We start from the raw sequence: 97,913 nt of genomic DNA, 5'->3' as shown, positions 1-97,913 counted from the left end.
CTGCTCACCCTGACGCCCTGATCCGGTCGTCTTGCACTCTCAGGGGTCGACTGCCAAGATTGATTAGCACTCGGAATGTCAGAGTGCCAAGCATTCGCCCAACGTCCGGGAGGGACGACAAACACATATGTCTAAGATCATTGCCTTCGATGAAGAGGCCCGACGCGGCCTCGAGCGCGGTCTGAACATCCTCGCCGACACCGTGAAGGTGACGCTCGGCCCCCGTGGCCGCAACGTCGTCCTCGAGAAGAAGTGGGGCGCCCCCACGATCACGAACGACGGCGTCTCCATCGCCAAGGAGATCGAGCTCGACGACCCGTACGAGAAGATCGGCGCGGAGCTCGTCAAGGAGGTCGCCAAGAAGACGGACGACGTCGCCGGTGACGGCACCACGACGGCCACCGTTCTCGCTCAGGCGCTCGTGCGCGAGGGGCTGCGCAACGTCGCGGCCGGCGCCGACCCCATCAGCCTGAAGCGCGGCATCGAGAAGGCCGTCGCGGCCGTCTCGAAGGCGCTCGTCGAGGGCGCCAAGGAGATCGAGACCAAGGAAGAGATCGCCGCGACCGCGTCCATCTCCGCCGCGGACCCCGAGATCGGCGCGATCATCGCCGAGGCGATCGACAAGGTCGGCAAGGAGGGCGTCGTCACCGTCGAGGAGTCGAACACCTTCGGCACCGAGCTCGAGCTGACGGAGGGCATGCGCTTCGACAAGGGCTTCCTGTCGGCGTACTTCGTCACGGACCCGGAGCGCCAGGAGGCGGTCTTCGAGGACCCGTACATCCTCATCGTCAACTCCAAGATCTCCGCGATCAAGGACCTGCTGCCGATCGTCGACAAGGTCATCCAGAGTGGCAAGCAGCTGCTCATCATCGCCGAGGACGTCGACGGCGAGGCTCTCGCGACCCTCGTGGTCAACAAGATCCGCGGCATCTTCAAGTCGGTCGCCGTCAAGGCTCCGGGCTTCGGCGACCGCCGCAAGGCGCAGCTGCAGGACATCGCGATCCTCACCGGCGGCCAGGTCATCTCTGAGGAGGTCGGTCTCAAGCTCGAGAACGTCACCCTCGACCTGCTCGGTCAGGCTCGCAAGGTCACCATCACCAAGGACGAGACGACCATCGTCGACGGCGCGGGCGACACCGAGCAGATCGCCGGCCGCGTGGCCCAGATCCGCTCGGAGATCGAGAACACCGACAGCGACTACGACCGCGAGAAGCTCCAGGAGCGCCTCGCCAAGCTCGCCGGCGGCGTCGCCGTCATCAAGGCGGGTGCGGCGACCGAGGTCGAGCTCAAGGAGCGCAAGCACCGCATCGAGGACGCCGTTCGCAACGCGAAGGCAGCCGTCGAGGAGGGCATCGTCGCCGGTGGTGGCGTGGCACTGATCCAGGCCGGAAAGATCGCCTTCGCGAGCGAGGCTGTGACCAGCCTGACTGGCGACGAGGCGACCGGTGCGAACATCGTTCGCATCGCGATCGACGCGCCGCTCAAGCAGATCGCCTTCAACGCCGGCATGGAGCCTGGCGTCGTGGCCGAGAAGGTCCGCTCGCTCCCCGTCGGTCATGGCCTCAACGCCGCGACCGGTGAGTACGGCGACATGTTCGCACAGGGCATCATCGACCCGGCCAAGGTGACGCGCTCCGCGCTCGTCAACGCCGCGTCGATCGCCGCCCTCTTCCTCACGACCCATGCGGTCGTGGCGGAGAAGCCCGAGCGGAACCCGGCCCCGGCCGGCGACCCCACGGGTGGCATGGACTTCTGATCTGATCAGAGTGAACGCAGAAGGGCGGCCCCGAAAGGGGCCGCCCTTCCTCTTTTCCCCCGGCGCGGTGCGACGGGCAGGTCCTTGAGGAGGGGACCCGTCGAGGCGAGTTTTGCGCGCGACGCTTAGCGCGCAACTGCCTGGGCAGCGACGCCGTCCCCTGCCCGCCGCGGGGCGGGTCGACGCTAGCCAGCCCGGAACATCCGCGCGTTCGCCTCCTCCACGTCGAGGTACTGCCGGCCCGCGGCGGCGAGGGCCTGGTTGATGGCCACGAGTGCCTCGTCGACGCGCTGCTGGGTGGTCCGCCAGTCGTTCACGACGGACTGGAACGCGAGCGCCGCGCTGCCGCCCCAGCTCTCCTGCAGCGAAGTCAACTGCGCGAGGAGTGCCGCGACGTCGCTCTGCACGCGCGGAATGGTGGAGGCCACCGCGGAGGACGCGGCGAGGACCGCTTCACCGTCGACGCTGAATCGGGTCATGGACTGCTCCTTCGGACAGGCTGGGCCGGGCGAGCAGAGCCTAGAAGCGGCTCGGCGGCCCTTCCCGTCAGTCCTCGGAAGCGTCGTCGCCGTCCTCTTCGGGCTCCCTGGGGAGGAGCGGCAGCCGCACCCGGAAGGTGGCCCCGCCGCCCGGCGTTTCGTCCACCTCCACGGTTCCCTTGTGGGCGGCGACGATCGCGGACACGATCGCGAGGCCCAGACCGCTGCCGCCCGTGTCGCGGGTGCGAGAGCTGTCCGCACGCCAGAATCGCTGGAAGATCTTCTCCCGCACCTGCGGCGGGATGCCCTCACCGTGGTCGACGATCTCGACGATCGCCGTGGAGGTCTCCGGGTCGGTGCGCACGACGATCTCGATGGGGGTGTCCCGGGGCGTGAAGCGGGTGGCGTTGCCGAGCAGATTCGTCAGGACCTGCCGGATCTTGTTCTCCTCGCCCAGCACGATCGCCGCCTGAGCGGGCAGGTCCGTGCGCGGGGCGTCCGCCATCACGACCACGGGAAGGCCCGTGCCGGGAGCACGCCGGCGCAGTCGGGCGAGCCGCGCGCGGGAGAAGGCGAGAGGACCGGTCGCCGGCCCGGTCCGGGACCTCCGTGCCGCCCGGGCCGCACGCCCCTTGGCGGGCGCACCCGCGACGGCCGCCTCGGGGTCCTCGCCCGGGTCGTCGCCGTCCACCGTCTCGTCCTCGAGCAGGCCCTCCACCGTGTCGTCCTCGACGAGCTCGAACTCGTCGCCCGGGACGGTCTGGTCCGTCACGACGCTCACGACCCGGCCCTGCGACGACGCCATCGCGTCGAGCGCGGCGTCCTTGGCGAGGGGGAGGAGCGCCACCGGCGCGAGCTGCAGCGGCTTCGTCTCGTCGAGGCGCGCCAGTTCGAGGAGGTCCTGCACGAGGCCGCCCATGCGGATCGCCTCGCGCTCGATGCGATCCATCGCCTGCGCCACGTCCTCCGGCGACTGCAGGGCGCCCATCCGGTACAGCTCGGCGTAGCCGCGGACGGACACGAGCGGCGTGCGCAGCTCGTGGCTCGCGTCCCCGACGAACCGACGCATCTGCTCGATCGTGCGGGCCCGATCGCTGAACGCCTTGTCGATGCGGCTCAGCATGGTGTTGAGGGAGCGGTTGAGGCGGCCCACCTCGGTGTTGGGAGTGGCGCCCGCCAGCCGCTGGCTGAAGTCCCCGTCGGCGATCTCGGCCGCCGTCCGCTCAACCTGCCGCAGCGGGCCGAAGGCGGAGGTCACCAGCAGACGGGTCAGCACGGCGCCGAGCACGACCACCACGATGCTGAAGAGCAGGAAGAGGGTGAACATGCGCGCGACGGCCTTGTTGGTGGTGTCGAGCGGCAGCCCGATCACGAACGAGCGATAGTCGGTGGCCAGCAGCGACACCGCCCGCCACTCCTTGGTCTGATCCGCGCTGCGCAGGGTGAAGGGCTGCCCCTTCTGGGCCAGCGTGAAGTCCAGGTCCACATGCCCGGCCTCGGGGCGAGCGCCCGACTGCAGCCAGGTCTTGTTGGCGCGCGCGAGCTGACCGTTCGCGTCGAGCAGGCCGATGGCGTAGTCGGTGGGGAACGTCGAGGAGCCGAGCTCGGAGTCGTCCGCGTAGTCCTTCAGGTCCTGCGCGGCCTGCATCACCTGGCTGTCGACCTCGGCGTAGAGGAAGTTGCGCATCACCGTCATCGTGCCGAGGCCGGTGACGAGCAGGCCGAACGTCAGCAGGAGAACCGTGACACCGGTGATCTTGGTGCGCAGCGAGATGCTGCTCCACCATTCCACCAGCGTCTTGTGCACGGGACCTCAGTGTAGGTACCGCCGCTGGGGGGACGCCTCAGCGGACGGCTCAGACCTTGGCGGCCTTCAGCATGTAGCCGAACCCGCGCTTGGTCTGGATGATCGGCTCCGCCGAGTACTGGTCGAGCTTGCGGCGGAGGTAGGAGATGTAGGACTCCACGATCCCCGCGTCACCATTGAAGTCGTACTCCCACACGTGGTCGAGGATCTGCGCCTTCGACAGCACCCGGTTCGGGTTGAGCATCAGGTAGCGCAGCAGCTTGAACTCGGTGGGGCTCAGCTCCACCGCCTGGGAGCCGATCGTGACCTCGTGCGTGTCCTGGTCCATGGTCAGCTCGCCCGCGCGGATGATGGCGTCCTCCTCCGCGTGCATGGTGCGGCGGAGGATCGCCTTGATGCGCGCGACGATCTCGTCGAGGCTGAACGGCTTGGTGACGTAGTCGTCGCCGCCGACCGTGAGGCCGGTGATCTTGTCCTCGGTGTCGTCCTTCGCCGTGAGGAACAGGATGGGGGAGGTGTAGCCGGAGGAGCGGAGCCGCTTGGTGACGCCGAAGCCGTTCATGTCGGGGAGCATCACATCGAGGATGATCAGATCTGGCTCCTCCTCGAGGACCGCCGAGATGGCAGCGGCGCCGTTGCCGACCGCGCGCACGGCGAAGCCGGCGAACCGGAGGCTGGTCGTCAGCAGGTCGCGGATGTTCGGTTCGTCGTCGACGATGAGGATGCGGGGGCCATCAGCCATGTCGCTCATTATCTGCGCGTGGGCTGGGTGGCGGCTGGGAGTCTCCGGGGCGCACTGCAGCCACGGACGCTCCTGGGCCGGCCCCGGTCAGGACGAGGAGCGCGCGTGTCGCGCTCGCCGCACCCCATTGACCACGAGCAGCGCGAGCAGGAGCAGCAGTCCGGTGGGCAGCCCCACATAGGGGAGCACCAGGATCGCCGGCCACGGGCCCTGCGTGTAGTCCTGACGGCCGAACGCCGGCGCCAGCAGCACCGCGAACAGCGCGAGGGCCGACAGGGCGATGATCGCCAGCGACATGAACGCGAGGCTCCGCTCGATCCGCGAGACCTCGAGAGGGTTGGGTTCCGCAGGGCGGGAGGTGCGGGCCATGCCGTCCAGGATAGGGGCGGCCGCTCGCCGGGGACGGTCGGGGCCGTAGAATCGTCGGGCATTCCCACGTATGCAGAGAAGGCGAGTGACATGCCCACCGGCAAGGTGAAATTCTTCGACGAAGCGAAGGGTTTCGGATTCATCAGCTCCGACGACGGTCAGGAGGTCTTCCTGCACGCGTCGGCGCTGCCCGCCGGAGTCACCGCGGTCAAGCCGGGGACGAAGCTCGAATTCGGAGTCGTCGACGGCAAGCGCGGCATGCAGGCGCTGTCCGCCCGGATCCTCGAGGCCCCGCCCAGCCTCGCCAAGGCGGCACGGAAGCCCGCTGACGACATGGCGATCATCGTCGAGGACCTCGTGAAGCTCCTGGACGGAGTCGGCGCCAGCCTCAAGCGCGGACGCTACCCCGACAGCAGCCACACGGCCAAGATCGCCGCGGTGCTGCGCAGGGTGGCGGATGACCTCGATGCGTGACGCCGGGGCGGGCGACGCGGCCGTCGTGGCGGCGGCCCGCGCGGCGCTGCTGGAGACCACGCCGGACGACACCGTCGGGGAGCTGATCGGCCTTGATGAGGTGAGCGAGGGCGTTCTCGATGTCCGGTTCGGCACGGCCATGCCCGGCTACCCCGGGTGGAGCTGGGCGGTCTACGTGTCCGTCCTCGACGGCGCCGACGAGCCGTCGGTGCTCGAGCTGACCCTGCTTCCCGGCGAGGACGCCCTGGTCGCGCCCGAGTGGGTGCCCTGGTCCGATCGGCTGGTCGACTATCAGATCGCGCAGGACGCCAAGGACGGCGAGGGCAGCCTCGTCATCGACGATGACGACGACGAAGGCCCGGACGAGGACGACCTGCTCGACGACGAGGACGATGTGCTCGACGGAGTGGAGTTCGAGGACGCCGAGGCGGAGCTGGAACTCGTCGACGAGGACGATGAGGACGACGCGCTCGACCAGCGCGCGGCCCCTCACGCTGACGACGGCGACATGGCCGTGTCCGCAGAGGACACCGGGGCCGAGACCGGGGCGGACGCGATCGAGCGGGTCCGCTGACGCCTCGGCTGCGTCAGCCGCGGCCGCTGCGGCGACGGCGCCGCTCGGTGTAGACGAGGAACCCGAGGCCCAGGGCGATCCCGGCGGTGCAGAGCCACACGACGCCCGTCTCGACGCCGCCGCCCTGCACCGCGGCCACCAGCAGAGCGATGAGCAGGCCTGCGACCCACACGATGAGCCCGGCGAGCACCGCCTTGCGGTCGTCCGTCCGCACCGGATCCGGGTCGGGCCGGCGCTCGCTGTCTCGCAGGTAGAACCTCATCCGAGGCGCTCGAGCACGTAGTCGAGGCACCGGGTGAGGGCGCGCACATCCTCGGGCTCGATCGCGACGAACGTCGCCACTCGCAGCTGGTTGCGGCCCAGCTTGCGGTACGGCTCCGTGTCGACGATCCCGTTCTCTCGCAGCGCCGCGGCCACGGCCGCCGCGTCGACCGTGTCGTCGAAGTCGATCGTGACGACCACCTGGCTCCGCGCATCCGGATCGCTGACGAATGGCGTCGCGGCAGGGGTGCGAGCGGCCCAGTCGTAGAGCACCGACGACGACTCACGGGTACGTGCGTCCGCCCAGGCGAGGCCACCGCTGCCGAGCATCCAGTCGACCTGTTCGGCGAGCAGCAGCAGTGTGCCGATCGCCGGAGTGTTCAGGGTCTGGTCGAGCCGGGAGTTGTCGACGGCCGTCTGCAGGCTGAGGAATTCGGGGATCCAGCGGTCGCCCGCCGCGATGCGCGCCACCCGCTCGAGCGCGGCGGGGGAGAAGGCGGCGAGCCAGAGGCCGCCGTCGCTTGCGAAGTTCTTCTGGGGGGCGAAGTAGTAGACGTCGAATTCACGTGCGTCGACCGCGATGCCGCCGGCGGCGCTGGTCGCGTCGATGACGGTGAGCGCTCCCGCATCGCCCCGCACCCTGCGGACCGGTGCCATGACCCCCGTCGAGGTCTCGTTGTGCGGCCAGGCGTAGACGTCGACGCCCTCGGTGACCTCGGCAGCGGTGACGCTTCCCGCGGGGGCGGTGCGCACGATCGGCGCCTCCAGGAACGGAGCCGACGCGGCCTTGGCGAACTTCGCGCCGAACTCGCCGAAGGTGAGGTTCTGGCTGCGCCGCTCGATCAGCGAGAACGCCGCGGCGTCCCAGAACGCGGTGGAGCCGCCATTGCCGAGGATGAGCTCGTAGCCGTCCGGCAGCGCGAACAGGTCCGCGAGGCCCTCACGAACTCGGCCCACGAGTCGCTTCACCGGCTTCTGCCGGTGCGAGGTGCCGAACAGCGCCGCACCCTCGGTGGCCAGGGAGACCAGCTGCTCAGGGCGGACCTTCGACGGGCCGCAGCCGAAGCGGCCGTCTCGGGGGAGCAATTCAGCGGGGATGGGAACGGCGGCCATGGTCCATCAGCCTATTCGGGCCGCGCCGGGCACGGCGCCGGCCCGGTGCGCCCGCCCGGTAAACTCCCTGCTGAGCGCGTGCGTACAGGAGGCCTTCGTGACCGATCTCGTGGACACCACGGAGATGTACCTGCGCACGATCCTCGATCTCGAGGAGGAGGACATCGTCCCGCTGCGGGCGCGCATCTCCGAGCGCCTCGGTCACTCCGGCCCCACCGTGTCGCAGACCGTGGCCCGCATGGAGCGGGATGGCCTCGTCGTCGTCTCCGGGGACCGGCACCTCGAGCTCACCTCCGGCGGTCGGCTCAAGGCGATGCACGTGATGCGCAAGCACCGCCTGGCGGAACGGCTGCTCAGCGACGTGATCGGGCTGGAGTGGGAGTTCGTGCATGAGGAGGCGTGCCGCTGGGAGCACGTGATGAGCGAGCAGGTGGAGCAGAAGCTCATCCACATCCTCGGCAATCCCACCGAGTCGCCCTACGGCAACCCGATCCCGCGCATCGAGGACGTCGACAAGTCCCCGGCGGTCGCCTTCCTTGCCGGTGTGATCAACATCGTCGACTGCGCGCGGGCCAGCTCGGGGCCCGTTCGCGCGACCGTGCGCCGCCTCAGTGAGCCCGTGCAGTTCGACCCGGAGCTCCTGCTGCAGCTCAAGCAGGCCGGTGTGATGCCGGGCGCGAGCGTGCAGCTGCGGGCGGCGGGAGGCTATGTCGCGGTTCAGGGCGACGGCGTCGAGGGCGGCATCGAATTGCCGGTCGAAGTGGCCGTGCACATCTTCGTGGCGGTCTGAAGAGTTATCCATTCGTTGCCTTCCGCGCGTCGGAAAGTGACATACGGCCCCTCCTGCCGTAGCCTGATGGCTGCCCGGAGGCCAGAAGGCCGGCCTTTGGGCCGGGAATCGCGACGCTTCCAAGCCACCGTCACGCGATATTCCCTGAGACGCCTAGCAACGTGAGGACGGGTATCCGCGCCAGCGGATACGGGGCGCAGGAGGTTCCATTGGCCCGATCGAGTGACCGCGACGGCTCCCCCCGGGAGTCGTCCGACCCGACACCCGATTCCTCCAACGCAGTGATGCCGAGGGGGTCCGTGTCGACCCCCCTGCACGCCACCCGCCGCTCGACGCGTGCAGCCGAGACCCCGTCCCGCCGCCCCGCCCGGACCTCCGGAGCAGGAGTGCGTGCGGCGGCGCCGTCGCGTCCCCCGCGCTCGGCGCGAGGCCGCGGCGCCCTCAACATCGTCGTGATGACGCTCGCGATGGGGCTCTTCGCCACCATCGCGATCCCGTCGTACGCCTTCGATCCGATCGCCAACGCGCAGCCCGAATTCGCCTCGAGTGATGTGAGCGCCCTCAAGCTCTCCGGCGCACAGACCGTCCAGGTCCCCGCGGGTGTCGTGGCGGCGGACGCATCACGCGACGTCTTCACCGCCACGACGCTGGAGGAGCTGGCCGCCGCCAAGGCCGCGAAGGTTGCGAAGGAAGCTGCCGCCCAGGCCGCCGCGGAGGCGAAGGCTCTCCGCGCGCAGCTCGAGGCGTCGTACTCCTCGTACAGCGGTCCCACGGCCTCCGACTACACGTCGAACCCGCCCTATCCGAACTTCAGCCTCGACCAGGTCTACCAGGTCGGCCAGCAGTACCTGGGAGTGCCGTACGTCTACGGCGGCGCCGACCCGTCCGGCTTCGACTGCTCGGGGCTCGTGATGTTCGTCTATGCCCAGTTCGGCATCTCGCTGCCCCACTCCGTGACGAGCCAGTCCCAGCTGGGAACGGTCATCTCGCAGGCAGATGCCCAGCCCGGCGACCTGGTGATCTTCGGGGACCTGAGCCACGACGGCATCTACGCCGGCAACGGCAACATCCTGCACGCGCCGTACGAGGGCGCCTCGGTGCGGGTGCAGCCCATCTGGGACAGCAACGTCTTCTTCGTCCGCCTCGGCATCTGAGGGCAACGAGGTGCGCTGCGGCCGATCCGCTGCGTCGTCCCGTCCGCCGCGTGTATTACCCTGACCTCACGTCACCGAGAGGACGGCAGCCAGTGAATCCGAGTTCCAGCGCCCAAACCGTGGGTGTCTGCGCGCTTGCGAGCCGCTGGCACGCCTGCCGGATACTCGACCGCGGCCTGTTCGTGGTCGAAGAGAAAGGGCGCCGTCACTAGACGGTGCCCTTTTCTGCATCCTGCGCCCCTCCACGGCGATTCGGGTGCCTGCAAGCCGTGCAGGCCGTCTCGAGAGGATCCGGATGCGCACTCTGGTCTTGAACGCGGGCTTCGAGCCGCTCGCCGTCATCTCCTTCAAGCGAGCACTCGTACTCGTGATGGGCGGAAAGGCCACCGTGGTGGCCTCCGATCGGGGTCATCCGGTCGTCTGCTCGTCCGGATCGTGGGAGCGGCCGAGTGTCATCGTGCTGACCCGCTACGTGCGGATCCCGGGCGGACGCCGCATCCCGGTCTCGCGACGGGGTGTCCTGCGGCGCGATGGCCAGCGCTGCGCCTACTGCGGCCACTCGGCGAGCACCGTCGATCACGTGCTGCCGCGGTCGCGTGGGGGTGCCGACTCGTGGGAGAACCTCGTCGCGTGCTGCCTCCGCTGCAACAACATCAAGGGTGACAGGACGCCGACCGAGATGGGCTGGCAGCTGCGGATCATTCCCCGCATGCCGCACGGCACGGCGTGGCTGGTCCGGGGTGTCGAGCGGCCCCAACCGGACTGGTCGGAGTACCTCGCCCCTGCTGCGTGATCTTCGATTAGCGACACTCGCCGTTACCCTTCCGTGACAGTGGGGTGCTCGTCACGTACTCTCGGAAGGTCGTCCGGCTCCGGATGGCACACATGAGACGTCTTCCGGGTGGGGTGGGTTTGGTCGAGTCAGGCGTGTCCGCGGGTCCTCGGCCCCTCGATATCGGGAGCGGCTCCGCCGCCCTGCCTCGCCGGAGGGACCTGCGCCCCGCCCCGGACGCTGCCCCGGCCAAGGTCGCGCGCGGGCACCGGCGCGGCGTTCTCGCCGAGCCTGCGCCGTCTGCTCGTCCCCGGCATGAGCGCGGTCGGCTGGTCGTGGTGGCGCCCACCGGGATGAAGCGGCGCGGTCTGAGCGCGGCGGTCGCCGTTCTCGTCGTCCCCTGTCTCTTCGCGACCGCCGCCCTCCCCGCCTACGCCTCGACCTTCTCCGACGACCCGTCCGCGGGGTCATCGCTCCAGGCCGGGCCCGCCTTCGTCGTCTCCGCCTCGGCGGCTTCGGCATCCATCGACCGGGGCGGCATCTCGGCCACCTCGGACGCGGAGATGGCGCGCCGCATCGCTGACCCCGGCCGCGCCCAGCGCGCCGCGGACTACGACGCGTCCGGCGCCCGGGAGCTCGGAGACGACTACCCCTGGCCGTACGACGCTGCCGACGTGGAGGGCGGCGGACTATCGCCCCTCGGCTACTACTACCGCGAGTGCGTCGACTTCGTCGCGTGGCGCCTCAACCGCGACGCCGGCTCCACGTCGGCGCCCTTCACGTGGACGTGGTCGAGACTCACCCCCGGCGGCGGCGACGCATCCCAGTGGGCGCATGCCTGGCAGTCGCACGGCTGGGCGACGGGCAGCGAGCCGAAGGTGGGCTCGGTGGCCTGGTTCAACGGCAACCATGTCGCCTACGTGAAGGACGTGCTCTCCGACGGGAACGTCGTGATCGAGGAGTACAACCACGGGATGACGCACCAGTACGGCGTGCGCACGATCCCGGCGTATCAGGTGGCCCTGTTCCTCTACGCGCCGCCGGCCTGAGCCGCGACCAGCCGAGCGACAGCCGGCTCCAGGGTGGCAGGTTCCGTGATCGCGAGGACGGCGATCCGTCCTGACTCGCGTCGTCCCAGCGAGCGCAGCACGAGGGCGGCGGGCAGGGACAAGGCCAGCGCGGCGAAGGTCTGCACGATCAGAGCGGTGCTCGAGGTGCCGAGCACTCCGCCGGTGACCACGAACCCCGCGTGCACGACCGTGTCGGTGAGGACGACGAAGGCGAGCGCCGCCGCGACCTTCAGCGGCGGACGCGCGCCGCTCGCCCGGTTCAGGGCCGCGAGCAGCGCCGACCCGAGCAGCGCCGTCCACACCGGATAGCCGACGGGCGCGAGGACCGCGGACTGCAGTGTCACTCCCGCCTCGATGAGCATCGGGTTGCCGACCGCCGCAGGAAGCGGGCGGGAGCCGAAGGCCGTATGCGCCTCGAGGATCGCCCCCAGGGCGGCGAAGCCGGCATATCCGGCGCCCACCGCCGCGCCGACATAGCGGCCGACCCGTCCTGTGCGGGGAAGCCGCCAGGCGATCGCGACCATGAGGACCGCGAGGATCGCCTGCTGCGAGGCGGAGGCCAGCAGGAACCCCAGGAACGGAGAGGGAACGGCTGTCTGAAGCGCGTCGAGGACCGGCCCGCCGAGAGCCGCCGCCAGCACGCCGCCCAGAAGCATCGCCCGCAGCAGCACGGCTCGCGGAAGGACGGGCGACGAGGCTCGCCGGGCGAGCGCGAGCACCAGGGCGGTGGGAACGAGGAAGGCGCCGAGGACTGCCCACACCGCGATCCCGACAGTGCTCGGTGACCAGAGGGTGACGAGGCCGAGATAGCCCCACAGCACGAGTCCGGCGCCGAGCAGGAGCAGTGCAGGGGAGGGACGGCGCATCGAGGGAACGCGCGTGCGCGCTCCGGAGTGCGTCGTGGCGGACATCGGTTCCCCGTCCGATTGTGGCCGCCGCGCCCCCGCGCGGAATCCAGCCGACTGAATGTGTCAGATACCAGTAGTACGCGGGACCGCTCAGGACTTCTTGCCCCAGAACGGGCCGCCGGCCCTCAGAACTGTCCGGCGGCCGCCCGCCGGGTCAGCGCCTGCCGGTGCTCGGGTTCGTGCCGGTGCTCGGGTCGGGTCCGCCGAGCCGCTTGTGGGCGGCCAGGCGCGCCTTCTCGACCAGGTCGGCGTGCTTGTTGCCGGTGATCCGGTTGCCTGCCGCTGCGAGCCCGTCCGCGGCCTTCCGGCCCGCGGCACGGCCCTGCTCGGTCTTCAAGGCCTGCTGGGCCATCTTGAGGTAGCCGCCGAAGCGCATGAGTCCTGCCTATCGCATCAGTGTGGGGCGACGCCGCCACGAGTCGGGTACCGTCAGCGAGGCTGTGCGGGGTTGGTCGGGTCGCCGTGCGAGGGCGGGTTGATGACCGGCCCGGACGTGGCTGGAGTCACCTGAGAGCCCGCCTGGCCCTGGGACATCTCGGGGAAGGCGTCGGTGATCGTTCCGCTCGACTCCGCCCCGTTCTGCAGCGCCTCGATGCGGTGCTCGAGGATCTGCACGATGGGCAGCCGGTTGCCGTGCTCCCGCTCGTAGTCGAGCAGCTGGCCCACTCCCTCGGCGTCGAGCGGCGCGATGCGGCCCCCGAGCATGCCGAGCGGGATGTGGTCGTACTCGGGGAGGGGAAGTTCGTCGTGCTTGAGTGACTCGGTCACGTCGGCTCCTTCTCGATCGGGTTCGCTTCCCACGCTAGGCGCGCCCCTGGCTGCGCCGAAGGGGTTGCACTTCGCCGACCGGTGCGCAACGAAGCGGCAAGCGCGTCGCGAGCGCCGAGTGCGCCTCGAGTCGCCGAGCGCTATGCGTCCCCAGGGTGCGCTCGGCGTCTCGAGGCGCACTCGGCGTTTGGGCCTGGCCGCTCAGCGCGCGGCGGCGGCGCCGTAGTGATCGGCGTGGCGGTCCCGGATCACGTTCTTCTGGATCTTGCCGGTCGACGTCTTCGGCAGGGACTCCAGGAACACGATCGACTTGGGGATCTTGTACGCGTCGATCCGTTCCCGCATCGCGGTGCGGATCGCCTCGGGATCGAGCTGGTGACCCGGCTTCGGCACGACGAACGCGGTGATCGCCTCGGACCAGTCCTCGTGCGGCAGGCCGACCACCACGACCTCGGCAGCCCCCGGCTCGGCCGCATACAGTGCCTTCTCCACCTCGATGGAGGCGACGTTCTCACCGCCGGTCTTGATCACGTCCTTGCGCCGGTCGGTGAACCAGAGGATCCCGTCCTCGCCGAGGTGCCCGATGTCGCCGGAGTGGAACCAGCCGTGCCGGAAGGCCTCCTCGGTGGCGTCCGGGTTGCCGAGGTACTCGGTCATGGTGTGCGGCCCACGGTAGACGATCTCTCCCGTGTCGCCCTGTGGCAGCAGCGTGCCGTCCTCGGCCATGATCGCGACCTGCACGTTGACGACCGCCGTGCCGGCCGCGCCGGGATGAGAGAGCTGGTTCTCGGGGCGGAAGATGGTCGCGGTCGGGCTCATCTCGGTCTGTCCGAACAGCAGGTAGAAGCCGCAGTCGAACACCTCGATGCACTTCTCGAGCATGTCCTGCGGCATCGGCGCCATCGCGTACAGCGCTCGGCGCAGGCTGGACAGCTTCCGCCGGCCGATCGACTCGTGCTCGAGCATCGCCCGGTACATCATCGGCAGTCCGAAGATCTGGGTGATGCTCTCCGTCTCGATGAGCGTGAGCAGCGTCTCCGCGTCGAAGCCGGGGAGGATGTGCATGGTCGCGCCGACCATGATCGCGGTCGTGCAGTGGCAGTTGAGCTGCGCGGTGTGGAACATCGGCAGCATTGCCGCGAACCTGTCGTCGGCCCGGAACTGTCCCTCGAGCGCCATCGTCATCGACTCGAGGTAGATGGCGGTGTGGTTGCCCACCACGCCCTTGGGGAACGAGGTGGTGCCACTCGTGTACAGGTAGGTGAGCGGGGCGCGGTCGTCGATGAGGTGCTCGGGCTCCCGGGCGTCCGCGTGGCCGGTGAGATCGGTGAACGGGTGGACGTGCCGGGGGCCGAAGTCGGCGTCCGATTCGCCGATCAGCACGACGGCCACGATGCCGTCGCTGGCCGCGACGCTCGGGGCCATCCGCTCGGCCAGCGGGGCGGCGACGACGAGCAGCCGCGCGTCCGCGTCGGCCAGCACGTAGGTGACCTCCTCCTCACGCCAGCCCAGGTTGATGGGCACGCAGACCGCGCCGATCTTCGCGCAGGCGTAGTAGGTCACGAGGAACTCGATGCTGTTGCCGGAGGCCAGCGCGATGGCGTCGCCGCCGCTGATCCCACGCTCGGTGAGGGAGTTGGCGACCCGGTTGACCTGTTCGTTGAGCTCCGCGTAGGTCAGCCGTCGATCACCTTGCACGAGGGCGAGCGAGGAGGAGGACCGGGCGGCGCTGCGGGTGAGGCTGTCGCCCACGTTCACGCGGTGGATCAGGTTGGAGTGGAGCTCGTTCACGGCCATCGGTTCTCCTGCGAGTGGATCTCGGCGGCCCGCCGGGCGTGCGCGCCTGCTCGGGTGCGCCGCCCGTCCTTCCTCCGCGAAGGTCGGGGTGCCGCCGTAAATCTATTCCTTCCCGACGGCGCCGTGGAGGGCATCGGCCGCTTCGAATCCCCCCGAACCCGCGGCGTACGCTGGCGGTCCAGCCGAAAGGACGAGCCATGACCGACGACACCACCCGCGACGAGCGGAACCTCGCCGACAACGACGGCGCGCAGGAGAAGCTGCGCAAGGAGCACGACAAGGAGCTCGGGCTCGACCCGGCATTCGAAGGGGTCGACATCACCGAGAGCGAGGGCCCCGACCTGGTCGCGGGCGACGACCTCGACACCGGCTCCGGGCTGGGGCGCTCTCGAGGCTGAGGCTCGACATGCGCGCGCGCTTGTGGCAGGAGGGAACGGCCCGATCGCGCCGCGAGGGGCGCGGCGGTCCTGCCAGCTGGCGGGCCCGATAGCCTGCTCGCGACGTAAGGGCTCCGCGCCGGACTCAGGCCGCAACGTGGAAGGTGCTCGCAAAGCGGTCGAGGAGTCTGCCCGGCCCGTGCAGCACCTCGACCGCGCCGGTCGCGATCGCCCGATCCGGTGCGAGTCCGCCGGAGATGAGCCGGTGGATGGCCGAACCCGCGGCAAAGGCGAGGTCCACGGGTCCGTCTCCGCGCGTCACATCCAGGCTTGATCCGTCGACGCGGATGAGCAGCTGGACGGCCCCCAGCCGCGCCGCGTAGGCGGTGGCCGGCAGGATCGCCGCCACCTCCGGCCGGAAGGCGGTGCGGAGGTCCATCGTCATCGAGTCGGGGGTGATGATCTGCTCCTCCCGCGGATCCTCCATCGCCTTGAAGCCCCAGGCGCCGAGCGCGAGCACGACGGGCTCGAGCTCCCGGCCGTAGGACGTCAGCTCGTAGACGATGACGCGCGAGTGCGGCACCCGCCGGAGGACACCTGCCGCCTGCAGCTCCTTGAGCCGCGCCGCCAGGATGTTGCTCGGGATCCGGGGCAGCCCCGCGGCCAGCTCGCCGTATCGGCGCGGCCCGACCAGCAGGTCCCGCACGATGAGCAGCGCCCACCGTTCGCCGATGAGCTCGAGTGCCCGCGGAACCCCGCCGTACTGCCCGTAGTCGCGCGCGGCCATGGCCCTCAGGCCTGCTGACTCGCGAAGGCCTCGGGGCCCTGAGCGGCCGCGGCCGGGTCCATCCAGCCGAACTCGAGGAGATTTCCGTCGGGGTCGGTGACCTGGCGCTGGTACATGAAGCCGTAGTCCGAGGCGGGGCGCGGCTCGCCACCGCCCGCGGCGATGCCGTCGGCGACAGCCTTGTCGACCGCCTCGCGGCTGTCGAGGAAGATCGCCGTCGACACCGACGGGTTCACCGCCGGGTCGCCGATGGGCAGGTCGGTGAAGGTCTGGAAGAAGTCGCGCACCAGGAGCATGAAGTAGCTGTGGTCCTCCTCGACGACGACGCAGGCGGCGTTGTGATCGGTGAAGAGCGGATTGATGGCGAACCCGATGGCCGTGTAGAACGCCTTCGCGCGCTCCAGGTCGGTCACCGGCAGGTTGACGAACATCGCGGTCATCGTGGTCTCCTTCGTGGGGTCCTCATGTGGACAGCGTCAACACTTGCAAAAAACAAGTGAAGCGTCAATGCCATCGGTCTCGATGCATCGAGGGGAAGCGGCATCGATGGCAGGCGGCTCTCCGAGGAGCACGCCGGCGATCGGGGAGCGTCGCGAGGATGACCGCGAGCGGCTGCTGGATCCTCCACCTGCAGATAGCCGGGCCGCCCGCCCAAGGGCGGCCATCCCGACTATGTGCCCCTGGAGGGACTCGAACCCTGGCGCAAGCATGCGCCAGGGGCCCACCCCGCGAGAGGCTTCTCGATCCTCCAACGACAGATCGCTTGATCACCCGCCAGGAGGCGGCCGATCAAGCGATGTGCCCCTGGAGGGACTCGATCCCTGGCGCAAGCGTGCGCCAGGGGCCCACCCCGCGAGAGGCTGCTGGATCCTCCACATGCAGATAGCCGGGCCGCCCGCCCAAGGGCGGCCATCCCGACTATGTGCCCCTGGAGGGACTCGAACCCCCAACCGTTTCCTTAGGACGGAACTGCTCTTCCATTGAGCTACAGAGGCTGGCGAGCCCATCGTAACGTGGGGGTCGAAGAGCCGGATCGCTGCGGGGGAGTGGCTGGCCGGAGTGCTCGTTTGATAGGAGACGTCCCTCGCGAACCAGAAGGCGACACACCCCCAATCCGGGGTTGGTGAAACTCGCCGAATGTCCGGCGTTTCCGAGGGCGTGCCACCTACAGTTGCGAGCGTGGCGCGGCTGGGCAGAAGGCATGAGGACGAGGAGCTCTACTCCGAATCCGCGGTGCAGGTTGCGACCTCGGCGGCGATCAGTCCCGACGCGATCAGCGTGGGGGATCCTCGCGTCACGCCCGTCAACGTCGCGGAGCCGCAGTGGCAGAAGTGGCGCGACGAGCTCGCGGAGCTCGGCGGCCCGTCGCCGCTGCTGCACTTCGTCGACTCGCCCCGCACGCGCATCGAACTCGGCACCACCCATCCGGGCGGGCTCGCGCAGTTCATCACCGGCAAGACCACGCTGCTGTCCAGCCTGATCCGCGATGATCTCGCCTTCCGCAGCGCCAGCATCGCGGCCTCCAACATGACGGCCAAGGGTGTCGAGCTCAGCTCCACCCGCGGAATCGACTCCATTCATCTCGCCATCGGCATCGCCGAGTGGAAGTTCGAGAAGAAGGAGTACCGGGCGCCGCTGCTGCTGCGCCCGCTCGCGCTGCGCCGCTACGGCCGCGACTTCGAGCTGCGGCTCAAGGGCGCGCCCTTCCTCAACCCGGCACTCGCACGGGCACTGCACGAGCAGTACCAGGTGACCCTCGACCCCGACGCGTTCGTCGCGCTCGCCGGCACCGGCAACACCTTCAAGCCGCAGGCCGCGATCGACCGCCTCCGCGGGCTCACCTCGCACCTCGCCTGGTTCTCCGTGCACCCGCGGCTCGTCGCCAGCTCCTTCGCCGATGTGGCGCCGCGGATGCTCACCGACATCGAGAAGCTCGACCACCCGGTGATCGACGCTCTGGCCGGCAACCCCAACGCCCGCTGGACCATCGGGGAGCGCTACACGCCGGCAGAGCCGGTCTCGCAGGACGAGCGGCCGCCCTCCAGCGACACCCTCCTCCTCGACGCCGACCCCGAGCAGGAGTTCGTCGTCTCGCAGATCGCCGCCGGCAACTCGGTCGTGGTCAAGACCCTGCCCGGCACCGGCGGAACCCAGACCATCGTCAACGCGCTCGGCGCCCTCGTCGCCCAGCACAAGCGGGTGCTCGTCGTCAGCCCGCGTCACGCCACGCTCGCCGCGGTCGCCGCGCGGCTCGTGGAGACCGGCCTGCCCGGCATCGCGATCTCACCCCGGAGCGCCCGGCGAGACGTGATCCAGGCGATCAGCCGCAACGAGAAGGCGGCGCAGAAGAACACCGCCGACGTCGACGATGCGCTCGTGCGGCTCCGCTCGGTGCTGCTCGACTACCGGGAGGCGCTGGCCCGCCGGGACCCCGTGCTCGGCGTCTCCGCCCTCGACGCGCTCGGCGAGCTCGCCCGGCTGTCGCTGCTGCCCGACCCGCCGCAGACCACGTCCCGGCTCACCGACCGCGCCATCGAGGCGCTCGCCAATGATCGGGCCTCGGCGGCGCAGACGCTGGTGCGGGCCGCGGCGCTGGGGGAGTTCCGCTACGGTCCCGGCGACTCGCCCTGGTACGGGGCGTCCTTCGCCACGTCGTCCGCGGCGGTCAACGCGCACGCCCTGGCCCGGCGCCTGTCGAGCACCGAGGTGCCGCGCCTGCTCCAGCGCGCGAACGAGCTGGTCGGCAAGACCCGCCTCCGGCCCTTCGAGAGCATCGCCGAGCTGGGCATCTACCTCCGCCTCCTGCTCGACATCCGGGAGACGCTCGACCGGTTCCTGCCGGTGGTGTTCGACCGCTCCCTCGGCGAGCTCATCGCGGCGACCGGCCCGCGTCGTGAGGCCGAGGCGATGAGCGGCGGCAATCGGCGGCGCCTGCGCAAGCTCGCCAAGGAGTACGTGCGACCCGGCGTGCACGTGGCCGACCTGCACGACGCGCTCATCCGGATCCAGCAGCAGCGCGTGATGTACCAGCGCTTCGTCACCTCCGGCATCACCCCCGACGTGCCCGTCGGAATCGGCGACGTGCAGGTCGCGTACCAGCGCATCTCCGCCGACCTCGCGACCCTCGACGAGCCGCTCGGCCTCACGGCGTCACCTGGCGCGCTGAGCAACCTGCCGATCGCGGAGCTGCAGCGGACCCTGGCGGGCCTCGCCGCGGACTCCGAGGTGCTGCAGAACCTGCAGGAGCGCACCGCGCTCGTCACGAGCCTCCGCTCCCTTGACCTCGATCCGCTGCTCGACGACCTCGCCCGCCGGCACGTCCCCGAGGACCGCGTCGCGATCGAGCTCGAGCTCACCTGGTGGACGTCGGTGCTCGAGCGCATGCTCGCCAGCGACAAGGCCCTGCTCGGCGCGAACACCCGCGTGCTCGACCGGCTCGAGGCGGACTTCCGACTCGTCGACGAGGCCCACGCCGCCGGCAACGCGCCGCAGCTGGCGTGGAACCTGGCCGAGGCGTGGAAGATCGGCGTCGCCGACTGGCCGCAGGAGGCCGAGGCGCTCAAGCAGCTGCTCCGCGGCGACAGGACGGACGCGGCCGCCCTGCACCGCGACGCCCCGCACCTGTCCCGCCTCGTGGCACCCGTGTGGCTCGCTTCGCCCTACGACGTCTGGGCGATCTCCGACGGAATCCCCTTCGACGCCGTCTTCCTGCTCGACGCCGGGGCCGTGAGCGTCGCGGAGAGCCTCGGCTCGATCCGCCGGGCCGGCCAGACCGTCCTCTTCGGCGACCCCGTCACGCAGACCCCGTCCGAGTTCCGCATCTCGGTGCAGGACCTGACGAGCGAGGACTACGCGCCCGAGCACACCCAGGCCGAGCTCGACGAGCGGCACGGCGACTCCGCCCTCTCCAAGCTGGGCGAGCTGCTGCCCACCCTCGAGCTCACCCGCAGCTACCGCGCCGGCGGACAGGACCTCGCCGAGCTGGTGAACCGGCGCTTCTACGGCGGCAAGATCGACTCGACCCCGTGGGCGGGCACCTTCCTCGGCAGTCCCAGCCTGGTGCTCGACTACGTCGAGGACGGCCACGGGATGCCCGACGCGGACAGCGGCAGCGTGGAGAGCGTCGACGCCGAAGTCGCCCGCGTCGTCGAGCTGGTGCTCGAACACGCCATCACCCGGCCCAAGGAGTCCCTCCTCGTCATCACGGCAAGCCACAAGCACGCCGTGCGGGTGCAGGCTGCCGTGCTGCGGGCGGTCGCCAAGCGGGTCGAGGTCACCGACTTCTTCCTCCGCGAGCAGGCGGAGCCCTTCATGGTCGTCACGCTCGAGCAGGCGCTCGCCCACAGCCGCGACCGCGTCATCCTCTCCATCGGCTACGGCCGAACCCCGCACGGCCGGATGCTCTCCAACTTCGGTCCGCTCGGCCGGCCCGGCGGGGATCGCCTGCTCGCCTCGGCGGTCACGCGGGCGCGCCGCTCACTCGTGGTGATCTCCTGCTTCCGGCCCGAGGACATCGCCTCCGATCGCATGTCGCACGGCGTCGTCGCGCTCGGCGAGGTGCTCGCCGAGGCGGAGGCCCGTACCAGCGAGGTGCCGCTGCCCGACGACAGCGACGCGATGCTCGTCGACCTGTCGCGTCGCCTGGAGGCCCTCGGCCTGAAGACGGCCCTCGGCTACCGCGGGAAGCTGGGCCTCGTCGCGTCGTACGAGGGGCGCGCGATCGCCATCGAGACCGACGCGACCGTGACCGGGCTCACCCTGCGTGAGGCGCTGCGGCTGCGGCCCGAGGTGCTCAAGCGTCTGGGCTGGCACTACCTCCGCGTGCACAGCTTCGAGCTCTTCGCGGACCCGGGTGCGGTGGCGATCCGCGTCGCCGTCGCGCTGGGCGCCCGGCACCTGGCGCCGCAGACCGAGGCCATTCCCATCATCGCGGGATAGGGTTCCGGCGTGGCCGACCCCTTCCGCTCCGACTCGGGGCGCGCCGAGCGCGGCGCCGGAGCGCGCCGCAGGCATCGCCGCGTGAGCACCGCTCCCGCCCCGGGATCGGACCCGACGCCGCAAGCGGCCGGCCCCGTTCAGCTGTCCAGCGAGGACGCCGCGACGACCTGGGGCGACCGGCAGGACGACAGCGAGTCGCGGCTGATCCAGGACAAGCCGCCCCACTACTGAGCCGGCCGCCTGCTCAGGCAGCTCTCCGGAGGCGCAAGTGACCGGCCCAGCGCCGTGACGCTCAGGACGCGGGCTTCCCCGCCGGCGCAGTGATCACCGCGTGCTTGCCCGTGGTCGTCGGGAGAGTGCCGGCGTCGGCCTGGGCGGCGAGCAGGTCACGGATCTCGCCGAGCAGCTCCGCCTCGGTCGGCGGGAGGTGTGCGGGCGTCGCCGCAGCCTCCTCCTGCTGGCGCGCGAACGCGACCTTCTTGAGGTGGTTGATCGGCAGCACGAGCGCGAAGTAGACGACCGCGGCCACGATCACGAACTGCAGGAGCGCGGCGACGGCCACACCGAACTTGATGACCGACACTCCACCGCCCGTGGTGGGGATGCGCAGGTCCAGGGCGTCGTTGAGGGTCGCGGCGTTGAACAGCGCACCGATCGCCGGATTGAAGATCCCGGTCACGATCGCGTTCACGATCGCGGTGAACGCGGCACCGATGACGACGGCGATCGCGAGGTCGATGACGTTGCCGCGGAGGACGAACTCCTTGAACCCCTTGAGGGCGCCGCCCGTGCCGAAGTCGGTCACGAGGCGGACGTGGATCCCGCGGAGGAGCCCCCGCCGGCCGACGCGGGGGAGCTGCCGCCCGACTTGCCGCCGGAGCCGCCGGTACCGCCCGACTTGCCGCCGGTGCCGCCGGACTTGCCGCCGGAGTCGGAGGAGCCGCCTGACTTGCCGCCGGACTCGGCAGAGCCGCCCGACTTCGCACCCGACGATCCGCCCGAGTCGGACGAGCCGCTGGAGCCGGATGACGACGAGTCGGACGAGCCGGACGAGCCGGAATCGGAGGATCCCGACGCGCCGGACGCGGCCTTGCCGCGGGAATCGGTGCGGTAGAAGCCCGAGCCGTTGAAGGTCACGCCGACCGGGCTGAAGATCTTGCGCAGCGTGGAATGCCCGCACACTCCGCACTCGGTGAGGGTCGAGTCGCTGAAGGACTGGACGATGTCGAACGCGTGTCCGCAGTTCGTGCACTTGTACGAATAGGTGGGCATGGCGATGCTCTCCGAGCGGTCAGGACCGGGTTGAGGAGGCGAATCGCAGAGTCCGCGCCGGCGTCACCGCCCCGTTAACGGGCTGATCGTGGCGCTCTCGCGGCACCTCGTCGACCACCTCGCTGTCGAACACTACCGCGTACACCGGAGGGCACCGCTCCATCGACCCCAGCGTCTTGTCGAAGTAGCCGCGGCCCCAGCCGAGCCGCATGCCGCTCTGGTCGACGCAGGCGGCGGGCACGAGGATCAGGTCCACATCGTTGATGGCGGTCGGCGCCAGCAGCTCGCCCACCGGCTCCGGCATGCCGGACACGCCGACCTCCTCGTCGTCGCCGGTCGCGACCGTCCAGTCGAGCAGGCCATCCCGCCTCGAGATCGGCAGCAGAACGCGCACGGAATGCTCGTCGGCCCAGCGCAGGAAAGGCCGGGTGTTGGGCTCATCCGTGGCCGAGAGGTAGCAGGAGACGGATCGTGCCCCGAGCGACTCCGTGAGCGCGATCAGGTTCCGAGTGAGACCGTCGACGGCGGCGGTGCGCTCCGACGAGGTCAGGTTGCGCCGGCGCTCCCGCAATTCGGCCCGAAGTGCCCTCTTTTGGTGCCCCAGGTCGGCCGGCATGCACCGATCATAGGCCGCAGCGCCCGATAGCCTTGCGATATGGCTCCCCACATCACCAAGGCGGTCATTCCTGCGGCCGGCCTCGGCACCCGGTTCCTTCCGGCCACCAAGGCCATGCCGAAGGAGATGCTGCCCGTCGTCGACAAGCCGGCGATCCAGTACGTCGTGGAGGAGGCCGTCGCTGCCGGCCTCACCGACCTGCTGATGGTCACCGGACGCAACAAGTACGCGCTCGAGAACCACTTCGACCGGGTGGCCGAACTCGAGGCGACCCTCGAGGCCAAGGGCGACCTCGCGAAGCTGCGCAGCGTCAACGAGTCCACCGGCATGGCCAACATCCACTACTTCCGCCAGGGCGACCCGAAGGGCCTCGGTCACGCGGTCCTCCAGGCGCGCATGCACGTCGGGCGCGAGCCGTTCGCGGTGCTCCTCGGCGACGACCTCATCGACGCCCGGGACCCGCTCCTGCAGCGGATGATCCTGGAGCAGGAGAAGCGCAACGCGAGCGTGGTCGCGCTGCTCGAGGTCGACCCGTCGCAGATCCACCTCTATGGCGCCGCGGCGGTCGAGGCGACCGACGACGAGGACGTCGTGCGCATCACCGGGCTAGTGGAGAAGCCGTCGGCCGAATCCGCGCCCTCGAACTTCGCCATCATCGGCCGCTACGTGCTGCGCCCTGAGGTGTTCGACGTGCTCGAGAAGACGGAGCCCGGCAAGGGCGGCGAGATCCAGCTGACCGACGCGCTGCAGCGGATGGCGGTGGCGCCCGACTGGACGGGTGGCGTCTACGGCGTGGTCTTCCGTGGCCGGCGCTACGACACCGGCGACAAGATCGACTACATCAAGGCGATCGTGCAGCTCGCGAGCGAGCGAGAGGACCTCGGCCCCGAGCTCCGGCCCTGGCTGAAGCAGTTCGTCGGAACGCTCCAGGATTAGCCCCGACGTGGCCATCATCCCGACCCTGCGGGAGGGGCGGATCACCATTCGCCCGATCCGCCTTCGCGACGCGCGCCCGCTCGAGCGGGAACTGCTCGACAACCGCGGCTGGCTGCGCCAGTGGGAGGCCACCAATCCGCGCGGGCCGATGAGCTTCGACACCCGCGCGAGCATCCGTGCCCTGCAGTCGAATGCCCGCACCGGCCAGGGGCTGCCGTTCATCATCGAGGTCGACGGCGAGCTCGCCGGGCAGCTCAACGTGTCCGGAATCGCCTACGGCTCCACCTCGTCGGCGTCGACCGGGTACTGGGTCGGCGAGCGCTTCGCGGGCGTCGGCGCGACGCCCACTGCGGTCGCGCTCGCGACCGACTACTGCTTCCAGCAGCTGGGCCTGCATCGGATGGAGATCTGCATCCGTCCGGAGAACGACAAGTCGCTGAGGGTGGTCGCCAAGCTCGGCTTCCGCTACGAGGGACTGCGGCGCCGCTTCATCCACATCAACGGGGACTGGCGCGACCACTTCTGCTTCGCGCTCGTCGCGGAGGAGATCCCGACCGGTGTGCTGCGCCGCTGGCTCGACGGCAAGGTGCCGACGGACGCCGCCCTCATCCCGGACGGCGATCGGGACGCGGCCGAGCGTCCCTTCCCGGCCTGATGACACGCTGAATCGCCGGGGACACGCCCTGTCCAATCCCCCGTTCGCGGGTCGTCCAGCCCTACCGTGAGCGCATGGGTGGAGAGAGTGCAGGTGGCGGGATCGTCATCGCCCTCGCGGCGGTGCTGTGGCTCGTGTATCTGATGCCCACGTGGATGCGCCGTCGCCAGTACCTGGCGACCGAGCGCAACGCGGTGCGGCTGCAGCAGACTCTGCGGATCCTGGCTGAGACGGCCGAGGTTCCCGCCGAGGTGCGCGCCGAGACGAACGCACGCAGTGTCGCCGAGCAGCACCGTGCCCTGCAGCAGGCCGCCCGGCAGGCGGAGGCCGTCGCCCGAGCTCAAGAGGCGGCCGCGTCGCGAGCCCTCTCGCGGAGCGCGCGGGCGCCCCGCGAGCCGAAGCAGAAGGCCGCCGCCGTGTCCGCGCTCGCCACGTCGCAGCTTCGCCGCTCCCGACTGCTCGCCTCGCTGGTTCTCGCGGTGTCCGGCGTGGGCGTGGTTCTCGGCGTGGCGCAGGTGCTCACCGCAGGCGCGTGGATCGTCGTGGCGGGCTCCAGCGTCGCGGCGCTCGGCTCCCTCGCGGTGCTTCAGCGCATCGCCACGGTCGTCGCAGCACGGCGTGCCAGCTCTGCCGTGGACAAGACCGTGTCCGTGGCGCAGCCGGTGCAGAGCTTCGTCGACTGGGAGCGCAGCGAGCCGGAGCGCCCCACCTGGACTCCGACTCCGCTGCCCAAGCCGCTGTATCTGTCCCGGCGGGAGCAGGCGCAGGCCGCGGTCGGCCCCACGCCGGCGCAGGAGTCCATCCGTGCCGCTGCCGCCCGTGCCGAGGAGGCGCTCCGGGCCGCCGCGGTGAAGGCGGAGGAGGCGCTGCGGGCGGTGGAGGACGACTCCGGAGTAACGCGCCTCGCCGATCGCATCCCCCGGGAGCGTCCCGCCGCCTCCGGCTATGCGGCGATGGGTGTCCTGGAGGACACGTCGCCGGGCATCACGGACCTCAACGACGTGCTCCGCCGCCGCCGCGCGGTCTGATCGCCCGCCCAGTAGGGCACGTCGCGCGGTGCCCACCCGGGTCGCGCGGTGGGTGACGTCACGCGTGCTGCGGAGACACGCCGCGTTCGACGCTCAGCACCGCGCGGAGCCCCTCGTACCGCACCCCGCGGATCGAGAGGCACCCTGAAACTGGTACTGTTGACGGGCACTTGGGCCTGTGGCGCAGTTGGTAGCGCGCTTCGTTCGCAATGAAGAGGTCAGGGGTTCGATTCCCCTCAGGTCCACAACGAGAAAGAGCGTCGCCTTCGGGCGGCGCTCTTTCTCGTTGCGGCCCTCAGGGATGCAGAAGCCGGTCGCAGGGTGGCCCGGCGCGCACGCCTGCGCGGGGATGGAATCCCCTCAGGCCCACGGTCGCCACTCGGCAGCTCCTCGTGACCGAGGAATCCATCCTGGCCCCCGAAAGGGGCGATGCGACGGCGTGCGTGTCGCGCCCCCGTTGACTGACCCGCCGATAGCGTTCGGCGAGGGGACGCACTGGGGCCTCGAACCGTGTCGTTCCGCGGATTCTCCGCCCCGATCGCGGCGATCCCGATCTGCTCTATCGAATCCACTCGAATTGAATGGGGAACACACACGTGTCCACGCACGAAAAGAAGTACCGGCTCACGCGGGCCCTCGGTCTCGGTCTCGGAGTGGCACTGGCGGCGGGCGCGGCGATCGCCTCCCCCGCCCAGGCAGAGGACCTGGTCCTCGACCCGGCGACCCACTCGGTGTTCGGCTATGTGGGGATCGGCACGGACTATGACGACGTCTCCTACGACTCGGAGATCTATGTCGGCGTCCAGTCGTCCTCCGACCTCGTCGGCGACCCGGTTCCGAGCACGACCACGAGCGGCGACGGCCAGGACTTCGGCGAGTTCGAGCTCGCGGGCCTCGCCGACGGCGACTACACGCTCGAGCTGTATGCCGTCGACGACAGTGTCTCCACAGATATCGCGACGGTCGACGTCACGGTCCAGGGCGACAACGCGTACGTGGATGAGGTCGTCTTCCTCGCGCCGGTCCCGCCCCTGCCGAGCATCGACGGCGCGTCCGTCACGGTCGCCGGCGTTCCTCTCGTCGGCAACACCCTCACGGGCAGCAGCACCGGCTGGCCCGCCGGCACGACGCTGACCTACCAGTGGGGCTACTCCGCCGGCCAGTCCGGCGGCGCCATCGACGGCGCCACATCGTCGACGCTCGCCCTGACCGACGACCTCAACGGCTACCAGCTCTCCTTCTTCGTGACCGGCACCCTGGACGGGTACAGCGACACCACCGTCTCGACGTTCATGGACAAGTGGGTCACGCAGGTCAAGAAGCCCGCGGCAGACGCGCCCGCCGCGAACTCCGGCGACCTCGTGACCTTCCTCTCCTCGAAGGGGTCCACCCCGACGGCGGCCGACACGGTCGGCCTGCCCTCCGGCGGCCTGAACCCCGAGAAGGACTACACGGCCAGCGTGCCCTGGGCCGAGGCGGCCGACTCCTACGTGGACGTCTACCTCTACTCCACCCCGACGTTCCTCGGCACCTTCCCGGTGATCGGCGGAGTGGTCCAGATCGATCTGAGCGCCTCGGTGCTCGCCGCCCTCGAGGGTGGCTCGCACACGCTGGTCGCCGTCGGCCAGACCTCCGGTGGCGTGCAGAGTGTCGCGCTGACGCTGACGCCGATGCTGGCCTCCACCGGCTTCGACCCGGTCCTGCCGCTCGGAATCGCCGCGGTGCTGCTCCTGCTGGGGGCGGCACTGCTGCTCCTGCGCCGCCGCACGGCGCAGGTCGGCATCTCCCGCTGACGGCGCGGAATCAGGGACGGCGTCGCCTTCGGGCGGCGCCGTTCCGCATGCTGGAGGATCACGGCCGACGAGGATTCCGCTCAAGACCCCGCATTGGGGCGGTCCGGTTCGCTGCGTGTCGCCCCGGGGCCCCTGACGCTGCGGATAGCTTTCGGCCAGGGCAGGCGACGGGGCTGCGCACGGCTCCTCAGAGGATCACATTCCCGTCATCGGCTTCTCCACCCGTCGAGATCCAGGCAGCGTGATTGGGGAACGTGCACATGTGGGCGCACTCGAAATGTCTCAGGGGACTCAGGCGAGTCCTCGCCCTGGGGCTGGGTGCTGTGCTCATGACCGGCACCTCTCTCGCCGACGCTGTGCCCGCCCACGCGGAGGCCGGTGTCACCGTCGCTGCCGTTCCCGCTGTTCACTCGGTCTCCGGCCGCGTCGGGATCCGAGACGGTGAAGAGCAGGTCAGCTACTTCGCCACGATCCGTGTGCAGATCGTGGAACTGGGGCTCGAGACCGAGACGACCGGCGACCCGGGCGACGGGGGCGGGTACAGCTTCGAGGACGTGCCGGACGGCGACTACACCCTCGAGTTCGTCTCCCAAGACGCCTATGCGCCCACAGCGACTGCGACCGTTCCGGTCTCGATCACGCCCCAGGATCCGGCCGAGTTCGAGCTCGCGAACGTGGACCTGGCTCCGCTGCCGGACCTTCCCGGCGGCGAGGTGCAGGTCACCGGCGACCAGATCGTCGGCCACACCGTGCAGGGGGAAGTGAGCGGATTCCCGGCGGGCACCCGCGTGGAGTACCAGTGGGGCTTCTCGACAGGGCAGAGCGGCGACACCCTCGAAGATGTCAACGACCCGACCCTCGTGGTCCCCAGGAGTGTCGCAGGCTATTTCCTGGCTCTGACGGTCACGGCGTTCCTCGAGGGCTACACCCCGACCTCGGAGTCCTACTTCTCGGCGGTGCGGACGGTAGACCCGCAACGGGATCCGATCGGTGCGCCCGTTGCGGACTCCGCAGAGCTGGACGAGTTCCTCACCCTGGCGGGGGCGACGCGAGGAACAAGCGAGTCCGCTGGTCTTCCCGCAGGCGGGCTCGACCCGGCGGAGGACTACAGCGCCGCGATCGCGTGGCAGTCGCCGGACTCCTTCGTGGACGTCTACGCCTTCTCCGCACCCGTGTTCGTCGGGACTTTCGCCGTGACCGACGGCACCCTCACCGTGGGCCTGTCCTCCGACCTCCTCAGCGAGATCGAAGTCGGCGTGCACACGCTGGTCGCCGTCGGTCAGTCGTCCGGTGCTGTCCAGTCGGTGGCCTTCGCGACGGGCCCGACGCTGGCGTCGACGGGATTCGACGCAGGGCTCCCGCTCGGCATCGCGATGGTGCTGCTCCTCCTGGGCGCCGCGCTGCTGCTCAGCAGCCCCACCGCTCGGTTGCGCTCGTTGAACTGACCGAACGCGTTCAGCGGGCGCCCCCCGGCCGTCAGTCGGCGCCCCTCCACGGGCGCGTTCCGCCGCGGCCGGCCGATCCCGCCTGAGAGTTCAACCCCTGACGCTCGCCCCGGTGCGGTGCTTCGGTGGGAGGAGGACGAGAGACGGGAGAACACGATGGAGATCGACAAGAGCACGATCATCGAGCACCTGAAGAGCCTCGGCAAGCACGACGAGGCGTCCAAGGCGGAATCCGAGCTCCCCGACAAGGTGGATTCGGACAACCACGGCGACCTGCTGCAGAAGTTCGGCGTGAACCCGCAGGACCTGCTCGGCAAGCTCGGCGGCATGTTCGGCCGCTGATCCGGCGGATTCGCAGGGGCGTCACCTTCCGGTGGCGCCCCTTCTCTCCGTGCCGGGCGGGGCCCGTTCGGCACTCGCAGGCCGGATCGCCGCAGAGCACGGCTTCGCCGGCTCCACCGTTGAGGAGGTCACCAGCCCGCGACCGCTGCGGTTGCCCGGGACGAGGCGCCCGCCGCAACCCCCGTGACCCGAGAAGTGGAGCCGTCTAGCGTCGAAGGATGATCCTCCTCTTCGGAACCCGGGCCACGGTGGAGACCCTGGCGATCGTCTCCTTCGTCTGCCACTACTGCGGGGTGGCCGCCCCGCAGGAGGTGTATCGCCGGGTCAATCGCTTCACGATCTTCTTTCTTCCCCTGTTCCGCCTCTCGACGCGCCACTTCGTGGAGTGCTCCAACTGTGCGGCGACGACCGCTCTCACCGAGGAGCAGGCGCGGAACGGGGCCGCCTATGCCGCCCAGCGGCGCACGACCGCCTGAGCCGCGGCACCCATCCACGCGCCGCGACGGCATTCCGCCTCGCCGGCGCAGGAGCGTGCGCTGCGAACGGCAGCGAGCTCCGCGTGCATCTCCGGACAGGAGCGGATCGACATCCCTCGCTCACGCGCCGCTCCGAGGATCCTGTCGAGGTGCGTCAGCTCCCGGTCGCGACGCGCAGAGGGCGGAACAGCTTGTGGGAATAGGTGTGCGGTCCGATCGACACCAGCGGACCGCCGGCCGGGGAGACGAACTCCACGTCGTACCCGAGAAGGAGCGTGCCGCTGACCTCAGTCATCGTCGGAGCTTCGCATCCGGCGCCGAGCAGACAGCAGCTCGATCTCGGGCCGGTCGGCGACGAAGCGCTCCACCGTGTCGAGCACCTCGATCAGGTGCGCCGCGTCTGCCGCCACCGCCGCGACCCCGACGGACGACCGCCGGTGCAGGTCCTGGTCGCCCACCTCGGCGGCGGAGAGGGCGAAGGTGCGCCGCAGCTCTGCGACGATCGGGCGCACGACAGCCCGCTTCTCCTTGAGGGAGTGCACGTCGCCGAGCAGGAGGTCGAATTCCATCCAGCCGATCCACACCCGTTCAGCGTGCCACGCACTGGCAGCCGCGCGCGCCGGGCTGGGCATGCGCCGGGAGCGCCGTGGCTGCCGACGGGGGCGTCGGTACGGTGGATTCGACGGAGGGCGGCGGATGAGAGTCGTGGTGGTCGGCGGCAGCGGCAATGTGGGCACGGCGGTGATCGAGCGGCTGCGCCAGGCGCCGGAGGTCACTGAGATCGTCGGCGTCTCACGCCGCCCGCCGAACACCGGTGGCGGCCCCTATGCGGGACTCCGCTGGCATGCCGTCGACGTCGGTGCGCCGGAGGCCGTCGAACGCCTGACGCCCGCCTTCGCGGGAGCGGACGCCGTGATCCTGCTCGCCTGGCTGCTGCAGCCCAACCGGGACGAGGCCACCATGTGGCGCACCAACGTCACGGGAACCCGCCATGTGCTGGACGCCGCCGCCGCGGCGGGAGTGACTCAGGTGGCCTGCGCGTCCTCCGTCGGCGCCTACAGTGCGGCGCCCAAGAGCATCAGGGTGGACGAGACCTGGCCGACGGGCGGCGTGCACACCTCGCACTATGCGCGGGAGAAGGCGGCGATGGAGCGGGTGCTCGACGCCTTCGAGGTGCGGCATCCCGGCGTCATCCTGACGCGGCTTCGGCCCGGCCTCGTGATGCAGGCCCCCGCCGCAGAGGGCATCCGCCGGCTGTTCCTCGGCCGCTGGTTCCCCACCGGCTGGATCACCCGGGTACGGGTGCCCATCGTGCCCCTGCCCAGCACCACGATCGCGCAGGTGGTGCACGCCTCGGACCTCGCCGACGCCTTCTGGCGCTCCCTCGAGCGGCGGGCGGGCGGGGCGTTCAACATCGCGGCGGAGCCGGTGGTCACCCCTGAACTCGTCGCGTCGCTCCTCGGCGGCCGGCATGTGCCGTTCCGGGCCGGTGCCACGCGTCGCCTGCTCTGGGCGGCCTGGAAGCTTCGGCTCGTGGCCATGGATCCGGGGTGGATCGACCTGGCCACGAACATCCCGGTCCTGTCGACCGAGCGCGCCCGGCGCGTGCTCGGGTGGTCGCCTCGTGTGGACGCCCGTGCTGCCCTCGCCGAGATGCTCGAGGCGGTCTCCCGCCATGACTCGATCGACCAGTCGCCGCCGCTGGCGCGCGGCGGCACGTCCACCCCATAGGGCAGGAGGGAGGCGCGACGTGGGCTTCACCGCGGCAGAACTCGAGGCATACCGCGACGCCGTCGTGCCGGATCTGGTCGCGCCAGGTGTGCGGCTGCTCTTCGTCGGCATCAACCCGAGCCTGTGGACGGCGGCGACGGGCGCGCCGTTCTCCCGCCCCGGCAACCGCTTCTATCCGGCCCTTGCCGCGGCGGGCATCACCTCGCGGGAGCTGCGGCCGGCCGCCGGACTGACCCAGGAGGATCGGGCGGAGCTGGTCGGTCGGGGCATCGGCATCACCAACCTGGTGCGCCGAGCGACCGTGCGCGCCGACGAGCTCTCCGCCGCCGAGCTGCGGGAGGGAGCGGAGCGGCTGCACGGGACCGTGTCCAGGTGGTCGCCGGAGGTCGTGGCGGTGGCGGGAGTCACGGCCTACCGCGTCGCCTTCGGGCTGCCGAAGGCGCGGGCGGGACGCCAGCCCGAGAACCTCGAAGGTGCGGCTCTCTGGGTGGTGCCGAACCCGAGCGGCCTCAACGCGCACGACACGGTGACCTCGCTCGCCGCAGCCTATGCGGCTCCCGCTCGCGCGGCCGGCCTCCTCCCGCCGACGGACTGAGGCGGCTCGCTCAGCTCTCCTCGTGCCTCGCGTACTCGTCGAGGAGACGCCGCGCGCGCTCGCCGTCGGCGCCCTCCTGGGCGAGGCTCGAGCGCATCTGCTCGAGCTTCTCCTTTCCGGCGGGGAACGGCGGCAGCAGCGGGATCGAAGGGTCGGTGAGGAACTCGAGCACGACCGGACGGTCGGCGGTGAGCGCCGCATCCCACGCGGGGCCGATGTCCTCCGATCGCTGCACCCGGATGCCGGTCATTCCCAGCAGGTCCGCGTACCGGGCGAAGGGGAAGTCCGGAAGGGCCTGGCTGGGAGGGAACCGGGGAGCGCCCTCCATCTCGCGCTGCTCCCAGCTGACCTCCGCCAGATCACCGTTGTTGAGCACACAGACGACGAAGCGCGGGTCGGCCCATCCGGGCCAGAGGCGGGCGACCGTGATCAGCTCCGCGACGCCGGTCATCTGCATCGCGCCGTCCCCGGCGAGCACGACGACCGGTCGGTCCGCAGCGGCGAGCTTGGCCGCGATCCCGTACGGCACGCCGCAGCCCATCGAGGCGAGCGTGCCGGACAGATGCGCGGGCACGCCGAGCGGAAGCCGGAGCTGCCGGGCGTACCAGTACACGACGCTGCCCACGTCGACGGCGACCTGCGCGCTGTCGGGCAGCCGGCCGGTCAGCTCGCGCAGCACGAGCTCGGGGTTGAGCGGCTCGCCCGGAACCTTCGCCCGCCGCTGCGCTATCTCCTCCCACCGGCGGACCTGGGCCTCCACCTGCTTCCGCCAGCCCCGATCCTGCTGCTCCTCGACGAGGTCGAGCAGTGCGCTCAGGGTGCGGGCCGCGTCGCCGACGAGGCCCACCTCGATCGGGAAGCGGTTGCCGAGGGAGCGACCGTCGAGATCGATCTGCACTGCCCTCGCCTGGCCGAGCGGGGGATAGAACTCGGTCCACGGGTCGTTCGTCCCGACGAGGAGGAGCGTGTCGCACTCGCCCAGCAGGAACGCGCTCGCGGTGGTGCCCAGGTGACCCATGGTGCCGACCACGAAGGGGAGGGTCTCGTCGAGCCACGGCTTGCCGAGGAGGCTCGTCGCAACGCCCGCGCCGAGCTTCTCGGCCAGCGCGAGGACCTCGGCGGAGGCCGAGCGGGCGCCCTGGCCGACGAGGAAGGCCACCTTGGAGCCGCTCGTCAGCACGGCGGCGGCGGCACGGAGGTCCGCCGCCTGGGGCACGACCACCGGGGCGGTGTACTCCGCGGCGGTCGCCACGATGCCGTGCGACGCCTCCAGCTCGACCGCAGCGGCCTTCTGGATGTCGTGCGGCACGATCACCACGGTGGGGGAGCGGGTGGCGAGGGCGGTGCGGATCGCCCGATCGAGCACCGAGGGCAGCTGCTCCGGAGTCGACACGAGCTGCGCATACTGAGCGGCCACATCGGAGAACAGCTGGAGCAGGTTGACCTCCTGCATGTACCCCGCGCCGAGCGCGCTGCGGCTCTGCTGGCCCACGATCGCGACCACCGGCACCCCGTCCAGCTTCGCGTCGTAGAGCCCGTTGAGGAGATGGATGGCACCCGGCCCCTGGGTGGAGGTGACCACTCCCACCGTTCCGGTGTACTTGGCATGGCCGACCGCCATGAAGGCGGCGTTCTCCTCGTGCCGGGCCTGCACGAACTCGATCGCGCCGTCGGCGTCCTGCAGCGCCTTCAGGAAGCCGTTGATGCCGTCCCCGCTGTAGCCGAAGATGCGCCGCACGCCCCACTCGCGGAGCCTCTCGACCATCTGGTCGGACACCGTCCTGTCGGTCATCGGGACCTCGCTTCCTGCTCGCCCTCCCACCCTCGCACCGGGCGGACCGGCGGCCGCAGGCCTTGACAGCGCTGCGCTGAGCGCGCCGATGCCCGGGTCGGCGGGAGAAGTCAACGCCTCGCCCCGGCAGCGTCCGGGTTCGTACGCTTCGAGGCATGACTGCGGACAAGGTGACGGTGCTCATCCTCGGGGCGGGAGGCGACCTGACCAAACGACTGCTGCTTCCGGGGCTCGCCAGCCTGCTCGCCCGATACGACTACGACGTGCAGGTGATCGGCTCGGGAATCGGCGAGCGCAGCGACGAGGAGTGGGCCCAGGTGATCCGCGACTCCTTCGCGGAGGGGCAGGAGCACGCGGATGGGGACCAGCCGCTGCCGCCGTCGCGCTGGATCACCGCCGACGCCACCGACGCGGACCAGCTGCAGGAGCTGCTGAACGCGTGCGACGGCGCCCCGGTGATCTACTTCGCCCTGCCGCCCGCCGTCACCGCCAAGGTGTGCGCGGCGCTCGCGCACCTCGACCTGCCGGAGGGCACCCGGCTCGCCCTGGAGAAGCCGTTCGGCGTCGACCTGGCGAGCGCCCGCAAGCTCAACCGCCTCATCTCCCGGGTCCTTCCCGAGGAGGACGTCTACCGGATCGACCACTTCCTCGGCATGTCCACCGTGCTCAACATCCTCGGGCTGCGCTTCACCAACCAGCTGCTGGAACCGGTCTGGAACGCCGGCACGATCGACCGGGTGGAGATCGTGTTCGATGAGACGCTCGGCCTGGAGGGGCGTGGCGGCTACTACGACTCGGCGGGCGCCCTGGTCGACATGCTGCAGAGCCATCTGCTCGAGGTTCTCGCCCTCGTCGCCATGGAGGCTCCTCCCCGCGTGGACGAGCGCGAGCTCCGCTCCAATGCGGCGCAGGTGCTGCGCAACACCCGGGTCTGGAAGGACGACCCGGTGGCCGCGAGCCACCGGGCCCGCTACAGCGCGGGGACGGTGAAGGGGCGGAAGCTTCCGTCCTACGCCGACGAGGAGGGCGTCGATCGCAGCAGGGAGACCGAGACCCTCGCCCAGGTCACCTTCGAGGTGAACACGCAGCGCTGGCGGGGAGTGCCCTTCGTGCTGCGCTCCGGCAAGGCGATCGCCGAATACTCCACTGAGATCCGCATCGTCTTCAAGCCGGTCCCGCCGATCCCCGGTCTGGCCGGCTCGCCGGACCCCGATCGCATCGTGCTGGACCTGCTCGCGGGCAGCGTGCTGCTCGAGCTCACCACCAACGGGACCGGGGATCCCTTCCGCCTCGAGCAGGCGCGGCTGGAGGCCCAGGAGCCCAAGGGGGAGCTGCTGCCCTATGGGCAGGTCCTGCGCGGGATCCTCGACGGCGACCCCCTGCTGTCGGTCCGCGGCGACATCGCCGAGGAGTGCTGGCGCATCGTCACCCCGGTGCTCGACGCCTGGCGCGCGAACAGGGTGCCGCTCGAGGAGTATCCGGCCGGCTCCGCCGGGCCCGAAGGCTGGTGAGGCGTCAGGACCGGTCGTCCTGCTGACGGTCCTCGTCCTTGCCGCGCACGAACGGCAGCCGGTCCTCGTTGCCCCGCTCCGCCGCCGCGATCGCATCGGCCGCGCGCACCAGCGTGAGGTGCGACAGCGCCTGCGGGGTGTTGCCCATCTGCGTGCGGTTGCCGGTGTCGTACTCCTCGCTGAGCAGTCCCACGTCGTTGCGGAAGGACACGAGCCGCTCCATCAGGCGGCGGGCGTCGTCGACCCTGCCGGATGCGGCGTACTGCTCCACCAGCCAGAACGAGCAGGCGAGGAACGGATGCTCGGTGCCGGAGAGCCCGTCCACTCCTGACTCGGTGCGGTAGCGGAGCAGCAGGCCGTCGGTCATCAGCTCCTCCTCCATCGCCTTCACCGTGCCGAGCATCTTCGGGTCGTCGGCCGCGAGAAAGCCGATCTGCGGCAGCTGCAGGAGGGCGGCGTCCACTCCCGGCGCCCCGTAGTGCTGCACGAAGGTGTTCCGCTCGGTGTCGAAGCCCCGTTCGTAGATCTCGTCGCGCACCCGGTCGCGGAGTGTCTCCCAGCGCTCGACCGGCCCGTCGAGTCCGAACTCGCGAACGCCGCGCACCGCCCGATCGAAGGCGGCCCACACCATGGCCCGGGAGTGCGTGAAGTGCTGCTCCTGGCCGCGGATCTCCCAGATGCCGCGGTCCGGCTGCTCCCAGTTCTGCTCCAGGAAGCCGAGCAGCGCTCGCTGCAGCGGCCAGGAGAACCGGGACTCGTCCATGCCGGCCTTGCGGGCGGAGTGCAGGGCGATCATCACCTCGCCGAAGATGTCCCACTGGCGCTGCAGGTAGGCGGCGTTGCCGACCCTGACGGGGACCGCTCCGCCGTGCCCGCTCAGGTGGGGCAGCTCGTACTCCGCCAGCCGGCGCTCGCCGCCGATGCCGTACATGATCTGCACGTCGGCCGGGTCCCCGGCGATGGCGCGCAGCAGCCAGGTGCGCCACTTCTCGGCCTCCTCGCGGTACCCGTGGGTCATCAGGACCTCGATGGTGAGAGCTGCGTCCCGCAGCCACACGTAGCGGTAGTCCCAGTTGCGCTCGCCGCCCGCCGACTCGGGGAGGCTCGTGGTCGCCGCGGCGACGATCCCGCCCGTGTCCTCGTGGGTGAGCGCCCGCAGCACGAGCAGTGACCGCTGCACCGCCTCGTCGAACGGCGACGGCGGCTCGCTGCGCGCCGCCCAGTCCGTCCACCAGCGGGTGGTGCGCTCGAGCCCCTTGTCGACGTCGACGGGAGCGGGCGGCTCCCGATGCGACGGATACCAGGTGAGGACCAGGTCCACCGTGTCGCCCTCGCCGACGGCGAAGGTGGCCGAGTGCGCGAGGCCCGAGGCCGTGAGGCGGGGCCCGCGCACGACCACCGCGTCCGGACCCGCGGTGGCGACCAGTGCGTTGCCGCCGTGGTACGGGATCTGGCGCACCCAGGGGACCGCCTCGCCGTAGGCGAAGCGGATCCGGATCCGCTCCCTGAACTCGACCGTGCCCGACAGTCCCCTGACACGGCGGACGATGTTGGCGCGACGGTCCAGCATCGGCATGAACTCGAGGACCTCCGCCTCGCCGCCGGCCGTTCGCCACACCGATCGCAGCACGAAGGTGCCGGGGAGGTAGGCGCGCTGCACCGTCGCCGCCTCGTCGGTGGGGGCGAGGCTCCAGTGCCCCGCCTCGGCGCTGTCGAGAAGAGCGCCGAACAGGGATGGGGCGTCGAACCGGGGCATGCAGAGCCAGTCCATGGAGCCGCCGCGGGAGATGAGCGCAGCGGTGTGGCAGTCGCCGATGATGGCGTAGTCCTCGATCGGAGTCGTGGGGGCGGGCATCGCAGATCCTCTCGCGGGCGGCCTTCCGGGGCATCACCGGTGTCCGACGCTAGGCCGCGAAGATGGATGTCCACCACTCGTTGCGCCGACCGTGCCCGACGCTCTAGGGCTCCGGTAGGGCCAGCCGCTGCTGCGGATCAGGCCACGTCCTGCAGGCGGATCGGCCGGACGACCGTCTGCACCGGTTCCCGCACCCACCAGTCCCCGGTGTCGCGCTTCTCGGCCCGGGTCGTGAACCGGTAGCTGAACAGGCGCGCACGGATCCAGCGCGGGGGGGCGCCGGCGAACGGATCCCTGCGCAGCAGGCGCAGCACGGCCGGGTCCGCTTCGAGCAGCTTGCGCAGGAAGACGGTGAACCAGCGGCTGTCGCCGCCGAGCGGCAGGAACCACATCAGCCAGTCGAGGCGCAGGTGGTAGGGCGCGAACTGGCGGGGCATGCGGTGCGGATCGCCCGGCTTGCCCTTGAACTCGTACTCCTGCCAGTCGTCCTCGCGGGGACGCGCGGCGTCCGCGCCCTCCACGATCACCTCGTAGCGGCGCCGGGTGACGCTGCCGAACGCGCCGTAGGCGTTGACGAGGTGCCAGCGGTTGAAGCTCGCGTTCATCAGCTGGTTGCGGGACAGCAGGTTGCGCGCGGGCCACCAGCTCAGCAGCACGAGCAGACCGGTGACGAGAAGGGTGACGACGAGCCAGTACAGGGGCAGCGGAACCGGCTCGGCGAAGCCGATGCGGCCGATCGGGAGCAGGGCCTCGATCACGCTGTCGCTGACGACCGAGAAGGCGAGGATCATCGTGAGCGCGTTCAGCCAGGCGAAGTTGCCGCTGACCACGAGCCACAGCTGGGTCAGGACCACGATCAGGCCGGCGACGCTGGCGATCGGCTGGGGTGCGAACAGGAAGAACGGCACGATCAGCTGGGTGATGTGATTGCCGAGCACCTCGAGGCGGTGCACGGGCGCCGGCAGCAGGTGGGCGGACCTGCTCATCATGTTCGGCATCGGCTGGGTCTCGTGGTGGTAGTAGAGCGCGGTCAGGTCGCGCCAGGCCTCGTCGCCGCGCACCTTGATGAGCCCGGCACCGAACTCGAGGCGGAAGACCAGCCAGGCGAGGAGAAGCAGGATCGTCGTCGGGGGCGGCACCTGGTCGGAGCCGAGGAAGGCGACCGTGAATCCCGCCTCGAGCAGGAGCGTCTCCCAGCCGAAGCCGTAGAACGTCTGGCCGACGTCGACGATCGACAGGTACAGGCCCCAGAGGGCGAGGAACGCGAGGAGCGGCACCCACGGAGGGCCGAGCTGCGGCAGTCCGGCGACCAGCAGGACCGCGATGCCGGCTCCCGTGCACGCGACGATCCGGAGCAGGCGGTCGGAGTAGCGCCACCGGAACAGCGTCGGCCCGAGGGTCGTGCCGGCCCTGGCCAGGAGGCGGGGCACCGGCAGCAGGCCGTGCTCGCCGAGGAGCGCAGGGAACTGCGCCGCCGTGGAGAGGAAGGCGATCAGGAAGACGGCCGCGACGCCTCGCTGCAGGACCTGCCGGGCGAAGTCGTAGTCCGTGGCCGAGAACCACTCCATGCTCGGACGCTAGGCCGCACCGGGGGTCCGCGGAAGGGAGTTGACCCGCGCACGAGAGTGGGCACTGGATCCGGGCAGGCTGAGAGCAGCGCCGAGCGGAGGCTCGCGGTCAGGAGCCGGCGAGCGCCTCGCTGACGTCGGTGACTGCCATGACGGCTCCTCTTCTCGCGCGACGGCATCCTGCCGTGGGACGGCGGCCGGACTCAGAGCGCGCTGATCCGCCAGGATCCCGTGAAGCTCGCCCCCGGCTGGAGGATCAGGAGATCCGTGCCCGAGTTGAACGCGTCGGGCGGGCAGGTCATCGCCTCCACCGCGATGGCCCGGCGGTTCAGCCCCGGGTCAGGAAGGTCGGACGTGAAGACCTGGACCCAGGAGTATTCGGGGCCCCAGCTCAGTGCGACGCCGGTGCCCGAGGGAGCGGTCGCGTGGACGACAGCGCGGCCGTCCGCTCCGCGTTCGAGCGCAGTGAAGGCGTGGTCCATCCGGGTGTCGCCGATCGGCCGTTCCGTCCGGAAGTCCAGCTTCTCCGGGACCGGCACGAGCGCGACCGGCGAGAGCCGCTCATCCACCTCGAGGACCTCGGCCGCCGGCAGGAGCAGCGTCCAGTCGTCGATGAGGCCGTCGCCTGCCACCAGGTAGGGGTGGGCCGCCGTGCCGAAGGGCGCAGGGGATTCACCGGTGTTGGTCGCGGTCATGGCGCACTCCAGGCCCTGCTCGTCGAGCCGGTAGCGCACGCTCACCTGCACCCGGTGCGGGTAGCCGCTCTGGGGTGGCACGGTGACGGCGAGCGTGACCGAATCGCCGGTCTGCTCGACCACCGCCCAGTCGAGCCAGACCGCGAGACCGTGCAGGGCGTGCCCGCGCTCGGGCTCGGTGATGGCCAGCTGCTGGTTCTCGCCCGCGAAGCTGTACCGGCCATCGACCACCCGGTTCGGCCAGGGGACGAGCGTGGCACCCAGGTAGCGGGGCCGCACCTCGTTCTCGTCGAACGCCCGCACGAGGTCGCGCCCCTTGTGCCGAAGGGTGCGCAGGGTGGAGCCGATGCTGGCGATGTCGGCGGTGTAGTCGCCGGACTCGATGCTGGACTGGATGCCGGAGAGAGGGGTCACCCTGGAATTCTCTCCCTGAACGCCTCGCCTCTGCACCGGACAGGATGAGCGCCGATAATGACCCGGTGATCTCCGTGCCGCTCGCCCGTGCCCTCCGAACGGCAGGCCTGCGCTGGAAGCCTGCATCGGGCGACCGGTTCAGCCTCGATCTGGCGGAGACGCTCGGCGACGTGTTCACGATCAGCGAGATGACCGTGGAAGCGCACAGCTACCCGACCGGCACCATCCTCGGCTTCAACGGCACCACGGAGTGGGCACTCGACTCGGTCGCCATGGACGACGCCCTCTGGCTGCCGCGCGAGGACCAGCTGCGCGAGCTGCTGCGTGCCACATTCCGGGCGCTGCGGCGCGCGGGCACGGATGAGGCGGAGGTGTTCGAGGTCGACATCGTGCTCCGCGGCGAGGCGCTGACGTTCTCGGCCGAGAGCGCGGACGATGCGTACGCCGAAGCGCTGCTGACCCTCGTGGCCGGGTCTGCCTTCGAGTGAGGGACATTCGGGCTTCGGTCTGGCGAGTCGCGAGGAGTTCGCGCAGGATAGGTGATCGTGCCGGGGGGACGAGGACGACAGGCTGGGGGTCGAGTGCGCGGGGGATCTGTGTTCGCGCGCGTCGCCGTGAGCGTCGCCCTCGCCGGGGGGCTTGTGGGAGCCGGCGCCGGGAGCGCCGTCGCACTGGGCATGCATGTGACCAGCGTCGTCGACCTCCCGGTCGACTGCGCTGCGCTGCCGCTGGATCCCTCCTGCCCCCCTGTGGACCCGCCCGCCATCCCGGACCCCGACCCGGTGCCGACGACTCCCGCACCCGCCGACACGACGCCCCCCGCCGGGGACCCTCCTCCTCCTGCGCAGGGGCCGCCCCCGGCGGCGACCGACCCCGCGCCCCCGTCCGAGACGTCCGAGCCTCCCGCCACCACCCCGACCGCGCCGAAGCCGGCGACCGCGCCGAAGCCGGCGACCGCGCCGGCGAAGCCGAGCGGGTCGCAGCCGAGCGCCAGCCAGCCCGAGACCTCGAAGCCCGCCACGAAGTCGGACCCCTCGGGTTCCGCATCGGCGACCAGTTCCGGGTCCCGTGATGCGCCGTCGAGTGCGACCGACGCCTCCTCGTCCGCGCCCGTCGTGACGGCGGCACCGAAGGTGGCCGTGGCTCCGAAGGGGCCGGCGCTGACCAGCCTGCAGGCGACGGCGGCCACCCAGGCGATCGAGGAAGCCAAGTCCGCGGTCCCCGCCGTCGTCGAGCCGAACACGCGACTTCTGGCGACCGAGACGAGCGCAGAGGGCGCCCCTCTTCCCTCCCCGAGCGACTCGGGTCTGCTGGCGCTCATCGTGGCGATGACGGCCGCCAGTGCCGGCTGCGGCGTGGCCGCGGTCATCGTGCGCCGCCGCCGGGTTCCCCGCCACCTGCTCTAGCCCCCTGCCCTCCGATCGGCCCCGGCGGCGGTCCGCGGGTGGGCGCGACGCGCCACAGAATCCCGTCTATCGGGACCGGACAACGGGATTTTCTGGCAGGTCGGCGCCGGGAGGGACGGACCGCGCACGCCGGGAAGCGCCGCGGAGCAGGCGGACGGCCAGAAGCACCAGCAGCGCCAGCAGACCGAGGAAGATCAGCCAGGGAAGGGCCGCGCCGAACGCGAGGCCTGCCGCGGTCAGGGCCGCCATCAGCGCTCCGAACCCCGCGGCGACCGCCCCCCAGAAGTCGGTGGGCGCCGAATCGGGAGCGGCGGCGGGTGTCGTGAACGAGACCGTGATGGTCGCGTAGTCCACCTGGTCGCCCAGCCGGTTCCGCTGAGCGGTGAGGCTCTCCAGCTCGGCCTCCCTGTCGCTCAGCGCCTTCTCGATCGCGATCAGGTCCGCGGTGTCCGCGGCGCTGCCGATCAGGTCACGGAGACGTCCGACGGACGCCTGAAGGCTCGAGATCCGCGCATCGAGGTCGGTCGTGACCTGCGTCACGTCGGACGACGAGGTCGTCAGGGAGCCCACCTCACCGAGATCCTGCAGCTGCGAGAGGGTCGCGTCGAGGCGATCGGTGGGAATGCGCGTGATGAGCTGAGCGCTCGCGTCCTGGAAGTCGTTCGCCGGCTGCTTCGTCACGCCGTCCAGCCGGCCGCCCGCCGCCTGCACGATCTTCCGGGCGTCGTCGGCCGCCTTCAGCGGATCCGGCGAGATGACGCTGAGCTCGCCCGTGACGATGACGTCGCGTCGGCCGCTGTCCTCGCCGCCCGCGGCGCCCGGCTGCACGACCCCGGGCTGGGCCACGCCCGGCTCGCCGGCCCCGCCGCCGTCCGCCCCTGAGCTGCTGCCTCCGGCACCCACCGAGGAGCAGCCGGCGAGGCCGAGCACGAGCGCAGCCGCGGCGATGCAGCGGAGTCGACGAGTCATGTGGCCGACAGTAGAACTGCGAGCATCCCTCGTGTTCGGTTGCCGGTGATCGTTACCGATTCGCTCCCGCGATCCGAGGTCCGGCGGAGCGGGTAGAAAGGAGGAAGGCGCGCTCGGCGCCGGACACCGACCGCGCCGCCGGTCGAGGACAAGGAGAACCATGGACACCCGCATCCTCGGCAGGACCGGCCGCACCGTCTCGGTGATCGGGCTCGGCACTTGGCAGCTCGGTGCCGACTGGGGAGATGTGACCCCGGCGGATGCCCGGAAGGTCCTCGACGCGTCGCTCGAGTCGGGCGTCACCTTCTACGACACCGCGGACGTCTACGGCGACGGCCGCAGTGAGCGGTTCGTCGGCGAGTTCGTGGCCGCGAACCCGGAAGCAGGCCTCACGGTGGGCACCAAGATGGGGCGTCGCGTCGACCAGCTGCCCGAGAACTACGTCCTCGAGAACTTCCGCGCCTGGACCGATCGCTCCCGCAAGAACCTCGGCGTCGACACCCTCGACCTCGTGCAGCTGCACTGCCCGCCCACCGCGGTGTACCTCTCGGACGAGGTCTTCGACGCCCTCGACACCCTGGTCGCGGACGGCGCCATCGCCGCGTACGGCGTGAGCGTCGAGGAGACGAGCCAAGCGCTCACCGCGATCGCTCGGCCGGGCACCGCGACCGTGCAGATCATCCTCAACGCGTTCCGGCTGAAGCCGCTCGACGAGGTGCTGCCCGCGGCCGCCGCGGCCGGGGTGGGCATCATCGCCCGTGTCCCGCTCGCCTCCGGCCTGCTCAGCGCCAAGTACACGGAGCGCACGACGTTCGCGGAGAACGACCACCGCACCTACAACCGGAGCGGCGAAGCCTTCGACGTGGGGGAGACCTTCGCCGGCGTCGACTTCGCGACAGGGATCAGCGCCGCTCGGGCGTTCGCCGCCCTCGCGCCGGAGGGGCTCACGGCCGCGCAGGCGGCGCTGGCCTGGATCGCTCAGCTGGAGGGCGTGAGCACCGTCATCCCGGGCGCGCGCAACGCCGAGCAGGCGCGGGCGAACGCGGCGGCGGGATCCGTCCCCGACCTGGGTGAGGACTTCCGCATCGCGGTCGCCGACATCTACGATCGGCACTTCCGCGCCGCCGTGCACGGACGCTGGTAGGCGGTCAGCCCAGGAAGCGATCGACGAGCGAGAGCAGTGCGTCGGCGTCCTCGCGATGGACGCTGTGCCCGGCTCCCGCGACGCTCGCCGCGGTGATCCGGGAGTTGGCGGCCGCCGCCTCGCCGGCGTGCCCGGGGTCGAGGAGGCCACCGAGGTCCGGGTCGGCGGCGATCAGCAGCGTGGGCACCGGAACCGACGCGAGCGCATCGCGCAGCTGCCACCCCGAGGGGTCCGCGACGGTGAGGGCGATCGCAGCCGCATCGACCCGCTCCAGCGCGGCGACCTTCGCCTCGATGTCCCGGCGATGCCAGCGCGGATGCGCTGCCGCGATCGACTCGAGCGTCGCCGCGCTCTTCTCGGCGAGGGCGTCGGCGCCGATCGAGGCGAGGCCGGACGCGTCGATCGACACGACGGGATCGATGAGCACGAGGCGCCGGGACCAGCCCGGTCGGTCGACGGCGGCGAGGAGGCTTGAGGACGCCCCGAGCGAGTGACCGAGGACCACGTCCCATGGCCCGCCCTCGTCGCGCACCTCGGCGAGATCCGCGGCGTAGTCGCCCATCCCGTACGAGTCGGCACGCGGCGCGCGGCCGTGCCCGCGCAGATCGACCGCCGTCACCCGCCACCCCGCGCCGACCAGGTGCTCCTGCACACGCCACCAGCCGGCGGCGTCACTCGACAGCCCGTGCACGAGCAGCGCGGGTCGTCCCGCCCCCGGCCCGCTCGCGTAGCGGGGCAGCGCGACCATGTCAGTCCTCGTCCGGATGCCGGCCGGTGCGCTCGCCGGAGTCCAGCGACGCGATCTCCGACAGGTCGTCCAGGTCGAGGGAGAAGTCGAACAGGTCGAAGTTCTCGCGAAGCCGAGCCGGGGTCACCGACTTGGGGATCACCACGTTCCCGTGATCGAGATGCCACCGGAGCACGACCTGCGCGACGCTCCTGCCGTGCTTCGCGGCGATCCGCTCCAGCACCTCGTTGCCGAGGAAGCGGCCGCGGGCCAGCGGAGACCACGCCTCGGTGAGGATGCCGTGCGCCTGGTCGTACTCACGCACCGTGTCCTGCGGCAGCCAGGGGTGCAGCTCGACCTGGTTGACGGCGGGGGCCGTCTCGGTCTCGGTGAGCAGCCGGGCGAGGTGCGCCTCGGTGAAGTTGGAGACACCGATCGAGCGCGCGCGTCCCTCGTCCCGGATCCGCTCGAGGGCCCGCCAGGTCTCCACGTAGAGGTCCTTGCTCGGCACCGGCCAGTGGATGAGGTAGAGGTCGACATAGTCGAGCCCGAGCTTGCCGAGGCTCTCGTCGAACGCCCGGAGCGCTCGGTCGAAGCCGTGCTCGTCGTTCCAGAGCTTCGTCGTGACGAACAGCTCCTCGCGCGGCAGCGCGGCCTCCGCCACCGCCCTGCCGACCCCGCGCTCGTTGTGGTAGAGCGCGGCCGTGTCGATGTGCCGGTAGCCGATCCGGAGGGCCTCGGCGATCACGCCACCGATGTCCTCCTCGGCGATCTTGTACACGCCCAGTCCCACCTGCGGGATGGCGCGGCCGTCGTTGAGCGGGAGAGTGGGGGACATCGTGGTGCCGGTCACCACGCCATTATCCGCGCGACCTCCGCGCCTCCTCCGTCACACCGGAATACCTCGCTGCCCCATTCGTTTGCATAGAGGTCGGTGGGTACCGAGGAGAAGAGGCAGGAATGACGCGAGTCATGGTCATCGTGGGCAGTGTTCGACCGGGACGGATCGGGCGGCCCATCGCCGACTGGGTGACGAGCGACCTGCTCGGGGTCGATGGACGTGACGTCGACTTCGTGGACCTGGCGGAGCTCGCCCTTCCCTTCATGGACGAGCCGAACCACCCACTGCTGCGGCAGTACACCAAGCCGCACACGCTCGCCTGGAGCGAGCGTGTGGAGGCGGCAGACGCGTTCGTGTTCGTGACGCCCGAGTACAACCACAGCTTCTCGCCGGCGCTCAAGAACGCCCTCGACTTCCTCAGCCACGAGTGGCGCCGCAAGCCGGTCACTTTCGTCAGCTATGGCGGGGCGTCCGCCGGGACCCGCGGCGTCATCGCGCTCAAGCCGGCTGTCGTGGCGCTCGGCCTCGTGCCGACGCTGACGAACGTCGAGATCAACTTCCCGGGCAGCTTCCTCTCGGACGACGGGGAGTTCCAGGCCAGCGACACCCACCGCAGCCGGCTGCAGCTGGCCTTGGCCGAGCTCGTCGCGCTCGCTGAAGCCCTGCGTCCGCTGCGAGAGCTGGCGCCCGCGCGCTGATCCGAGGCCGGTCGGCCCCGGCCGACAGGGGGCGAACGCCTCAGCTCGGCTGCACCGGCACGGCGTCGGTGTCCGGAAGAGGGCTCGCGTCGCGGTGCCGCAGATCCGGGTGCCAGCGCTTGCCGATGACGGCGGCGAGGAGGCCCGCGGAGGCGAGCGTGATGGCGACCCAGAAGGCGCCGATCGCGCCGTTCTGGTCGATGAGGAAGCCGGCGGCGGCGGAGCCGAGGGCTGCGCCGATGAGCTGGCCCGTGCCGACCCAGCCGTAGGCCTCGGCGGTGTCGCTGAACTTCACGCTGGACGAGGTGATCGCGAAGATCACGGCGAGGGCGGGCGCGAGCCCCAGCCCCGAGATGACGAGCGTGAGCGCCAGCCACCAGAAGTTGAGGGCGAACGCCGCCAGCGCGAGCCCCACTGTCACGATCAGGACGCGACGGGCGAGGGCCCAGGGGCCGATGGGGATGTGGCCGAGCAGGAGCCCGCCCGCGAGTGAGCCGATCGACCAGATCGCGAGCACGATGCCCGCCTCGGGGCCGTCGTCGCCGAAGACCGCGACGATCCCGGTCTCGATGGCCGCGCAGGAGCCGATCAGGAGGAACCCGACCACGGTGGCGAGCAGCACCGTCGGACGCGTGAGCACCTGCCCGAAGCGGCGCCTGCTGCGCGGGATGCGCACCCGGCCGAGTTCCGGCGAGGACAGGAACCACGCCCCGCCGCCCGCCATCAGCACCACCGACAGCAGGATGCCCTGGACAGTGCCGATCTGGGTCGAGACGAAGGTGACGAGCACCGGGCCGCCGACCCAGATGAGCTCCTGCGCGGAGGCGTCCAGGGAGAAGAGCGGGGTCAGCTGACGGGAGTTCACCATCTTCGGATAGATCGTGCGCACCGCCGGCTGGATCGGCGGGTAGGTCAGCCCGGCCAGAAGCGCGACGGCCATCGATGCCGGCACGGACTGCTCCACGAGGGCGAGCTCGAGGATGGTGAGGCTGCACGCGATGACGGTGGCGAGGATCACCGGCCGCATGCCGAAGATGCCCATCAGCCGGCTGGTGAGCGGCCCGGAGATGGCTTGGCCGGCACTGAGCGCGGCGAGCACGAGACCGGCCGCCGCGTACGAGCCGGTCGTGCGCTCGATGTGCAGCAGGAACCCGAGCGAGAGCATGCCGCTCGGGAATCTGGCCAGGAGCTGGGCCCCCATGATGCGCGCGACGCCCGGCGTGCGGACGAGGCCGACATAACTACTCACAGGGCCTTCATCCTAGAGGCCGCCAAGTGTCAGGGGTCTGCTCTAGCGTGTGGATAAGTCGGCCTGGTTATGCACACCGTGTGTACGACACGCCGCAACATTTAGGGTTGTAGGGATGCCAGAGACCCCATATATAGTGATTCTCGGTCGGCTTGCCGCACGGATTCCCGGTCTTCGGGTGGCTCGGAAATCCCAGGCGGTCGATCGAACGGAATCGTTCTCCGGACCCCGGCCTTCGGGTGGCTCGGGGTCCGGAGACGAGCCCGTTCAGGGGAATCCGCCAGTCGGCGGTGCTCCCCAGGGGACACGGCTTCAAGGGGGAGTCGTTCAAGGCCGCTGGTCGGCCGAACTGTGGGAGGCAACGTGTCAATAACCGTCGTGAAGCGGAACGGGGCCCGCGAGCCCTATGACGCGAACAAGATCAACCTGGCGATCGAGAATGCCAGCGCGGGACTCGACGAGAACATCACCTGGGTCACGCAGATCGCGTCGGAACTCGAGTTGACGCTCTTCGATGGGATCAGCACCCAGCAGCTCGACGAGGCCGTCATCCAGGTGGCGCTGCAGAACGTCAAGGACGACCCGGCATTCGACACCGTCGCGGCCCGGCTCCTGCTCAAGACCATCTACAAGCGCGTGCTCGGCGACTACGAGACGCACGCCGAGTTGAAGAGCCTGCATGCGACGCTCTTCGCCCCCTACATCCACCGCGGCGTGGCCGAGGACCTCCTCGATGACCGCCTCGGCACCCTCTTCGACCTTGACCGCCTCGCCGCCGCCCTGGACCCGGCGCATGACGAGCTGCTCAAGTACATCGGCGTCGTCACGCTGAACAACCGCTACGGCATCAAGGCCCGCAACAACGACCCGCTCGAGGTGCCCCAGTACTTCTGGATGCGCATCGCCATGGGCCTCTCGCTCAACGAGGCCGACGCCACGAGCGCCGCCATCGCCTTCTACGAGAAGATGAGCCGCCTCGACTACCTCGCCGCCGGCTCCACGCTGGTGAACGCGGGCACCAAGTACCCGCAGCTCTCCAACTGCTTCGTCATGGAGATGCAGGACGACATCGAGCACATCGCGAAGACCACGCGCGACGTCATGTGGCTCACCAAGGGCACCGGCGGCATCGGCCTCTCGGTCAGCAAGCTGCGCGCCCAGGGCTCGCCCATCCGCTCGAACAACACCACCTCGACCGGGCCGATCCCGTTCATGCACACGATCGACTCGATCCTCCGCGCGGTCAGCCGCGGCGGCAAGAAGTTCGGCGCCCTCTGCTTCTACATGGAGAACTGGCACCTCGACTTCCCCGAGTTCCTCGACCTGCGCGCCAACTCGGGTGACCCGTACCGCCGCACCCGCACCGCCAACACGGCCGTGTGGATCTCGGACGAGTTCATGAAGCGCGTCCAGAACGACGAGGACTGGTACCTTTTCGACCCGCTCGAGGTGTCCGATCTCGGCGAGCTCTACGGCAAGGAGTTCTCGGCCCGCTACGCGCACTACGTGGCGGAGGCCGACGCCGGCAACATGCGGATGTTCAAGCGCATCAAGGCGCGGGAGCAGTTCAAGTCGATCCTCATCTCACTGCAGAGCACCAGCCACCCGTGGCTGACCTGGAAGGACACGATCAACAACCGTGCCCTCAACAACAACACGGGGACGATCCACCTCTCCAACCTCTGCACCGAGATCTGCCTCCCGCAGGACCGCGACAACGTCTCCGTCTGCAACCTGGCCTCGATCAACCTTGCTCGTCACCTCACCGATGTGGGCGGCGGCAAGCTCGGCTTCGACTGGAAGCAGATCGAGACGAGTGCTCGCCTTGCGGTCCGCCAGCTGGACAACCTGATCGACATCACGCTCTCGAGCGTCGACGAGGCGGACTTCTCCAACCAGCAGAACCGTGCCATCGGCCTCGGCGTGATGGGCTTCACCGATGTGGTCGAGAAGCTCGGCATCTCCTACGAGAGCGAGGCGGCGTACGACCTGATCGACGAGATCATGGAGCACGTCTCCTACGCCGCCATCGACGAGTCGGCCGACCTCGCCCAGAGCCGCGGCGCCTACGCCAACTTCGCCGGCTCGCGCTGGTCGCAGGGCATGGTTCCGCTCGACTCGATCGCGCTCACCGAAGCCGACCGCGGCATGCCCATCAAGGTGAACCGCGGCACGCGGCTCGACTGGGACGCACTGCGCGAGAAGGTCAAGGGCGGCATGCGCAACGCCACCCTGATGGCGATCGCGCCGACCGCGTCGATCGGCCTCGTCGCCGGAACCACGCCGGGCCTGGATCCCCAGTTCTCGCAGATCTTCAGCCGGGCGACCTCCTCGGGCAAGTTCCTCGAGGTGAACCGCAACCTGGTGACCGACCTCCAGCAGCTGGGCCTCTGGGAGAAGGTGCGGGAGGCGATCCTGCGCAGCCAGGGCGACATCCAGAACATCGCGGAGATCCCTGACCACCTCAAGGCCACGTACAAGACGAGCTTCCAGCTGTCGCCGTACGCCTTCCTGGAGGTCGCGGCGCGCGCCCAGAAGTGGATCGACCAGGCCATCAGCCGCAACATGTACCTCGAGACGCGCGATCTCGGCGAGATGATGGACATCTACTTCGCGGCATGGGAGCGGGGCGTGAAGACGACCTACTACCTGCACATGAAGCCGCGGCACACCGCCGAGCAGTCGACGGTCCGCGTCAACAAGTCCGAGACGATCAACGAGGGTGCGGCCGCCGGCGCGCAGCAGAAGCGCGGCTTCGGCTTCGGCGGGGCCTCGCCGGTCACTCCGGAGAAGGCGCACTCGGTGTCCGCCCTTCCGGACGCAGAGCCGTCTGTGCCGGCTCCCGCACGGCGGGGCTTCGGCTTCGGCGGCGCCTCCTCGAAGGCCGACTCATGAGCGGGCGCGAGCTCGGCATGGGCGACGTCTCCACCGCCACGGGTTCCCTCTACATCGTCCCGATGGACCCCATGGACCTCCTCATGTGCGACTCCTGCCAGTAGCGCTTTCCTTCCGTTTCTTCACTTCCATTCCGAATAGCCGCAGCACCACCGCGGTTATATACAGCAGCAGTAGAAGTACCTCGGTGACTCAGTTCGGCTCCCAGTCGGCTGAGGAATCGGGCGGGATGCTCGCCGCAGGCGAGTTTTGGGTTGGGTTGGTGGCCCTACAGGCCACCAACCCAAGCCAATGTCTGAGCACCAGGCGAGGGTCCCGCCCGATTCCGCCCCAAGACAAGGAGAGAACATGGGAATCCTCGGCACAGGAATTCAAGAAGGCCTCCTTCTGAAGCCGGTCCGGTACAAGTGGGCGATGGACCTCTACGAGCAGGCCGTGGCGAACACGTGGTTCCCGAACGAGATCCAGCTGGGCGAGGACATCGCCGACTTCAAGCGGATGACGGAGGAGGAGCAGCACGCGATCACGTTCCTCATGTCCTACTTCAACCCGAGCGAGCTGCTGGTGAACAAGGCGCTGGCGTTCGGCGTCTACCCCTACATCAACGCTCCCGAGGCGCACCTCTACCTCGCGAAGCAGATGTGGGAGGAGGCGAACCACTGCATGTCGTTCGAGTACGTGCTCGAGACCTTCCCGATCGACCGCGACGAGGCCTACAACTCGCATGTCGACGTGCCGTCGATGCGCCGCAAGGAGGAGTTCGAGGTCAGCTTCATCCGCCGCATGACGGAGCAGCAGCTGGACATCACCACCACGGCGGGCAAGAAGGACTTCGTCCGCAACCTGGTCGCCTACAACATCATCCTCGAGGGCATCTGGTTCTATTCGGGCTTCATGGTGGCGCTGTCGTTCCGTCAGCGGAACCTGCTGCGCAACTTCGGCTCGCTCGTGGACTGGATCGTCCGCGACGAGAGCCTGCACCTGAAGTTCGGCATCAATCTGATCCTCACCGTGCTGGAGGAGAACCCGGACCTGCAGACCGAGGAGTTCGCGGCGGAGATCAAGAAGATGATCACGGACGCGGTCGAGATGGAGGAGCAGTACAACCACGACCTGCTCCCGAACGGCATCCTCGGACTGAACGCGAACTACATCAACCAGTACGTGAAGTACCTGGCTGACCGGCGCCTCGAGGAGCTCGGGTTCGAGCCGGAGTACAACGTGACGAACCCGGCCAAGTGGATGGCGACCGCGAACGACACCTTGCAGCTGGTCAACTTCTTCGAGTCGACGAACACCTCATACGAGGTCAACGCGCAGGCGACCGCCCGGTCCTGAAGATCCCGCCGACCCGGGCTCGAAATGAGCTTCGCCCGGGTCGGCAGGGGAACCTCCTCGGCGCGCCAAGGGGTGGCCCACCGTGGTTCCGCCGGGTTTTCCGGGAGGGGGGAATACGGGGCGCGGTGTCGGCGCTGCCTTGTACAGTGAGCCGGCAAGTGGACGGTGTTCACATACGCTTCCCGAGTCCAACGCGCACGGGGACTGAGCGCACCACGACCGGGAGGTCCCGCATGACGAACAGCACAGACATCAGCGAGAAAGGGGCCACGGGGCCCTCTCCCGCCCAGCTCGGCGAGTCTCCCGCGGTCCGGTCGGCGGACGTGGCGTCCTCGGCCGAAGCCGGGCACCATGGCGGCGAACGCCTGCCGCGGCACCACCGCAACGTGATCGCGGTCCTCATGATCGCGGCGTTCACGGTGATCCTCAACGAGACGGTCATGAGCGTCGCCCTGCCGGTCCTGCAGGAGGACCTGGGCATCGGCCCGAGCATCGGACAATGGCTCACCACCGCCTTCATGCTCACCATGGCGGTCGTCATCCCGATCACCGGCTTCCTCATCCAGCGCATCCGCACGCGCACCCTGTTCGTGCTCGCCATGTCGCTGTTCAGCGCCGGCACGCTGCTGGCCGCGCTCTCTCCCGGGTTCGGCGTGCTCCTGCTGGCGCGGGTCATCCAGGCCTCCGGCACGGCGATCATGATGCCCCTGCTCATGACGACCGTGATGACGCTCGTCCCGGTCGCGCGCCGCGGCCAGATGATGGGCAACATCTCCATCGTCATCTCGGTGGCACCCGCGCTCGGCCCCACGGTGTCCGGCTTCATCATCGACAACTTCGGCTGGCGCTGGATCTTCGGCTTCGTGCTCCCGATCGCACTCCTCACGCTGGGGCTCGGCGCGAAGTGGATGGTCTCCGTCTCCGAGACGTCCCGCGCCAAGATCGACCTCATCTCGATCCCCCTCGCCGCGCTCGGATTCGGCGGACTGGTCTACGGCCTGGCGAGCATCGGCCAGTCGGCCGAGGGCGGCGGCGGCGTCCCCATCTGGGTGCTGTTCACGCTGGGCGGGGTCTCGCTGCTCCTGTTCCTCGTGCGGCAGCTCCTGCTGCAGCGCTCGGACCGCGCACTGCTCGACCTGCGCGTGTTCAGCTCGCCGATCTTCTCCATCGCCATGGGCGCCATGGTGCTCGCGACCGCCACGATGTTCGGCACGTTCATCCTCATCCCGTTCTTCGCGCAGCGGGCCCTCGGCCTCAACCCGTTGGAGACCGGGCTGCTCACCTTGCCGGGTGGGCTTCTGATGGGCATCGCCAGCCCGTTCATCGGCCGCATCTACGACGCTCGTGGCCCGCTTCTGCTGCTGCTGCCGGGCGCACTGCTGATCAGCGGCTCCATGTGGGTGCTCACCACGGTGAGCGCGGAGACGCCGATGTGGCTCCTGATCGTCACCAACATCACGCTGAGTCTCGGTCTGGCCGCGACGTTCACGCCGCTCATGACCTCGGGTCTCGGCTCGGTCAAGCCGCACCTCTATTCGCACGGCAGCGCCGTGGTGGGCACGTTCCAGCAGGTGGCCGCAGCCGCGGGCACCGCGCTCTTCGTCACGGTGCTGGCCGTCGGTGCGGCCGGGGCCGGGGCGGACGTGAGCGGGGTGGCGGGAACGGTCGCGGGCACGCGACTGGCGTTCCTGGTCGGCGCGTTCCTCTCCCTCGCCCTCGTCGCCTCGGTGTTCTTCGTGCGCAAGCCGGCGAACGCGCCGGGTGGGTTCAGCGGGCACTGAGCATGCGGCTCGTCGCACTCTTCCGCGGGGTCAACGTGGGCGGCGTGCGGGTGCCGATGGCGGAGCTGCGCGAGCTGCTCGCCGAGCAGGGGCTCCGCGAGGTGCGGACCCTGCTCGCGAGCGGCAACGCGGTCTTCGACGCGGATCTGCCCCCCGACGGGCTCGCGCGGCGGCTGGAGACGGTCGTGGGCGAGCGCTTCGGCTACGCCGCGCGGATCCTCGTCGTGACGATCGACGAGGTGGCAGCGGCCGTCCGCTCCTATCCGTTCGAGGGCAGCGACGACACTCACGCCTACGTCGTCTTCACCGAACAGGAGGCGGTCGCATCCGACCTGGGTGCTGCGGCAGCCGAGCTGCCCGAGGGCGATCAGGTGCAGGCGAGCGGCCGCCTGATCTACTGGCGCGTCGCGGTCGGCAGCACCCTCGGCAGCCCGTTCGGCAAGCTCCTCGCCCGCCGCAAGGCCGTCTTCACCACCACCCGCAACCTCCGGACCCTCGAGAAGATCCTCGCCGCCGCCTGACTTCTGCGGTGACCTGCCCAGTTCTGTCGCATCTCAGCGCGGAGTTGCGGCAGAAGTGGGCAGTTCGGCGAGGGCGCGGGTGATGCGCTGCGCCGAGATCGGGCCCTGGGCGCCGAGCGGCTGCGCGAACAGGCTGATCCGCAGCTCCTCGAGCATCCACCGGACGGCCGCCAGCCGCGGGTCGGCATCCGGCTGCAGGGGGAGGGTGCCCCCTGCGGCGAGGTAGCGCTCGGTCGCGGTCTGCACCTCGTTCATCCAGACCCGGTCCCGATTCGGGTTCTCCCGCAGCTTCGCGATCCGGTGGGTCACGCCGGCCAGGTAGACCGGGAGCCGGCCCAGCTGCGGCAGGCCGGTGGCGGACACGAAGCCCGGGTGCACGAGCGCGGCCAGCTGGGCGCGCGCGTCGGTGAGGGCGGGCAGCAGGGCCATGCTCGTGGCCGCCTTGACCGCCGCCTCGGCCTCGCGCGCGGCCGGAAGGATCCGGGCGAGCAGCGCGACCGTGCCGAAGAGGTCCTCGAGCACGTGCGCGGACACCTCGTCCCGCGCCCGATCGAAGTCCTCCCGGGTCCAGAGCAGGCCGTCGGGGAAGAGGCCGCGAACCCGCGCCTCGATCCCCGCCTGCAGCGCGTCGTCGAAGAGCGCCCGCACGCTCCGGTACGGGCTCGTCGCCAGGGCCAGCTTCTCCCGGGCGGTCAGGTGCTCGTTGAGGTAGGCGACCGGCGATGGCGTGGCGAGGTGCAGGAGCCGGCGCACCCCGGCGCGCTGAGCCGCCGCCTGCTCGGCGGGGGTGCCGAAGAGGCGCAGCGCGACGCTCTCTCCCTCGTCCACGAGGGCCGGGTAGGCGCGGACGAGGCCGCCGGCGCCGCGGACGTCGAGCTGCTGGGCGACCTCCGCGAAGTCCCAGGACGTGATGCCGGAGCGCTCCGTGAAGCGGGCGCCTCCGGTGCTCGCGGGAGGCGGCGGGCCCGCCTTCCGCGCGGGCGGTCGCGGTCCCGCGAAGAGCCGGGACACCGACTCGCGCGCCTGGTCCGCGAACCGCTCCTGCAGCTCGCCGAGGTCCTTGCCGAAGCCGATCCGGGTGCCGCGCTCGTCGACGACGGCGAAGGTCATCCGCAGGTGCGGGGGCAGGCGGGCGAGGTCGAAGTCCTCGGCGGTGACCGCGGTGCCGTTCGCCGCCCGGATCGCTCGCGCGAGCGCCGCAGTGATCGACCCTTCAGGGTCGGCAGGCAGGTCGGCCAGCAGGCGGGTCGCCCAGTCGCCGGCGGGGACGACCGTGCGCCGGATCGCCTTCGGCAGCGAGCGGAGCAGGGCAGTCACGAGGTCCTCGCGCAGGCCCGGCACCAGCCAGTCGAAGCCGTCCGGCGAGATCCGTGGCAGCAGGGCGAGGGGCAGCTGCACGGTGACGCCGTCGTCCTCGGCGCCCGGCTCGAAGCGGTACCGGAGGGTCAGCCGCTGATCGCCCTGGCGCCACGCGGTGGGGAACGCGAGCGGATCGACCTCGGCGCTCTCCGGCTCCTCCAGCAGCGCGTCCCGCGTCAGCGTCAGCAGCTCCGGCGTCGACTTCCTCGTCTCGCTCCACCAGGCCTGGAACGCGCGCACCGTCACGATCTCGGGCGGGATGCGCGACTCGTAGAAGTCGAGGAGTGCGTCGCCTCCGGTGACGATGTCGCGGCGCCGCGTGCGCTCCTCCAGATCACCGAGCTCGCGGAGGAGCCGCGCGTTGGCGCGCTCGAAGTCGAAGTCATGGTCGCGGGACCGCTCGAGGTGCGGCGGCCACTCGCCGTCGAGCAGTGCGTGCTGCAGGAAGAGCTCGCGGGCGACCCCCGGATTCACCCGGGACCACTGCACCCGGCGGCGGGCGACGAGCGGAACCCCGTAGAGCGTGACCTTCTCGAAGCCGACGGCGGCCCCCTGCTTCGCCTCCCAGTGCGGCTCGCTGTAGGAGCGCTTCACCAGATCCTCGGCGAGGCGCTCGGCCCACGCGGGATCGATGGCGGCAACCGTGCGGGCGAAGAGGCGGGAGGTCTCCACCAGCTCGCCCGCCATCACCGCGGTCGGCGCCTTCTTCGCCAGCGCGGAGCCGGGGAAGATCGCGAACTTCACCTGCCGTGCGCCCAGGTACTCGGTGCTCCTGCGGCGCTTGTCCTTCTCCTTCTCCTTGCCCGCCGGCGCCGCGGAGCGCTCGTCGAGCACGCCGATCTGGGAGAGCAGGCCGGACAGCAGCGACCGGTGGATGCCGTCCGGATCCACCTTCCGCTCGCCGGCGCGGATCCCGATCTGGCCTGCCAGCCGGTCCAGCTGCCGGTACACGTCCTGCCACTCACGGATGCGGAGGTAGTTGAGGTACTCGGTGCGGCACAGTCGGCGGAAGGCGCTGGAGGACAGCTCGCGCTGGCGGTCCTCGATGTGGTGCCACAGGTTCAGCAGGGAGAGGAAGTCGCTGGTGGGTTCGGCGAACCGGGCGTGCGCCAGGTCGGCCTTGTCCCTGGCCTCCAGCGGACGCTCCCGCGGGTCCTGGATGGAGAGGCCGGCGACGATGGCGAGGACCTCGCGGGCGACGCCGTTCCGCTTCGACTCGAGCACCATCCGCCCGAAGCGGGGGTCGATGGGCAGGCGCGCGAGGTCGCGTCCGGTCTTCGTGAGCCCACCGTCGTCGCGCACCGCGCCGAGCTCCCGCAGCAGCTCCCGGCCGTCGCGGATGCCCCGGGAGTCCGGCGGCTGCAGGAAGGGGAACTCGGCCATGTCGCCGAGGTCGAGGCTGAGCATCTGCAGGATCACGGCGGCCAGGCCGGTGCGGAGGATCTCCGGGTCGGTGAACTCGGAGCGGCGGGTGTAGTCGTCCTCCGAGTACAGCCGGATGGCGATGCCGTCGCTGGTGCGGCCTGCGCGGCCGGCCCGCTGATTCGCGGAGGCCTGCGACACCGGCTCGATGGGGAGGCGCTGCACCTTGGAGCGCGCCCCGTAGCGCGAGATCCGCGCGGTCCCGCCGTCGATCACGTACTTGATGCCGGGCACCGTGATGCTGGTCTCGGCCACGTTGGTGGCGAGCACGACCCGCCTGCGCACGCCCGGAGCGCGGGAGGTGTCGAAGACCCGGTGCTGATCGGCCGCGGACAGCCGGCCGTAGAGGGGGAGCACCTCGGTTCCCGAGGGGGCCCGGCTCCGCACCGCCTCTTCGGCGTCGCGGATCTCGTTCTCGCCGGAGAGGAAGACGAGCACGTCGCCCGGCGCCTCGCGGGCCAGCTCGTCCAGAGCGTCGGTGATCCCCTCGAAGAGGTCCCGGTCCTCGGGACGGTGGGCGTCCTCGTCGGAGCCGTCCGAGACGAGCGGGCGGTAGCGGATCTCGACCGGGTAGGTGCGCCCCGAGACCTCGACGATGGGCGCCGGCGTGCCGTCGGCCGATGCGAAGTGCCGCGCGAAGCTCTCCGGGTCGATCGTTGCCGAGGTGACGATCACCTTGAGGTCGGGGCGCTGCGGGAGCAGGCGCTTGAGGTAGCCGAGGAGGAAGTCGATGTTGAGACTCCGCTCGTGCGCCTCGTCGAGGATGATCGTGTCGTACCGGCGCGGCATCCGGTCCCGGCCGAGCTCGTTGAGCAGGATTCCGTCGGTCATCAGCTTGACCCGGGTGGACGCGCTCGCCTTGTCGGTGAAGCGCACCTGGTAGCCGACGAGGGTGCCGAGCTCGACTTCGAGCTCGTCGGCGATCCGCTCGGCGATGGTGCGGGCGGCGATCCGGCGCGGCTGTGTGTGCGCGATCGACTCGCGCCCCAGCTCGAGGCAGATCTTCGGCAGCTGGGTCGTCTTGCCCGAGCCGGTCGCTCCCGCGACGATCACCACCTGCGAGCGCGCGAGAACCGCCGCGATCTCGTCCCGCATCGCGCTGACCGGCAGCTCGGCGGGGTAGGTGATGCGGGGGAGCACGGTCATGGGTCCTCCATTCTCTCGCGGCGGCCGGGCGTCGGGTTCGTGAGCTGGGCCGCAGCGCATCCGGCCGGCCGATAATCGCCGCCTCCGTGGGCTGTCAACCCTGCGCACGCTCCCCGGACGCCCGGGGCACCAGGTGGAAGAGTGGACACATGACCAGTGCATCGACCATGCCCACCGTCCGCCTCAACGACGGGACCCAGATCCCGCAGCTCGGCTTCGGCGTCTTCCAGGTCGAGCCGGAGCAGACCCAGAGCGTCGTGGAGGCCGCGCTCGAGATCGGCTACCGCCACCTCGACACCGCCGCCGCCTACCGCAACGAGAAGGGGGTGGGGGAGGCGATCGCCGCGTCCGGCATCCCGCGGGCCGACCTCTGGATCACCACGAAGCTGTGGAACGCGGCCCACCAGCGCGACAAGGCGCTCGCCGCGATCGACCGCAGCCTCGAGCTGCTCGGCCTCGACTACGTAGACCTCTACCTGATCCACTGGCCGCTGCCGATGTTCGACGAGTACGTCGAGGCGTGGAAGACGCTCGAGGAGATCGCCGCGAGCGGCAAGGCCAAGTCGATCGGGGTCTCCAACTTCCTGCCCGAGCACCTCGAGCGGGTCTTCGCGGAGAGCGACGTGGTGCCCTCCGTCAACCAGATCGAGCTGCACCCCGAGTTCCAGCAGCGCGAGCTCGTCGAGTTCTGCCGCGCCCACGACATCGCGATCGAGGCCTGGTCCCCGCTCGCCTCCGGCAACATCGTCGACCGCGAGGATGTGGCCGAGATCGCCGAGAAGTACGGCAAGACGCCCGCGCAGGTGACCCTGCGCTGGCATCTGGACGAGGGGCGCATCGTCTTCCCCAAGTCCAACAACCCGGGCCGGCAGAAGGAGAACTTCGAGATCCTCGACTTCTCCCTGACGGCGGAGGAGCTCGCGGTCTTCGACGCGCTGGACCAGGGCAAGCGCATCGGCGCGGACCCGGCCACGGCCGACTTCCGCTGATCCCGAGCCTGAACACGAGCCGGACGGCGCGGCGGGGCGCGGCGGAGGCACTGTACCTCGGTGCCTCCGTTCCGCTGCGGCTCGCTCTGGACGGCGGGCGGGTGGCGCTCGCCGTGCTCGCGGTGCAGCAGGCGGACAGTGTCGCGCTCAGCGGCCTGCTGATGGCCGCGCTGCTCGCGCCGAGCGTGCTGGTCGCGCCGCTCGTCGGGGTGCTGCTCGACCGCTCGCGTGCGCCGCGCCTGCTCGTCGCGGGCGGTGCCGCCGTCTCGGGCGTCCTGCTGGGGGTCTCCGGGCTGCTCGGCATCCTGCCGACCGCCGTCGTGGTGGGAGCGCTGCTCGTCGTCGGCTCGTGCAGCCCGGTCTTCATGGGCGGGCTCAGCGGCTTCGTCGCGGATGTGATCCCGGGCGAGGAGCGTGCCTTCGCCACCGACGCGCTCTCCTACAACATCGCCGGGGTGGGCGGACCGGCGATCGCGGCGCTGCTCGTGACCCTCGCGGACGCGCGGGTCGCCGTCGAGGTCCTCGCCGGTCTGGCGCTCCTCGGCGCCGCCGCACTTCTGCTGCTGCGCCTCCCGGCCCGGCCGACTCGGAAGGATCCCGGTTCGGTGCTGGGCGACATCGGCAGCGGCATGCGCTACCTGGTCGCCCACCGTCCCCTCGCCGTCGCGACGCTGTCCGGCACCCTCACCCAGATCGGGGCAGGGGGTCTCGCCGTCGTCGCGTTGGCCCTCGGCGTGGAGCGCGCCGGCTCCCTCGACGCGGCCGGCTGGATCGTGACCGCATTCTCCGTCGGCGGTCTGGCTGGCGCGCTCCTCACCGCGTGGCGGCCTCTCCGCCGCTTCGACGCGCCCACCCTGATGCTCGGCAGCTTCGTCGGGACGGGCGTCGGCACGCTGTTCGCCGCACTGCTGCCCGGCTACCCCGCGACCCTTCTCGCCATGGGCGCAGCAGGTCTGTTCGTCGCGCCAGGAGTGGCGGCGATGCTCCTCATCCGGCAGAGGGAGAGCCCTGCGGCGCTGCGATCACAGGTCTTCACCGTGGGCGCCGGCCTGCGCGGATCCGCCGCCGCGATCGGGGCGGCCGGCGCCGGCCTGCTCGCCGGACTCGGCGGCACGACCCTCACGGTGCTGATGGCCGTCGTGTGGATCGGGTCGGGCGCGATCCTGCTCGCCTATCCCCGCAACCCCGTTCAGCTGGTCGAGCACGCGGCGTAGCGTTCAAGGATGAACCGACTCGCCGACGCCGTGAGCCCGTACCTGCGCAGTCACGCGGACAACCCCGTCGACTGGTTCCCGTGGGGCGAGGAGGCGTTCGAGGAGGCCCGGCGCCGCGACGTGCCGGTGCTCGTCTCCATCGGCTACGCCACCTGCCACTGGTGCCATGTGATGGCCCGGGAGAGCTTCAGCGATCCGGAGCTCGCCGCGTCGCTGAACGAGCGGTTCGTGGCGATCAAGGTGGATCGCGAGGAGCATCCGGACGTCGACGCGACCTACCTGGCCGCGGCAGGCGTGTTCACCGCCAACCTGGGCTGGCCGCTCAACGTCTTCACGACGCCCGAGGGCAGGGCGTTCTTCGCGGGCACCTATTCCCCGCCGGTGGCGATGATGGGACAGGCATCCTTCCGGCAGGTCCTCGACGCGGTGGAGGACGCCTGGAGCCAGCGGCGCGACGACGTGGAGAAGAGCGCCGCCGATCTCGCCGGGTTGCTCGTGACGCCCCCGTCGCCGCCGCCCGAGCGGACCGACATCGACTTCTCCGCGGTGGTCGCCGAGCTCCTCGGCCACGAGGACCGGCAGTTCGGCGGCTTCGGTGGCGCACCGAAGTTCCCTGTCACTCCCGTGCTCCTGTTCGCGCTGCGCGCGAGCCGGGCGGGCGTCCTCGAGCCTCCCGTCGCCGAAGCGGTGGACGCCCTGGTCCGCCGCACTCTCGACGCCATGGCGGCGTCCGGGCTGCGCGACCCGGTGGAGGGCGGCTTCTTCCGCTACGCCACCCGCCGCGACTGGACGGAGCCGCACTACGAGCGGATGCTCTACGACAACGCGCAGCTGCTGAGGGCATATGCGGAGGTGGGGAACGAGGAGATCGCCGCAGGCATCGTCGCGTTCCTGGCGAACGTCCTCCGCCGCGCCTCCGGCGCCTTCGGCTCGGCCCAGGACTCGGAGAGCATCCTGGACGGGCAGCGCAACGAGGGCGGCTACTACGTCCTGGACGCCGCCGAGCGCCGCCACCAGCACGCCCCCGCCGTCGACGGCAAGGTGCTCACCGGCTGGAACGGCCTGGCGATCGGGGCGCTCGCTCGAGCGGGAGCGCTGCTGGGCAGGGCCGACTGGGTCTCGCTCGCCGCGGTGGCCGCGGACGCCGTGCTCGCCACCCGGCGATCCGACGGCACCCTGATCCGCGCCGTCCTGGACGACCGCCCGTCTGCCGCCGCGGCGACGCTCGAGGACTACGGGATGCTGGCGCGCGGGCTGCTCGACCTCGCCCTCGCCGGCGGGGAGGTGCGCTTCGCGGTCACCGGTCGCGAGCTCCTCGACACTCTGCTCGCCGAGGGGGAGTCCAGCGGAACCGTCTTCGCCGTGCCGGGCGGCCCTGACGCCACGCTCGCGCGACGCGGGCTCGCGCTGCCCTCCGATCCGGGCGAGGGCGCCTATCCGTCCGGGCTGAGCCAGGCGGCCTCCGCGGCGCTGCTGCTCTTCGAGCTGACCGGCGAGGAGCGCTACCGACGGGCGGCGGCCGACGCCCTCGCCCCGATCGCGGCGCTCGCCGCCCAGCGGCCGATCTCGCTGGGAGGGACCCTCGAGGTGCTCGCCGAGCTGATCGGTCGCGGGAGGGCACTGCTCGTGGTGGGTGCCCCGGAGGCGGAGCTCGCCCAGGTCGCGCGCTCCGGACGCCTTGAGCTGACGGCCGTGCTGTCGGACGCCCAGGCCGCCGCCTTCGCGGAGGCGGGGTTCGCGCTGTTCGAGGGCCGCGCATCGCGGAACGGCGCGGCGACGGCGTACCTCTGCGAGGACTTCGTGTGCCGGCTGCCGGTGACCGGGGCCGCTGCGCTCGCGGCGCTCCTCGCCGGCGGGGACTGACGGCACGAGTCCGGGCACTCACGTCCGAACCGAGTGCCGGCGGACAGCGGCGACGAACCGGACCGACCGGCGGCAGCCGCGGCTACGCTCGCCCTGTGACGCCGGAGAGGATCGCCCTGCTCGAGCAGCTCCGGCGTGCCCGGGACCTGATGGACCGCGACTACGCCCGACCGCTCGACGTGCCCACCATGGCGGCCGCGGCCTGCATGTCGCCTGCGCACTTCTCGCGGCAGTTCACCGCCGCCTATGCGGAGACGCCCTACGGCTACCTCATGACCCGGCGGATCGAGCGCGCGATGACCCTGATGCGGAACGGCACGAGCGTGACGGACGCCTGCATGACCGTCGGCTGTACCTCCCTCGGCTCGTTCAGCTCCAGATTCCGCGAGCTCGTGGGGGAGACCCCGAGCGCCTACCGCGCCCGGCAGCACGCCGCCGCGGAGGCCATGCCCGCGTGCATCGCGAAGGTCCTGGGCCGGCCGCGGCCGCTGCGCGGGCAGCCGTCCCGTGCCCAGCCGAGCAGGATCGGAGAAGCCGTCTCGGCGTCCGCTCTCTAGCGTGAAGCCATGACGATCTCACTTCAGTACACCCACATCACCGTCAACGACGTGGACGCCGCCGTGCCCTTCTACCGGGACGCCCTCGGCCTGGAGGTGCTGCAGGACGTGAGCTCCGGCGGTCACCGCTGGCTCACCCTCGGCACGGACGCCCAGCCGGGCCTCGGCATCGTGCTGAGCGATCCGCACGCCGGTCGGTCCGAGGCCGACGGCGACGCGCTGCAGGAGCTGCTGACGAAGGGCGTGCTGCCCAACATCGTGTTCAGCTCCGACGACGTGGACGCGGCCTTCGAGCGGGTGGCCGCATCCGGCGCCGAGGTCCTGCAGGAGCCCGCCGACCAGGGCTGGGGGCCGCGCGACTGCGCATTCCGCGACCCGTCCGGCAACACGGTCCGCATCGCCCAGTCCCCGCAGTGACCCGAGGCTCTCCCTGGCTCCCCTCGGACAGGACGTTCTCGCCCGGAACGGGCTGTCTCAGACCCAGGAGTAGCTCCACACGTGGAGCTGCCAGAACCAGAACGGCGTCTGCATGCCGGTCCACTCCGGATAGAAGAATGCGCTGAGCAGCACGACGAGGACCAGGAACACCAGCGCGAACCGGCGGACCACCGGAAGTCGCTCCGCCGGGAACGGGGACGTCCCGAGGTGCCCGGTGAGGGTCCCGAGCACGGCGACCAGAGCGAGCAGCAGGTACGGCTCGAACACGATCGAGTAGAACTGGAACATCGTCCGGGTCGGGTAGAGCAGCCACGGCAGGTAGCCGGCCGCGACCGCGACCAGGATCAGGCCGTCGCGGGCTGCCCGGTAGCGCGCGAACCGGTAGACGAGGTAGCCGGTTGCCGCGACCGCCGCCCACCAGAGCAGCGGATTCGCGATCTCCCACACGATCTCGGAGCAGTAGCCGTACTGGCAGCCGTTCTCTCCCGTGCCGCTGCCCCGGTAGTAGATCTGAGTGGGCCGGCCGAGCAGCGGCCAGAGGATCGCCGGCGTCGCATACGGATGAGTGGCGCTGAGGCCGGTGTGGAACGCGTAGATGGTCGCGTGCCAGTGCCAGAGGTTCTGGATCGCATCGGGCACCCAGGCCAGGAGCCCCGTCCAGCGCTCGCCGCCCCGGTCGATCCAATTGCGGTCGTAGCCCCGCGAGCTGAGGAACCAGCCGGCGAAGCTGGTGAGGTAGGTGGCCAGCGCGACCGGGACCATCCAGAGGAAGGCGAGCGGAGCCGTGCGGAGGAGGGTGGCGGGCAGCCAGCGCGGCACTCCTGCCCGGCGGCGGGCCAGCGCCTCCACGACCACGGCGTAGACCGCGAACGCCGCCAGGTAGTACAGCCCCGACCACTTGACCGCGCAGGTGAGGCCGAAGGCGAGCCCGGCGGCCAGCAGCCAGGGCCGCCAGGCCAGCGGCGGCCCCCACCCGAAGGATCCGCCGCTCGCCAGCCGGTCCTCCCGCCACGCGGAGAGGCGCGCGTCGAGCGCGCGCCGATCGAGCAGCATCGCCCCGAAGCCGGCGAGGGCGAACAGCAGCACGAAGTTGTCGAGCAGGCTCACCCGGGACAGCACGATCGCCTGCCCGTCGATCGCGAAGAGCCCGCCGGTGAGCACGCCCATCGTGGTGCTGCGGAAGAGCGAGGTGGCGATCAGGGTGAGCAGCAGCACGGCGAGGACGCCGGCGACCGCCACGGAGATGCGCCAGCCGAACGGATTCGTCGGACCGAATACCGCGATCCCGAGCCCGATCAGCCACTTGCCGAGCGGCGGATGCGCGATGTACTGGGCGTTCTCCGTGAAGTGGTCGACGCTGCCCGCGTTGAACGCGTCGTCCGCCTTGGGCGGCCACGAGCCCTCGTAGCCGAGATTCAGCAGAGTCCAGGCGTCCTTGACGTAGTAGGTCTCGTCGAACATCAGGACGGCCGGATGGCCGAGCGCCCAGAGTCGCAGCACCGCGGCGAGCACGGTGACCCCGAGCGGTCCCGACCAGCGCCATGCAGCGCGCCGGCTCTCCCGCCGGAGCTCCCGCGCAGGTGCGAGGACGGCGGTCGGGCTCAGCACCGCCCCATGATAGGCGGGCGCGGCTCTGGGAGACTGGAGCCGTGCTCGTCCTCGCCGCCACTCCGATCGGCAATCTCGGCGATGCCACTCGCCGGCTCGTCGACGCGCTCTCGACCGCGACCGTCGTGGCGGCGGAGGACACGCGGGTGGCGCAGCGGCTGCTCGCGGGCCTCCGCATCGACAATCGGCCGAGACTGATCTCGCTGAACGATCACAACGAGCGGGAGCGGATCGCGGAGGTGCTGGCGCTCGCGGCGCAGCAGGATGTGCTCCTCGTCAGCGACGCAGGCATGCCGACGGTGTCCGATCCCGGCTACCGGCTGGTCGCCGCCGCAGTGGAGGCAGGCATCGCCGTGACGGTCCTTCCCGGCGCCTCGGCGGTGCCGACCGCGCTCGCCGTCTCGGGGCTGCCGACCGACCGCTTCGCGTTCGAGGGATTCCCGCCCCGCCGCGGCGGGGAGCGGCGCGCGCTGCTGCGGGACCTGGCGCGGGAGCCGCGCACCCTGGTCTTCTTCGAGTCGCCGCAGCGGCTCGCGGACTTCCTCGCCGACGTCGTCACCGAGTTCGGCGCGGATCGGCGTCTGGCGGTCTGCCGCGAGCTCACCAAGCTGCACGAGGAGGTCCTCCGGGGGACCGCGGCCGAACTGGCCGCGTGGGCGGAGGGAGGCGTCCGCGGCGAGATCGTGGTCGTGATCGCGGGCGCCCAGCCGGTGTCCGTGAGCTCTGCGGATGGCGTCGCGCAGGTGATCGCGCTCGTCGCCTCCGGTTCCCGCCTGCGGGACGCGTCGGCGGAGGTGGCCGACGCGACAGGCCTGTCCCGCCGCGAGCTCTACGAGGCCGCCCTCAAGGAGCGCCCCTCCCGCTGACCGCCCGCCGCGGCGGCTCGCTGCGCCGGCTCCCGCCGAGCTGTGCAACCGTTCGGCCAATGTGCAACCGCACGCCGTTGCGCCTTGGCCGGAGCGTTGCGGTCCTCGAGAGATGGTGGGCGTCAGGGCTTGCGGGCGATCACCCAGCGGAAGGTGTTCGAGAGCCGGTACCCGCCGTCCGGAGTCCGGAACGGCTCGGCGGCGTCCCGGATGACCCGCGCGATCGTTCCCGGAGCGGCGATCGGTGCGCCCTCGAGGACTCCTGCATCGAACTCGAACGTGTGCACCAGGGCCGCCTCGTCGCGCAGCTCCAGGGACGAGGCCACCTCGCCGGTCGCCTCCACCGTGAGGCCCGCCGTCGTGAGCAGATCCTCGAGCACGCCGGGGTCGCCCACGTACGATCCCGGCTCCTCCTCGCCGGCCCCGTTCCCGCTCTCCCCCGCGGGGTCGTCGTCGCCCTCGCTGACCTCGTCGTCGAAGTCCCTGTCGAGCAGGGCCAGCGCTCGGCCCACCACATTCACGTCCTGATCCGCACGGGGACCCCAGCTGCAGAGCCCCAGCCTGCCGCCTGGCGCAAGGACCCGCACCGCCTCCGCTACCGCATCGTCGGCGTCCTCCGCGAACTGCACGGCGTTGGTGCCGGTGACCAGGTCGAACGACGCATCGGGGAAGGGAAGCGCCTCGAGATCGCCCTCCACGAAGTCGGCACCAGGCGCCGCGGCACGCGCCACGGCGACCATGGTCGGGGAGCTGTCGATGCCCGTCACCCGGCACTTCCGTTCCACGGCGAGCGCCCCGAACTCGCCCGTGCCCGACGCGAGGTCGAGCAGCCGGGCGCCGGGCGGAGGCGCGAGCGCGGCGAGGAGCGCCCGCCGCGCGGGCTGCATCAGAGGAGCCCACGCCTCCTGCCACCGCTCCGCCACCGCGGGCAGCAGCCAGGGGGAGAGATCCTCCTCGATCGGCTCATCTTCGGCCACCCCGCCAGGCTACGCACCGCAGTGCCGGGGCAGAAGTGCGTCACCGTAACGTCGCCGGGGCGCAACAGCGCCGGAATTAGGATGGTCGGCATGTCTTCCGGCGCGTCCTTCTACCTCACCACGCCGATCTTCTATCCGAGCGACGTCCCGCACATCGGGCACGGCTACACCGAGGTGGCCGCCGACGTGCTCACCCGCTGGCACCGGCAGGCGGGCGACGACACCTGGCTGCTCACCGGCACGGACGAGCACGGCCAGAAGATGCTCCGCACCGCGACCGCGAACGACATGACGCCGGGCGAGTGGGCCGACAAGCTGGTGCAGAGCTCCTGGCTGCCGCTGCTCGACACCCTCGACATCGCGAACGACGACTTCATCCGCACCACCCAGGAGCGGCACGAGACGAGCGCACAGGCGTTCCTGCAGAAGCTCTACGACGACGGGTTCATCTATACCGGCGACTACGAGGGCTTCTACTGCGTGGGCTGCGAGGAGTACAAGCAGTCGAGCGAGCTCGTCGAGGGCACAGGGCCCTTCGAAGGCCAGCGGGTGTGCGCCATCCACTCGAAGCCGGTGGAGCTCCTGCACGAGCGCAACTACTTCTTCCGGATGAGCGAGTTCCAGGGCCGCCTGCTGGCGCTCTACGAGGAGCGGCCCGACTTCGTGCAGCCGGAGAGCGCCCGCAACGAGGTGGTCTCGTTCGTCAAGCAGGGCCTCGCCGACCTGTCCATCTCACGGTCGAGCTTCGACTGGGGCATCCAGGTGCCCTGGGACCCGTCGCACGTCGTCTACGTCTGGTTCGACGCACTGCTGAACTACATCACCGCCGTCGGCTACGGGCGCGACGATGAGCAGTTCGCGCGTCGCTGGCCGGGCATCCAGCTCGTCGGCAAGGACATCCTCCGCTTCCACGCAGTCATCTGGCCGGCCATGCTGATGGCTGCCGGACTCGAGGTCCCCAAGCACGTGTTCGCGCACGGCTGGCTGCTGGTCGGCGGCGAGAAGATGTCCAAGTCGAAGCTCACCGGCATCGCGCCGACCCAGATCACCGACGTCTTCGGCTCTGACGCGTTCCGCTACTACTTCATGCGCGCCATCACCTTCGGCCAGGACGGCTCGTTCAGCTGGGAGGACCTGTCCGCCCGCTACCAGGCGGAGCTGGCGAACGGCTTCGGCAACCTCGCCTCGCGGGTGCTGGCGATGGTCGCCCGCTACTTCGAGGGTCGCGTCCCCGAGCCGGGCGGGTACGAGGCGGCGGACGAGGCCATCCAGCGAACGGTTGCCGCGGCCGCCCAGGACGCGGATGCGGCGATCGAGCGCTTCGCGATCAACGAGGCGCTGGGCGCCGTCTGGACGATCGTCGAGGAGCTGAACGGCTACATCACCGAGCAGGCGCCCTGGGTGCTTGCCAAGGATCCGGCGCGTCGCGAGCGCCTCGGCACCGTGCTCTACACCGCCACCGAAGGACTCCGCGCCCTCGCCGTGCTGCTCTCTCCCGTGATCCCGCAGGCGACCGCGAAGCTCTGGACGGCGCTCGGCGCGGAGCCGCAGCTCGGCCCGCTCGCCGAGCAGCGGATCCGGGCCGCGGGGGAGTGGGGGCAGCTCCCCGCGGGCGCAACGGTCGGCGCCCTGGTGGCCCTCTTCCCGCGCATCGAGCAGGAGATCGGAGCCTCCGCGTGAGCGACGCGACCGGCTACGTGCGGCGCCGCGACACCACCGCGGAGCACGGCGCCTCGCGCGATCTCAGCTACCCGCCGCTCCCCGAGGCGCTCACGGTGCCGGTGTACGACAATCACACCCACCTGGAGATCGCCGACGGCGAGAATCCCATGGACTACCTGGAGCACCTCGACCGCGCCTCGAGCGTGGGAGTCCGAGGGGTCGTGCAGGTGGGCGGCGACCTCGAGACGAGCCGCTGGTCGGCCGAGGTCGCCGCGAACGAGCCGCGCATGCTCGCCGCCGTGGCGCTGCACCCCAACGAGGCGCCGAAGTACGCCGCCGCAGGCACCCTGCAGAGCGCGCTCGAGGAGATCGCCGAGCTCGCAACGCGACCCCGAGTTCGGGCGGTCGGGGAGACCGGCCTCGACTTCTTCCGCACCGGTGAGGAGGGGCGCGGCGCGCAGTACGAGAGCTTCGAGGCGCACATCGACATCGCGAAGCGCTTTGGACTCGCCCTGCAGATCCACGACCGGGATGCGCACGACGAGGTGATCCGCACCCTGCTCCGCGTCGGGGCGCCCGAGCGGACCGTGTTCCACTGCTTCTCCGGAGGCCCCGCACTCGCCCGGGTCTGCGCGGACAACGGCTGGTACACGAGCTTCGCCGGCAACGTCACCTTCAAGAACGCGGAGCCGCTGCGGGAGGCGCTCGCGCTGATGCCCCGCGCGCTGCTCCTCGTCGAGACGGACGCTCCGTTCCTCACCCCGATGCCGCTGCGCGGCCGGCCGAACTCGCCCTATCTGATCCCGCACACCCTCCGCGCCATGGCGGCCCACGTCGGGACCGACGTCTCGATGCTCGCCGCTCAGATCTCCTCCAACACGGAGCTGGTCTACGGCTCCTGGACCGACGACCCGCCCGTGCCGGACGAGGACGGTCCCGCCCCGTCCGACCTGGCATGAGCGAGCCCGGCCGAGGTCTGCTGGGTCCGGCCGAGATCCGCGAGCTCGCCGCGCGGCTGGGCGTGCAGCCCACCAAGAAGCTCGGCCAGAACTTCGTGATCGACCCCAACACGGTCCGGCGGATCGTGCGGATCGCCGGAGTCCAGGCGGGGGAGAGCGTGGTGGAGGTGGGGCCCGGGCTCGGCTCGCTCACCCTCGGCCTGCTCGAGCAGGGCGCGCGGGTGGTGGCGGTGGAGATCGACGGACGGCTCGCCGATGAGCTCCCCCGCACGGTGGCGGGGGCCGCGGGCGAGGAGACGCAGTCGCGGCTGCAGGTCATGCACGCCGATGCGCTCCGGGTGCAGGAGCTCCCCGACCCGGTGCGGCTCGTCGCCAACCTCCCCTACAACGTCTCCGTCCCGGTGCTGCTGCACTTCCTCGAGACCTTCCCCACCCTCGGCTCGGGTGTCGTGATGGTGCAGGCCGAAGTCGGCGAGCGGATCGCGGCCGTCCCCGGATCCAAGGCCTACGGCTCGCCGTCGGTGAAGGCCGCATGGTACGGCTCGTTCCGGCTCGCCGGGCAGGTGTCGCGACAGGTGTTCTGGCCGGTGCCGAACGTCGACTCGGTGCTCGTCGCCTTCACCCGCCACTCGACGGCGGCCGGGCCGGAGGAGCTGCGGCGCCCGACCTTCTCGCTGATCGATGCCGCGTTCGGGCAGCGCCGCAAGATGCTCCGCCAGTCCCTCGCGGGGGTGTTCGGCGGCTCCGATGCCGCATCGAGTGCGCTCACCGAGGCCGGCGTCGATCCGACCACCCGCGGGGAGCGCCTCCTCGTCGCCGACTTCCTCGCGGTCGCGCGCCTGCTGCCCCCTCCGCCCGCGGCGGCCTCCTCGACCGCGGAACCAGCAGGGCTGGGGCCGGGTTAGGTTGGAGGCATGAGCGCGTCGGCCCCGTCGGTGCACGTGAAGGCACCGGGCAAGATCAACGTGTTCATGCGCGTGGGGAGCCTCCAGGAGGACGGCTACCACGAGGTGGCCACCGCATATCAGGCGGTGTCCCTGTGCGAAGAGGTTCGCGCGTCCCTCGCCCCCGACTTCTCGGTGGCCTTCGACGGACCGGTCGACTGCTCGCGGCTCGCCACCGACGGCTCCAACATCGCCATCAAGGCGGCCCGCCTGCTCGCCCGGGCGGCCGGCTACCGCGGCGGCGTGCACCTGGACATCACCAAGCGCGTGCCGATCGCCGGCGGGATGGGCGGCGGCTCGGCCGATGCCGCGGCGACTCTCGTCGCGTGCGACGCGCTCTGGGCGACCGACGTCGGGCGCGACACCCTGCACTCGCTGGCGGCCAAGCTCGGAGCCGACGTGCCGTTCGCGCTGGCGGGCGGCACCGCGATCGGCACCGGCAAGGGCGACCGGCTGAGCCCCGCCCTCGCCAAGGGCCAGTTCCACTGGGTGCTCGTGCTCGCCGACTCGGGGATGAGCACGCCCCGGGTCTACGAGGAGCTCGACCGACACCGGGAGCGGCACGCGCTGGACATCTTCCCTGCGAGCGTGCAGCCCACTGTGGACGCCGGAGTGCTGCAGGCCCTGCGCGCGGGCGACCCGCACATGCTCGCCGAGTCCCTGCACAACGACCTCCAGGCGCCCGCGCTGCACCTCGCGCCCACCCTGTCGGGCGTGCTCGAGCTCGGGGAGCGCAACGGCGCCCTCGCCGGGATCGTCTCGGGATCCGGGCCGACGATCGCCTTCCTCGCCGCGGACCTCGACTCCGCCATCTCGCTGCAGATCGCGCTGTCCGCCGCCCGCATGCGGGTGCTCCGCGTCACCGGCCCGGTCGTCGGCGCGCGAGTGATGGCCGAGTGAGCGGCGTTCTGCCGCAGGACCGCAGTTGCGCCGGTCGGCGCGCTGGCGCGGAGTCTCAGCGCGTGTAGCGGACGACGTCGACGCCCGGCAGATGCCACTCGTCGGCGGGATGGAAGCCGAGAGGCAGCACCCTCGCGGCCACCTCGGGCCGTCCCTCCGGCCGGTCGCTGGTCACCAGCCACACGGAGTCCGCAGCGGACAGCCGGTGCAGCGACTCCTCCAGCGGTTCACGGGTCTCCCAGAGGCCACCGCTTTCCCTGGCCGGGGTCTCGAGGGTGACGTCGATCATTCCCTCGAAAGCCTGCGGGTAGGCGTAGGCGATCACGCGAGTGGTCGCGCTGGGATGCCGGAGCACCGGGCCGTAGACGATGGCGTCGACGGTTCCCCCGCGCTCCGCCGCTCGCTCCCGGGCCACCAGCGCGGCGACCGAGCTCCAGGAGGAGTTCTGCTTGGCGTCGGGCTCCCGCAGCTCGAGCAGGGTCGGGAAGGCGAGGCCGATCACGCAGGCGACCGCGACCGGAAGCGATGCCCGCCCGGGCAGGGCGGAGAATGCGATCGCGGCCAGCACTGCGGCGGGTGCCGCAGTGAAGGTCAGGTAGCGCGGCGAGTAGAGCGGCTCGAGGACCGCACTGCCCACCAGCAGGGCGGCGAGCGGCACGAGCAGTGCCGGCGCGAACAGCTCGACCGGGGTGGGACCCTCGCCGCCGCCCACCGATTCGGGGCGCGGGCGGTGCAGCGCGGCCGAGGAAGCGAGGCCGAGAGCGGCGGCGACGGCGCCGAGGACGACCACCGCGAGCCAGACGTTGTTCCCGAACAGCTGCTGCATGAGGACCATCCGGATGGAGGCCGGCCCGAGTGGCAGGATCCAGGAGATCTGCTTCGACTGGGCCACGATCAGCGCGGCGAGCGGGGAGAGGACCAGCGCCGCCGCGGCGGAGGAGATCGCCCAGCCCAGTGCCGTGCGGCGGATCCGGGGAGCCCCCCGGAGGGCCATCAGGAGGAGCGTCACCCCGCTCGCCAGCACGGCGAGCGCGAGGTACAGGAAGATCGCGCATCCGATCGCTGCGGCGAGGCCGTAGGCGGCCCACCAGGCGATCCGCACGCGCGGGGTGGCGGTGGCAGTCCGCGCAGCGTGGGTGAACAGGGCGAGGAGTGCCACGGCGAGCGCTGCCGTCAGCGCGTACGATCGGCCCTCCCCACCGGCCCAGACCACCCGGGGAAGCACGGCGAACATGATGCCGGCGGCGATGCCCACCCGCCGCGGGACCAGGATGCGCAGGAGTGCCACGAGACCCGCCGTCGCCACCCCGACGGCGACCGCGCTCGGCAGCCGCAGGGTGAAGGGCGAGTAGCCCACGAGCTCGAACCACACGTGCAGGCCGGCGTAGTAGAGGCCGTGCACCGCGTCCACCGTGCCCAGCATCCGGACGAGCTCGGGCCAGGTCCGGGTAGCCGACACGATCGTCGCCGCCTCGTCGTACCAGACCGACGGCACCCAGGACAGGGCGACCGAGAGGGCGAATGCGGCCGCGCCGAGCACGAGCGCGTCCCACCGTCCGGCCCGTCCGGCCCGGGCGCCGGTCGTGCCGTAGTGGGGCGGCGCCTCGAGCAGAGTCGCAGCCATGGGCCGGAGCCTAGGTGGCCGCCAGGGGAGGAGTCTGTGAGCGGTGCCAGGGGAGCCGACGGTGCGGCGGCAGTCTCAGCCACGAGCCGACCAGGACGACGATCAGCGCGAGGAGGAGCGCGATCGGAAACGTCCACAGGGGTGGCGCGAACAGGCGAGTGGTGAGGGCAAGTGGCACGGCGAACCACTCCGCTCGGCCGGACATCGCCACGAAGGGCACGAGGAGCAGCCCGTACCAGGGATACCGGGGACTGACGGCGAGCAGGGTCGCTCCGACCATCACGGTCTGCCCCACCCAGGGCGTGTCGGGATCCGTTCTCCCGAGCACGAGCCCCGCGAGGATCGCGAGCACCGCGGCCACCACGAACGCCGCCGCCGGACCCGGCACGATCGGAGGGATCAGCACGAAGCGGGTGCCGCTCTCGTAGCCCTCCTCGGACAGATAGCCCGGCAGGTAGCCGAGCACCCCGATGCCGGTGCTCAGCACGTACGGCACGTAGAGCACGGCGAACGTGGCCGCGGACGCGACGACGAGGGGCAGCGGTCGCCGGCGAAGCATCGCCGGCGCCACGATCACCGGGATCAGCTTCGTGGCGATCGCGGCGCCGAGGGCGATGCCGCCCCAGACCCGGCGCCGCCGGGAGACGAGCAGCACCGCCGCGAGCGCCAGAGCCGCGCCGAGCACGTCCACGTGTGAGTTCGTGATCCCCTCGGATGCGACGAGCGGGCACCAGCCCCAGAGGGCCGCCCAGCGGGGATCGAGTGCGCGGGCGCGAAGGGCCCGGAGCAGCATCGCCGTGACCGCGAGCACCACCACGAGTCCCGCGATCTGGAACGGCAGAAAGCCCGCCGTCGCGGGGACCGCTGCGCGCACGAGCAGAAACCACAGCTCGGCGAGCGGCGGATAGATGGTCGGCACGGTAGGCCGGTTGAGCGCCGTGCAGAGCGGCTGGCCCGTCCCCAGCTCGGTGGTCGCCCCGATGCGCTCGCCGCGGCAGGCCGCGGTCCCGTCGGCGGTGGGAATCGGGTCGGGGAACAGCCAGGACGGCCGGAGGTCGGCGAGAGCGGGATCCACCGGGACATGGGCGTAGGGGGAGATGCCCGCCTTCTGCACGATGCCGTCCCACGCGTACCGTGCGGAATCGGTGCTCGTGTTGGGACCGCCGAGGAGCGCCGCGATGCCGATCAGGAGCGTTCCGCCGAGCACCACCCAGGGCACGATGCGCTCCGGCGTGCGGCGCAGTGCGACGATCGCGCCGGCGAAGAGGAGCCAGCAGGCGGTGAGGCAGAGGAGCATCGGGATCGAGTCGGAGCGGGTGAAGAACTGGCCCCGGACCCGCTCGAAGGTGTCGAAGGCCAGCACCGCCCAGCCCGTGACCGCCGCGAGGGCGAGCACGAGGGTGACCGGAACAGCGAGGCGCATCCGCTCATCCTGGCGGACGTCCCACCGGATGGGCCGTCCGCTCCGAACAACTGTTTCCCAGCGCGTCCGGCGCTGTGCGGGGGAGGAGGAGCGCGATGAGGCGTCTGCTGCTCGATCTGCGCCGTGCGGTGGCCTCCCCGGCACGGAATCCGCGCAAGGCGGTCGTGATCGGCCGGCTGCTCGGCAGCGCCTTCGTGCTCTGCTTCCTGACCGGACTCGTGAGCCACTACCTGCAGCATCCGGAGCCATGGATGGCGTGGACCCCGCGACCCGAGTGGGGCTACCAGCTCAACCAGGGCGTGCATGTGACCACCGGGCTGCTCTGCATCCCCCTGCTGCTCGCCAAGCTCTGGGTGGTCTATCCGGACCTCTTCCGCCTGCCCCTGATCGGCGGCCTCGGCAGCGTGCTCGAGCGCGGCTCGATCGCCATCTTCGTGGGCTCGACCCTCGTGCAACTGGCGATCGGGGTGCTGAACACCTACCAGTTCCTTCCCCTGCCCTTCTACTTCCTGCAGGTGCACTTCGCACTGAGCTTCGTGATTCTCGGCTCGCTCGCGCTGCACATCGCCGTGAAGCTGCCGATCATCTCCCGCTATTGGCGCCGCCCCGCCGACGGCGACGAGGGCGCGCTCGAGGTGCCGGAACAGGTGCCCGAGCCCGCGATCGCCGCGCCGCCCGGCCGCGGCGTCACCGGCAGGGCGATGGCCTTCATCGATGCGACGCCCGCGCCTCCCGCGAAGGTCAGTCGCCGCGGACTGCTCGCCGGGGTCGGCCTGTCCGCGGCGGCGCTGCTGATGCTCACCGTCGGGCAGACGCTCACTCCGCTCGACCCGCTCAACCTGTTCGCGCCGCGCAAGAAGGGCACCGGCCCGCAGGGGCTGCTCGTCAACCGCACCTCGGCGCAGGCCGGGGTCGCAGACGCTGCCACCGATGCTGCCTGGGCACTCACCGTCACCAACGGAGAGCGCACCATCGCGCTCACCCGGGCCCAGCTGCTCGCGTTACCCCAGATCGACGCCGCGCTGCCCATCGCGTGCGTGGAGGGCTGGAGCCAGACCGCCACCTGGCGAGGCGTGCGGCTTCGTGAACTCGTCGGCCTGGTCGACGCGGATCCGGGCGCGGAGCTCGAGATCCGGAGCCTGGAGCGCAAGGGCGCATACAAGACCACCCGGATGGCGGCCGAGTACGTGCGCGATGACGAGACCATGGTGGCGCTGGCGGTGAACGGCGAGCCGCTCCATCTCGAGCACGGCTACCCGGCGCGCATCCTTGCCCCGGGCCGTCCCGGCGTGCTGCAGACCAAGTGGCTGGACACGATCGAGGTGCGCGCATGAGGGCCATTCGAATCGTGCTCGGGCTGGTCGGCGCCGCCACGATCGGCGGCGGTGGGCTGCTGCTGCTCAGCACCCAGCGGCCCGATCAGCTCCTCGGCTTCGTGCTCTGGCTGATCGGCGCGATTCTCGTGCACGACGGCATCCTCGCCCCGATCGTGCTCGGCGTCGGGCTGCTGCTGCGCCGCGCGGGCCGCCGGATCCCCTGGGCGATCCTCGGCATGGTCCAGGCGGCGCTGATCGTGGGCGCGGTGCTGACCCTCGTCGTCGCGCCAGAGATCTACGCCCAGAGCCGGAGCCCCGGAAATCCGACCGTCCTCGTGGGCGACTACGCCGCGCGCCTGGTCGGTCTCTGGGCGGTGCTCGGGGTGCTCGTCACCGTGGCGGCGGCCGGGTACCTGCTCCGCCGCCGCCGTCGCAGGCCAGAGGGCGCGCCAGCCTGAGGCGAGGCCGCGCGCCCTCCCTCGCCGCCGGGTTTCGCCCAGCAGGCAATTCGCACTTGGGCAGGCAATACACCCCCGGTTCCGGGCCCCGGAGTGCGTTCTGCCTGCTGAGCGAAAGGGCGCCGCCAGGCGGTGCCCCCGGACTGCCAGGCGGCGCGGGGCAGCCGCGAGCCAGTTCCCGCCCTCAGGCGTCGACGAGGGCGGAGCGGGTGAGGCGGGCGTCCGTTGCGGCGAGCCGGGCCAGCACCCGGGCGACGCGGCTGTCGGGAACCGCCTCGGCGACCTGCCAGAGGTCGGCGGCGCGGTCGATGTCGGTCAGCTCCTCGAGCAGGCGCACGGAGCGCCCCGAGCGGCGCAGCCGGATCAGCTGCTCGCGGCCGGTCTCCTCGGTCGACATCGGGACGCCGCGGATGAGGCTTCCGTCGGGCTCCCGCATGCCGAGGGCCCAGAAGCCGCCGTCGGTGGCGAGGCCCAGCCAGGAATCGGCGGTGGAGCGCGGGTCGAGCAGCGGCGCGAGCAGCTCGGCCGTGACCTGCGGCGTGTCCATGCCGATCAGTGCGGTCGGCCCGTCGCAGAGATCGAAGACCGCGGCGAGGCGGGTGTCGAGGCCGCCGGGCGCCTGGGGGAGCACCTCCCACCCGCGCCCCTCGGCGGGAACGTGGCGGTGGTCCCCGTCGAAGTACAGGATCCGCCGGTCCACGCGGATGCCGCCCACGGCGGCGAGCGTGTCGGCCAGGCTGGCCGAGGCGAGCTCGGCCGCCTGCTGCGGGGAGAACGGGGGCGACAGGCGGGTCTTCACCCGTCCGGGCAGGCATGCCTTGGCGATGACGATGAGTGTGCTCACGCGAGGGCCTCCCAGCCGAGGACGGTGGTGCGCACCTCGCGCAGCAGCCGGGACATGTCGGTGACCGCCTGCACGGTGCCGCGGAGCGTTCCGGTCACCTTCGAGCGGCCGAGGCGCGGCGAGTAGCCCACCGGGACCTCGTCGATCTGCCACCCCGAGTCCCAGGCGCGCAGGAACATCTCGAGCGGGTAGCCGCTGCGCCGGTCGAGCAGGTCGAGGCCCAGCAGAGCCTCACGCCGGGCGGCGCGCATCGGGCCGAGATCGTGGACCGGCAGCCCCGTGAGGCGTCGCAGGCGGCGGGCGAGCTCCGCGTTGGCGATGCGGGCGTGGACCGGCCACGAGCCCGCGGCGGTGGGCATCCGGCGGCCGAGCACGAGGTCGGCCCGTCCCTCCAGGACGGCCGTCGTGACCGAGGGCAGCTCGGCCGGATCCATCGATGCGTCGGCGTCGCAGAACGCGACGATGGGCGCCGTGGCGGCGACGAGCCCCGCGTGCGCCGCGGCGCCGAAGCCCCGCCGGGTCTCCGGGACGACGGTCGCTCCGGCCTCCCGGGCGATGCGTGCCGAGTCGTCGGTCGAGCCGTTGTCGACCACGATCGCGCGGTGGCCGGGGGGCATGCGGGACAGCACCCAGGGGAGCGCGTCCTGCTCGTTGAGGCACGGCAGGATCACGTCGACGCGTGCCGGAGAGTCCATGGGGGCGAGGTTAGGGGCGCTTTCCTGGCCGTCCGCTGAGCGTTCGCTTGATGCGTCCACAGGTTCACTTTCGGCCGGAAGGGAGATTTCTGGGAGTCCGCCCAGTGCTCCCGTCCTTCACCGAGGCAGGTCCGAACCCTCCTCGTCCCACACCAGACTGCAAAGGATCGAACCTCATGAACAAGCTCACCAAGACCCTCGTCGGAGCATCCGCCGCCGGCATGCTCGTCGCTTCCCTCGCCGCCTGCTCCAGCCCGAGCGCCTCCGGCACCGAGACCGGCGCATCGTCGGCCCCCGCCTCCTCGGCCGCTGCTCAGCCCGAGCCGCTGGCCTCGATCCCCAAGCTCTCCGGCAAGGACACGCAGGTCACGCTGGACGCCGACTTCGGCGCGGCGCTCGCCTCCCTCAAGCTCACCCCCGGCGTGCTCGGCAGCGCCACCCTCACGGACGGCGTGCTCGCCTTCCCGATCACGGGCGGCAACGTGGACTACTACGACCCGGCAGCGGACTACCGCCCCTACGTCCAGGGCGAGATCGACCACGTCGGCTCCGGCATCTCGCTCACCGCGGGTGACACCGTCGTCGAGCTGACCGACTTCGTCATCGACCCGGGAACGTCGCGCCTCACGGGCACGGTCACGGTCAACGGCAAGGTCGCCGGCGAGGACGTCTTCATCTTCAACCTCGACGGAAGCACCCTGAAGCCCCTCGAGACCGACTCGGACGGCAACGCCGTCCTCGAGGGCACCCGCGTGCTCATCTCCGCCGACGCGGCGCCTCTGCTGAACGACACGTTCGGCACCGACGCGATCAAGCCCGACATGCTCGTCGGCATCGCGAAGATCACCGCGGCCGCCGCCTCCTGATCGACCGCACCATCCCGGAACGGGAGTCCGCCTTCGGGTGGGCTCCCGTTCTTGCGTCCCCGAATGCCGGGGCCTCCCGGCTCAGCGCGCGCTGCCGGGGACCGCGGCTCGCAGAGGAGCGGTGGCGAACTCGCGCGTCCCCTCCTCGAAGCTCACCCGGCTCGTCCAGCCCAGCTCCGCGCGGAGCCGATCCGAGGAGGCGGTGATGTGCCGCACGTCGCCGAGCCGGAACTCTCCGGTGACCACCGGAGCAGGCCCGCCCGACGCGAGGCTCAGCTGCTCGGCCAGCTCCCCGACGGTGTGCACGGTGCCGCTGCCCACGTTGAACGGCCGCGACGTGCCGGACCGCGCCGTCACCGTCCAGTCGAGCGCCGCCAGATTCGCGCGGGCGACGTCGGCGACATGCACGAAGTCCCGCCGCTGCCGTCCGTCCTCGAAGACCCGCGGCGCCTCGCCCCGTTCCAGCGCAGAGCGGAACAGCGACGCCACCCCCGCGTACGGCGTGTTCTGCGGCATTCCGGGCCCGAACACGTTGTGGTAGCGCAGCGCGGCGACCGTGCCGCCCGTCGCGATCGCCCAGGCCAGGCCGAGATGCTCCTGCGCCAGCTTGCTCGCGGCGTAGGCGTTGCGCGGCTCGGTCGAGTCATGCTCGGTGATCAGTACGGGCTCGAGCGGGTGACCGTCGTCGAGGGGGTCGAACCGTCCCGCCTCCAGGTCCTCCCGGCGTCGCGCAGGCGGCCGGCGGCTTCCGTCGGCGCCGCGGTAGAGGCCCTCCCCGTAGACGACCATCGACGAGGCGAGGACCAGGCGTCCGATCCCGGACGCCGTCATCCCGGCGAGGAGCACTGCGGTGCCGAGGGCGTTGCTCGAGACGTAGTCCGGCGCATCGGCGAAGTCCGCCCCGAGGCCCACTTTGCCCGCCTGGTGCGACACCGCGTCGACGCCGACGAGCGCCCTGGCGACGGTCTCGGCCGAGCGCACGTCCCCTCGCATCACCTCGACGCCCTGGGGCAGGTCGGGCTCGCCGCCGTGCACGTCGGGCCGGAACGAGTCGAGGATCCGGACGCGCCGGCCGGAGTCGAGTGCTGCGGACACCACCGCGCTGCCGATGAATCCCGCGCCGCCGGTGACGAGGAGGATCCCGCTCATCGCCGCAGCCCTCGATTCGATCCCGCTCCTCTATATGGGGCGGAGAGCGCGATCGGGGGCGCGAGGAGTGCCATCGGGCCAGTCTCCCAGTCCTGCACTGCCCCCGGGGCCCCGTAGGGTTTTGGGGTGGCGCACCTGTTGGGAGCCGAACGGCTCCACCTCGAGTTTCCGACCAAGGTCGTGTTCGACGAGGTGACGATCGGCGTCGCCGAAGGTGACCGGATCGGCATCGTCGGCCGCAACGGCGACGGCAAGTCCTCCCTCCTGCGGATGCTCGCCGACGATCTCCAGCCCGACGGCGGGCGAGTGACCCGGCGCGGCGGCGTGACGGTGGGCGTCCTCACCCAGCGCGACACCGTCCCGGATACCACCACGGTGGCCCAGGCCATCGTCGGCGAGACGCCCGAGCACGAGTGGGCGGGCAACGCGCGCGTGCGGGACGTGATCGGCGGTCTCGTCTCCGATCTCCCGTGGAACGGGGTGGTCGGCGATCTGAGCGGCGGTCAGCGCCGCCGGGTCTCGCTCGCGGCCCTGCTGGTGGGGGACTGGGACGTGCTGCTCCTCGATGAGCCGACCAACCACCTCGACGTCGAGGGCATCGCCTGGCTCGCCGACCACCTGAAGGGGCGCTGGTCCGCGTCGTCCGGCGCGCTCGTCGTGGTCACCCACGATCGCTGGTTCCTCGACGAGGTCTGCACCGCGACCTGGGAGGTGCACGACCGGATCGTCGAGCCGTTCGAGGGCGGCTACGCGGCGTACGTGCTGCAGCGGGTGGAGCGGGACCGCTCCGCCGCGTCGAGCGAGTCGAAGCGGCAGAACCTGATGCGCAAGGAGCTCGCCTGGCTCCGTCGGGGTGCCCCGGCCCGCACGGCGAAGCCGCGGTTCCGCATCGACGCCGCCAACCAGCTCATCGAGAACGAGCCGCCGGTCCGCGACTCCGTGTCCCTCGCTCAGCTGGCCACCTCCCGGCTCGGCAAGGACGTGGTCGACCTGGAGCGGGTCTCCTACCGCTACGACGCGGACGGCCGCGAGGTGCTGCACGACATCGAGTGGCGGATCGCGCCGGGCGAGCGCACCGGGATCCTCGGGGCGAACGGCGCGGGAAAGAGCACCCTCCTCAAGCTCGTGTCCGGCGAGCTGCAGGCGACGAGCGGGCGGGTGAAGCGCGGCAAGACGGTGCGCATCGCGGTCCTCACCCAGCAGCTGGACGAGCTCGACGCGGTCGCGAACGAGCGGGTGAGCGACGTGGTCGGCCGCCTCCGCACGGGCTATGTCAGCGGCACCGGCTCCTCCGCCGTCGAGTTGACGCCCGGTCAGCTGCTGGAGCGTCTCGGCTTCTCGACGGTGCAGCTGGCGACGCCGGTGAAGGACCTCTCGGGCGGCCAGAAGCGCCGGCTGCAGCTGCTGCTCATCCTCCTCGACGAGCCGAACGTGCTGATCCTCGACGAGCCCACCAACGACCTCGACACCGACATGCTGGCCGCCATGGAGGACCTGCTCGACTCCTGGCCCGGCACGCTGCTCGTCGTCTCGCACGACCGGTACCTGATGGAGCGCGTGACCGATCAGCAGTACGGAGTGCTCGGCGGAGCGCTGCGCCACCTGCCGCGCGGCGTCGAGCAGTACCTCGAACTGCGCAAGGCGGCGCCGCACGCCTCCGGGCCCGTGCGGGCGGCGGGTGTCGCTCCCGCGGCGTCCGCCTCGCCGTCCGCGCTCACCGGAGCGGACCGGCGCGGGGCCGAGAAGGAGGTGGCCGCCGCGGATCGCAAGCTCTCCCGGATCGGCGCCGACCGGGCCGCACTCGACGAGCGGATCGCCCAGCACGATCAGAGCGACTACGAGGGGCTGATCGCGCTGCAGCGGCAGCGCGCCGAGCTCGACGCCCAGGAGGAGGAGCTCGAGTCGCGCTGGCTGGAGCTCTCCGAGCTCCTCGAGGGCTGACCCGCGCGGTCCCCTCCCGGCCCCAGCGGTCGGTCCAGTTGCCACTCGATGCCGCTATTCGGGCACTGAAGCGACATCAAGTGTCACCTCGGTGGTGATCAGGCCGAGTCGAAGGAGTGGCTCAGCTTCCGCAGCAGCGCCGCAACCCGCTCCTGATCGCTGCGCGAGAGTCCGTCGAGCAGTTCCGCCTCCGCCACGAGCAGGGCCCCGATGGCCGCGTCCACCCGCCGGCGCCCCTCGTCGGTGAGCACGACGAGCACCCCGCGGCCGTCCGTCGGGTCGATCCTGCGCTCCACCAGGGCCCGGGAGACGAGCCGGTCGATGCGGTTGCTCATGGTCCCCGACGAGACCAGGGTGATCTGCAGCAGCGACTTCGGCGTCAGCTGGTACGGCGGACCGGAGCGGCGCAGCCCGGACAGCACGTCGAACTCCCAGGAGTCAAGGCCGGCGGTGGAGAACGCCGCCTTGCGCGCGGGCTCCAGCTGGCGGGCAAGCCGCCGCACCCGCGACAGGACCTGCAGCGGGGTGAAGTCCAGCTCGGGCCGCGCCCGCTCCCAGCCCTCGACGATGCGGTCGACCTCATCGCTCCCGGACATGCTCCCGATTATCCCGTTCCGGTGGCAGCGGCGGGGAAGCGGGGCCCCGGAAGGGACAGCGGGGTGGTCTGGCAGACTTGGCTGTGCTCCGCGGAGCGGTCCGCCTTGGTGTAACGGCAGCACGACAGCCTTTGGAGCTGTTAGGACCAGGTTCGAATCCTGGAGGCGGAGCCCATGGCCCCAACATCCGGGCAGCGCAGACGCGTCCCGTCGGCGGCGCCTCCCGGGAGACGGCCCCTCGCATCGGTACGCTGGCGCCGCCCTGAACCTCCTCTCAGGATCCGCACCTCTTCCCCAACGGAGTGCCCGCGTGACCACCGACGCCCCCGCCCCGCCGACGAACCCCATCAACGTGGTGCCGCCGGAGAAGCCGCGCCGCAGCCGCAACCAGCCCCGCCTGGGCCGACTGCTGAGCAATGTCGAACTGACCACCGCGATCCTGCTGGGCGTCGTGTCGGTGACGACGGCCTACGCGTCCTTCCAGGCGTCCCTCTACGACGGGGAGACGGCGAAGCAGTTCAGCGACGGGCAGAACTCGCAGACCGAGGCGGAGTCCCTCTATCTGGAGGCGAACCAGCAGTACATCCGCGACGTCCAGCTGTGGGACAAGATGACCGAGCTGCAGATCGAGGTCGACTCCATCCCCGCCCAGGCCGCATCCTCGCAGCTCAAGTACGACACCCTGCTGTTCACCTCGGTGTCCGACGACCTCAACACGGCGATCGTCTGGTCCGCCGACCAGAACGTGGCAGACCCGGAGAACTTCACCAGCCCGTTCGACTCAGAGGACTATCAGAACGCTCTCTACGGGGCGTGGGCGGCAGAGGACGACAAGTCCATCGGCGCCTTCAAGGCGGGCGACAAGGCCGACAAGTACGGCGACCAGCTCACGCTCACCACGGTGATGATGGCGCTCTCCCTGTTCCTCCTCGGCGTCGCGGCGGTCGCGCGTCAGCTCCGGGTGCAGCTGATCCTCATCGGCGTCGCGTCAACCATCTATGTCGTCTCGATGGTGCTCACCGCGAGCGTCCCGTTCGTCGCCTGGTGGTGATCGCGGCCCCGGGCTCGCTGCGGGACCGCTGATCCGCTCTGCTGTCGGCCGGTACGCTCGAAGCCGCGGACGGAGCTCGGCGCGCGGCCGCTCCCCGCATCGACAGCTAGGAGTCTCGTGACCGATTCCCGTCTCGCCGTCATCGTGCTCGCCGCCGGGCAGGGCACGCGCATGAAGTCCGCGACCCCCAAGGTGCTGCATCTGCTCGCAGGCCTGCCGATCGTGGCCCACGTGCTCGCGACCGCGCGGGAGCTCGACGCCGCGAAGGTCATCGCTGTGGTGCGACACGAGCGGGATCGGGTGGCTGAGGCCGTCACCGCGGCATTGCCGCACGCCGTGCTCGTGGACCAGGACGAGGTGCCGGGGACGGGTCGTGCGGTCGAGCTCGCCCTCGAGGCTCTGCCCGCCGGCTTCGACGGGGACGTGCTCGTGCTCAACGGCGACGTGCCCCTCCTCGACGCCGCCACCCTCCGCGGCTTTCTCGCGGCGCACCGGGCCGAAGGGGCTCCGGCGACCGTGCTCACCGCGATCCTTGCCGACCCGACCGGCTATGGCCGGATCGTGCGCGCTTCGGATGGCGCGTTCGAGCGGATCGTGGAGCAGCGGGACGCGACCGACGACGAGCTCGCCCTCGACGAGGTCAACGCGGGCGTGTACGCGTTCGGCCTGTCCGGACTCCGGGACCACCTCGCGTCACTGCGCACCGACAACTCGCAGGGGGAGAAGTACCTCACCGACATCGTGGGAGTCCTGCGCGCAGCGGGCTCCTCCGTCTCCGCGATGCCCGTCGCCGAGCCGTGGCTGGTCGAGGGGATCAACGATCGCGCCCAGCTCTCCGACGCGGCCGCCCGGCTCAACGCGCTCATCGTGCGCGGCTGGCAGCTGGCCGGCGTGACCGTCCAGGACCCGGCCACCACGTGGATCGACCTGACCGTCACGCTCGCGCCCGATGTGGAGCTGCTCCCTGGAGTGCAGCTGAAGGGCGCCACCACTGTCGCGACCGGAGCGGTGATCGGTCCCGACACCACCCTCGTGGACTGCGAGATCGGCGAAGCTGCGGTGGTGAAGCGCACCGACGGCACCCTCGCGGTGATCGGCCGCGGCGCGACCGTCGGCCCCTTCGCCTACCTGCGGCCGGGCACCGACCTTGCCGAGGACGGCAAGATCGGCACTTTCGTCGAGACGAAGAACGCCAAGATCGGCGCCGGATCGAAGGTGCCGCACCTCTCCTACATCGGCGACACGGAAGTGGGCGTCGGCGCGAACGTGGGTGCCGGAACGATCACCGCCAACTACGACGGGGTCGACAAGCACCGGACCGTGATCGGCTCCCACGTGCGAACCGGGTCGCACAACGTGTTCGTGGCCCCCGTTAGGATTGGCGACGGAGCCTATACCGGGGCGGGAACAGTCGTCCGCAAGGACGTCCCCGCCGGTTCCCTCGCCCTCAACGTGGCCCCGCAGCGCAACATCGAGGGCTGGGTAGGCGCCAACCGGCCCGGCACCGATGCCGCCAAGGCTGCGGATGAGAGCGGGAACAAGTGACGGGCATCAAGACCACCGGCGAGAAGCATCTGGTGATCGTGAGCGGACGGGCCCATCCCGAGCTCGCCGAGCACATCGCCTCCGAGTTGCACACCTCGGTTCTGCCGGCCGACATGCGCACCTTCGCCAACGGCGAGCTGTATGCGCGCTTCGACGAGAGCGTGCGCGGCGCCGACGCGTTCGTGGTCCAGTCGCACACCGCGCCGATCAACCAGTGGCTCATGGAGCAGCTGATCATGGTCGACGCGCTCAAGCGGGCCTCGGCGAAGCGCATCACCGTCGTGTCGCCCTTCTATCCGTACGGCCGCCAGGACAAGAAGAACCGCGGTCGCGAGCCGATCTCCGCCCGCCTCGTCGCGGACCTCTACGCCGCCGCCGGCGCCGATCGGATCATGTCGGTCGACCTGCACGCGCCCCAGATCCAGGGCTTCTTCGACGGCCCGGTCGACCACCTGTTCGCGATGCCGGTGCTCATGGAGCACATCGAGGCGACCGTCGACCGGTCGAACCTCACCATCGTGTCACCCGACATGGGCCGCGTGCGCGTCGCCGACGTCTGGAGCGACAAGCTCGGCGTTCCGCTGGCGATCATCCACAAGCGCCGCGACCCCCGCGTGCCCAACGACATCTCGGTGCACGAGATCGTGGGCGATGTGTCGGGCCAGGTGTGCCTGATCGTCGATGACCTCATCGACACCGGCCGCACCATCGCCAAGGCGGCCGCGGCCTTGAAGGCCGCGGGCGCGGTCGGCGTCATCGTCGCCGCCACCCACGCGGTCTTCTCCGACCCGGCGGTCGAGCTGCTGGACAGCCCCGACATCGACCGGGTCATCGTGACGGACACCCTCCCGCTGCACAAGGAGAAGCAGTTCGAGCGGCTCACGATCCTGCCGATCGCGCCGCTCATCGCGCAGGCCATCCACGCGGTCTTCGACGACGCATCGGTCACCTCGCTCTTCGACGGCGCCGCGTAGCCCGCGGGGCGCGCGCCTCCGGACGCCCGCAACCATCCGGCCAAACTGCAACCGCATTCCGTTGCATGTTGGCCGCTCGGTTGCGTTCGTCGGGCTGGACCGCGTTGGTCAGGGGAGCGGCGGAAGCCTCGAGTCGGTGTCGTCGTCGCCTCGGCTGCGGTCGCGACGACGCAGCTTGGGGATCACCACGAGGTAGGTGATGATGCCCACCGGCACGAACACCGCGAACACCACGATCACCACGAGCAGTCCCAGGTCCACCCGACCAGAGTAGCGGCGGCGCTTCCGCCACTGCCTCAACGGACGAACCGCTCCGTCCGCCGGCGCTGGGCGCCGCCGCGCGGGGCGCCGCCGCGCGGTCAGTGGGTGTCGACGCCCTCGATCTCGGTGCGGTCCCCGCTCCAGAGCGTGTGGAACGTGCCCTCCTTGTCGATCCGCTTGTAGGTGTGCGCGCCGAAGAAGTCGCGCAGACCCTGCGTGAGGGCGGCCGGCAGGCGGTCGGCGCGCAGGCCGTCGTAGTAGGCGAGCGACGACGAGAACGCCGGCGCCGGGATCCCGCCCTGCACCGCCGCGATCACCACGCGGCGCCACGCCGGCTCGGCGCCGGTCAGTGCCTCGCGGAAGTACGGTGCGGTGAGCAGCGCGACGAGGCCGCTGTTCTCCTCGTAGGCGTCCGTGATGCGGTTGAGGAACTGCGCCCGGATGATGCAGCCGCCGCGCCAGATCTTGGCGATCTCGCCCTTCTTGATGTCCCAGCCGTACTGCTCGGCGCCGGCGACGATCTCGTCGAAGCCCTGCGAGTATGCGACGATCTTGGAGGCGTAGAGCGCTCGGCGGACGTCCTCGACGAAGCCGTCGGGGTCGTCCACGGTCCACTCCTCTGCCGGTCCGGGCAGGCCCGAGGCGGCGGCCCGCTGGTCGGGCTTGGAGGACAGGGAGCGGGCGAACACGGCCTCCGCGATGCCGGACACGGGGATGCCGAGGTCGAGCGCGGTCTGCACGGTCCACGCTCCGGTGCCCTTGGCGCCCGCCTGGTCGAGGATCACGTCGACGAGCGGCCGGCCCGTCTCGGCGTCCACCTGACGGAGCACCTCGGCCGTGATCTCGATGAGGTAGCTCTCGAGTTCGCCGCGGTTCCACTCCTCGAAGATGTCGGCGATCTCCGCGGGGCTCTTGCCGGTGCCGCGGCGGATCAGGTCGTAGGCCTCGCCGATCAGCTGCATGTCGGCGTACTCGATGCCGGTGTGGATCATCTTGACGACGTGGCCGGCGCCATCGGTGCCCACGTGGGTGACACACGGCTCGCCCTCGGCGACGGCGGCGATCGACGTGAGGATGGGCCCGAGCGTCTCCCAGGCCTCGGCGCTGCCGCCCGGCATGATGCTCGGGCCCTTGAGCGCACCCTCTTCGCCGCCGGAGATGCCGGTGCCCACGAAGTTGATGCCGGTCTCCCGCACCGCCTTCTCGCGGCGGATGGTGTCGGTGAACAGGGCGTTGCCGCCGTCGACGATGATGTCGCCAGGCTCGAACACCTCGACGAGCTGGTTGATCACCGCATCGGTGGGCGCGCCCGCCTTGACCATGATGATCGCGGCGCGCGGCCTGCGCAGCGAGTCCGCGAACTCCTGGAGGCTCTTCGAGGGGACGAAGCCGGCTTCGGGATGCTCGGAGACGAGAGTGTCGGTCTTCTCGTACGTCCGGTTGTACACCGCCACGGTGTTGCCCGCACGGCTGGCCAGGTTGCGGGCCAGGTTGGAGCCCATCACCGCCAGTCCCACAACTCCGATGTTCGCCTGCGCTTCTTTAGCGGTTGCCACGGAAAGCCTTCCCTCGTCTGGACACATGCGGTTTGAAGCCTAGGGTTTTTCCTTCGGTCCCGGCACATCGGCGTCGGGAAGGAAGGATGCCCCGCCCGGACACCTAGAGCCGCGGATCCGGCGGAAGCGTCTTCCAGGAGTCCCGGACCCACGCGGCTGACGGCTCGTCCGTGATCAGCCAGACTCTCTCCTCCCGCGACCCTGCCATCACGTTCAGGTAGTACAGGTCGTAGCCGGGCGGTGTCATCGCGGGACCGTGCCATCCGGAGGGAACGAGCACGACGTCCCCGGAGCGCACTTCCTCCAGGAGCTCGGCCGTCGGGTCGCCGGAGCTCGACACCCGCATGTAGGAGTAGCCCGGACCGGACGCCTGCGCCGACACCTCGAAGTAGTAGATCTCCTCGAGCTGGGACTCGGTTGCGGTGTTCTCGTCGTGCTTGTGCGGCGGGAAGGACGACCAGTTGCCCCCCGGCGTGATGACTTCGCACGCGATCAGGCGGTCCGCCTGTAGGACGGAGACCCCGCCGAAGTCGAAGATCTTGCGCGACATGGTGCCGGCTCCCCGCACCTCGACCGGGACGTCGCCGGGCAGCACGTGCTGCACAGGGAAGCGCCGCCGCGCCCGGGCGTTCGGCATGGCGAGCCGGCCGCCGGTCTCGCTCGTCACCTCGACGCGGGAATCCCGAGGAACGTAGAGGACGTCCGTCGATCCTGTGAAGACGCTGGCGCGGCCGGCGAGGACGACCTCCCTGTCTTCTGTCCGGACGGTGTACGAGCCGCTCAGCGGCACCAGGATGAACTCCCGGTCCTCGGTCCGGAATTCACACTGCTCGCCGGGCGCGAGGGCGAGGACCTGGATGCCCGAGTAATCCCAGCCTGCTTCCTCGGGGTCGATGAGCAGCTCCCACGGAGCGGAGCCCGTGGAGCCCGCTGGGCGATAGTTGTTTCGCGCGGATTCGATCACCAGTCGTGCACCGTCCCGTCGGCGAGACGGTTGTAGGGGAGGTAGGCCTGCTGGTACGGGTACTTCCCCGCCTCGTCGATGTCCAGCTCCACACCCAGACCGGGTTGCGTGCCGGGGTGCAGCATGCCGTCCTGCCAGGTGAAGGACTGCCGGAAGGTCTGGTCGGTCTTCGCTCCGTGCTTCATGTACTCCTGGATGCCGAAGTTGTGGATGCTGAGGCCGAGGTGCATGGCTGCGGCCATGCCGACGGGTGAGATGTCCGTGGGTCCGTGCATTCCGGATTTGATCTGATACTGCGAGGCGTAATCCAGCACCTTCCGCAGGTGGGTGATCCCGCCGGTGTGGGTGACCGCGCTGCGCACGTAGTCGATCAGCTGTTCCCGGATGATCTGCTGGTAATCCCAGACGGTGTTGAAGATCTCGCCGATCGCCAGCGGCGTGGTGGTGTGCTGGCGGACCAGTCGGAGCGCTTCCGGATTCTCCGCCGGAGTGCAGTCCTCCAGCCAGAACAGGTCGTACGGCTCCAGTGACTTGCCGAGCTTGGCGGCCTGTATCGGCGTCATTCGGTGGTGGCCGTCGTGCAGCAGCGGCAGCTCGGGACCGAACTCGTTCCGGACCGCCTCGAACACGGTCGGCACGTGCCGCAGGTAGCTGCGGGTGTCCCAGTCCTCCTCGGCCGGGGATGCGCCGCGCTGGGCCGGTTCGTGGTCGTACCGGCTGCCCTTGTTCGCCTCGAAGGTCGCATTGGAGGCAATGCCGTAGATCGACTTCAGTCCAGGCACACCGGTCTGGATGCGGATCGCCTTATAGCCCTCCGCCTGATGCTTGCGAACGCTGTCGAAGAGCTCCTCGGTGCTCTTGCCCGACGCGTGCCCGTAGGCGAGTAGGCCCGTCCGGCTGGCCCCGCCGAGCAGCTGATAGAGGGGCATCCCGGCCGCCTTGGCCTTGATGTCCCATAAGGCCACATCGACCGCCGCGATCGCGGCCATCGTCACCGGGCCGCGACGCCAGTAGGCGCTTCGGTAGAGGAACTGCCAGGTGTCCTCGATGTTGTGTGCGTCACGGCCGAGGAGCAACGGCACCACGTGGTCCCGCAGGTAGCTCACGACGGCCAGCTCGCGGCCGTTCAGGGTCGCGTCTCCCAGGCCGATGTGACCCTCGTCGGTCTCCAGCCGGAGCGTTACGAAGTTGCGGTCCGGACTGGTGACGACCACGTCGGCTCTGTCGATTCTCATGGTTCTTGTCTCCCCTTTCAGGGTGCTCAATTCGTGGCTTCGGCGGCGAGCTCGCGCGTGTGTTGGCGTACCGCCGAGATGAAGCCGGTGTCGTCCGCCAGGTCAGGGTCGACAAGGCGCAGGAGGGCCCGGGTGCTCGCAGGGCCCTCGAGTCGGAGGGCGGCGGCGACCGCGTCGGCGTTCGAGTCGGCGATGGCCGCCCCGCCGCGCAGCGCCGCGATCCAGGAGCCGAGCACGAAGGCGCAGCCCTCGGCGCTTCGTCCGGCTGCCCGCTCGGCACGTGCCACCGGGGCCACCCGCAGGCCGAGCTTCGTGCTGCCGTCGGTCGCGATCTGGGCAAGTCGATGTTCGATCCGGCTGTTGCCGAAACGAGAGCTCAGCTGTTCTCGGTACGCCCCCAGGTCGGGCAGTTCCGGGTCGAGGTGCGTGACCGCTTCATCCCAGAACGCGTCCACCCGGGAACGGAGAACGTCGTCGACAGAGGCCTCGCCGACCGTGCGATGGCCCCGGGTGAGCCCGGCGTAGGCCAGCAGCGAGTGTGCCCCGTTCAACAGCCACAGCTTGCGCTGCTCGAACGGCTGAATGCGGTCCACGATCCGAGCTCCGGCCTCCTCCCAGGCGGGCCGGCCCGCCGGGAAGGCTCCGCTCAAGATCCAGTCGGTGAAGGGCTCGGTGACCACCGGGCAGGAGTCCCGCCAGCCGGTCACCGCCGCCACCGCCGCGGCGTCGGCCGGCTGGGTCGCCGGGGTGATCCGATCGATCGAGGTCTCGACGAAGCTGACCGCGTCGGAGCGCACCCATTCCGCCAACGCCGGGTCGACGGCCATCGCCAGGTCGGCCAGGACGCGGCCGAGGACCGCCCCGTTCGCAGCGACGTTGTCACACGACACGAGGGCGACTGGCCCGGCTTCGGCACGGCGTCGCGACTCGAGACCGAGCAGGAGCCGCCCCGGCACGGTCTGAAGGTGGCTGCCCTCCACCTCGCGGGCGAAGCGGGACCCTTCCAGCCGCACGAGGTCGGCGAGCGCCGCCGCGTCCTGCCAGAGCTGCTCGTCGGACGGATCGGCACGTCCTGTGCGGTCGCTGCGATAGCCGGCTTCGCTGATCGTGAGGGTGACCAGGGTCGTTGTTGGCGCGGAGAGTTGGGCGCAGAAGGTGGCGAGGTCCGCGCCGTCGTGCGCCTCAACCAAGGAGGTGATGATCTGGAAGCGGTCCTGTGCCGGTCCGCGCTCGATCAGGGTGTACAGGCCGCCCTGGCCGCGCAGCAACTGCGCCATGTCAGGTCGCCGACCGGTGTACGCGGCGATGCCCCACTCCTGGGCGGGGTCCGACGCCCAGGTGTACCAGGCCTGGTGCGCGCGGTGAAAGGCGCCGAGACCGAGGTGGAGCATCCGCGCCGGCGGCGTCGCCCCCCCGTGGCTCGATGTGTACGCGGGGCGGGACAGTGGGGTGCCCGTCATAGTTTGAAGACCTTCCGGGGAAGTCGTGCCACCGTGTCGATGGCGATCTCGATCGCGCGGTCCTCCGTCAGGCGGTGCTCGGCGACGAGTCGGGCAAGGTAGGCGGCGTCCACCCGACGTGCCGTGTCATGGCGCACGGGGATCGAGCAGAGAGCACGAGTGTCGTCGATGAACCCGGAGTAGCGGGAGAATCCCGCTGTCTCCGTGACGGCGCTGCGGAAGCGCTGCAGCGCGTCAGGAGCGTCGAGGAACCACCACGGCGCTCCGAGGTAGACCGAGGGATAGAAGCCCGCGAGTGGCGCGAGCTCCCGCGACCAGGTGGTCTCGTCGACGGTGAACAGCACGAGATGGAAGCCGGGTGCGGTTCCGAAGTCTTCGAGGATGGGGCGCAGCCCTTCCACGAAAGTGGTAGGCACCGGAAGGTCGTGGCCGCTGTCGGGACCGAAGGCGTCGAGGGTGGGGCGGTGGTGATTGCGGAAGACCCCGGGATGAAGGGTCATCACAAGCCCGTCCTCCGCCGACATGCGAGCCATCTGGTAGAGCATGTGCGCGCGGAAGGCGGCGTGCTCGGCCGAGGTCGCGCCGCCGGACCGAACCTGGCTGAAGAGGGCTGCTGCCGCGGCATCGTCGAGACGGAGTGACTGCGGACGATGCACTCCGAGGTCGGCGGAGAAGGCGCCGTTTCGTCGGAAATGTTGGCGGCGATCGGTCAACGCGGCCAGGTACTGCGCATGCGAGTGGGTGTCCCGTCCGGTCGCCTCGCCGAGCCGATCGAGAAGTCCCGCCCAACCGGGAGTGCTGGGGTCGATGTACGGGTCGGGGCGGAAGGTGGGGGCGATGCGCGGCAGAACGGCCGGGTCTTCGCCCAGCGCGCGGTGGTGCCGGAGATCATCGAGTGGATCGTCGGTCGTGGCGATCACCTCGATCCCGAACCGGTTCAGGAGAGCCTGGGGACGGAACTGTTCGAGACGCAGCAGAGCGCTCAGCTCCTCGTACAGGGCATCCGCGGTGGCCGCGGAGGGGCTCGGCATCTCGAAGACCGTCCGCAGGGTGGCCTCGATCCACAGGCCGCTCGCCGTCCCGGAAAAGACGGGCCAGTGCTCGCAGAACAGCCGCCAGATTTCCCGGGAAGCAGGCCGATCACCGGAGCGCTGCGGTCCGACCCCGAGTCGTGCTAGATCGACGCCGGATGCGTGCAGCAGGCGAGTGACGTAGTGATCCGCCGTGACGAAGAGCTCGGCCGGGTCGGCGAAGGGGCGGTTGGTCGCGAGCATGCCGGCATCAACGTGCGAGTGGGGGGAGATGATCGGCAGCTCCGCGATCTCGGCGAAGATCCGCCGGGCGATGGCACGGGTGGAGGGCTCTGCGGGGAGAAGGCGGTCATCCCCGAGTCCGGACATCGTCGGCACCCAGAAATGCCATCATATTTTCAGCAGGTTTGTCAATCGATTGCCAAAGGCGGGCCGTGCGCGGCTAATCTGGGGCGCGGCCGCGCCGACGTGTCGCGGCGCCGCTAGCGAGACCGGAGACAGCGATGTACCTCGAACCTCCCACCAGCACGCCCGAGAGCGAGATCCGGAGCCGGATCCGCGCCACCCAAGAGGCGCTGGCAGCGTCGGGAAGCGATGTGCTCGTCGGCTACGCCGACTGCTGGCGCACTGCGAACGTGCGCTACTACACCGACTTCAGGCCGGTGGACGGCGTGCACGGCATCGCCCAGGCGGTGGTCGTCGTGCCGCGCAGCGGCGACCCGCTCCTCTTCGCCGGTGACGGGTGCGTCGACTATGCCCGCAGCGAGACCCTCTTCGATGTGGACACCCTGGACGCCTTGCCGGGAAGTCTCGCCCGGCTGCGCGCGGGAGGCAGCGAACAATTCGTCCTGGCCGGCGTCGAGCAGATCCCCGTGGGCCTGCACGCCGCGATCACGGATGCCGTGGCCCCTGCGCAGCTCCGACCCACCGACCTGCTCGCCCGGCTCAAGGCGGTGAAGAGCCCGTGGGAGGTCGAGCAGCTGCGCCGAGCGGCGCGCCTTACCGATCTTGCGATGGAAGCGGTTCGTGAGGTCGTTCAGGGGGGCAGAGCGGTCACGGAGCGCGAGGTCGCGATGGCGGCCGATGTGGCGATGATCCAGGCCGGAGCCGACACTCCGGCCTACCTCTCGATGGTCCAGGCCGGGGCGCGCTCCGCGTTCAGCCTGGCGCTGCCCACGAACCGCGTGATCGAGGCGGGTGACCTTGTCCTGACCGACATCGGCGCCCGCTACGGCAACTATGTCGCCGACGGCGGCCGGGGGTTCGTTTTCGGGCCGGCGTCCGACCAGGTGCGCGACATCGTCGAGACGGCCGCCGACGCGGTCGAGGCGGGGCTGGCCGCCGCTCGTCCCGGCATCTCGGCGAGCGAGTTGAACGCGGTGGTCGCCGGCGTCCTCCTCGAGCGCGGCTACGGTCCCTTCTCCGGCGAAGCTCGCGGCCGTGGCACCGGTCACGGGACCGGGATGGACCCGGAGGAGGAGATGCCCTGGATCGGTCCGACGAACGAGGCGCTGATCGAGAGCGGAAGCGTCTTCACCCTGAAGGCCACGATCAACGTGCCGGAGGTCGGCGGCCTGCGCACGGAGCGGATCGTGCATCTGGCGGATTCCGGCCTGGAGACCCTCGACTTCTTCCCCATGCGCAACTACTGGTGAGAGACGGCGTCAGTGCGGGGCGGAGCGGGAACGCGGGGGGCCGACGGACCCCCGCACGACGAGGTGGGTGAGGAGGTCCCCGCTCTCGCTCTGCCGGGGCGCCGAATCCTCCTTGAGGGCGTCAAGGATCAGCTCGACAGCTCGCGCTCCCTGACGCTGAAGCGGCATCTGGATCGTTGTGAGCGGCGGGACGGTGAAGTCGGAACCGAAGATGTCGTCGAAGCCGACGACGCTGAGATCCCGCGGGATCTGCAGCCCGGCCATCCCGAGCTCGCGCATCAGACCGATCGCGATCAGGTCGTTGTAGGCGATCACGGCAGTGCAGCCGCTGGAGCGAACGGCCGCGGCAGCGCCGCGGCCGCCCTCGACCGTCGGACTTGCGGTGGGCAGCGCGGTCACCTCCATGCGCGACCAGTCGCAGCGCTCCTTGATGCTGCGCCAGCGCGCGTGCGAGATCCAGGACCGCTCGGGACCGGAGAGGTAGGCGACCGATCGGTGGCCGAAGAGGGCCAGGAGATCGACTGCCTCGGTGATGCCCCTGCTGACATCGGCCACCACGCCGGGCACGTTGTCGACGACCCGGTTCACCACCACCAGCGGCTTGGCCTCCGCGAGACGGGTCACGGCGCTGTCGTCGAGTCGTGACGTCGCGAGGATCAGGCCGTCCACCGACTGGAGCAGTCGCTCCGCAACCTTGAGCTCACGATCCGAGGACTCCTCGGACTCGGCAAGAACCAGGGTGTAGTCCCGTTCGGCCGCGGCGCGCTCGGCGCCGCGGACGATGCTGAAGACCACCGGGTTCGTGATGTCCGCGATCACGAGCCCGATCATGTTCGTGCGCCCGGTCGGCAGCGCTCGCGCCATCGGATTGACGCGATAGTTGAGCCGACGAGCGGCGTCGTGGATGCGGCTCTCGGTCTTGGCGCTCATCCGCCCCGGCTGATTGAGCGCCCGCGAGACACTGGATGGATTGACTCCGGCGAGATGGGCGATGTCGTAGATGGTGGGCGCCGCCCGCCGACGGGGTGCGGCGCTCTCGACGCCGTCGCCCCGATCCTGCTCGCCGGGCTCCTCAGTCATTCGGATCTCCTCGGAAGTAGCCGGGCGCGGTTTTCCTGAATGATAGCCGCTGCCGCTAATCGCTATTGGCAACCGATTGACAAGCTTGGCAATCGTCGGTTAGCGTGCTCTCGAGCCGCCCGCCCACGACGACGGCCTGACACGTGACTCGAAGAGGAGCCTCAATGGACGCACACCAGATCTCGGCCGGGACTTCGCGGAGGGGTTTGCTCGCAGGGGCAGGCTTCGTCGCGGGAAGCATGCTGCTCGCCGCGTGCACCAGTAAGAGCGTGAGCGGAGCGACCTCCGGCGGTGCCAGCGGATCCGCCGGCGCGGCCGCCGCGGCCGGTGGCAGCGACTACGACGCCGCAGTCCGCAAGCTGGTGGAGGGGCGCACCATCCAGATCGGCTACACGGTCCCGGTGCTCTCGGAGTACTTCAACGAGATCCAGAGCGCGGCCTGGCAGAAGATGGCTGAGTACGAGGAGCGCTTCGGCGTCAAGTGGACGTGGGAGCTGGCGGCTCCGAGCGCGAGCTACAAGTCGGTCGAACAGCACGTCAGCATCGTCCAGTCGTGGGTCACCCGCAAGTTCGACGCAGTCTTCATCTGCACATCGGCGAACTTCGCAACCATGCAGACGGTGTACGAGGAGGCCGCAGCCGCCGGCACCGGGATCTACGAGTACAACATGCCGGTCGAGCTGCACCCCGAGGACCAGCTGCGCACCGTCGCCACGGTCGGCTACAACAACGACACCCAGTCCGGCTATGTGGCCGGCAAGTACATCGCAGAGGCCCTGGGCGGGACCGGCAACGTCCTTGCGCTCTTCGGACCCTCCGGTTCCGAGTACTCGAAGATGCGGGGCGACGGTCTGCGTCGCGCGTTCGCGGAGTACCCGGGAATGAAGATCGTCGCCGAGGCCGACGGCGGCTACGTCCGCGACAAGGGCTTCACCGCCGCCCAGGATCTCCTGACCGCTCATAAGAACGTGAGCGCCATCTACGGCGAGAACGAGGACATGGCGCTCGGTGCCTCCCAGGCGATCGACCAGGCCGGGCTCAAGCAGTGGGACGGCAAGGACGGGATCATCACTGTCGGCGCCGACGGGCTGGTCTCCGGTATGAATGCCATCAAGGAGGGCAAGCTCACCGCGACCGTCGACGTCGGGCCGGTGGACACCGGCCTCCGACTCGTGGAGACCATGTTCGCGAACAAGGTTCTCGGCTACGCGGTCGCCCCGAAGGTGTACGTGCCGACCAAGGTCGTCGACAAGACCAACGTCGACATCCCGCTGGCCTACCTCAACTGGGCGGTCAACGCGCCCAAGACCTACGGCAAGTAACCCGATCACTCGAAGGGGAGAGCGACGATGAAGGCAGCGAGGCTGCACGATTACCACCAGGACCTGGTGATCGAGGAGGTTCCGGAGCCGGAGATCACTGACCCGTTCGACGTCATCGTGCGGATCGGTGCGGCGGGCCTGTGCCGCACCGACCTGCACATCAAGCAGGGCGAGTTCGAGCAGGAGCACAAGGACGCCGGACTCGCCCTGCCCTACACCCCCGGGCACGAGAACGCGGGCTGGGTGGAAGCGGTCGGGTCGGGCGTCAAGCACCTCCAGCCTGGCGACGCCGTGATCCTGCACCCGTTCGTGAGCTGCGGCGTGTGCCACGGCTGTCGGGCGGGCATGGACATGCGCTGCGAGAATGCCACCTTCCCTGGGCTGTACACCGACGGCGGGTTCGCGGAGAAGATCAAGACCGGCGCGCGCGCCGCACTGAAGCTCGCGCCGAATCTCACCCCGGCCGACGTTGCGCCGATGGCCTGCGGCGGCATCACGGCGTACCACGCGGTGAAGCGGGCATCCCCGCTTCTGCTGCCGGGCACCACCGTCGCCGTCATCGGGGCGGGAGGCCTCGGTCACGTGGGCATCCAGTGCCTCGCTGCGATGACGCCGGCGGAGATCATCGTGATCGACGCCAACCCGGCCGCGCTGGAGCTCGCCACGTCGCTTGGCGCCACCCACACCGTGCTCGCCGACGGCGGCCAGGTTGAGGCGGTCAAGTCGCTCACCGGAGGCCACGGCGCCGACGTGGTGATCGACTTCGTCGCCGAGCGAGGCACCGAGCGCTGGGGGGTCGACCTCCTCCGCTCCTTCGGCTCGTACTTCATCGTCGGCTACGGCGGCGTGCTCGAGGAGGAGACGAAGCGGATCATCAACAACGAGATCAGCTTCATCGGCAACCTCATCGGGAACTTCAACGAGCTCGGCGAACTGCTTGCGCTCATGGCCCAGGGCAAAGTCACCCTGCACACGAGCCTGTACGGGCTCGACGACATCAACTCGGCGATGAGCGACCTCGACGGCGGCCGCCTGCGGGGCCGGGGGATCATCGTCCCGGCAGGTGCGCGCGCCTCGGCGTAGCCCGCTTTCTCGCTGAGTGGTTCCTCGGCGTAGCCCGCTTTCTCGCTGAGTGATTCAAGGAGGAGTCACGGCCCATGGTCAATCTCGTCGTCCGCCGGGCGGCTCTGGCAGAGCTCGTCTCGCCGGAGTCCCCGCTTGAGAGGATCGCCGACGGCTTCCTCTTCACCGAGGGACCCGTCTGGCATCCCAGTGAGGGTCACCTCACCTTCAGCGACATTCCGGCGAGCATCATCTATCGCTGGGATGAAGAGTCCGGGTTGCGAGTCTGGCGCGAGAACACCGGCAAGGCGAACGGCAACGCGTACGACGCCTCCGGACGGCTCATCTCCTGCGAGCATGCCACGAGCAGGGTGGTGCGGCACGAGCCGGACGGCTCCGTGACGGTTCTCGCCGAGAGCTTCCAGGGCAAGGAGCTGAACAGCCCCAACGACGTGATCGTCGGCCGTGACGGTGCGGTCTATTTCACCGACCCGGTCTATGGCCGAACCAACCCCGTTGTCGGCCTCCTCCGCGACCCGGAGCTGGAGGTGCGCGGGGTGTATCGCGTCGTGCCGGGCGAGGAACCGGAGCTCCTCATCGGCGACTGCGAGGGCCCCAACGGCCTCTGCTTCTCCGAGGACGAGCGCCGCCTGTTCGTCAACGACAGCGACCGGGGGGTCATCCGCTGCTTCGACTGGGACGGCGTCTCGGCCCGCGGCGGCGCAGTGTGGGCCGAGCCCACCGGCACGGGTCCGGGCGCGGTGGACGGGATGAAGGTCGACTCTCTGGGAAACCTCTACTGCACCGGCCCGGGAGGGGTCTTCGTCTACACGCCGGAAGCTGAACTCCTCGGCGTGATCGAGGTGCCCGAGCTGGTCGGCAACTTCGTCTGGGGCGGCGCGGACCTCCGCACGCTCTTCCTGTGCGCGAGCACCTCTGTCTACGCCTGCCGCACGGCGGTGGCGGGCATCGCCGCCTTTTCATCATCGGGATCTCAGGGAGTGTGACGTGGAACGCTACGTGTTCGCCAAGGTGACAGCCAGGCCCGGGAACGGGCCGGCGCTGCGTGCCGCCGCCCAGCGCATTGTTCCCGCAACCCGGGCCGAGGACGGCTGCCTCGCCTACGGGCTTTTCCAGAGCGCCGAGGACGAGAACGAATTGTGGTTCTCCGCTCGCTGGCGGGACCAGGACGCGCTCGACGCGCACGGCGTCAGTGCGCATGTCGCGGTCTGGCTGGGCGAAGTGGATCGGCTCGCTACCGGTCCAGTGCAGGTGAGCGTCGCGCGCGACGTGTCCGAGGGCGAAGGGGAGTGAGCATGGCGGAGACGAGCGCCGCCGCCGGCGGGGCGCCGCTGTTCGAGGTTCGGCAGATCGTCAAGCGCTACCCGGGGGTGGCCGCCCTGACCGACGTGTCGGTGGCGATCCGTCGGGGGCAGATCCACGCACTGCTGGGGGAGAACGGAGCAGGGAAGTCGACGCTGATCGGCGTTCTGTCCGGCATCACCATCCCCGACTCCGGTGAGATCCGGGTCGACGGTGAGCCGGTGAACATCCGCCGGCCGAAGGACGCCCAGGCCCTCGGAGTGACGACGATCCATCAGGAGCTGTCCCTCGCCCCCGACCTCACCGTGGTGGAGAACATCTTCCTCGGCAGGGAGACCGGCAAGTGGGG

General features: G+C 70.6%; 92 protein-coding genes and 3 tRNA genes (1 of these 95 running past the window's edge). 53 read left to right on the top strand and 42 right to left on the bottom strand.

What is annotated here, in order from left to right; genetic code table 11:
- The first annotated feature begins 127 nt into the window (after positions 1-127).
- Entirely contained in the window at positions 128-1,756 is a 1,629-nt protein-coding gene (gene groL / locus JWR33_RS01400) for a chaperonin GroEL (protein WP_297408730.1), read from the top strand.
- Between the two features lie 185 nt (positions 1,757-1,941).
- Here groL and JWR33_RS01395 read toward each other — a convergent pair whose 3' ends face one another.
- The 4 genes from JWR33_RS01395 to JWR33_RS01380 form a co-directional block, all read right to left on the bottom strand.
- Positions 1,942-2,235 (bottom strand): WXG100 family type VII secretion target, encoded by a 294-nt coding sequence (locus JWR33_RS01395; RefSeq protein ID WP_297408729.1) that lies wholly within the window; start codon positions 2,233-2,235, stop codon positions 1,942-1,944.
- 67 nt (positions 2,236-2,302) lie between these two features.
- Positions 2,303-4,042 carry a sensor histidine kinase gene (locus JWR33_RS01390; protein ID WP_297408727.1) on the bottom strand — a complete coding sequence of 580 codons (1,740 nt, stop codon included), beginning with the start codon at positions 4,040-4,042 and terminating at the stop codon, positions 2,303-2,305.
- A 49-nt stretch (positions 4,043-4,091) separates the two neighbouring features.
- The gene (locus JWR33_RS01385; protein ID WP_297408725.1) at positions 4,092-4,784 is read right to left on the bottom strand and encodes a response regulator transcription factor; all 693 of its coding nucleotides are present in this window, start codon (positions 4,782-4,784) and stop codon (positions 4,092-4,094) included.
- Positions 4,785-4,871: 87 nt separating this feature from the next.
- On the bottom strand, positions 4,872-5,153 hold the full coding sequence (locus tag JWR33_RS01380) for a multidrug ABC transporter ATPase (protein ID WP_297408724.1): 282 nt from the start codon (positions 5,151-5,153) through the stop codon (positions 4,872-4,874).
- Between the two features lie 90 nt (positions 5,154-5,243).
- Here JWR33_RS01380 and JWR33_RS01375 point away from each other — a divergent pair, with 90 nt between their 5' ends.
- Positions 5,244-5,627 (top strand): cold shock domain-containing protein, encoded by a 384-nt coding sequence (locus JWR33_RS01375; RefSeq protein ID WP_297408723.1) that lies wholly within the window; start codon positions 5,244-5,246, stop codon positions 5,625-5,627.
- On the top strand, positions 5,611-6,201 hold the full coding sequence (locus JWR33_RS01370) for a DUF3027 domain-containing protein (protein ID WP_297408722.1): 591 nt from the start codon (positions 5,611-5,613) through the stop codon (positions 6,199-6,201). Before JWR33_RS01375 ends, JWR33_RS01370 begins: the two co-directional genes overlap by 17 nt.
- A 13-nt stretch (positions 6,202-6,214) precedes the next feature.
- On the opposite strand, the gene JWR33_RS01365 is transcribed toward JWR33_RS01370, so the two are convergent.
- Positions 6,215-6,463 carry a DUF2530 domain-containing protein gene (locus tag JWR33_RS01365; RefSeq protein WP_297408721.1) on the bottom strand — a complete coding sequence of 83 codons (249 nt, stop codon included), beginning with the start codon at positions 6,461-6,463 and terminating at the stop codon, positions 6,215-6,217.
- Positions 6,460-7,575, bottom strand: a complete 1,116-nt coding sequence (gene serC / locus JWR33_RS01360; RefSeq protein WP_297408720.1) for a phosphoserine transaminase — start codon at positions 7,573-7,575, stop codon at positions 6,460-6,462. The genes JWR33_RS01365 and serC overlap by 4 nt, the downstream gene beginning before the upstream one ends.
- Before the next feature lie 97 nt (positions 7,576-7,672).
- Here serC and JWR33_RS01355 point away from each other — a divergent pair, with 97 nt between their 5' ends.
- The 4 genes from JWR33_RS01355 to JWR33_RS01340 all read left to right on the top strand — a co-directional run bounded on the left by JWR33_RS01355 (position 7,673) and on the right by JWR33_RS01340 (position 11,340).
- The gene (locus JWR33_RS01355) at positions 7,673-8,365 is read left to right on the top strand and encodes a metal-dependent transcriptional regulator (protein ID WP_297408718.1); all 693 of its coding nucleotides are present in this window, start codon (positions 7,673-7,675) and stop codon (positions 8,363-8,365) included.
- 299 nt (positions 8,366-8,664) lie between these two features.
- Complete coding sequence (locus tag JWR33_RS01350) at positions 8,665-9,519, top strand: C40 family peptidase (RefSeq protein WP_297408716.1); 855 nt, start codon at positions 8,665-8,667, stop codon at positions 9,517-9,519.
- A gap of 295 nt (positions 9,520-9,814) precedes the next feature.
- Positions 9,815-10,312, top strand: a complete 498-nt coding sequence (locus JWR33_RS01345; RefSeq protein ID WP_297408714.1) for an HNH endonuclease — start codon at positions 9,815-9,817, stop codon at positions 10,310-10,312.
- A 317-nt stretch (positions 10,313-10,629) separates the two neighbouring features.
- The gene (locus JWR33_RS01340) at positions 10,630-11,340 is read left to right on the top strand and encodes a CHAP domain-containing protein (protein ID WP_297408712.1); all 711 of its coding nucleotides are present in this window, start codon (positions 10,630-10,632) and stop codon (positions 11,338-11,340) included.
- Here the strand turns inward: JWR33_RS01340 and JWR33_RS01335 are convergent.
- The 4 genes from JWR33_RS01335 to JWR33_RS01320 all read right to left on the bottom strand — a co-directional run bounded on the left by JWR33_RS01335 (position 11,322) and on the right by JWR33_RS01320 (position 14,834).
- Positions 11,322-12,272: a hypothetical protein gene (locus JWR33_RS01335; RefSeq protein ID WP_297408710.1), complete on the bottom strand. Its 951-nt coding sequence runs from the start codon at positions 12,270-12,272 to the stop codon at positions 11,322-11,324. The genes JWR33_RS01340 and JWR33_RS01335 overlap by 19 nt on opposite strands.
- 151 nt (positions 12,273-12,423) lie before the next feature.
- The gene (locus JWR33_RS01330; RefSeq protein WP_297408708.1) at positions 12,424-12,645 is read right to left on the bottom strand and encodes a hypothetical protein; all 222 of its coding nucleotides are present in this window, start codon (positions 12,643-12,645) and stop codon (positions 12,424-12,426) included.
- 53 nt (positions 12,646-12,698) lie between these two features.
- A complete protein-coding gene (locus JWR33_RS01325) occupies positions 12,699-13,037 on the bottom strand; it encodes a hypothetical protein (RefSeq protein ID WP_297408706.1) in 339 nt (112 codons plus the stop codon).
- Between the two features lie 201 nt (positions 13,038-13,238).
- Complete coding sequence (locus JWR33_RS01320; protein WP_297408704.1) at positions 13,239-14,834, bottom strand: long-chain-fatty-acid--CoA ligase; 1,596 nt, start codon at positions 14,832-14,834, stop codon at positions 13,239-13,241.
- Positions 14,835-15,031: 197 nt separating this feature from the next.
- Between JWR33_RS01320 and JWR33_RS01315 the strand changes: the two genes are divergently transcribed.
- The gene (locus JWR33_RS01315) at positions 15,032-15,232 is read left to right on the top strand and encodes a hypothetical protein (protein ID WP_297408703.1); all 201 of its coding nucleotides are present in this window, start codon (positions 15,032-15,034) and stop codon (positions 15,230-15,232) included.
- Positions 15,233-15,356: 124 nt separating this feature from the next.
- On the opposite strand, the gene JWR33_RS01310 is transcribed toward JWR33_RS01315, so the two are convergent.
- The 3 genes from JWR33_RS01310 to JWR33_RS01300 form a co-directional block, all read right to left on the bottom strand.
- Positions 15,357-15,998, bottom strand: a complete 642-nt coding sequence (locus JWR33_RS01310) for a helix-turn-helix domain-containing protein (RefSeq protein WP_297408701.1) — start codon at positions 15,996-15,998, stop codon at positions 15,357-15,359.
- A gap of 5 nt (positions 15,999-16,003) precedes the next feature.
- Positions 16,004-16,438, bottom strand: a complete 435-nt coding sequence (locus JWR33_RS01305) for a VOC family protein (protein WP_297408699.1) — start codon at positions 16,436-16,438, stop codon at positions 16,004-16,006.
- Positions 16,439-16,921: 483 nt separating this feature from the next.
- Positions 16,922-16,993 (bottom strand) — tRNA-Arg (locus JWR33_RS01300).
- A 184-nt stretch (positions 16,994-17,177) separates the two neighbouring features.
- On the opposite strand from JWR33_RS01300, the gene JWR33_RS01295 reads away from it, so the two are divergent.
- Both JWR33_RS01295 and JWR33_RS01290 read left to right on the top strand, forming a co-directional pair.
- Positions 17,178-20,936, top strand: a complete 3,759-nt coding sequence (locus JWR33_RS01295) for a DUF4011 domain-containing protein (RefSeq protein ID WP_297408697.1) — start codon at positions 17,178-17,180, stop codon at positions 20,934-20,936.
- Positions 20,937-20,945: 9 nt separating this feature from the next.
- Positions 20,946-21,167 carry a hypothetical protein gene (locus JWR33_RS01290; RefSeq protein ID WP_297408696.1) on the top strand — a complete coding sequence of 74 codons (222 nt, stop codon included), beginning with the start codon at positions 20,946-20,948 and terminating at the stop codon, positions 21,165-21,167.
- Positions 21,168-21,228: 61 nt separating this feature from the next.
- On the opposite strand, the gene mscL is transcribed toward JWR33_RS01290, so the two are convergent.
- The 3 genes from mscL to JWR33_RS01275 are packed head-to-tail and all read right to left on the bottom strand — an operon-like array spanning position 21,229 to position 22,824.
- Positions 21,229-21,741: a large conductance mechanosensitive channel protein MscL gene (gene mscL / locus JWR33_RS01285; RefSeq protein ID WP_297408694.1), complete on the bottom strand. Its 513-nt coding sequence runs from the start codon at positions 21,739-21,741 to the stop codon at positions 21,229-21,231.
- Positions 21,738-22,208 (bottom strand): FmdB family zinc ribbon protein, encoded by a 471-nt coding sequence (locus JWR33_RS01280; protein WP_297408692.1) that lies wholly within the window; start codon positions 22,206-22,208, stop codon positions 21,738-21,740. Before JWR33_RS01280 ends, mscL begins: the two co-directional genes overlap by 4 nt.
- 19 nt (positions 22,209-22,227) lie before the next feature.
- Complete coding sequence (locus tag JWR33_RS01275; RefSeq protein WP_297408690.1) at positions 22,228-22,824, bottom strand: 5-formyltetrahydrofolate cyclo-ligase; 597 nt, start codon at positions 22,822-22,824, stop codon at positions 22,228-22,230.
- 39 nt (positions 22,825-22,863) lie between these two features.
- Here JWR33_RS01275 and galU point away from each other — a divergent pair, with 39 nt between their 5' ends.
- The 8 genes from galU to JWR33_RS01235 all read left to right on the top strand — a co-directional run bounded on the left by galU (position 22,864) and on the right by JWR33_RS01235 (position 29,499).
- Positions 22,864-23,760 (top strand): UTP--glucose-1-phosphate uridylyltransferase GalU, encoded by an 897-nt coding sequence (gene galU, locus JWR33_RS01270; RefSeq protein WP_297408688.1) that lies wholly within the window; start codon positions 22,864-22,866, stop codon positions 23,758-23,760.
- Positions 23,761-23,767: 7 nt separating this feature from the next.
- Positions 23,768-24,415, top strand: a complete 648-nt coding sequence (locus JWR33_RS01265; RefSeq protein WP_297408686.1) for a GNAT family protein — start codon at positions 23,768-23,770, stop codon at positions 24,413-24,415.
- A gap of 74 nt (positions 24,416-24,489) precedes the next feature.
- Positions 24,490-25,443, top strand: a complete 954-nt coding sequence (locus JWR33_RS01260; protein WP_297408684.1) for a hypothetical protein — start codon at positions 24,490-24,492, stop codon at positions 25,441-25,443.
- 172 nt (positions 25,444-25,615) lie between these two features.
- Positions 25,616-25,688, top strand: a tRNA-Ala gene (locus JWR33_RS01255).
- Between the two features lie 351 nt (positions 25,689-26,039).
- Positions 26,040-27,236, top strand: coding sequence for a hypothetical protein (locus JWR33_RS01250; protein WP_297408681.1), 1,197 nt, complete (start codon positions 26,040-26,042; stop codon positions 27,234-27,236).
- A 329-nt stretch (positions 27,237-27,565) separates the two neighbouring features.
- The gene (locus JWR33_RS01245; RefSeq protein WP_297408679.1) at positions 27,566-28,681 is read left to right on the top strand and encodes a hypothetical protein; all 1,116 of its coding nucleotides are present in this window, start codon (positions 27,566-27,568) and stop codon (positions 28,679-28,681) included.
- A 156-nt stretch (positions 28,682-28,837) separates the two neighbouring features.
- The gene (locus JWR33_RS01240; protein ID WP_297408677.1) at positions 28,838-29,023 is read left to right on the top strand and encodes a hypothetical protein; all 186 of its coding nucleotides are present in this window, start codon (positions 28,838-28,840) and stop codon (positions 29,021-29,023) included.
- Positions 29,024-29,241: 218 nt separating this feature from the next.
- Positions 29,242-29,499: a zinc-ribbon domain-containing protein gene (locus JWR33_RS01235; protein ID WP_297408675.1), complete on the top strand. Its 258-nt coding sequence runs from the start codon at positions 29,242-29,244 to the stop codon at positions 29,497-29,499.
- A gap of 154 nt (positions 29,500-29,653) precedes the next feature.
- On the opposite strand, the gene JWR33_RS01230 is transcribed toward JWR33_RS01235, so the two are convergent.
- Together JWR33_RS01230 and JWR33_RS01225 are read right to left on the bottom strand one after the other, a co-directional pair.
- Positions 29,654-29,794: a hypothetical protein gene (locus JWR33_RS01230; RefSeq protein ID WP_297408673.1), complete on the bottom strand. Its 141-nt coding sequence runs from the start codon at positions 29,792-29,794 to the stop codon at positions 29,654-29,656.
- Positions 29,787-30,083 carry a DUF503 domain-containing protein gene (locus tag JWR33_RS01225; protein ID WP_297408671.1) on the bottom strand — a complete coding sequence of 99 codons (297 nt, stop codon included), beginning with the start codon at positions 30,081-30,083 and terminating at the stop codon, positions 29,787-29,789. The genes JWR33_RS01230 and JWR33_RS01225 overlap by 8 nt, the downstream gene beginning before the upstream one ends.
- A 112-nt stretch (positions 30,084-30,195) precedes the next feature.
- Here JWR33_RS01225 and JWR33_RS01220 point away from each other — a divergent pair, with 112 nt between their 5' ends.
- Together JWR33_RS01220 and JWR33_RS01215 are read left to right on the top strand one after the other, a co-directional pair.
- Positions 30,196-31,230 carry an NAD-dependent epimerase/dehydratase family protein gene (locus JWR33_RS01220; protein ID WP_297408669.1) on the top strand — a complete coding sequence of 345 codons (1,035 nt, stop codon included), beginning with the start codon at positions 30,196-30,198 and terminating at the stop codon, positions 31,228-31,230.
- Between the two features lie 19 nt (positions 31,231-31,249).
- Positions 31,250-31,825 carry a mismatch-specific DNA-glycosylase gene (locus tag JWR33_RS01215; protein ID WP_297408667.1) on the top strand — a complete coding sequence of 192 codons (576 nt, stop codon included), beginning with the start codon at positions 31,250-31,252 and terminating at the stop codon, positions 31,823-31,825.
- Between the two features lie 10 nt (positions 31,826-31,835).
- On the opposite strand, the gene JWR33_RS01210 is transcribed toward JWR33_RS01215, so the two are convergent.
- Positions 31,836-33,617, bottom strand: a complete 1,782-nt coding sequence (locus JWR33_RS01210; protein ID WP_297408665.1) for a thiamine pyrophosphate-requiring protein — start codon at positions 33,615-33,617, stop codon at positions 31,836-31,838.
- Between the two features lie 155 nt (positions 33,618-33,772).
- On the opposite strand from JWR33_RS01210, the gene JWR33_RS01205 reads away from it, so the two are divergent.
- Positions 33,773-35,128, top strand: coding sequence for a glucose-6-phosphate dehydrogenase (locus tag JWR33_RS01205; protein ID WP_297408663.1), 1,356 nt, complete (start codon positions 33,773-33,775; stop codon positions 35,126-35,128).
- Positions 35,129-35,132: 4 nt separating this feature from the next.
- Here JWR33_RS01205 and JWR33_RS01200 read toward each other — a convergent pair whose 3' ends face one another.
- The 3 genes from JWR33_RS01200 to JWR33_RS01190 all read right to left on the bottom strand — a co-directional run bounded on the left by JWR33_RS01200 (position 35,133) and on the right by JWR33_RS01190 (position 39,660).
- Positions 35,133-36,983: a glycoside hydrolase family 15 protein gene (locus tag JWR33_RS01200; protein ID WP_297408661.1), complete on the bottom strand. Its 1,851-nt coding sequence runs from the start codon at positions 36,981-36,983 to the stop codon at positions 35,133-35,135.
- Positions 36,984-37,120: 137 nt separating this feature from the next.
- Entirely contained in the window at positions 37,121-38,551 is a 1,431-nt protein-coding gene (locus tag JWR33_RS01195) for a lipase maturation factor family protein (RefSeq protein WP_297408659.1), read from the bottom strand.
- 203 nt (positions 38,552-38,754) lie between these two features.
- Positions 38,755-39,660, bottom strand: coding sequence for an aldose 1-epimerase family protein (locus JWR33_RS01190; protein WP_297408657.1), 906 nt, complete (start codon positions 39,658-39,660; stop codon positions 38,755-38,757).
- Between the two features lie 65 nt (positions 39,661-39,725).
- Here JWR33_RS01190 and JWR33_RS01185 point away from each other — a divergent pair, with 65 nt between their 5' ends.
- On the top strand, positions 39,726-40,148 hold the full coding sequence (locus tag JWR33_RS01185) for a pilus assembly protein CpaE (RefSeq protein ID WP_297408743.1): 423 nt from the start codon (positions 39,726-39,728) through the stop codon (positions 40,146-40,148).
- Between the two features lie 93 nt (positions 40,149-40,241).
- On the top strand, positions 40,242-41,066 hold the full coding sequence (locus JWR33_RS01180) for a hypothetical protein (RefSeq protein WP_297408655.1): 825 nt from the start codon (positions 40,242-40,244) through the stop codon (positions 41,064-41,066).
- A gap of 66 nt (positions 41,067-41,132) precedes the next feature.
- On the opposite strand, the gene JWR33_RS01175 is transcribed toward JWR33_RS01180, so the two are convergent.
- Positions 41,133-42,035, bottom strand: a complete 903-nt coding sequence (locus JWR33_RS01175; RefSeq protein WP_297408653.1) for a DUF4349 domain-containing protein — start codon at positions 42,033-42,035, stop codon at positions 41,133-41,135.
- A gap of 160 nt (positions 42,036-42,195) precedes the next feature.
- Between JWR33_RS01175 and JWR33_RS01170 the strand changes: the two genes are divergently transcribed.
- The gene (locus JWR33_RS01170) at positions 42,196-43,179 is read left to right on the top strand and encodes an aldo/keto reductase (RefSeq protein WP_297408651.1); all 984 of its coding nucleotides are present in this window, start codon (positions 42,196-42,198) and stop codon (positions 43,177-43,179) included.
- Positions 43,180-43,183: 4 nt separating this feature from the next.
- Here JWR33_RS01170 and JWR33_RS01165 read toward each other — a convergent pair whose 3' ends face one another.
- Entirely contained in the window at positions 43,184-43,927 is a 744-nt protein-coding gene (locus JWR33_RS01165) for an alpha/beta hydrolase (RefSeq protein ID WP_297408649.1), read from the bottom strand.
- 1 nt (position 43,928) lies between these two features.
- Positions 43,929-44,744: an aldo/keto reductase gene (locus JWR33_RS01160; RefSeq protein WP_297408741.1), complete on the bottom strand. Its 816-nt coding sequence runs from the start codon at positions 44,742-44,744 to the stop codon at positions 43,929-43,931.
- 122 nt (positions 44,745-44,866) lie between these two features.
- On the opposite strand from JWR33_RS01160, the gene JWR33_RS01155 reads away from it, so the two are divergent.
- Positions 44,867-45,445: an NAD(P)H-dependent oxidoreductase gene (locus JWR33_RS01155; RefSeq protein WP_297408647.1), complete on the top strand. Its 579-nt coding sequence runs from the start codon at positions 44,867-44,869 to the stop codon at positions 45,443-45,445.
- A 40-nt stretch (positions 45,446-45,485) separates the two neighbouring features.
- Here JWR33_RS01155 and JWR33_RS01150 read toward each other — a convergent pair whose 3' ends face one another.
- Entirely contained in the window at positions 45,486-46,694 is a 1,209-nt protein-coding gene (locus tag JWR33_RS01150; protein WP_297408646.1) for an MFS transporter, read from the bottom strand.
- Between the two features lie 363 nt (positions 46,695-47,057).
- On the opposite strand from JWR33_RS01150, the gene JWR33_RS01145 reads away from it, so the two are divergent.
- The 4 genes from JWR33_RS01145 to JWR33_RS01130 all read left to right on the top strand — a co-directional run bounded on the left by JWR33_RS01145 (position 47,058) and on the right by JWR33_RS01130 (position 53,229).
- Positions 47,058-49,589 (top strand): ribonucleoside-diphosphate reductase subunit alpha, encoded by a 2,532-nt coding sequence (locus JWR33_RS01145; protein WP_297408644.1) that lies wholly within the window; start codon positions 47,058-47,060, stop codon positions 49,587-49,589.
- 348 nt (positions 49,590-49,937) lie between these two features.
- Entirely contained in the window at positions 49,938-50,927 is a 990-nt protein-coding gene (locus JWR33_RS01140; RefSeq protein ID WP_297408642.1) for a ribonucleotide-diphosphate reductase subunit beta, read from the top strand.
- Between the two features lie 233 nt (positions 50,928-51,160).
- Positions 51,161-52,708 (top strand): DHA2 family efflux MFS transporter permease subunit, encoded by a 1,548-nt coding sequence (locus tag JWR33_RS01135; RefSeq protein WP_297408641.1) that lies wholly within the window; start codon positions 51,161-51,163, stop codon positions 52,706-52,708.
- Positions 52,709-52,710: 2 nt separating this feature from the next.
- Positions 52,711-53,229, top strand: a complete 519-nt coding sequence (locus JWR33_RS01130) for a DUF1697 domain-containing protein (protein WP_297408639.1) — start codon at positions 52,711-52,713, stop codon at positions 53,227-53,229.
- Between the two features lie 33 nt (positions 53,230-53,262).
- Here the strand turns inward: JWR33_RS01130 and hrpA are convergent, their stop codons facing one another.
- On the bottom strand, positions 53,263-57,156 hold the full coding sequence (gene hrpA, locus JWR33_RS01125; RefSeq protein ID WP_297408637.1) for an ATP-dependent RNA helicase HrpA: 3,894 nt from the start codon (positions 57,154-57,156) through the stop codon (positions 53,263-53,265).
- A 149-nt stretch (positions 57,157-57,305) separates the two neighbouring features.
- On the opposite strand from hrpA, the gene JWR33_RS01120 reads away from it, so the two are divergent.
- The 5 genes from JWR33_RS01120 to JWR33_RS01100 all read left to right on the top strand — a co-directional run bounded on the left by JWR33_RS01120 (position 57,306) and on the right by JWR33_RS01100 (position 62,196).
- The gene (locus JWR33_RS01120) at positions 57,306-58,145 is read left to right on the top strand and encodes an aldo/keto reductase (protein ID WP_297408635.1); all 840 of its coding nucleotides are present in this window, start codon (positions 57,306-57,308) and stop codon (positions 58,143-58,145) included.
- A 101-nt stretch (positions 58,146-58,246) separates the two neighbouring features.
- Positions 58,247-59,359, top strand: coding sequence for an MFS transporter (locus JWR33_RS01115; protein ID WP_297408633.1), 1,113 nt, complete (start codon positions 58,247-58,249; stop codon positions 59,357-59,359).
- A gap of 9 nt (positions 59,360-59,368) precedes the next feature.
- Positions 59,369-61,222, top strand: a complete 1,854-nt coding sequence (locus JWR33_RS01110) for a thioredoxin domain-containing protein (RefSeq protein WP_297408632.1) — start codon at positions 59,369-59,371, stop codon at positions 61,220-61,222.
- A gap of 95 nt (positions 61,223-61,317) precedes the next feature.
- Positions 61,318-61,779: a helix-turn-helix transcriptional regulator gene (locus JWR33_RS01105; RefSeq protein WP_297408630.1), complete on the top strand. Its 462-nt coding sequence runs from the start codon at positions 61,318-61,320 to the stop codon at positions 61,777-61,779.
- 9 nt (positions 61,780-61,788) lie between these two features.
- Positions 61,789-62,196, top strand: a complete 408-nt coding sequence (locus tag JWR33_RS01100; RefSeq protein WP_297408628.1) for a VOC family protein — start codon at positions 61,789-61,791, stop codon at positions 62,194-62,196.
- 57 nt (positions 62,197-62,253) lie between these two features.
- On the opposite strand, the gene JWR33_RS01095 is transcribed toward JWR33_RS01100, so the two are convergent.
- Positions 62,254-63,825 carry a phospholipid carrier-dependent glycosyltransferase gene (locus JWR33_RS01095; protein ID WP_297408627.1) on the bottom strand — a complete coding sequence of 524 codons (1,572 nt, stop codon included), beginning with the start codon at positions 63,823-63,825 and terminating at the stop codon, positions 62,254-62,256.
- 41 nt (positions 63,826-63,866) lie between these two features.
- On the opposite strand from JWR33_RS01095, the gene rsmI reads away from it, so the two are divergent.
- Positions 63,867-64,691 carry a 16S rRNA (cytidine(1402)-2'-O)-methyltransferase gene (gene rsmI / locus JWR33_RS01090; RefSeq protein ID WP_297408626.1) on the top strand — a complete coding sequence of 275 codons (825 nt, stop codon included), beginning with the start codon at positions 63,867-63,869 and terminating at the stop codon, positions 64,689-64,691.
- A 122-nt stretch (positions 64,692-64,813) separates the two neighbouring features.
- Here rsmI and JWR33_RS01085 read toward each other — a convergent pair whose 3' ends face one another.
- A complete protein-coding gene (locus JWR33_RS01085) occupies positions 64,814-65,668 on the bottom strand; it encodes a class I SAM-dependent methyltransferase (RefSeq protein WP_297408625.1) in 855 nt (284 codons plus the stop codon).
- Between the two features lie 90 nt (positions 65,669-65,758).
- Between JWR33_RS01085 and metG the strand changes: the two genes are divergently transcribed.
- From metG to JWR33_RS01065, 4 genes are read left to right on the top strand one after another with little or no spacing between them, the layout of a single operon-like run.
- Complete coding sequence (gene metG, locus JWR33_RS01080; protein ID WP_297408624.1) at positions 65,759-67,348, top strand: methionine--tRNA ligase; 1,590 nt, start codon at positions 65,759-65,761, stop codon at positions 67,346-67,348.
- Entirely contained in the window at positions 67,345-68,289 is a 945-nt protein-coding gene (locus tag JWR33_RS01075) for a TatD family hydrolase (protein WP_297408623.1), read from the top strand. Before metG ends, JWR33_RS01075 begins: the two co-directional genes overlap by 4 nt.
- Positions 68,286-69,194, top strand: coding sequence for a 16S rRNA (adenine(1518)-N(6)/adenine(1519)-N(6))-dimethyltransferase RsmA (gene rsmA / locus JWR33_RS01070; protein WP_297408622.1), 909 nt, complete (start codon positions 68,286-68,288; stop codon positions 69,192-69,194). Before JWR33_RS01075 ends, rsmA begins: the two co-directional genes overlap by 4 nt.
- A gap of 9 nt (positions 69,195-69,203) precedes the next feature.
- Positions 69,204-70,133: a 4-(cytidine 5'-diphospho)-2-C-methyl-D-erythritol kinase gene (locus JWR33_RS01065; RefSeq protein ID WP_297408621.1), complete on the top strand. Its 930-nt coding sequence runs from the start codon at positions 69,204-69,206 to the stop codon at positions 70,131-70,133.
- Positions 70,134-70,188: 55 nt separating this feature from the next.
- Here JWR33_RS01065 and JWR33_RS01060 read toward each other — a convergent pair whose 3' ends face one another.
- Positions 70,189-71,757 carry a glycosyltransferase family 39 protein gene (locus tag JWR33_RS01060; protein ID WP_297408620.1) on the bottom strand — a complete coding sequence of 523 codons (1,569 nt, stop codon included), beginning with the start codon at positions 71,755-71,757 and terminating at the stop codon, positions 70,189-70,191.
- 10 nt (positions 71,758-71,767) lie between these two features.
- Complete coding sequence (locus JWR33_RS01055; RefSeq protein WP_297408619.1) at positions 71,768-73,180, bottom strand: glycosyltransferase family 87 protein; 1,413 nt, start codon at positions 73,178-73,180, stop codon at positions 71,768-71,770.
- Positions 73,181-73,275: 95 nt separating this feature from the next.
- Between JWR33_RS01055 and JWR33_RS01050 the strand changes: the two genes are divergently transcribed.
- Positions 73,276-74,514, top strand: a complete 1,239-nt coding sequence (locus JWR33_RS01050; RefSeq protein WP_297408618.1) for a molybdopterin-dependent oxidoreductase — start codon at positions 73,276-73,278, stop codon at positions 74,512-74,514.
- Complete coding sequence (locus JWR33_RS01045) at positions 74,511-74,954, top strand: hypothetical protein (protein ID WP_297408617.1); 444 nt, start codon at positions 74,511-74,513, stop codon at positions 74,952-74,954. The genes JWR33_RS01050 and JWR33_RS01045 overlap by 4 nt, the downstream gene beginning before the upstream one ends.
- 184 nt (positions 74,955-75,138) lie before the next feature.
- On the opposite strand, the gene JWR33_RS01040 is transcribed toward JWR33_RS01045, so the two are convergent.
- Positions 75,139-75,798 carry a DUF2064 domain-containing protein gene (locus JWR33_RS01040; protein WP_297408616.1) on the bottom strand — a complete coding sequence of 220 codons (660 nt, stop codon included), beginning with the start codon at positions 75,796-75,798 and terminating at the stop codon, positions 75,139-75,141.
- Positions 75,795-76,493, bottom strand: coding sequence for a glycosyltransferase family 2 protein (locus JWR33_RS01035; protein WP_297408615.1), 699 nt, complete (start codon positions 76,491-76,493; stop codon positions 75,795-75,797). Before JWR33_RS01035 ends, JWR33_RS01040 begins: the two co-directional genes overlap by 4 nt.
- Positions 76,494-76,669: 176 nt before the next feature.
- On the opposite strand from JWR33_RS01035, the gene JWR33_RS01030 reads away from it, so the two are divergent.
- Positions 76,670-77,359, top strand: coding sequence for a hypothetical protein (locus tag JWR33_RS01030; protein ID WP_297408614.1), 690 nt, complete (start codon positions 76,670-76,672; stop codon positions 77,357-77,359).
- 81 nt (positions 77,360-77,440) lie between these two features.
- Here the strand turns inward: JWR33_RS01030 and JWR33_RS01025 are convergent, their stop codons facing one another.
- A complete protein-coding gene (locus JWR33_RS01025; RefSeq protein ID WP_297408613.1) occupies positions 77,441-78,508 on the bottom strand; it encodes an NAD-dependent epimerase/dehydratase family protein in 1,068 nt (355 codons plus the stop codon).
- Positions 78,509-78,634: 126 nt separating this feature from the next.
- On the opposite strand from JWR33_RS01025, the gene JWR33_RS01020 reads away from it, so the two are divergent.
- Positions 78,635-80,449: an ABC-F family ATP-binding cassette domain-containing protein gene (locus JWR33_RS01020; protein WP_297408612.1), complete on the top strand. Its 1,815-nt coding sequence runs from the start codon at positions 78,635-78,637 to the stop codon at positions 80,447-80,449.
- Positions 80,450-80,547: 98 nt separating this feature from the next.
- Here JWR33_RS01020 and JWR33_RS01015 read toward each other — a convergent pair whose 3' ends face one another.
- Positions 80,548-81,045 (bottom strand): MarR family transcriptional regulator, encoded by a 498-nt coding sequence (locus tag JWR33_RS01015; RefSeq protein WP_297408611.1) that lies wholly within the window; start codon positions 81,043-81,045, stop codon positions 80,548-80,550.
- A gap of 99 nt (positions 81,046-81,144) precedes the next feature.
- Here JWR33_RS01015 and JWR33_RS01010 point away from each other — a divergent pair.
- From JWR33_RS01010 to JWR33_RS00995, 4 genes are all read left to right on the top strand, one after another.
- A tRNA-Gln gene (locus JWR33_RS01010) sits at positions 81,145-81,216 on the top strand.
- A 139-nt stretch (positions 81,217-81,355) separates the two neighbouring features.
- Positions 81,356-82,096 (top strand): hypothetical protein, encoded by a 741-nt coding sequence (locus JWR33_RS01005; RefSeq protein ID WP_297408610.1) that lies wholly within the window; start codon positions 81,356-81,358, stop codon positions 82,094-82,096.
- 117 nt (positions 82,097-82,213) lie between these two features.
- Positions 82,214-83,641: a bifunctional UDP-N-acetylglucosamine diphosphorylase/glucosamine-1-phosphate N-acetyltransferase GlmU gene (glmU, locus tag JWR33_RS01000; RefSeq protein ID WP_297408609.1), complete on the top strand. Its 1,428-nt coding sequence runs from the start codon at positions 82,214-82,216 to the stop codon at positions 83,639-83,641.
- On the top strand, positions 83,638-84,615 hold the full coding sequence (locus JWR33_RS00995; RefSeq protein ID WP_297408608.1) for a ribose-phosphate diphosphokinase: 978 nt from the start codon (positions 83,638-83,640) through the stop codon (positions 84,613-84,615). The genes glmU and JWR33_RS00995 overlap by 4 nt, the downstream gene beginning before the upstream one ends.
- Before the next feature lie 108 nt (positions 84,616-84,723).
- Here the strand turns inward: JWR33_RS00995 and JWR33_RS00990 are convergent, their stop codons facing one another.
- The 6 genes from JWR33_RS00990 to uxaC form a co-directional block, all read right to left on the bottom strand.
- The gene (locus JWR33_RS00990; protein WP_297408607.1) at positions 84,724-84,876 is read right to left on the bottom strand and encodes a hypothetical protein; all 153 of its coding nucleotides are present in this window, start codon (positions 84,874-84,876) and stop codon (positions 84,724-84,726) included.
- A 98-nt stretch (positions 84,877-84,974) separates the two neighbouring features.
- Complete coding sequence (gene gndA / locus JWR33_RS00985) at positions 84,975-86,459, bottom strand: NADP-dependent phosphogluconate dehydrogenase (RefSeq protein ID WP_297408606.1); 1,485 nt, start codon at positions 86,457-86,459, stop codon at positions 84,975-84,977.
- A gap of 76 nt (positions 86,460-86,535) precedes the next feature.
- Positions 86,536-87,396 (bottom strand): 5-deoxy-glucuronate isomerase, encoded by an 861-nt coding sequence (gene iolB / locus JWR33_RS00980; protein WP_297408605.1) that lies wholly within the window; start codon positions 87,394-87,396, stop codon positions 86,536-86,538.
- Positions 87,393-88,631, bottom strand: coding sequence for a D-mannonate dehydratase ManD (gene manD, locus JWR33_RS00975; protein ID WP_297408604.1), 1,239 nt, complete (start codon positions 88,629-88,631; stop codon positions 87,393-87,395). The genes iolB and manD overlap by 4 nt, the downstream gene beginning before the upstream one ends.
- A gap of 26 nt (positions 88,632-88,657) precedes the next feature.
- The gene (locus JWR33_RS00970; RefSeq protein WP_297408603.1) at positions 88,658-90,091 is read right to left on the bottom strand and encodes a mannitol dehydrogenase family protein; all 1,434 of its coding nucleotides are present in this window, start codon (positions 90,089-90,091) and stop codon (positions 88,658-88,660) included.
- Positions 90,088-91,491: a glucuronate isomerase gene (uxaC, locus tag JWR33_RS00965; protein WP_297408602.1), complete on the bottom strand. Its 1,404-nt coding sequence runs from the start codon at positions 91,489-91,491 to the stop codon at positions 90,088-90,090. Before uxaC ends, JWR33_RS00970 begins: the two co-directional genes overlap by 4 nt.
- A 134-nt stretch (positions 91,492-91,625) precedes the next feature.
- Between uxaC and JWR33_RS00960 the strand changes: the two genes are divergently transcribed.
- Positions 91,626-92,777 (top strand): Xaa-Pro peptidase family protein, encoded by a 1,152-nt coding sequence (locus tag JWR33_RS00960; RefSeq protein WP_297408601.1) that lies wholly within the window; start codon positions 91,626-91,628, stop codon positions 92,775-92,777.
- A gap of 9 nt (positions 92,778-92,786) precedes the next feature.
- Here the strand turns inward: JWR33_RS00960 and JWR33_RS00955 are convergent, their stop codons facing one another.
- Positions 92,787-93,857, bottom strand: a complete 1,071-nt coding sequence (locus tag JWR33_RS00955; protein ID WP_297408600.1) for a LacI family DNA-binding transcriptional regulator — start codon at positions 93,855-93,857, stop codon at positions 92,787-92,789.
- A gap of 269 nt (positions 93,858-94,126) precedes the next feature.
- Between JWR33_RS00955 and JWR33_RS00950 the strand changes: the two genes are divergently transcribed.
- The 5 genes from JWR33_RS00950 to JWR33_RS00930 all read left to right on the top strand — a co-directional run.
- Positions 94,127-95,179 carry a sugar ABC transporter substrate-binding protein gene (locus JWR33_RS00950; protein WP_297408599.1) on the top strand — a complete coding sequence of 351 codons (1,053 nt, stop codon included), beginning with the start codon at positions 94,127-94,129 and terminating at the stop codon, positions 95,177-95,179.
- A 27-nt stretch (positions 95,180-95,206) separates the two neighbouring features.
- Complete coding sequence (locus JWR33_RS00945; protein WP_297408598.1) at positions 95,207-96,262, top strand: NAD(P)-dependent alcohol dehydrogenase; 1,056 nt, start codon at positions 95,207-95,209, stop codon at positions 96,260-96,262.
- Between the two features lie 74 nt (positions 96,263-96,336).
- A complete protein-coding gene (locus JWR33_RS00940) occupies positions 96,337-97,248 on the top strand; it encodes an SMP-30/gluconolactonase/LRE family protein (RefSeq protein ID WP_297408597.1) in 912 nt (303 codons plus the stop codon).
- A 1-nt stretch (position 97,249) separates the two neighbouring features.
- Positions 97,250-97,555, top strand: a complete 306-nt coding sequence (locus JWR33_RS00935) for a putative quinol monooxygenase (RefSeq protein ID WP_297408596.1) — start codon at positions 97,250-97,252, stop codon at positions 97,553-97,555.
- Positions 97,556-97,557: 2 nt separating this feature from the next.
- Positions 97,558-97,913 carry the start of a sugar ABC transporter ATP-binding protein gene (locus JWR33_RS00930; protein WP_297408595.1) on the top strand. 1,213 nt of this gene lie beyond the right edge of the window, so the window shows 356 of its 1,569 coding nt (coding positions 1-356); the start codon lies at positions 97,558-97,560; the stop codon falls past the right edge of the window.

The organism is Naasia sp. (assembly GCF_025465545.1).
In the GTDB taxonomy this organism is placed as follows: Bacteria; Actinomycetota; Actinomycetes; order Actinomycetales; family Microbacteriaceae; genus Naasia.
Note: the sequence above shows the minus strand (reverse complement) of the source record. Positions and strands in the feature narration are given on the sequence as shown.

Bases quoted from the DNA above. Each gene is read 5' to 3' on its own strand.
- JWR33_RS01035 (WP_297408615.1), bottom strand. From the start codon at position 76,493: ATGGACTCTCCGGCACGCGTCGACGTGATCCTGCCGTGCCTCAACGAG.
- JWR33_RS01025 (WP_297408613.1), bottom strand. From the start codon at position 78,508: ATGAGCGGGATCCTCCTCGTCACCGGCGGCGCGGGATTCATCGGCAGC.
- JWR33_RS01140 (WP_297408642.1), top strand. From the start codon at position 49,938: ATGGGAATCCTCGGCACAGGAATTCAAGAAGGCCTCCTTCTGAAGCCG.
- JWR33_RS01230 (WP_297408673.1), bottom strand. From the start codon at position 29,794: ATGACTGAGGTCAGCGGCACGCTCCTTCTCGGGTACGACGTGGAGTTC.
- JWR33_RS01320 (WP_297408704.1), bottom strand. From the start codon at position 14,834: ATGGCCGTGAACGAGCTCCACTCCAACCTGATCCACCGCGTGAACGTG.
- JWR33_RS01160 (WP_297408741.1), bottom strand. From the start codon at position 44,744: ATGTCCCCCACTCTCCCGCTCAACGACGGCCGCGCCATCCCGCAGGTG.
- JWR33_RS01100 (WP_297408628.1), top strand. From the start codon at position 61,789: ATGACGATCTCACTTCAGTACACCCACATCACCGTCAACGACGTGGAC.
- JWR33_RS01195 (WP_297408659.1), bottom strand. From the start codon at position 38,551: ATGGAGTGGTTCTCGGCCACGGACTACGACTTCGCCCGGCAGGTCCTG.
- groL (WP_297408730.1), top strand. From the start codon at position 128: ATGTCTAAGATCATTGCCTTCGATGAAGAGGCCCGACGCGGCCTCGAG.
- JWR33_RS01365 (WP_297408721.1), bottom strand. From the start codon at position 6,463: ATGAGGTTCTACCTGCGAGACAGCGAGCGCCGGCCCGACCCGGATCCG.
- JWR33_RS01310 (WP_297408701.1), bottom strand. From the start codon at position 15,998: ATGGCCGCGCGCGACTACGGGCAGTACGGCGGGGTTCCGCGGGCACTC.
- JWR33_RS01205 (WP_297408663.1), top strand. From the start codon at position 33,773: ATGACTGCGGACAAGGTGACGGTGCTCATCCTCGGGGCGGGAGGCGAC.
- manD (WP_297408604.1), bottom strand. From the start codon at position 88,631: ATGAGAATCGACAGAGCCGACGTGGTCGTCACCAGTCCGGACCGCAAC.
- JWR33_RS01065 (WP_297408621.1), top strand. From the start codon at position 69,204: ATGAGCGCGTCGGCCCCGTCGGTGCACGTGAAGGCACCGGGCAAGATC.
- JWR33_RS01375 (WP_297408723.1), top strand. From the start codon at position 5,244: ATGCCCACCGGCAAGGTGAAATTCTTCGACGAAGCGAAGGGTTTCGGA.
- JWR33_RS01130 (WP_297408639.1), top strand. From the start codon at position 52,711: ATGCGGCTCGTCGCACTCTTCCGCGGGGTCAACGTGGGCGGCGTGCGG.
- JWR33_RS01050 (WP_297408618.1), top strand. From the start codon at position 73,276: ATGAGGCGTCTGCTGCTCGATCTGCGCCGTGCGGTGGCCTCCCCGGCA.
- serC (WP_297408720.1), bottom strand. From the start codon at position 7,575: ATGGCCGCCGTTCCCATCCCCGCTGAATTGCTCCCCCGAGACGGCCGC.
- JWR33_RS01275 (WP_297408690.1), bottom strand. From the start codon at position 22,824: ATGCCGGCCGACCTGGGGCACCAAAAGAGGGCACTTCGGGCCGAATTG.
- hrpA (WP_297408637.1), bottom strand. From the start codon at position 57,156: ATGACCGTGCTCCCCCGCATCACCTACCCCGCCGAGCTGCCGGTCAGC.
- JWR33_RS01165 (WP_297408649.1), bottom strand. From the start codon at position 43,927: ATGGTCGCGCTGCCCCGCTACGCGAGCGGGCCGGGGGCGGGACGACCC.
- JWR33_RS01015 (WP_297408611.1), bottom strand. From the start codon at position 81,045: ATGTCCGGGAGCGATGAGGTCGACCGCATCGTCGAGGGCTGGGAGCGG.
- JWR33_RS01245 (WP_297408679.1), top strand. From the start codon at position 27,566: ATGACCGGCACCTCTCTCGCCGACGCTGTGCCCGCCCACGCGGAGGCC.
- JWR33_RS01210 (WP_297408665.1), bottom strand. From the start codon at position 33,617: ATGACCGACAGGACGGTGTCCGACCAGATGGTCGAGAGGCTCCGCGAG.
- JWR33_RS00960 (WP_297408601.1), top strand. From the start codon at position 91,626: ATGTACCTCGAACCTCCCACCAGCACGCCCGAGAGCGAGATCCGGAGC.
- JWR33_RS00970 (WP_297408603.1), bottom strand. From the start codon at position 90,091: ATGACGGGCACCCCACTGTCCCGCCCCGCGTACACATCGAGCCACGGG.
- JWR33_RS00945 (WP_297408598.1), top strand. From the start codon at position 95,207: ATGAAGGCAGCGAGGCTGCACGATTACCACCAGGACCTGGTGATCGAG.
- JWR33_RS01385 (WP_297408725.1), bottom strand. From the start codon at position 4,784: ATGGCTGATGGCCCCCGCATCCTCATCGTCGACGACGAACCGAACATC.
- rsmA (WP_297408622.1), top strand. From the start codon at position 68,286: ATGAGCGAGCCCGGCCGAGGTCTGCTGGGTCCGGCCGAGATCCGCGAG.
- JWR33_RS01060 (WP_297408620.1), bottom strand. From the start codon at position 71,757: ATGGCTGCGACTCTGCTCGAGGCGCCGCCCCACTACGGCACGACCGGC.
- JWR33_RS01030 (WP_297408614.1), top strand. From the start codon at position 76,670: ATGAACAAGCTCACCAAGACCCTCGTCGGAGCATCCGCCGCCGGCATG.
- JWR33_RS01170 (WP_297408651.1), top strand. From the start codon at position 42,196: ATGGACACCCGCATCCTCGGCAGGACCGGCCGCACCGTCTCGGTGATC.
- JWR33_RS01345 (WP_297408714.1), top strand. From the start codon at position 9,815: ATGCGCACTCTGGTCTTGAACGCGGGCTTCGAGCCGCTCGCCGTCATC.
- JWR33_RS01200 (WP_297408661.1), bottom strand. From the start codon at position 36,983: ATGCCCGCCCCCACGACTCCGATCGAGGACTACGCCATCATCGGCGAC.
- JWR33_RS00940 (WP_297408597.1), top strand. From the start codon at position 96,337: ATGGTCAATCTCGTCGTCCGCCGGGCGGCTCTGGCAGAGCTCGTCTCG.
- JWR33_RS01305 (WP_297408699.1), bottom strand. From the start codon at position 16,438: ATGACCGCGATGTTCGTCAACCTGCCGGTGACCGACCTGGAGCGCGCG.
- JWR33_RS01120 (WP_297408635.1), top strand. From the start codon at position 57,306: ATGACCAGTGCATCGACCATGCCCACCGTCCGCCTCAACGACGGGACC.
- JWR33_RS01235 (WP_297408675.1), top strand. From the start codon at position 29,242: ATGATCCTCCTCTTCGGAACCCGGGCCACGGTGGAGACCCTGGCGATC.
- JWR33_RS01135 (WP_297408641.1), top strand. From the start codon at position 51,161: ATGACGAACAGCACAGACATCAGCGAGAAAGGGGCCACGGGGCCCTCT.
- JWR33_RS01330 (WP_297408708.1), bottom strand. From the start codon at position 12,645: ATGCGCTTCGGCGGCTACCTCAAGATGGCCCAGCAGGCCTTGAAGACC.
- JWR33_RS01380 (WP_297408724.1), bottom strand. From the start codon at position 5,153: ATGGCCCGCACCTCCCGCCCTGCGGAACCCAACCCTCTCGAGGTCTCG.
- JWR33_RS01370 (WP_297408722.1), top strand. From the start codon at position 5,611: ATGACCTCGATGCGTGACGCCGGGGCGGGCGACGCGGCCGTCGTGGCG.
- JWR33_RS00955 (WP_297408600.1), bottom strand. From the start codon at position 93,857: ATGACTGAGGAGCCCGGCGAGCAGGATCGGGGCGACGGCGTCGAGAGC.
- JWR33_RS01260 (WP_297408684.1), top strand. From the start codon at position 24,490: ATGGGTGGAGAGAGTGCAGGTGGCGGGATCGTCATCGCCCTCGCGGCG.
- JWR33_RS01155 (WP_297408647.1), top strand. From the start codon at position 44,867: ATGACGCGAGTCATGGTCATCGTGGGCAGTGTTCGACCGGGACGGATC.
- JWR33_RS01240 (WP_297408677.1), top strand. From the start codon at position 28,838: ATGGAGATCGACAAGAGCACGATCATCGAGCACCTGAAGAGCCTCGGC.
- gndA (WP_297408606.1), bottom strand. From the start codon at position 86,459: ATGTGTCCAGACGAGGGAAGGCTTTCCGTGGCAACCGCTAAAGAAGCG.
- uxaC (WP_297408602.1), bottom strand. From the start codon at position 91,491: ATGTCCGGACTCGGGGATGACCGCCTTCTCCCCGCAGAGCCCTCCACC.
- JWR33_RS01395 (WP_297408729.1), bottom strand. From the start codon at position 2,235: ATGACCCGATTCAGCGTCGACGGTGAAGCGGTCCTCGCCGCGTCCTCC.
- JWR33_RS01110 (WP_297408632.1), top strand. From the start codon at position 59,369: ATGAACCGACTCGCCGACGCCGTGAGCCCGTACCTGCGCAGTCACGCG.
- JWR33_RS01175 (WP_297408653.1), bottom strand. From the start codon at position 42,035: ATGACTCGTCGACTCCGCTGCATCGCCGCGGCTGCGCTCGTGCTCGGC.
- JWR33_RS01280 (WP_297408692.1), bottom strand. From the start codon at position 22,208: ATGCCCACCTATTCGTACAAGTGCACGAACTGCGGACACGCGTTCGAC.
- JWR33_RS01220 (WP_297408669.1), top strand. From the start codon at position 30,196: ATGAGAGTCGTGGTGGTCGGCGGCAGCGGCAATGTGGGCACGGCGGTG.
- JWR33_RS01315 (WP_297408703.1), top strand. From the start codon at position 15,032: ATGACCGACGACACCACCCGCGACGAGCGGAACCTCGCCGACAACGAC.
- metG (WP_297408624.1), top strand. From the start codon at position 65,759: ATGTCTTCCGGCGCGTCCTTCTACCTCACCACGCCGATCTTCTATCCG.
- galU (WP_297408688.1), top strand. From the start codon at position 22,864: ATGGCTCCCCACATCACCAAGGCGGTCATTCCTGCGGCCGGCCTCGGC.
- JWR33_RS01045 (WP_297408617.1), top strand. From the start codon at position 74,511: ATGAGGGCCATTCGAATCGTGCTCGGGCTGGTCGGCGCCGCCACGATC.
- JWR33_RS01335 (WP_297408710.1), bottom strand. From the start codon at position 12,272: ATGTCCGCCACGACGCACTCCGGAGCGCGCACGCGCGTTCCCTCGATG.
- JWR33_RS01055 (WP_297408619.1), bottom strand. From the start codon at position 73,180: ATGCGCCTCGCTGTTCCGGTCACCCTCGTGCTCGCCCTCGCGGCGGTC.